Consider the following 115,343-nt stretch of genomic DNA (forward strand, 5'->3'; position numbering starts at 1 on the left):
TCATACACTGTGGTGGTAGCAGTTCCTTGAGTACTTCCGTCAGGTTTTACCACTCCAAGAGAGTTCGGCCCAAAAGAAGAAAATCCGGATGCATTCCCTGCCGAATCTACAGAACCGATGGAGAATACTTTAGCATTGTCAGATGGTGTCATCAGATAATGCCATGGCTGCAGCCCGGAATTTCCGGCAGCAGCCAGAACAAAAATTCCTTTTTCAGCAGCAATACCTGCTCCCCGGGCAATGAAAGAAGTACTTCCGTTCATATTGGCATAAGTATAATTGTAACGGCTCTCATCAAAAATATTGTATCCCAGTGATGAGGTGATGATTTCTACGCCTTTTCTGTCTGCTTCCTCAGCTGCTTCAATCCAGTATAGCTCTTCTTCAGGAACCTCTACAGTAGCATTTTCACTTCGGTAGAGATAGAAATCAGCATCGGGAGCAGCGCCAACAAATATGTTTTCCAGATATCCGCCGATAGCTCCTAAAACAACAGAACCATGAGGACTGAGCGTTGTATTATAAATGTTTCCGGTTTTGGTGACAAAATCATAGGCCGCTTTTATATGATTACCGTTCCATAATCTTGAAAAAGCAGTTCCTGTATTCACAGTTGGAAATCCGGCATCAATGACGGCTATGGAAATCCCTGTTCCGGTATAACCTGCCAGGTGAAGTGGCCGTATATTGACCTGATCGATTTGGCCGGCACCGGAACCATAATTAAAGGTGGTAAGTATTTTATTGAGACTTGCATCATCTTGCCATTTTACAGGTGCTGTTTTTACAGTGGTTGAACTGTTTCTGGCAAAACTTTCAACAGACAAGACAAAAGATTGAGCCTGCAGCAGTGTTTTTTGGGCAGGTGTAGCATTCACTGCCGCTCCGTTAAGCCATTTTGAATAATCTGTAACGGTAAATCCTAAATTTTGAAGATTCTGAAGATAAGACTGTTCAATAGGGGCATCCTGATCGTTGAGAGGAATTCCCAGCGTTGTACGCCTGTTGAGTGATTTCTGACTGAGTTCAGAAAGCGGATTTGCATAAAATGCAGCTTTGTTGGGCTTATCAGTAAAGAAAACAAACACAAGTTCTGTTTGGGCAGATACATTAAGATAACCCGTTAGGAAACAAAAGAGTAAAAGTTTTTTCATAAGATTATTTTGTATAAAGATAAAAACAAAATCAATAAAATTTTTGATAGGATATTAAATTCCTTATTTTTACAGAAATATTTATTATATGAAAAAAATTCAGATGGTTGACTTGCAAAGTCAGTATTACAAAATAAAGAATGATGTAGACAATGCTGTTTTGAATGTAATGGACTCTGCAGCGTTTATTAACGGACCTGAAGTAAAGTCTTTCCAGAATGAATTGGAGTCTTATTTAGAAGTAAAACATGTGATTCCGTGTGCCAATGGTACAGATGCATTACAGATTGCCTTAATGGCCCTGGACCTGAAAGAAGGCGATGAGATCATCACCGCTGATTTTACTTTTGCTGCAACGGTAGAAGTAATTCACCTGCTTAAGCTAAAATCTGTATTGGTAGATGTAGATTATGATACATTCACTATTTCTACAGAGCAGATAAAAAAAGCGATTACGCCAAGAACAAAAGCGATCATTCCGGTACACATTTTCGGACAGTGTGCGAATATGGAAGAAATTTTGAAAATTGCTGAAGAGCACAACCTATATGTTATTGAAGACAACGCTCAGGCAATCGGTTCAGAATATACATTCTCTGACGGAAGTGTAAAGCAGGCAGGAACAATGTCTACTGTAGGAACAACTTCTTTCTTCCCTTCAAAAAACCTTGGATGCTACGGAGATGGTGGAGCTATTTTTACCAACAACGATGAATTAGCACACCGTTTGAGAGGAATTGTAAACCACGGAATGTACGAAAGATATTATCATGATGAGGTAGGAGTAAACTCCCGTCTGGACAGTATTCAGGCTGCGGTATTAAGAAAAAAACTTCCTCACCTTGATTCTTACAATGAAGCAAGAAAAAGAGCAGCAGATTTTTATGATGAAGCATTTGAAGGAAACCCGAATATTCTGACTCCAAAAAGAGCTGAGAACTCTACTCACGTATTCCACCAGTATACTTTAAGAATTCTGAATGGAAAACGTAATGAACTTCAGAAGTTTTTAACGGAAAAAGAAATCCCTGCAATGATCTATTATCCGGTGGCCCTAAGAAAGCAGAAAGCTTACTTCCAGGAGAGCAATGATGCAGACTTTGTGAATACAGATAAGCTGCTGGATCAGGTAATTTCTTTACCAATGCATACAGAATTAGACGAAGAACAACTGAAGTATATTACGGATGCTGTTCTTGAGTTTATGGGATAAAAATAACTATGACGGAATTTTTTTTAAAAGGAAGGAAATATAAATTCTTTTTAGGGTTTCATCTTTTTATCGTAGGATTATATTCAATCTATGTAATAAATACATTGAATTCCTATAATTCCTCATCTTACTCAGAATACTATAAAGAGAGTATTTTTGAAAATATTTTGAAATACTCTTTTTACATTATTGTAAATTTAATTTCAGGGGGGATTATTTATTTTAAAATGAAGTATACAAAGATTATTCTCAATTTTATTGCAGTAATGATCTTTATTTTAGTTTGTTATGCAGAATATACCCTCATTAAAACTTATACCAATAATTCATATTACAACTTTGTAATTGCTTTTAATACAATAGTTATAGGTTTTATTATTTTTTATCTTCTTTATCTGAACAATATGGATAAAGAGGTAAAGAAAAACGAAATAGAAAATATAGGCAAACACGAAGATTAAAAAATAAAATGGCAATACTTGTTACGGGAGGACTTGGATATATTGGTTCTCACACAGTAGTGGAACTTATCAATAGCGGCTTTGAAGTAGTTATCGTAGATGATTTATCCAATACGGAAAGGTTTATTTTAAAAAATATAGAAGAAATTACAGGTAAAAAGGTGGCTTTTTATCCTTTTGATCTAAAAAGAAGAGAACTTCTTACTCAGGTTTTTGATGCCTATCAGATTGATGGCTGTATCAACTTTGCAGCTTCTAAAGCAGTAGGAGAGAGCCAGATAAAACCTGTGGACTATTATGAGAATAATTTGTTCTCACTAATTAATATTCTTCAGGAATTTAAAGAAAGAGAAATCTCCAACTTTATTTTCAGTTCATCCTGTACAGTATACGGGCAGGCAGATGTAATGCCGATTGATGAAAATACTCCTTTAAAAGTACCTGAAAGTGTGTATGGGAAAACAAAACAAATGGGAGAACAGATCCTGATTGATTTTGCAAATGCCTATCACCGTAAAATTTCGTTATTAAGATATTTTAACCCGATCGGAGCCCATCCTTCTGCAAAACTTGGAGAACTGCCGATAGGAATTCCTAATAACCTGGTACCTTATGTGATGCAGACGGCTTCAGGAGTACGTGAGAAACTGAGTATTTGGGGAGATGATTATGCTACAGAGGACGGGACAGCCGTTCGTGATTATATTTATGTTGTTGACCTGGCGAAAGCACACGTTGCAGCATTAAAAAAACTGATGGAAGACTCTTCATCTGAAGCTGTGATTGATACCTACAACCTGGGAACAGGAAAAGGTTCATCTGTGTTGGAAGTGGTGAAAGCATTTGAAAAGGCCAATAATGTAGAAGTGCCGTATCAGATCTGTGCCAGAAGAGAAGGAGATATTACGATCGCGTATGCCAATGCTGAAAAAGCTGAGAAAGAACTCAACTGGAAGTCTGAAACTTCTCTGGAAGAAGCTTTAAGAACGGTTTGGGAATGGCAGAAGTATTTGAATACAAGGAATGTATAGTATTTCTATGGTTATGAAGATTTACTGACTATAGAAAAGAACAATTTAAAACGAATTATATAAACAAATTACAAAACGTCTTCCCTGAATCTTTTGTTTTTATCTTTTTAAAAAGAACATTTATTTCAGTGAAGTTTTAATTCAAAATTAATATGAAGACACAGAGAATAGGGATTACATTTTCCTCATTTGACTTATTACATGCCGGGCATATCAAAATGCTTGAAGAAGCTAAAACGGTATGTGACTATTTAATCGTTGGACTTCAGATCGACCCTTCCCACGATCGCCCCAACAAAAATAAGCCAAGCCAGACTATCGTTGAAAGGTATATTCAGTTGAAAGCAGTAAATGCTGTGGATGAGATCATTCCTTATTATACAGAAGAAGATCTGCTGGATATTTTAAAGTCATTTGTGATTGATGTAAGAATCATCGGGGATGATTATATGGACAGAGACTTTACAGGTAAGAAATACTGTGAAGAAAAAGGAATTGAGATCTTTTACAACAAAAGAGACCATAGGTTTTCCACCAGTGATCTGAGAAGAAGGATCTATGAAGCTGAAAAAGAAAAAGATTCCAAAGCTGAACCTGTAAAATAACAATAATAAAAAATCCCGAAAAGTAATTTTCGGGATTTTTGTTGTATTACATCGGACCGCCTTGCTGGTCGTCTCCGGCTGCATTGGAATTGATATCTTTTTTCTTTTTAGGCTGATCTACTTTTTCGCCCTGCTTAAATCTGTAGGTTAAAGAAATAGAAAACTGTCTTGGCTGCCACTGCATATAGTTTCTTCTTGTGTAATCCTCATTGAAACTAAGTACTTCTCTGCTTCTCGTATTGAAAATATCCTGAATATTGAAGGAAATGGTTCCGTCTCCTTTCCAGATCGTTTTGGAAGCACCAAGGTTCAGCGCGTACATATCCTGAGTATTCTGGTTGGCAGATTTCTGTGCTCCTCTATAGAATCCCTGTAATTGTACACTTAATGTTTTATCAAGTTTAAAGGTTGTATTAAGACGTGCTCTGGTAGAAAAACCATTTCCTGTAAAATCCATATTTCGGGTTTGCTGCAACTTATTTTTATCAAGAGCATCATAATAAGCAATTCCGGTGGTTTTATAGCCGAACATGTCTAAGCTACCCATTATTTTTAGCCACGCAAAAGGATCATAGGTAAAGTTAAGATCCAAACCATAACGTTCATCATTTCCAAGGTTGATAGGTTTTGTATAGAATACTCCCAGACTTTCATCAGGTCTGTACACTAACATTTTAGTATCATCAGTGGCGTGTCTGTAGTACAGGGTAGGATTAATAGTAAACTTTTTTCTTGTAATATTATACCCTACTTCAAATGAATCTACATATGATGGGTTAAGATCTATGTTTCCTTCAAAAATATTCTGACTGTTGCTGTAATTCGGGAAAGGAACCATGAAGAAAGATCTTGGCCTGTCTATTCTACGGGAATAATTAACCAAAATCTGATTGTTCTTAGATACATCATAGCTTAAGAATATACTCGGAAATAAATTGTTGTAGTTTTTTGTTTTATTTAATTGTGGATCATTAGGATTTTGATTGATGTAATTGATCTTTACATTGGAAAGCTCATCTCTTAAACCAAGCTGATAAGCAAATTTTTCTCCGATTTTACTTTTAAACTGTAAATAGAAAGCATTGAAGATCTCTCTGTAATCCGTATCGTTATTATAGTTCGGGATATAAGGATTATTGGAAGTACTGCTTACAAAATTATTATAAGTATTATCATTCACATCCAATCTGTATCCTGCTTCAAGTTTAGATTTTTCTCCTATTGGTAATTCATAATCAGCTTTACCAATAATCGTTTTACTTACAGAATGTCTTCTGGTAATATCCTGTACATCAGGAAGCAGGTCATTGGTCTCAAGAATATTTGCATTATTATTACTTCTGTTTCTCTGTAAACTTAATGATACGGATAAATTCTGACCATTATCATCAAATTTGTGGTCTAAACCTACATCTCCCTGGAAGGCAAGGTTATTAAATATCGTTTTAGAATCTCTTTGTCCGTAAGGGTTTAATAATTGCCATGTTCCTGCAGTTCCATTTGGATCTGACGGGTCTTTGAAAAATCTGTGAAAACTATCATAAGTCTGCAAAAGTTCATTGCCATCTCCTTCAAATGTTCTGACCAATCCTGTTACATTAATCGATGTTTTGTCAGACAGATCATACACAAAACCCGCACTTACATTATAATTTTTATTATAGGTTTTACTGGTAGAATTTTGCAGCTGATGTACAAGAACATCATTTGGCTGGGTATTAGGAAAAATCTTAGGAAAAGTAATATTGTGATAAGTCGTTTCTGAATTATTTTTAGTTTTGTTTTCCGTATAGCCTCCTCCGCCGTTTACAAACCATGTCCAGTTATTTTTTCTCCAGCTCAGATTGGTATTAAGCGAGGTTCTTGGGAAATATCCTAATGACCCTACAACGCTACCGTTAAATCCTATTTTTTTGTTCTTTTTAAGGATGATATTAAGGATACCGGAAGTTCCGCTTGCTTCAAATTTAGAAGAAGGGTTGGTAATGACTTCAATTCTTTCAATCTGATCAGCCGGGATACTTTGTAAGGCATTGGCACCATCATCTATTCCCAGAAGAGCAGAAGGTTTTCCGTTGATCAGAAATTTTACATTGGTACTTCCCCTCATAGAAACCGTTCCGTCTGTATCTACAGAAACTGAAGGAACGTTGGTCAATACATCCTGAAGACTTCCTCCTTTACTCACGATATCCTGTGAAGGATCATATGTTTTCTTATCAAGTTCTACTTTATAAGGCTTAGCTGCTGAAGCGGTGATTACAACACCCTGGATTTCTTTTGTTTTTCCATCAATGGTTGTAGCCGCTTCTGGCTCTATAGATAATGCCCCGATATTACCCGCTATTGCAATATTTTTGCTGACTACACTCTTTTTGTAATCAATAGCTTCTACGGTGATATCATAATCTCCCGGTATAAGCTCAAGTTTATACTGCCCCTTTTCATCTGTCAGTACAGCATCACTTAATGCCTTGTTTACTTTATTGCTGAATGTTACAGAGGCATAGGGAACCGGTTGGTTTTTTTTGTTGACAATGATTCCTGAAACTCCAGCCTTCTCCTGTGCAAAAGCCATCGCCGCGGCTGAAAGTACTAACGTAAGTCCTAAAGTTTTTCTGGTGAAAATATTGACAATTTCTGTCTTATTCTTCATAGGTTATTTTTTTGTATAAAATCGTAAAAGGATAACCCATAATATTTCGAATATCTATATCAATTTGATTTTCAAAATATTATGATTGTTTATTGTTTTTCTAACTGTATAAATTTTTAGGTGCTTTCTAAACTTATTTTATATTTTTTGAGTTGAGCCAGTCCTGGTAAGCCTTTGCATTTACAGCATGTTCTTCAGCACTTGCCGTAAACTTATGGTATCCAAATCTTGCCGGATCAGCACACATAAATATATAATTGTTGTTTTCTGCATTTAAAACAGCATCAATCGAATTTTTATCCACTACACAGATGGGTCCCGGAGGAATACCTGCGTTTGCATAAGTGTTGTAGGGTGATGGTGTAGACAAATGCTTATATAATACTCTTTTAATAGATTCTTTAAAATTAGTCTGCTTATTAATTGCGTAGATCACCGTAGGGTCAGACTGAAGTTTCATCCCTTTCCTGTAACGGTTTAAATACAATCCGGCAATCGTTTTCATTTCATCCTTTTTTCCTCCTGATTCCTTATAAACAATAGAAGCCAGTGCATAGATCTGATCTCTTGTAAGGCCAGACTGCTGTTCTTTATTTTTTCTTTCACTCGTCCAGAAATCATTGTACTGATTTTCAAACTTTGCAAAAAATTCTCGTGGGCTTACAGTCCAGAAGAAATTATAAGTGTCAATGAAGAAATATTTTTTTAAGTCTTCAACATTTTTATAGCCTTTCTCCTGTGCCACAGCATCCAGATCATTTATAAAATGTAACGAATCAATTTCCGTTTTTTTGGTCACCTTACCAATCATCTGATACATATCTCCAAAATCCCCGATTCTGTAAGAATTTGCCGTTTGGTTACCTGCTTTGATCATATTGACAAGGTTCTTATTTCCTGTTCCGCTCTGGATATGATAACGTCCCGCTTTAAAATTAGAATCAAGACCTTTTTCTTTAGCCACAGCTTCAAAAGATTCCCTGTCTTTAATATAAGGAGCAATAGAATCGAGGATCTGTTTAAAACCTGCTCTATGAGGAATCAGAACATAACCGTCTTTTTCTACGTTATTTCCTAAATATTTATTATAAAATCTCAAACCAAAAAATCCTGCGGCTACAAAAACCAGCAGAATGATAATGAGAATAGCTTTTTTCATTCTTATTAAATGTTGATTAAAAGTTTTTGTTTTTAAAGAAGATCTGTTTTACCTCTAAAAACTTGCTTTGCAGGACCTTCCAGCCAAATATTCTGGAATGTATCTCCGCTTTTTTCAGCATATACCTTAAGGTTTCCGCCTAAAGTTTTAACTTTTACAGAGGTTAGATTGTGTTTTTGAAGAAAAGTTAAAGCAGAAGCAGTAACTCCTGTTCCGCAACTGTAAGTTTCGTCCTCAACGCCTCGTTCATAGGTTCTTACAAAAATTTCATCATCAGAAATTTTTTCTACAAAGTTTACATTGATTCCTTTTTCCTTATAATTTTCTGAATTTCTGATCCCGTTTCCTTCAGTATACACGTTGTAATCGGGAAGATTTTCTACATATTTTACGTAATGTGGAGATCCTGTATTCAGAACAAAGTCATTTCCGTCTTGTGAAATGGTATTCACATTAATCATTTTCAATTTAATGATCCCGTTATGGATTTCAGCTTCATGCTCTCCGTCTGTTGCAATGAATTTGCATTTATCTTCAAAGATGTCAAGGAAAAAAGCAAAAGCTACAAGACATCTTCCTCCGTTTCCGCACATGGTACTTTCTCCTCCGTCAGAATTGTAGTAAACCATTTTGAAATCATAGTTCGGATCGTTTTCCAATAGAATAAGGCCGTCAGCACCTATTCCAAAACGTCTGTCACATAATTTTTCAATACTGTTTTTATCTTTAGTAAACTGCAGATCACGGTTGTCTACCATTACGAAATCATTTCCTGTTCCCTGATATTTATAAAATTCCATATTTTTTTGTCTAAATGAAGAAGCAAAATTAATATATTTAAAATGAAAAACGAACAGTGTTAACTGTTCGTTTCCTTATTTATAATCGTTTTATCTAAAGCCGCCTCCGCCGCTCTGTTGTCTGTTTGAACCACTGCTTTGGCCGCTGGAACTGTTTCTGAATCCACCGCCGGAAGATTCTGATCTGGTGCTGTTTTGGCTGCCGCTGTTTTGGTTTCTGAATCCACTGTTATTTTGGGTACTCTGACTATTCTGGTTACCGCTGCTTTGGTTTCTGAATCCGCTGTTACTGTTGGAATTTCTGAATCCGCTGTTGTTTTGGTTACCCTGATTGTTCTGATTACCATTGTTTTGGTTTCTGAATCCACTGTTACTATTGGAGTTTCTATTATTATTGAATCCTCCGTTATTATTGTATGAACCGTTACTATTCGTTGTACGGGTATTCTGGAATCCGTTTTGAGGTCTCGATGAAGAAGAAGATCTTCTTTCTACATAGACTTTTCTTCTGGAGTTATTATAATTGTCATAGTAATAAGGAATTCCATTATCATAGTAGTAATTAACGTTGTTTCTGTAATAATAGCCGTCATTACCATAATATCCTCCATTTCCGTAATATCCGGAAGGCGCATAGTAATATCCGTTGTTATAATAGGGATCTCCATATCCATAGTTTCCATTGCTTCCGTATCCGTCGGTATATGCTAAACAAGAGGTTAAGCTGGTAATAGCAAAAATACTGACTGCTATTTTGAATAAATTTTTCATGACTTTATTGTACTTTTTTTTCTTTAAAACTTTTTTTCCAATTGAGGTATCCTAAGATAGCCATTATAGTAAATACCAAATATTGAACCGAAGTGATTCCAAATCCCTTAAAAATCATCATAGGGATGCAGATAATATCTCCGATAATCCAGAAAATCCAGCTGTCAATGCGCTGTTTGGCCATCAACCACATTCCTACTAAAAATATTGAAGTGGTGAAAACATCCATCCAATTTGCCAAGTCCAGGTGATACAATCCTAAACTGGTTCCCTCCATAGAAAACTGATTATCAATATAAGGCTTATAATAATAAATAAGAGTAACCAGTGCCAGACTCAGTATGAAAAGCAGGGCAGCATGAGTCCATTCTTTTCGGGTGGCCCAGGTAACTTCTACATGAACATGATCTTCAGAATTTCTGGCCCATAGAACCCAGCCATAAATACTCATAACAGAATAATAGACATTGATTATGCAGTCTCCTAACAGCCCGGCATTGAAAAGAAGATATACGTAGATCAGAGTTGAAATAATGCCGGTAGGGTATACCCATATATTTTTCTTAATGGAAAAAAATACGCTGAGTATTCCGAAAATAGCACCTGATGCTTCCAATGTAATCTGTAAAGAATCATAGCTTTCATAAGGCTTTACAAAAAGATCATATAAATTCATGCAATCAAAAATAAGCAAAAATATGGACTTTTTAAAATGGATTATATAATATGTTGCTCAGGTTTTTAAAAACTTTATGTAAAATAAATGACGAAAGTTTAACGATAAACGTGGGAGTTCCTAAATTTTTTATATTTTCGTAAATCCTTAATAAATAAAAAAACATGTCGAAAATTTGGGTTAAAAAGCCACTAAGTGCCTATGAGGCAGATATGAAGAAAAGTGAGCTGAAGAAAGTCCTTGGAAAATGGAGTTTAACAGCAATTGGAGTGGGTGCTATCATCGGTGGTGGAATCTTTGTTCTTACGGGAACAGGAGCCTATTATCACGCAGGACCAGCACTTGCCATTTCCTTTATCATAGCAGGTATTGCCTGTGTTTTTGCTGCATTGTGCTATGCAGAGTTTGCATCCATTATTCCTGTAGAAGGTTCAGCTTATGCTTATGCCTATGGAACGGTAGGAGAAATTTTTGCATGGGCCATGGGGTGGTGTCTCATCCTCGAATATGCCATGGCGAGTATGGCCGTTTCGGTGAGCTGGTCCGGATATTTTAACAAATTTTTGAAAATCTTTAATATTCATTTACCGGCTTATCTTACATCAGATCCTGCCAGTTATACAGGAGATGGTTTTTCAATGAACCTGCCGGCATTTATTCTTGTTCTTTTAATTACTGCATTATTGGTAAAAGGAACTAAAGAAGCAGCAGGGGCTAATAACCTGATTGTTTTGATGAAAACTTCTGCCGTTATTTTTGTAATTATTGCAGGAGTATATATTATTTTTTCTAATACTGATCTTTACAACGCTGTAGATGGTGTAAAAAACTGGAAACCTTTTATTCCGGATCAGGTACAGATCAGAAATTCTGAAGGGGATATGGTCTCTGCCTATGGTATTAAAGGAATTATTTCCGGTGCAGCAGCTATTTTCTTTGCTTATATTGGTTTTGATGCTGTTTCTACACAGGCAGGAGAAGCTATTAATCCTAAAAAAGATGTGCCTTTTGCAATTATTGCATCACTATTGGTGTGTACAGCGCTTTATATTTGTGTATCGCTTGTATTAACAGGGATGATGCATTATACAGACTTTAACCCTGAAGGTAAATATCCTGATGCAATCAAAGCGCCTGTAGCGTATGCATTTGAAATTGCAGGAAAGCACTGGGCAAGTAATGTAGTAACCATCGCCGCAACAGTAGGATTGATCTCTGTAGTAATGGTAATGATGATGGGGCAGTCAAGAATCTTCATCGGTATGGCAAAAGACGGATTGATTCCTAAATTTTTCGGAGAACTTCACCCAAAAACAAAAACACCTTACAAAGGAATTATTTTGTTGGGAATTGTAGTGGCTTTGATCGCAGCATTTACTCCAATTTCAACATTGGCAGATATGACAAGTTTTGGAACCCTGTTTGCATTTACATTGGTTTGTATTGCCGTTTGGGTAATGAGAAAAAAAGAACCTAATTTGATAAGACCTTTCAAAGTTCCGGCTTACAAAATAGTGGTGGCATTGGGAGTGTTTATCAATATCTATTTGATATTTAACTTAAGTGCTCATGCATTGGAACTTTCTGCTGTATGGTTGTTCTTAGGAGGTTTGGTGTATTTCCTTTACGGAAAATCAAACAGTAAACTTAATAATCCTGAAAAATATCAGAACCAAGATTAATAATAATATAAACCGCTTCGGCGGTTTTTTTTGTCCCAATACTATTATATGAAAAAGTTTTTTTCCATTTTATTCCTATCCGCAGGACTTACAGCATTTTCCCAGCAAGTGGAAAGTTTTGAAACCATTCTTAATGATAAAATCAGCATCAGAGCGCTGGAATTATATGATAATAAGGTCTGGTATAGCGGTACAGATTCCAAATTCGGGTTTGTAGATCTGAAAGATTATAAAAATCAGAAGCAGATAAAACTGTCTGAGGAAAAGCTTCAGTTCAGAACGCTGGCACAGGATAAAACCTCTTTTTATGCCATCAACATTGAAAGCCCTGCTTACTTCTTTAAAATTGATAAAAAAGATCTGAAATCACAGATTGTCTTTAAAGATACTGCTAAAACCGCTTTCTATGATGCTTTACATTTTGTAAAGGATGGATATGGTATAACGTTCAGTGATCCTGATAAAAATCTTTTGATGAAGCTGGCATTATTATTCCCTCACAAGAAAATGTACGATGTGTGGAATCCTCCAATGGGTAATCACGAGGCAGTAAGACTTAAGGAAGGGGAAGCCGCATTTGCTGCCAGCAATACAAATATTGCTTCCTACAAGGATATTCTCTGGATTGCAACGGGCGGGAAAGCTTCCAGGATCTTTAAGCAGAAGGGATTGGACTGGAAGATTATAGAAACACCTTTCATTCAGGGAGAATCTTCACAAGGAATGTATTCTATCGATTTTTTTGAAGACCGTTTCGGGATTGCAGCAGGAGGGGATTATACCAAGCAGGATGCCAATATGAACAATATTGCAACCACTATTGATGCTGGTGAAACCTGGCAGATTCAGGCTTCAGGACAGAATGCGGGATATACAACCTGTGTGAAGATTAAGCCCGGATCAAAAGGAAAAGAAATCATTGCAGTTGGAGACAAGCATGTCAGTTATTCTTCAGATTTTGGAAAGACATGGAAGAAAATTTCTGATGAGAAAGGCTTTTTCGTCTGCCAATGGATTGATGGGAACAATGTAGTTTTTGCCGGAAATAATAAAATCGCGGTAATGAAATTAAAATTTTAAATATCAGGAATAGAATTTATCACTATTTGCCAAAAGCGTGGCCATACGTATTTAGACTCATTATAAAATAGAACCTAATATAATTCATAGGTTAAAATTCATAACTAATGGTTAATTTTGTAAGATGAAATTTTAATAGTGTTAAATTTCATACTCTTATAAAATTTTAAATTTCAAAATGAACTCTTTAATAGATAAGTATAATATTCCCGGACCGCGTTACACTTCTTATCCTACCGTTCCGTATTGGGATGAATCTACATTTTCACCGGAAAAATGGAAGGAAACTGTAATCAGGTCTTTTCATGAGAGTAATGCAGAGGAGGGGATTTCTATTTATATCCATTTGCCTTTCTGTGAGGCTTTGTGTACGTTCTGTGCATGTCATAAACGTATTACCAAACAACACAGTGTTGAAGTGCCTTATCTGGAAAGTGTTTTGAAAGAGTGGAAACTTTATCTTGACCTTTTCAACGAAAGACCTAAACTGAAAGAATTACACTTAGGAGGTGGAACTCCTACATTTTTCTCTCCTGAGAACTTAAAAACATTATTGGAGGGAATTTTTTCAACTGTAGACATTGCGGAACATCCGGAATTTTCTTTTGAAGGGCATCCTAACAATACAACGAAAGAACATCTTCAGACTTTATACGACCTCGGTTTCAGAAGAGTAAGCTTTGGCGTTCAGGATTATGATCCTAAAGTTCAGAAAGCAATCAATAGAATTCAACCCTTTGAAAACGTAAAAAATGTTACAGAATGGGCAAAGGAAATTGGTTACAGAGGAATCAGTCATGATCTTGTATTCGGACTGCCACATCAGAATTGGGAGGCGATGGAACACACGATCAGAAAAACAATGGAGCTGAAGCCGGACAGACTTGCCTTCTACTCTTATGCACACGTTCCATGGGTGAAAGGAGTTGGGCAGAGAGGTTTTGATGAAAATGACCTTCCAAGCGGAGAAGAAAAACGCCGTTTGTACGAAGATGGTAAAAGATTGCTTCAGGATTTAGGATATATTGAAGTAGGGATGGATCACTTCTCTCTTGAACATGATGATCTGTATCAGTCTTTGATTCATAAAAAACTTCACAGAAACTTCATGGGGTATACTTCAAGCAAAACCCAGCTGATGGTAGGACTTGGTATGTCTGCCATTTCAGATTCATGGTATGCTTTTGCCCAGAATGTAAAAACGGTTGAGGAATATCAGAAAATGGTTGAAGGAGGTGAGATCCCTGTTGTAAAAGGACACGTTCTGAGTGAAGAAGATCTGACTGTAAGAAGACATATTCTGAATCTGATGTGCCAGCTTGAAACAACTTTTGATATCAACAATTCTTTCCCGGAGCTTGAAAACGCTTTGGAAATGTTGAAAGAAATGGAAAATGACGGACTGGTTGAGATTAATGGGACAGAAGTTAAAATTACAGAAGCCGGAAGAGCATTCACAAGAAATGTAGCCATGGTTTTTGACCTGAGAATGATGAGAAATAAGCCTGAAACAAGGATTTTCTCAATGACAATATAAATAAAAGCGGTTCAGATCTGAACCGCTTTTTTTATTAGCCAGGTAGTTTATTGCTATGTTCGCAAAGCTACTGTGTTTAGCAAGATTTTTTTGCTTAGTGAAACGCCTTTGCGCCCTTTTCATAGAATTGTAAAAATCTTAGCGTTTCGCTTGCGTTAACAACAAACTATAATTATTTAATAATCAATTTCTGACTGTAAGACTTCTGTTCTCCGGATTTTAGATTAATATAGTATACTCCGGCTGGTATATGTGAAATATCAATGCTTTTGCCCTGACTGATCTGATCTGTTTCCAATACTTTTCTTCCTTCTGCACTGATAATTTCCAGGGTTGCTTTTTTATCTGTAATGCCATCAATGAAAATTTCTTTTGAAGCAGGATTAGGATAAATTTTTACGGTTCCTAAAGTACTTTCCTGAGTTCCTAAAGTCCCTGTGGATATTTTAAAAATTTTTCCACTGTTCACTGCAGCTACGTACAGTCCTTTCTGATAATCCTCTCCGAAAGTAGAAAAATTATTTCCGGAATAAGGACCCGTCCAAGTGATGGCATTATTGCTATCCAGAATTCCGATCTGGGTAGAGCAGTAGTCTGCAAAAAAATATTTCCCCTGAAGTGACGGATATTGAGTTCCTCTGTAAACATAGCCACCCGTGATAGAACATTTTCCGCCTGAATGATCATATACTGCAATAGGAAAGGTCATGGTAGACTGTGCAGCACATCCTGCTGTATTATAGGCATTATTTCCTTCATAGCAGCGCCAGCCATAGTTCAAACCGGCTTGTGTTATAGGCATTTTATTGATTTCTTCTATGGCGCCCTGGCCTACATCTGCAATCATCGCATTTCCGGTGGTTAGATCAAAGGAAAATTTCCATGCATTTCTGAGACCATAGGCCCATATTTCATCGGCACCAGCTACTCCGGCTCCGGCAAAAGGATTATCAGGAGGAATGTTGTAAGGACCAGTAGCATCCACATCTATTCTCAACATTTTTCCAAGCAGAACATTTTTGTTTTGAGCATTATTGTTGGGGTCGCCACCACTTCCTCCGTCTCCGGTGATGATCCAGAGTTTTCCGTCAGGAGCAAAATGAATACTTCCTCCATTGTGATTGTCGAATGGTTTGGGAATGTTGAGCAGGATTTTTTCAGAAGCAGGATCAGCCACGTTAGGATCAGTTGAACTGACACTGTATCTTGCAACAATGATATTGCCTGCCGGGTTATTATAATACACAAAAAAATACCCGTTGGTAGGATATTGTGGGTGAAAAGCAAGTCCCAGAAGACCTCTTTCACCGCTAAAAATAATTTTTGAACCGATGTTCAGAAAATTAGTGGGATTAATTGTCCCGTTAGGTTGAATAATTTTAATAATTCCGTTCTGTTGAACAACAAAAAGCCGGCTGTCATTGGCGTTTGTAATCTCTACCGGGCTGGTAAGTCCCGTGGCAAATTCTTCCAAATTAATGCTTTGAGAATTAGCAATTAAGGAAGAAAAAATACTAATGGCAAAAAGTAGTTTTTTCATAATATTGTGAGAGTTAGTGTGTTGAGAAAGTGAATGAAAATTTTATACCAATCGAATTTTGAAGACTTCATTATGATACTAAGAAAAAATTGTTAAATCTTAAATAGAACTCAGAATACCAATATATCTGAAAATAAACCATTTCTGTTGTTAAAAATTCATAAAATACAAGAAAATCATTATATTTGCCGACTTAATTTAACGTAGTTATAACAAAATGCAAGGAAAAGGACTTATTACAATTGTCGCTATTGTACTAGGGTTGATTTGCTTAAACGAGCTATTACCAACATGGTACGCCAGCAAAATTGAAAAGCAGGCAACTGCTATTGCAGGAGACAATCCGGAGAAGTATCAGAAAGAAATTGCTAGACTTTCTAAGGATACTTTGAATCTAGGATTCACAAAACTTTATTACACTAAAGCCAAAGACAAGGAAATGAAACTTGGTCTTGACTTGAAAGGAGGGATCAACGTTCTTTTGGAAATCAACCAAAGAGATCTTGTGAATGATTTAACAAATTATTCTACAAATCCTGTTCTTATTGAGGCTTTAAACAAAACTGATGAAGCACAGAAGAATTCTACAAAAGCTTACATTGATAATTTCTTCGAACAATTCGATGTAGTGAACAAAGCTAAAGGTACAAACCTTAAGTTGGCAGATCCGGAAATTTTCGGAAATACTACACTTACCGAGGTGAAGTACAATACTCCTGATGAGCAGGTAAAAAGCATTGTTAAAAGAAAAATTGATGCATCTGTAGGAACAGCTTTTGAGGTAATCAGAACGAGAATTGATAAAATGGGTGCTGTGCAGCCAAACGTTCAGAGAGTACCTGGAACAGCTAGAATTTCTGTGGAAATGCCTGGTATGAAGGACATCGATAAAGTGAAGAAAATGCTTCAAACTTCTGCAAAACTTCAGTTCTGGGAAGTACAGCAGGTTCCTGAGATTGCGCCTTATTTCCAAACTTTGACAACTATGGTTGCTACAAAAGGAGATTCTATGGGAGTAGCAAAGAATGTGAACTTCATGAGCCTTTTACAGCTTGACAAATTAAGAACGAATGGTGTTGCTAACGTAAAATTATCCGATACAGCTGTTGTAAATAAAATTTTAAACAGTAAGGTTGGTCAGTCTTTACGTCCGTCTAACATTAAATATACACAGTTCATGTGGGGTTACAAGCCTGAAGCTACAGATGCTGAAAGCTTAGTCCTGTATGCAATCAGAGGTAACATCAACCAAAAAGCTCCGGTAGACGGTGCGGTAGAAACTGCAAACATCAGCTATGATGAGCTGAGCAGAGTAGTGGTAGATATGCAGATGGATTCCAAAGGAGCAAAAGACTGGAAAACATTAACTGAGAAAAACGTTGGTAAACCGGTTGCTGTAACGCTTGACGGTAGAGTATATACTGCACCAAACGTTGTAAATGCAATCCCGAACGGTAGAACCCAGATCTCTGGTAACTTCTCTCAGGAAGAAGCTAAAGAATTGGTTGACGTTTTAGGAGCAGGTAAATTACCGGCAGGTGCAAAAGTAGTTCAGGCTACAGTTGTAGGGCCTTCATTAGGACAGGAATCTATTGATGCTGGTGTGATGTCATTCGGTATCGCATTCTTATTAATTATTGCTTATATCATTTTCTACTATGGTGGAGCTGGTGTTTATGCAGTAATTGCAATGATCATCAACCTATTCTACATTTTCGGAATTATGGATTCCGTAGATGCTACACTTACGCTTCCTGGTATCGCAGGTATTGTACTTACAATGGCCATGGCGGTAGATACGAACGTAATTATCTATGAAAGAACTAAAGAAGAACTTTTCGCAGGAAAAAGTATTCTTGAAGCATACAAAGACGGTTTCAAACATGCATTAAATGCAATTGTTGATGGTCACTTAACGACATTATTGACGGCAGGTGTACTATTCCTTTTCGGAACAGGGCCTATCAAAGGTTTTGCATTAACATTAGGAATCGGTATCTTGATGACATTCTTTACTTCGGTATTGATCTCAAGAGTAATGATCTTCTCTAGACTGAATAAAGGAAAACACCTTTCTGTTTGGACAGGTGCTACAAAAAATCTTTTCAGAAATACCTGGATCGATTTTATTGGAAAAAGAAAATATGCTTACATCATTTCTGGTGTTTTAACTATTGTTTGTATCGCATCTATTGCAATCCACGGATTCAAATATGGTATCGACTTTACAGGAGGTAGAAATTATGTGGTAAGATTTGATAAGGCAGTAAATGCTGAAGATGTTGAAGCTAGCTTAGTAAAAATGTTCCAGACTGAGGATGGTAAAAACTCTTCAGTAGAAGCTAAAACTTTCGGTAATGACAAGCAGTTGAAAATCTCTACAGATTACCTTATCGAAGACGAATCTTTGAAAGCTGACCAGACTGTTGAGCAGAAATTGTATGACGGATTAAAATCCAGCTTACCTGCAAATATGACCTTAAAAGATTTCAAATCTGCAGATAAAGATCACTCAGGAATTATTTCTTCTGAGAAAGTAGGACCTACTGTAGCAGACGATATCAAGACACACGGTATTCTTGCTGTAGTTGCAGCATTAGCAGGTATTTTTATCTATATCTTGGTAAGATTTAGAAAATGGCAGTTCTCCCTTGGTGCTGTTGCCGCGTTATTCCACGATGCTGTTATCATTTTGGGGGCTTATTCATTACTTCATAAGTTTATGCCGTTCAACATGGAGATCAATCAGGATTTCGTTGCTGCGATTCTTACTGTATTAGGGTACTCAATCAATGATACGGTAATTATCTTCGACAGAATTAGAGAATACCTGAGAGAGAAAAAATCTTTAACATTAGCGGGTCTGTTTGATGACTCTATCTCAAGTACATTGGGTAGAACATTCAACACCTCATTTACTACAATTCTGGTTATCCTTGCGATCTTTATTTTCGGTGGTGATAACTTGAGAGGATTCATGTTTGCGATGTTAATTGGTATTGGATTCGGTACGTATTCATCTATCTTTATTGCGTCTGCAATTGCTTATGACTTCCTTAAAACAGGAAAAGAAGAAGAGGTACATGGAAAAACCACTTCTACAAAAGAAGAACTTGCTTCAAAGTAATACAAACTACAATAAATTAATAAAGACCGTTTCGAAAGAGACGGTCTTTTTTTTGCTAAATATCTGCTTTTTTTTTATTCCTTATAAATGCTAAAAAGCAAATTGAGTGTATTATTAATGTTATACTTCTTTAATACAATGAAATTTAGAACCATTATTTTTAAGATTTGATTAATTTTGCACCATCATGGAAAATTCAAGGAAAAAAGCGGCTATAGGCTTTATATTTATTACTTTACTGATAGATATTACAGGATGGGGAATCATCATTCCTGTTGTTCCCAAATTAATTGAGGAACTTATTCATGCAGATATTAGTGAAGCCGCAAAATATGGTGGCTGGCTTGGATTTGCCTATGCCTTTACCCAATTTATATTTTCTCCTCTTGTTGGAAACCTGAGTGATAAATATGGGCGTAGACCTGTGATCCTGATTTCTCTTTTCGGATTTGCTGTGGACTATATTTTCCTTGCACTGGCTCCCACAATCTGGTGGCTGTTTCTGGGAAGAATTATTGCCGGAATAACGGGCGCAAGTGTCACCACTGCCAGTGCCTATATTGCAGATATTTCGACGGATGAAGACAGAGCCAAGAATTTTGGACTGATAGGAGCTGCTTTTGGGCTCGGATTTATTATAGGTCCGGTTCTGGGCGGTGTACTTGGTCATTATGGTGCCAGAGTCCCTTTCTATGCTGCTGCGGGTTTATGTCTGCTTAACTTCTTGTATGGATATTTCATCCTTCCTGAAAGTTTGGATAAAGATAAAAGAAGAGAGTTTGACTGGAAACGTGCAAACCCTATAGGTTCATTTAAGTTTTTAGGTAAACACCCTGAAATTTCCGGACTTATTCTTTCCTTAATATTGATTTATATTGCAGGTCATGCCGTACAGAGCAACTGGAGTTTCTTTACAATGTATAAATTCAGCTGGACAGAAAGAATGGTAGGGATTTCATTGGGAGTAGTAGGTTTATTGGTTGGTCTCGTACAAGGTGGACTGATCAGATGGACTACTCCAAGGCTTGGAGAGCAGAAAAGTATTTACTACGGATTGGCTTTCTATGCCGTAGGAATGCTGCTGTTTGCTTTTGCCTCTGAAGGATGGATGATGTTTGTATTTTTGGTTCCTTATTGTTTAGGAGGAATCTGTGGACCGGCTTTACAGTCTGTCATCACAAAAAGTGTTCCTTCCAATGAGCAGGGTGAACTTCAGGGAGCGTTAACGAGTTTAATGAGTGCAACTTCAATTATCGGGCCTCCGATGATGACAAACCTGTTTTACTTTTTTACCCATGATGAAGCGCCATTCAAGTTTTCCGGTGCGCCTTTCTTTTTAGCATTTATTTTAATGGCGATCAGCGTTGTGATCACCTATTCTGCATTTCAGAAAAAAGGAAAAGAAAAAATAGAAAAGGATTTTCAGAAACAATAGATTTGTTCTATTCCGAACATATAGGTGGCTCTGGGTTCAATCTATTCGATAATTTTACAGAAGTAGTCTTTCTACTTTTTTAAACACAAAATAAATTATGAATACATTAGACCTGGAAAAATATTTCGAACGGATTCATTTCTCCGGAACGCCGGAAATGACTATGGAGGTATTGAAAACAATACACCGGCTTCATCCTAAACATATTCCTTTTGAGAATATTGACTCTTACACAGGAACAGTGCCTTCTCTGGATCTGGCGGATATTTTTAAAAAACTGGTTACAGAATCGAGAGGCGGATATTGCTATGAACAAAATCTGCTTTTAAGCGAAGTTTTAAAACATTTAGGATTCAATGTAAAATTACAGCTTGGAAGAGTAGTGTGGGGGAGACAAGAAGACAGCGTTGCGGCACAGACTCATTTATTACTGATCGTGGATTTTGGAGGTGAAAAGTATGTTGTAGACTGTGGATTTGGGACAGCTACACTTACAGCACCTATTCTTTTAAATGAAGAAGAACCACAGCAAACACCCAACGGAATATTTAAAGTTTCCTATAAAGAAGAAACCTATACCCTCTGGATGCTGAAAGAACAATGGTTCCCGGTGTACCGCTTCATACCTGAACATGTAGAGCCCATTGATCTTACTATCTCTAATTGGTATTTGTCTACTCATCCGGATTCTCATTTTAAGAACAAACTAATCCTTTCAAAAGTAGATGAGAATGTCCGTTATACCTATACAGACCATGTCCTGAATATCCGGTCTGATCATGGTGAGAAAGAATCCATATCTATAGAAAATGATATGCAGTTGTATGAAATACTGATGAATACTTTCGGACTGAAAGAAAATGCAGTAGAAGTATTGAAATCAAAAATTGAAAACGAATCCCTTCAAAAGTCTTAATATAAAATACAAACGGGAAGCTTGCTGAGCTTCCCGTTTTTTGAAATCTGATTTTTATGAAAATTATGGATAAAGAGATTTTGTCCCGTTACTTACAATATTGCTGCCCAATCCTGAGAATGACATAGAGAAATTGCTGCTATTAAAACTTAAAGAACCTGTAGGAGTACAAAGCCCCAGCGCATAACGGCATTGCCCGTAAGCTCCTGTTTTCTTTATAATCTTACTCTCACTTTTCGCTTTTCCTAAACTGATATATCCCCAATCGCTTACATCTGCATTGGAAACCGTAGAACCGGAATAATAAATCGTAATCTGATATCCGGTTTCACCTCTTTTGGAACCCCACAGCCAGCTTGCGGTCCACCATTGCTTATACCAGGTAGAAACTACTTTTGCTGCCTGATTGTTGTTGGATGCTTCCGAATTTCCACGTGAATCCATCATAATAAGACCTCCGAAAATATTGTCCCAGATAATTCCCGAATCTTTGTAAAAACATAGTGTCGTAAATTTTCCGCTTTTGCTGTTCCAAGTTATTTCCATAACATTAATCCCAGGTTTTATTTCTTCAGTGACCACTTCTTTCAATCCCTGCTGAGCTGTTGTCAGGTCATCTCCGTGATATAAATCTCCAATTTTTCCAATCTTTACTGAAGACGGATCCATGATGTTTCCTGTTGCAATAAACTGGTCTTTGTCGGCGATCAGGCTTTTGGAAAGATCAATGCCTTTTTGGGTTGAAATTTTTCCCAATACCTTCACTTCTGCAATCTGCAGATCATTTTTCAGATAAGTTTCAAGGTTTTTACCGGATTCATTCAGTTGAAGTTGTACTGCTTCAGGAACAATTTGAGAGGAAAGAGGAGTAATCTCTTTTTTCAGGTCAGAGGCGGTTATCTTTGCCTGAATTGTTTCCTGCTGATCCATTTCACTGTTTTCATTCTGGCAGCTATTGAATGCCAATACCGATAATACGGCGAAAACTTTAAAAGTAGTCACTAGTTTTTTCATACTATATATTTATTTGATTGTGTATTATAAATATACTGAATTGTTATGTAATTCTCATTGTTTTGAATTAAGTATTTGTTAATTTATAGGTAATAGGGATTAGGGGGAATACTCTGTGAAATAATAATGAAGGTTGATTGAAGTCAATGGTGAATTTTGCTTTGTAAGTGAGTGGTGAATTTTTGAAGGGAGAGTCTAGAATCTAGAGTCAAGATAATGGCAGCCTGGATAGAACCAGTAATAAAAGAAACCAGTAGCGAGAAACAAAGAACTAATAACCAGCAATTCTCAACTAAAAACACTGAACTTCCATTCTCATTTTACAAAATCTTAAAATTTGTTTAAATTTTTAGTTTACCATTCATAAATGCAATAATCTTTTGTAATTTTACAGGATGGAATTAAGCATTGGAGAAATGGCACTCATTGCCATTGCAATCGTTGTATTATTCGGACCGGATAAACTGCCTCAGATTGCGCGTGACCTAGGTGCAGGCGTTAGAAAAATGCGTGGAGCAGTAGAAGATATCAAAACTGAAATTATGAAGGAAACAGATAATCCTGTTTCTGAAATAAAGCGTGAGATTGAAAAGGTGAAAGATGCTGCCAAAGATTTCAACCCGATGAAAGATATCGAAAAAGATATTCTGACGGAACCGGGTACTCTTGCTTCTAATGAGCCTCCAAAACCGAAGCCTGCTGATGATGAGACTTATGAAGGACCTGTAAGCAGATAATCATGGAGGAGATCATTCAGGAAGATAAAAAGGTATTTCTATACCTTAATAATTTGGGCGATTCATCTTTCGATCAGTTTTGGATGCTGATCTCAAGTACCTGGATCTGGGTACCTCTTTATATTATTTTTCTTTATTTTTTATACAAAAATTATCAACTAAAAACTTTAGTTTTTATTCTCATATTTATAGCACTAGGGGCTGTCGTTTCAGATCAGCTGGCCAATATTTTCAAATATGGGGTAGCGAGGTTAAGACCTTGCCATGACCCTACTCTGGAGCATCATATGAGGATTGTGAAATGTGGTGGACAGTTTGGGTTTTATTCAGCTCATGCTTCCAATACCTTCTTTTTGGCAACATATTTAGGTATTTTATTGAAAAAGAAGATTAAATGGTTTCCTTATGCTATATTTGCATGGGCTCTGGTTGTTTCGTACAGCCGAATCTATTTAGGAGTGCATTTCCCAATTGATATTTTGGTGGGGGCGTTTGTTGGATCTTTATTGGGAGTGATATTTGGTGCACTCGCCAAAAAAGTGATCAATAAACAAACTATAACCTCATGAAAAAAACTTTATTATTAGTAACTTCCCTTTGTTTCTCTCTTAATTTCTATGCCCAGGATAAAAAATTGGCCGAAGACTGTTTTAATAAAGCTGACTATAAGTGTGCAGAAGAGCAATACTTAAAACTGGCTGAGAAAGAACAGATTCAAAAATTTCAGTCGGAATATTATGACTATCTCGGAACGGCTCAAAGAAGGCTGGGGAAGACGACTCAGGCTTTTAAATCTTATGATTCTGCGTTAAAAGCAAATCCTATGTCGGTTTCCGTTTATGCCAACCTCTCATCGCTTTACAACCAGAAAGGAAATAAGGTAAAAGCACTGGAATATGTAGAAAAAGGATTGAAAGTGAATCCTGAAACTCCGGATTTATACCTTACCCGTTCCAAAATCTACGACAGCCAGGGAAAAAAGGATCTTGCCATCAAAGACCTTAATCAGATTCTGACTTTTGCACCTGATAATATTTTTGCAAAAACAGGACTAGCCAATCTGAAAAAAAATAATGGTGATCTGGACGGAGCTTTAAAAGATTACAATATACTTCTTTCTGAAAAACCGGAATCATTGCTTTACAACGGCCGTGCTGATGTGTATTTTAAAATGAAAAAATATAAAGAAGCACTTACCGATGCCAATAAAGCCATTTCCATAGATCCCAAATTTGCACAATCTTATGTGAGCAAAGCCATGATTCTGCTGGATACTTCCAAACTTAAGGAAGCCTGCGCAAATCTTGATAAAGCAGTTGCTTTAGGCTACGAAAAAACGGTGCTTACAGATTCCTATGCTAAATGTGGCAAGAAATAAATTGAAATTTATAATCCTGATTATTAAATTAAATCCAAACGAAAATATTAAACCTGGTTTAACTGTTTTTAAAAACGAATAAAGAGATAGAGATGTTGAATATTGTTCTTGTAGAACCCGAAATACCAAATAACACAGGAAATATCGGAAGATTATGTGTAGGAACCGAAAGCAGATTACACCTGGTTCACCCATTTGGATTTGTAATTAATGATAAAAACCTGAAGCGTTCCGGGCTGGATTACTGGGTACATCTCGATGTTTCTGAATATGCAGATATTGAAGAATGGATTGAACAGATCCCTGATCGGTCACGTGTTTTTTTAATGAGTTCACATGCTGAAAAATCATATCTGGAAACCGATTTTCAGGATGGGGATTGGTTGGTTTTCGGAAAAGAGAGTGTGGGACTGAGCAAAGAGGTTCTGGACCGTTTTGAAAATCATCTGACAATTCCTATGTCAAAACTGATCAGGAGTTTTAATATTGCCAATTCTGTTGCTTTTGTAGTGGGTGAGGCAAAAAGACAGATTGGTCTGAAATAAATATCAATACATAAAAGGAGGCTGTCTCAAAAGTCAAACTATTTAACTTTTGAGATAGCTCCTTTGTTTTAATCGTTATGATAAGGCTTACCCTGTAAAATCTGATCAGCACGGTAAAGCTGCTCAACAATAAACAGGCGGATCATCTGATGGGTAAAAGTCATTTTGGATAAAGACATTTTCTCATTTGCTCTGCTGTAAATCTCTTCAGAAAAACCATAAGCGCCTCCAATAAGAATGTGTACTTTTTTCACAGAAGAATTCATCCAGGTATCAATTTTCTGTGAAAATTCACGGCTGGTAAACTGCTTTCCTTTTTCATCAAGAATCACGACCAGATCGTTTTTGTCGATATGATTTAAAAACAATTTAGCTTCTTCCTTTTTAAGAAGGTCAGGAGAGAGGTTTTTGGCGTTTTTAACATCCGGGATTTCTGTGATTTCAAAATTCCAGTGTTTAGGTAAACGGTTGAGGTAGTAATTAATTAGAGACGTAATTTCTTTATCGTCTGTTTTACCGATACAAAGTAAGCTGATTCGCATTGTAAGAAGTTTCAGAACGCAAAGATAGGGCTTCGCAGGGTAATGTTCAAAGTTTTGAGTTTAATGTTGCCGGTTGAGTAGTTGCTGGTTCTATCAAGATTGCCATTATCTTGATTCTTGACTCTAGGTTCTTGGCTCTCTTCAAAATTCACCATTCACTTGCGAAGCAAAATTCACCATTGACTTCAATAGGCCTTCATTACTATTTCACAGAGTATTCCCCTAATCCTTGGGATCTGCCACCTGCTACCTAATTTCCGCCACCTATCACCCTCTATCTTTTCCTTATTTAATTTAATTCCCCTACATTTGTATAAAGACAAACAGATCGATGAGTGTAAAGGTTCCCAAATTTATTTTGAAGATTCAAGAGTTTTTTGACAGCATCCATATTCCTGTTTTGGGAATATCGCTATGGCAGATGTTTCAGATCTATATCTCCGGGATTTTCAAAGGGAAAATTGGTAGAAAAGCAGCTGCTATTTCCTGGAGCTTTACCATAAGTCTTTTTCCGTTTATTCTGTTTCTGCTTTCTGTTTTGCCTTATATGCCGCATTATGATAAACTGCAGTTCTATATTTTTGATGTGCTGATGCATAATGTGTTCCCTTCAAATATGGAAGGAGATGTAAGAGGATATATAGAAAACAATATTATCCCCAATATGAGAGGGATCAGTAATCTGACCATTGTTCTGGCTCTTATTTTTGCCACAAATGGTACATTTTCCCTGATTAATGGATTTAATGAAAATACGGATGAGAAACTGAGTGACGTAAAGGAATTTATTCTTTCATTCTTTATCACAATAGGCTTTATTACCATTGTTTTTTTAGCACTTTTTGGGGTGTACTATGTGGAAGTTGTGATGAAGCTTTTTACACCGGCTTATGATATTTCCTGGCTTGTAGATAACCTCTCCAGTATTATTGGGTTCGTTTCTTTTCCTCTTTTTTATTTTATCCTTCTGACTTTGTTTTACTGGCTGGGCACTGTAAAAATCACAAGATTCCGACAGGCGGTTCCTGGGGCTATTTTAACCACGATACTGTTTGTTGTCACTACTTATATTTTTGCTATTTATGTAAAGGATATTGCAAGGTATAACGTGCTTTACGGATCCATCGGAAGTATGATTCTGCTGATGGTTTGGGTGAATGTGAATGTATATCTGCTTTTATTCGGAAATGAACTGAATATGGCCATCAGAAAGCTCAGAATTGAAAAACTGCTGTCCGATGAAATCCAGAGAGAAACCATACACTATCATACTCAGATTACAGAACCTGACTTTGATGGTGATGAAGAGCATAAAAGAAAACTGGAAACCCGAAAGAAAGATTAATTCTCTTCCAGTTCGGGATTTTCTTTTGAACTTATACTTAATATGGTAAATCCTGCAATAGCAGCTATAAAGGACGCAATCAAAATAGCAAATTTCGCTTCATCCTGAATAGGAATTTCTCCTTTAAAGGAAAGTAACGCAATAAAAATGGACATGGTAAACCCAATTCCGGCCAATAGACCTACACCAATCATTTGAAGCCAGTTGCTGTTTTGAGGCAGAGAACTAAGCTTTAATTTGATAGCAATGAGTGAAAACAGATTGATACCGATCAGCTTACCCAATACTAAACCGCAAATAATTCCCAAACCTAATGTACTTGTAACACCGGCAACCATTTCACTGGAAAAAGTAATATTGGTATTCGTTAAAGCAAATATAGGCATGATCAGAAAGCTTACCGGAATGTGAAGCTGATGCTCCAGTTTTTCCAATGGTGATATTTCTACATTGGAAGCGTTGGTAGGTATTGAAAATGCAAGTACAACACCTGCTATCGTGGCGTGAATTCCGGAGTGATGAAGGAAATACCATAAAAACAGTCCGGGAATAATATAAAATATAGTTTTGGTTACTTTTAAAAAATTTAAAATAAACAGAAGGGCAGTCACTCCAAAAGACAATAAGAGATAGCTCCAATGGATTTGTTCAGTGTAGAAAATAGCAATCACAAGAATAGCTCCAAGATCATCTACAATAGCCAATGCAGCTAAAAATATCTTGATAGAATTGGGAATCTTTTTCCCCAGCATCGAAATAATTGCCAGTGAAAAAGCAATATCTGTAGCCATAGGAATTCCCCAGCCATTGCTGTATTCTGTTCCGGTATTGAAAATACTGTAAACCACTGCCGGAACAAGCATTCCGCCTACAGCGGCAAAAATGGGAAGTGAAGCATTTTTAAAGGATGAAAGCTCACCTTCTACAAGTTCCCGTTTTATTTCAAGACCTACCAGAAGGAAGAATACTGCCATCAATCCGTCATTGATCCAGATGCTGACAGGATATTCCAGTCCAAAAAGATGGGTACCCACTTCCTTGTCTAAAAAATGCTGAAAGTTCTCTGCAGCAGATGAGTTGGCAACAAGCAATGAAACAAGTACACAGAAAATAAGAATAATTCCTGAAGACTGACTGTTGTTGAAAAATTTTTTAAAATAAAGAGATAAATTCATGTTTATGATTGTAGTCGTCTCACTCTTGAAACACCATTAATATTTTTAAGTTTTTTGAAGGTTTCTTCCAGCTGGCCTTTATTTTTAACTTCGAGAATGATATTTCCTGTGAAAACTCCATTGTTGGATTCAATAGAGAGACTTTTCATATCCATTCCCATACTTGCACTGATGACCGTGGTAATATCATTGATCATACCCATTCTGTCAAGTCCTTCAATTTCAATTTTTACTCTGTTTTTGAAGCTTTCAGCATTTACCCATTTGGCAGGAATAACACGATAATCATACTGCGCTCTCAGATTGATGGCATTCGGGCAGCTGTCACTGTGAACTTTAATTCCGTCCGAAATGGTAATAAATCCGAAAATTTTGTCTCCTGGAATCACTGTACAGCATTTTGCATAGCTATAGTTCAGTTTTTCCTCATCTTTCCCAAAGATAATCATGTCAAGATTTTCCTCTTTCGGTTCCTCGAAATGCTGATTTTTTGGCGGAGATTTTCTAAATCTGGAAAGTAAATTGTTAAATACGTTTTTACTTTCAATATATTTTCTCAGGCTGCTGACATCCAATTCGTTGCTTTGGAATTTAAGAAACAGCTCTTGAGAAGATTTTAAATTAAAGAACTTTTGAAGCTTATTAATTTCTTCATCATTGAAATTGATTTTCGCATGACGAAGTTTTCTTTGCAGAATTTCTTTTCCTTCCTCTACCAGCTGATTTTTCTGAGAGTTCAGATAACTTTTGATCTTTGATTTGGCTTTTGAAGTCACTACGAATTCAAGCCAGTCAGATTTTGGTTTCTGATTCTGTGATGAAAGAATATCTACCTGATCCCCGTTTTGAAGGATATAGGAAATAGGAACCAGTTTTCCATTGATTTTAGCTCCCAGACATTTCATCCCTAAGTCAGAATGGACTGAAAATGCAAAATCCAGGGCAGTAGCATTGGTTGGCAGAATTTTAATTTCTCCTTTCGGGGTAAACACAAATACCTCTTTGGAGTATAAATTAAGCTTAATATTATCCAAAAGCTCCGAAGTAGAGAGGTTCTGCTGCTGTTCCAGTACTTCACGGATTTCTGTTACCCATTTTTCAAAGTTTCTGTCATCAGAACTCTGTTTGTAGCCTTCTTTGTATTTGTAGTGAGCGGCAACCCCTTTTTCAGCGATTTCATCCATACGCTCAGAACGGATCTGAACTTCAATCCATTTTCTGTCCGGACCTAAAACCGTTAAGTGTAAACTTTCGTATCCTGTAGAACGGGGCTGGGTAATCCAGTCACGCATTCTTGACGGGTTACTGTGGTATACATCTGTAACGATAGAGTAGATTTTCCAGGCTAAAAACTTTTCATTCTTAGCATCCGATTTATAGATAATCCTGATCGCATAGTTATCAAAAACTTCTTCAAAGGAAACTCCCTGCTTCAGCATTTTTCTGTAAATAGAGGAGATTGCTTTTGCGCGGCCTTTGATTTTAAAGTTTAAGCCTTCTTCACGAAGTCTTTCTGATACTTCTTTGGTAAATTCTTCTATATATCTTTCACGGCTTTCTTTGGCAAGTTCGAGTTTTTCGGTGATCTCGTTATATACTTCGGGACTATTATATTTTAAGGAAAGGTCTTCCAGCTCAGATTTGATGTTGTACAATCCAAGACGGTGGGCCATCGGAGCATAGATATAAACCGTTTCTGAAGCAATTTTTTTCTGCTTATCCGGAGCCATACTTTCCAGCGTCCTCATGTTATGAAGACGGTCTGCAATTTTAATCAGAATAACTCTGAAATCCTCGGATAAAGTCAATAACAGTTTTCTGTAATTTTCAGACTGTACAGAAATATTCTGGTGGTTCATGATGGAGATCTTAGTCAGTCCGTTCACGATACTGGCGATTTTCTCTCCAAAGATTTTTTTCAGATCTTCGTAAGTATAATCGGAATCTTCAATGACATCATGCAAAAGGGCACAGGCAATAGAAGTAGCTCCAAGACCAATCTCTGTCGCTACAATTTTAGCAACAGCAATAGGGTGGTAGATATAAGGTTCTCCGGATTTTCTCCTTTGATCCTTGTGGGCATCCAAAGCGATATCGAATGCCTTTCGGATGAGTTTGTTATTTTCCTCATCCAACGTTCTGTATGTGTTAGAAATCAGGTCCTTATATCTTGCAAGGATCTCTTTATTCTCTTGTTCTAAATCGTAACTCATTTGTGCGCATGCCTATAATAAGACGAAAATACGAAATTTTTTAGTTTTTTCAAACATAAAAGATCCGCAGCATGCACTGCGGATCTCCGGCTATTAGATTTTATATCGATTAGAATTTTACTTCAGAATTCATACCGTCACTTGACGTTTTGATTTTAATATCAGGGCTGTTATGGATTTCAGCTCTGTTTCTTGCGTCAATATACTTTTTAATGGTATCATAATTCGCTTCATTGATGTTCATGTTTTCAAATAAGTAGGATTTCAATGCTGCATTCTGAATAAACGCATTCCGGGCAAGATCAATCTGATTGATATCATTTACGGTAACACTTGCCAGATATTGGGAATTATGAGAACCACTATTAAGGTATACAATATAATCTGAGTTTTCAAATCCTGAATTCTCCAGATCATTTTCCAGTCTTTTGTAGTCGCTGTGATGATCAAATAGTCCAGCTAATATATGTGACATAGTTAATTGGTTTTAAAGTTATGACTAAAGTTAGTAATAATTTTCTGATTATCATTACGTTTAAGGTAATATAATTTGTTAATTAATATTCTTATTTCAATAGACTTGGACGATATTTAAGAATAATTGTTGAACGGGCGTTTAATTTTAACAATTGAATAATATTGGAATCTTTTCATCGGTTTTAGTTTTTATAGTTGTATTTCGTCTCCTTTAGCACTTTGCCATCCATATTAATTACTTTTTCAAGTTGGCCTGCAGTATCATAAACATAATACTCTCTGATACCTGATGGTGGGGTAATAGTCGTCACACCAATAAGCTGATCATAAGTAAATGTAGAGATCTGAGGAGTTCTTCTCGGAAGAGCTTCAATTGCTTTTCTGAAAGTAACCAAATCATTAATTAAGGCAGATTCATTAGCCGGATTAACTGCGTCAGCATTGGACGAATTAACGACATTAGTGATAAGGACATCCGGAATTTCACTTAAAATAATCCCTACAATTTTAGCGATGGGAAGGGTTTTATTATAACCCCAGATAATGACTGTTGAAATTCCATCTCTTGTAGTATACTGGAGTAAATTTCCTTTTTCATCATAATTATCATATGTTACTTCTTTTGAGGTTGTATTTAATAAATCAGTAGAATTGATCTGGTAAGGTAATGCCAGTCCGGAAGTTTTTGTATCTGCATCGGCCTGACTTATTGGATATAAAGACTCCACTTTAGAAATTGTTTCCCCATTCTTTTTGGTTTCTGTTTCTAAAGGAATCCTAATCATATTTTTACTAATCAGTAATTGGTTACCTTTTTCTGAAGCATATTGATAGCTTGTTTCTGTTACTGTATTATCAGGATAGGTCACTTTATTGCGGGTAAGATAATCTAAAGCATTATAAGTATTATCCTGAACTTGTTTTACAGAATGCTGATTCGGATAGTACTGAATTTGCTCTTCTTGAGTCATATTAGTAGTTCCTACCAGCTCAGAATAGCTAATCTGTTGTAAAAATGAACTCACATCGGTTCCAAATGCAGAAGCTGCACCATCACCTCCATTTGCTGCTATAACATATGATAAATAACTAGCATATTTACCACCATACAAATAATATCCTGCCGACCCTTTTTGCTTGGCCTCAAATCCCCCGCCGGTAGAAATCAAATCCGAATTAAAACTATACTGAAATTTTGATTCGGATAAAAGTATATTATTTTGATTATATATTTTTCTGTTGAGCAGATTTCCTCTCATAAAATCATAATTAGGTACAGGAATGAAAGGTGGTTGACCAGAAGGAGAATATAGGTTTGGTTTATCTATAGGAGATGTATATTGATATACCGTTTTTCCTTTATCACTTTCATAAACTGTTACATATTGATATCCTATATCACTGCCTTTCGTTTTTTGTGCAGCAAGATAATCTCTGCTGGAGATTCTGGTAAGTTCTGCTGAAAAATTCTCTGTAGTTATTCCTTGTCCAAAAGCGTATTCCAGAATGGTGCGATAAGATTCATCATAAGAAGTTATAGGTAAGGGAAACACCAGGGCACCAGTGCTTTTTTTAGAATCATTCAGATCTTGGTAATTAAAATTCATAATTCTATCCGGAGTACTCCCATTGTCAGCGGAAAAATATCTGATATTTCCAATGCGGATTCCCCTATTATCAAATAAAAATTTGTAATTATTGGAGTTTCTTACACTATAGGTTGAGTGAAAATTAGACAAGAAATCCGGATAATTATTATTATCTAATTTTACCAGTTTAAAATAATATTCCCCAGCAGATAACTGTCTTTCAACTGAAGTGGGTGCCTGGAGATTTTGATCAAAAGCGCTTCCAAAATCAGCTCCTGGAATGTAAATGTAATTATTCCCTTCCTTTCTGTATATTTTTATCAACCAGCTGTATGGATCTATTTGTGAAGAATTAATATTAATACTTACATTGGTCTGGTTAATAAAACTAAAAGCAAACTTATACCCTTGATTGAAGTTATTAAAAGAGACATCTGTATTATAGGTATCCCAATTTAAGGGGTTACCATCAAAATTTGTGATCTCTTCTGCTCCTGTCGCCTGATCCGAAGTTATCTGCGGTTTATAGCTATAGGTATTGGATTCAAATACAAATTCTACTTTTCCTTTTGTTGGATATACAATTGACTGTAAAACTTCAGCTGAAGGACATTTAGTAAAAGCAAGATTTCCCGCACAGGAAAAAAAGCGATCATTACCTGCTACCAACTCAGGATAAGAAGGAAGTAGTATTCCACTGTCTCCATAATATCCAAAGGTATATTTCTGATTTAGTATATAGCTATTATCTTTTTTATTTTTCTTCTCAACAGAACTTAGAAATAATCTTTTGGAAATTCCCTTGTTTTTGTAACTGTAATTAAAGTCATAGCTTTCATCATATTGTCCATCTTTACTTTTTATAATGACTCTTTTAAGGCTAGGCTGATTAGATCCTACTTCAAAATTACTATCTTGTCTACCATACTCGTACTCAAAATTTATCTTTCCTCTGTCAACCACCTCTATCTCTTGCAGTGATCGTGATTCTGTTCTAGTAGTTGTCATATGATTTTCACTTTTTCTTGGAAGTGAAGATTCATTTGCTATTATACCTGAAGCCTGCTGGTCTATAGTAGACCCATATCGGTTCCTGTACCAAACTCTGTCCGCAGTTACTATTGTTGTAGGATCCGCGTAGCTTAATCTTACAATATCCAGTTCATTTTTTTTGATTTTACTCAGATGATAAGCACTGTTGTAGTTGTTTATCAATGTAGATCCCTCAGTATACAACTGTCCAAATAAGCCCTCCGAACTGGATAGTTTATTCATTGTAGACTTCTCTGTTACATCAAAAATAAAGACATTTCCCTGGTCATCAGTAATCTCAAAGGACAAAGGTTCAAATGCAGACCTGGTATCAACAGTTATACTATGATTAACCTTTATTTTAAGATTATTTTTATCCAACTTCACAGCCTGTAATATATTTCCAACTTTCTTCACAATAAATCTACCAGTATAGTTCATGAAATTATACTGATACAAGTCATATTGTGAATCATATTTATTGCCAAAATAAGTATCAAATGCATATTGATTGATATCGATAAACTGTGAAGCCAGATTCGGATCATCAATAATCATATGAAAATAATTTTTTCTACTTGCAATAGTGCTTGTAAGTTCATCGTAATACATCCCAATTTTTACTTTATTGGCTGAAAGTGAAACAGTCATTTCATCAGGACTTCCCACTACAGTTCTCGAAATAGATCCTCCAGCCAATAAACTCCAGCCTAATCCTACTTCACTTGCTTTTGAATCTGATTTAGCATTATAGATATGATATTTTAATGCTATATTTATTGGGATGTTGGGGATTGATGTAGGTACACTCCCAAGAGGAAAAGATATATCAGGAACCCCTGTATAGTTATTCACCGGAACTTCTTCAAATTTCATCAAGTTTGCTACAGAAGGGGCTGCAGGTATTACATCGGGTAAGTACTGTTTCATGTTTTCAGAACTTAATTTCTGACCGTAAGCAAGGCTTGAACTGAGTAAATATATTGTGATTATCTTTTTTTTCATTTTAATTTATTTTTTAACAATCTTACATTTTTTTTATTCCCATTATTATAATCATGTAAGTTTTAGATTTGGATATTCTGTAAAATCATAACCTTATCCCTGATTAACTTTAGAAGTTTTGTATTGCACTATAAAGTAAAGTCATGGCTTTTTATCTAAAGATTACAACTTATTACTTCAAATAGAACTTCTAGTAATCAGGTATTGCTGATCAATAGTTGTAGTAATTTGGCTAAAAAACTCCTGCATAGAGGATTTGATATTTTTCTGCCATATCATTTCCTGGGCAGAGGCCCAGGGCTGTGCATAAAGTAAATGCACTGATATAGAACTTTTTCATTCCAATGTTATTTTCTAAGTTATTAATTAGGTTATTGAAATTTTGCGAATTTAACACTTTTTAAGATACCAAAATTACTTTAATGCGATATGCTGTAAATCATACTATTAATAATTTGAATCTCATTATTTATAATAAAATTTGTCTTATGATGATGTAAAATTATCTTTATTTAACGACAAAACGTGTCGTAACTTTTTTAAAACACGAAAACCACAAAAAAGCCCCAAAAATAACTTCCGGGGCTTTCATTGGTTAAAAAATTAATTAAATTTAAATTCTTTCGTTTTTGATCTCCTCTACAATTTCAGGATTTAAAAGCGTACTGATATCTCCAAAATTACTGAAATCTCCCTCTGCAATTTTTCTCAGAATTCTACGCATAATTTTTCCAGAGCGTGTTTTCGGAAGTCCGGATACAAATTGTATTTTATCCAGCTTGGCAATAGGGCCGATCTGATCTGAAATCAGCTGGTTGATCTCTTTTTTCAGGTTTTCCTTATCACGTCCTTCTCCGGTTTCTTTAAGCGTTACATAGCCATACAGTGCATTTCCTTTGATGTCGTGCGGATAGCCTACAATAGCAGATTCTGCAACGGCAGGGTGCTGGTTGATACTGTCTTCAATAGGTGCCGTTCCAAGGTTGTGTCCGGAAACGATGATCACATCATCTACACGTCCGGTAATTCTGTAATAACCCACTTCATCCCTCAATGCGCCGTCACCGGTAAAGTATTTCCCAGGGAAAGCGGTAAAATATGTTTCCTTATACCGTTGATGGTCACCCCAGATGGTTCTTGCGATTCCCGGCCATGGAAAGCGGATGCAAAGATTTCCGGTCACCTGGTTGCCTGTAATTTCATTTCGTTTATCATCCATCAGGACAGGTTGTACACCCGGCAATGGGAGAGTGGCATAAGTAGGTTTCGTTGGGGTAACAAAAGGAAGTGGTGAAATCATGATTCCTCCTGTTTCAGTCTGCCACCAAGTATCCACAATCGGGCATTTTTTCTTTCCAACATGATCATTGAACCAATGCCATGCTTCATCGTTGATAGGTTCACCCACGGAACCAATTACTTTCAGGGAGCTCAGATCATGTTTATCTACCCATTCTGCACTTTCTTTCGCCAAAGAACGGATGGCTGTAGGAGCGGTATAAAACTGAGTGATTTTATGTTTTTCAATGACTTCCCAGAAACGGTCCGGTTCAGGATAAGTAGGAACGCCTTCAAAAATTACGGTGGTAGCCCCATTTAATAAAGGTCCGTAAAGAATGTAGGAATGTCCCGTAATCCACCCGATATCTGCAGTACACCAATAAATATCATTTTCTTTATAATTGAATACATTTTTGAATGTATAAGCGGTATACACCATATAGCCTGCACAGGTATGAAGCATTCCTTTTGGTTTTCCTGTAGATCCTGAAGTATATAAAATGAAAAGCGGGTCTTCAGAATCCATAATTACGGTGACAAAATCAGAAGAAGCTTTCTCATACAAGTCAGCCATCCAGTGATCTCTTCCTTCTTTCATTTTAATCTCGTTGTGAGTTCTCTTGACTACAAGAACGTTTTCAACTGTTGGTGTTTTTTCCAAAGCATCGTCAACAATACTTTTCAGGTCAAGAACTTTATTTCCTCTGTAACTTCCATCCGATGTGATTACCATTTTTGCCTCACAGTCATTTACCCTTGAAGCTACTGCGGAAGCTGAGAATCCTGCAAAAATCACAGAATGTACTGCTCCCAGCTTTGCACAGGCAAGCATTGTAATAGCCAATTCAGGGATCATGGGAAGATAAATACAGACTCTGTCTCCCTTTTTAATACCCATATCATGCAAAACATTTGCTGTTTTATTCACGCGGGTATATAACTCCTGATAAGAAATATGCTGTGCTTCTTCCTTTGGATCATTGGGTTCCCAGATGATGGCTGTTTTATCTCCTCTTACGGCAAGATGTCTGTCGATACAGTTTTTGGTAATATTCAGTTTCGCGTTTTTGAACCAGGTGATTTTAGCTTCATTCATATCGTACTTAACAACCTTGCTCCATCGTTGGTACCACACAAAATTTTGATCTGCTACCTTATCCCAGAATTTTTTAGGATTTTTGATAGACTTTTTATAATCTTCAAAATACTGTGGTAAATCTTCTATTAAGTAATTTCTCATATCCCTTTCGTTTTTGAAATTTGAATTTATTTTAAATTTATGTTTAATTTCTGGCTTAAGCCTTGTATTCCTTTATTTTTTCCTGAATTTCATCAATGATTTTCTCATCGTCAATGGTTGAAGGAATCTGGAAATCTTTTCCGTCTAGTAAAGTTCGGATCAGTTTTCTTAAAATCTTTCCGGATCGTGTTTTAGGTAAGCGTTTAACAACCATAGCATTTTTCAGAAAAGCTACCGCTCCAATTTTGTTGCGGACCATCTGAATGATATCTTTTTCAACATCTTCTTCAGAAATTGCTGATCCGTTTTTCAACACAAGAGTTGCAAAAGGAACCTGTCCCTTTAATTCATCATCAATACCTACCACAGCGCATTCTGCAACATCCGGATGTGAAGAAACTATTTCCTCCATTTCAGAAGTGGAAAGTCTGTGCCCCGCAACGTTGATCACATCATCCACTCTTCCTGTGATGAAAATATAACCGTCTTCATCCTGTATCGCACCATCTCCTGAGAAGTAGTAGCCTTTGTATTGAGAAAGGTAGCTGTTTTCAAAACGTTCGTAGTCTTTCCATATTCCAAGCATGGCTCCGGGGGGAAGAGGAAGTTTGATTACCAGATAGCCTTCGTGATGAGGATCGAGTTCCAGTCCGTTTTCATCAAAAATTTTAATGTCATATCCCGGAACAGGTTTTCCTGCGGCAGCTCTTTTGATCTGATAACTTTCATCATGAGTCAGCAATCCAAGCATGGGCCATCCTGATTCTGTCTGCCACCAATGGTCTATAGCCGGAACTCCGATATGTTCTGCAAACCAATCCAGAGTAGCAACATCACATCTTTCGCCCGCCAGAAACTGTTTTTTGAAATGGGTTAAATCGTATTTTTTTACCAGTTCTCCGTTCGGATCTTCTTTTTTGATTGCTCTGATAGCGGTAGGCGCAGTAAACATCACCGAAACCTTATATTCTGAAATGATTCTCCAAAACGTTCCTGCATCAGGAGTCATGATAGGTTTTCCTTCAAAAATAATAGTTGTATTTCTGTTGATTAATGGTCCGTATACTGAAAAACTATGCCCAACTGCCCATCCGAAATCTGAAGCAGCCCAATAGGTTTCTCCCGGTTCAACGCCGTAAACATACGTCATGGAAAATTTTAAGGCAGTTGCGTAACCTCCGGTATCACGAACAATACCTTTGGGCTTGCCTGTAGTTCCGGATGTGTAAAGAAGATAAAGCGGGTGGGTAGATTCCACAGAAATGCAGTCTGCCGGAGCTGATTTTTCAACCAGTTCTTCATAATCAATAAGTCCATCGAACATTTCATCCTGATTATCTACTAGTTTTCTGTTGTATACAACAATATGGTCTACTTTATCCTGTGCCAGTTCAATAGCTTTTTCAACCAGTGGGAGGTAGGGAATTCTTTTGGCAATTTCTACTCCAGCAGTGGCTGTGATTAAAACTTTTGGCTTGCAGTCGTCAATTCTGACCACAAGTTCGTGGGGAGCAAACCCTCCGAAAACCACATTATGAATAACCCCGATTCTTGCGCATGCCAGCATAGCAAAAAGAGTCTGAGGGATCATTGGCATATAAATAACCGCTGTATCTCCTTTTTTTAATCCTAAAGAAGCCAGTCCTCCTGCGAATTTTGAAATTTCCTTTTTCGCCTGATTGAAGGTATAGGTTTTCTTTTGACTGGTCACCGGAGAATCGTAAATGATAGCAATCTGATCTCCGCAACCGTCTTCAATGTGTTTGTCAATGCATAAGTAGCACATATTGAGCTTTCCATCGGAAAACCATTGTGGGTAGTCATTTTCGTCGTTAGTGAGAATCTGTGTAGGAAAATCAAACCATTGTATTTCTCCGGCCTGTTCTTTCCAGAAATCTTCTTTGTTCTCTATGCTTTGTTTAAATAGGGTGTCAGTATCCATGTCAATAGTCGTGTGTTTGTTTTTTTGCGTATTTTGTTATCCTTGTCAGGGTTTTAAAACCCTGACAAGGATATGACTGCGAGCCGAGGCGAAGCAATTTTTTAATACTCTTAATCCCTTTATGATATGAATCTTAATGGTTTAATTTTATACATTAAAACATCTCTTCAATCTGCTGCATCAGTTTCTTGATGGAGTAGGGTTTTGTGATGTAGGCATCGGCTCCCATTTCCAATCCTTTTTCAATATCTCTGGGGTTGTTTTTAGCACTCAGAAAGATGACTTTGGTATCTCTCAGTTTTTTATCCTGTTTTATGAGGTCCAAGGTGCTGTAGCCATCAAGATTTGGCATCATAATATCGAGAAGGATTACGTCCGGAACCATTGTTTTCAAAAAGTCAAGAACTTCCGTTCCGTCACGGGCAATATAAACATCGTATCCGTTTTTCTTAAAGCTGTATTCTAATGACATTAATATTTTGTGTTCGTCATCCGCAATGATTATCTTTCTCATAAGAAGGTTTTAATGGTGTTCAACTTCATCTGTAATCTCTTTTTTAGTTTTTTCAGGAATGCTTATGGTGAAAGTTACACCCAGTCCGCTGTTTTCTGCTTTTATACTTCCTCCGTGTGCCTGTACAATTTTTTTGGAAATGGCCAGTCCCAGTCCGCTTCCTGTAGGCTTTAAAATATTTTGGTTTTTCGATTGATAAAACTTGTCAAAAATCATTTCCAGATCCCCTTCCGGAATATGTTTCCCGGTATTGAAAATACTAATGGTCAGCTGTTGGTCCTTTTCAAATAATTTAGTCTGGATTGTTCCCTGTTCATCTGTAAATTTTAAGGCATTTCCCCAGATATTCTGAAACAGCTGAATCATTCTCGCTTCATCATATTCAAATATAAAATGATTCAGAAGATTAACTTCACTTAAATGAATATTTTTCTGCTGTATCAGGTGAAGAAGCGGATTTAATGCTTTTTTATAAGTTTCAATAATATTATTTTCCTGAATATGTAAAGAGATTTCACCGTGTTGTAATTTGTCCAGATACAAAATATCGTTGATAATTTCACTCAATCTGTCGGATTCTGTGATGATATTATTTAAAAATTCCTGTTTGATGTCAAAAGGAATATCGTCATCGTCAGCCAAAATCTCCCCGGCAGAACGAATGGCGGTGATCGGGGTTCTCAGTTCGTGGGCAACAGAGTCCAGGAAATCATCTTTTTGGCGGTCTTTGATGATGAGGCTTTCATTGGCGGTTCGCAGATCGTCGGAAAGTTTTTGCAGTTCTTCGGACTGTTCGGTAAGCTTTTTATTTAAGCTGATGTTTTCTTTTGATTCTTCAAGAATGTTTAAGACCTCTTTTAAAGATATTTTATCCTCTTTGGTTACCCCTTCGATTAATATTTTTGCTGAAGCTGTTCCAATTCTTCCGGCCAGAAGGTTTTCTGAAAATTTGATAAATCTGGAGTCGGCGGTTTCTGTTTTGGAATCAATATTATATTTTAAATTAAAAATTCTTAGGGCCTGCTCTGTTTTATTTTTGCCTAAAAAGCGTTCAAGAATATTCTGAATATCCGAAATATAAGCCGTTCCACGCCAGATAAAAGCATTTTCATGATTCTGAATGTATTTGTCAATATCCACATACAATTCGGCAAAGTTTCTTTCACGGTAATTCCCTTTAGAACTTACGGAAACAATAGTAAACAGACTCGTGTTTACCAGCATCGACCAGAAGAAAATCTGTGGAATTCTTCCCAGATAAGGAATTGTGAAAAACCCGAATGCATCATACAGATCTCTCAGTACTCCTTTAAGCTCCTGATTGTATGAAAAATAATACTGCGGGATGATCAATCCGAAATAACAGATTGCTAATCCTGCTATAAGACCTGTAACGGCACCTTTGTAACTTCCTCTTCTCCAGAATAAAGCTCCGAAAAATGCAGGTGCTAGCTGGGCAATGATAACGAATGAGATCAATCCTACAGAATCCAGTGAGGTCTTCAGAATGAAATACTTATAAAAAACAAAAGCCATGATGATCAGTCCGAAAATGCTGATTTTCCTGATATTGGTAATGCTTCTTGTGTTTTGTTCCTCACTTTCAGATTTTAATTTTCCAAGCAATCCATATGGGATAATAAGGTTGTTGGAAAGCATGATTGATAAAGTAATGGCTGAAATAATGATCATGGAAATACATGAGCTTAATCCCCCGAGAAAAACAAGCACAGTGATCAAGGTATTGTCAAAATGCTGCGGAATCAGGATAGAGTAGAACTCCGGGTTTACTTTCTGACCATCAAAAATCAGTCTTCCTCCCCAGGCAATCGGGAAAATAAATACGGTGAAGATTAAAAGATAAAGGGGGAAAAACCAAATCGCTGTTTTGATATGTTTTTCCTGTCTGTTTTCAACAATAGCGGTGTGAAACTGCCTTGGCAGGATACAGATTGCTGTTGCGGAAATCATACACAAAATCATCCAGTTCATAGCACCCTCAATCCCGTTGAAGGTATTTTTTTCTTTAAAATCTTTAAACCTGCTGGCTTTCTCGTAGATGTCCGAAAATCCGTCAAAGGCATAATAGATTACGAAAAGTCCGAGAATGATAATAAAGAATAGTTTTAAAAAGCTCTCCAGTGCAATAGCTGAGATAATTCCCAGACGTTTTTCCGAAGCATCCACATATCGTGTTCCATAATAAGAGGAAAATAAGGCAATTAAAACCACCACAAAAGTAGCATTGTCAGTCAGGATATTTTTTGACATCGGAGTTTCCGTTACCAGATGGAAGGTTTCCGAAATAGCTTTGATCTGCAACCCGATATAAGGGACAATAGCCAAAAGACAAACCACTGTAATAATAGCACTCAGACTTCTGCTGTTTCCATATCTTAATGAGATGAAATCGGCAAGGCTGCTTATTTTATTAACCCTTGAAATCCTTACGATCCGGGTATTGATATAGATCCATGCCGGAATAATCATGATAGGACCAATGTAAATCGGCAGATAGTTTAATCCGCTTGTCGCTGCCACGCCAATGCTTCCATAATACGTCCAGGCAGTACAATATACCGCAAGAGACAATGCGTAGATGTAAGGATTGTTGATCCAGAGCTTACTCCTTTTCTTCTCTGCCAGGTGGGCAACTAAGAAAAGAAGAGCCAGGTAAAACAGAACAACAAAAAATAATGCGAAACTACTCATCATGTCTTTTTATAATGACAAAAGAAATCACAATGGAAATCATCCAGATCACGAACAGATAGATAAGGATCATAGGATAGCCTAAAACCTCCTTTTCACTGTTGAAAAGCAATGAAATAGGAATGCTGAAAGCAATCATAAGCCCTACGCTCAGTATGATAAGTTTTTGCTCGTGTCTCTTTTTCATAAATGATTATTAATAAAAGATAATTGATGAATGCAGCATCCATCAATTATCTATTTTGTTTTTAAATTTTATCGTCAGAATATTCTCCTTTCAAGGCATAGTAACCAAAAATGGCCATTCCGCCTGAGATAATCGGCATCAGTACAAAAAGGATAATAATACCAAAAACCAGATCTTCCTGCTTTCCGGATGCTATTTTGGGGATTCCCAATACTGTAATTCCGAAATATCCTACAATCACCGCAATTGCGATCCAGAGAATACCTAATATTTTTTTTAGTCCGTTCATTTTAGTAGTTTTAAAATTAATAAAAATCTGAGTGATTTAGTGCTTAATCGTGAAGATTATTGTTCTTATTTTTAAGATAGAATAATCCAATGATAAGACACACTGTGGCAACACCAATCGGATACCAAAGTCCCTCCAGATACCATGTCGCGTGTCCCGCGTCTTTCCCGGTGGTTACCAGGTAAGTTGCTACTGCCGGAAGAAGTCCTCCGAATACTCCGTTTCCGATGTGATAAGGTAACGACATTGAGGTATAGCGAATTCTCACAGGGAACATTTCAACAAGGAAAGCGGCGATAGGCCCATATACCATGGTTACAAATATGACCTGAATAAATACAAGGGACACCAGATACCATTTCGTGTCATCGCTCAATTTTACAGAAGTTGATAATTTGGGTTCTTCTGCTTTTCCGTCTTTCATGACAACTCCTGCAGGCGACCAGTGAATGATACTGTCTTTTTTGATCAGAGTGCCATCCGTGTAAAGAGTTTCTTTATGGAAAGTAACCAGGCTGTCTGTAGCAATATCACTGTGGATTTTAGCAGTTCTTTTTTCAGTAATTCCATTGGCAGCAACGGTTTTGCTTTCAAGATTAACACTCTTGAACATGCTGTCGTAAATAGGTCTGTAAGCTAAAATAGCGACTAACATTCCGGTCATCATTACTGCTTTTCTTCCGATTTTATCAGAAAGCCAGCCGAAGAATACAAAGAAGGGCGTTCCTAAAAATAAAGCGGTAGCCATCAATGAATCCACCTGTGCAGATTCTACATTCATTACCTTTTGAAGGAAACTCATAGCGTAGAACTGTCCTGTGTACCAGATGACCCCTTGTCCCATTGCTGCTCCGAATAAGGCCAATAATACAAACTTGAAGTTGTATCTATTTCCGAAACTCTCTTTCAATGGGTTTTTAGATGTTTTTCCCTCACTTTTAGCCTTAGCAAAAAGAGGAGATTCTTTCATATTCTTTCTGATAACATAAGAAACTGCTACCATTAAAATGGAAATCCAGAAAGGAACCCTCCATCCCCAATTATCAAATTCTTCTGCCGAAAGGGTTGATTTTGTGATGAGGATAACAATCAGTGAAATGAAAAGTCCTGCCGTTGCAGTAGTCTGAATCCATGAAGTCCAGTAGCCTCTTCGATGAGGTTGGGCGTATTCTGCAACATAAGTGGCTGCGCCTCCGTATTCACCACCAAGGGCAAGTCCCTGAAGTAATCTTAAGATTAAAACTAAAACTGGTGCCATAAATCCAATAGTTTTATAACTTGGAATACAGCCGATCAGGAAAGTAGAAAATCCCATGATCAGTAAAGTGACAAGAAAAGTATATTTTCTTCCTATGATATCACCAAGCCTTCCGAAAAATAAAGCTCCGAAAGGTCTTACAACAAATCCGGCAGCAAAAGTTGCCAGTGTAGATAAAAATGCTGCGGTAGGGTTGTCTGCAGGGAAGAATTTAGTAGCTAAAACAATGGCTAAACTTCCGAAGATATAGAAGTCATACCATTCTATCAAGGTGCCGAGTGAAGAGGCAGTGATCACACTCCATATGGTGCGGTTTTTCTGCCTGTCGGTCATATTTTCGTAGCTTTCGTGATGATTTTCGCTCATATTGATTAGTTTTTGATGTTAATGGAATAGGATGTTAATTTGAATTTGCTTTTAAATCATTAAGAGATTTTAAGTTGATAAGAATAATTAAGATTATAGCTAAAGCTATTTTATTCAGCGGTATTCTTTATGCATCTTTGATGGAGCTTAACTTATCTTAATTTCTTTATTATTCTTAATGGTTTAAATTTTTACAAGTAGATTTGAAACTGTACAATAAATTCCCCTTTTGAAGAAGGGCTTTCCGTAGGGCTGATATAAACTGGTCTTGTTGAATATTGGGTTGTGATTTTTGCATGATGCCCATCTATGAACCAATTGGCGCCTACATCAAACTGAGATGAAGATTTATCGAAAGCCTCAAAACTTTTATGGGTATAAGCTGCAAAAGGCTGTATTCTGATTTTTGGCTTTTCTGCCTGGCTTGGTAAGAGTAAACCTGCCTGTGCGTAGATAATATTACCTGTTCCGATAGTCGGCTGCAGGTTTCCTGGTCCTGCAATGGCTTTGTTTCCGATAAAATTAGGATCCGAAGCTGCAATATTCATTGTTCCAAGATTTCTTACATAGTTGGGACCAAAATTGTAGTTATAATATCCGGCATAGGCGGAAACTGCCATTTTGTTTTTTGCTTCTCCCAAAGGAATGTCTGCAAAAGCATCCACGGCAAAAAGAGTAATGTCATGCTTCTCAATGTTGGAGTTCACGGAAGTTCTTGTTCCGTCTGCCTGATGATAGAAACCTGCTCCTACATTGAAGACTTTCTTTGTTCCCAGATAAGATCCCACTTTGTATGGAAGTGTATTCGATTCCTCATCAAGGAACTGATATTCCACATATCCTGCCTTTGAAAAACTGGGATTTCCGTTGTTGTCTACCGCAATGGCTTTTGACGGATCTGTTACATTCACTGGGATGAGGTCTGTTGCGAAAGGTTTATTTAAGCTGAAACGGTACTCCAGTTTGCCATATTTTCCTTTTGCAAACATTCCCAACTGTCTTGCAAATTGGTCTGAGTTATCAATCAGTGGCCATGAAAAAACGGGAGAATCTAATGTGAGGAAATTGAGTGTAGAAGCCATAGTCATGCGGGAAAGTCCCATATAATAATGAAGCCCTGCTCCTAAAGATAAACTGAATTTTCCCGCTTCTCCAGGTAAAATAACTGCATATTCGTTCCATGCATCATGAAAAAATAACTGGGTTTTCTTTCCGTTTCCATAACCTCCTGTGCCGGAAGTACCTGTGGCTCCTCCATTGATGAAGGTCTGGTTGTTGATTCCGAAATGGAGGAGAATCATGTATCTTTTAGAGACCTGTGCATATGCTAAAGCACGTAATCGTCTGTTTCCTATGCTCCAGGAGTTGTCTGTGGGCTCGCCACCTACCATACTTCCGGGATTCATAGAGGTATTTCTCAGCCAAAGCTGGTCCCATAAAATAAAGCGGACGAATTTATCACCATCCGGATTGAGGTTTATTTTTAAGCCATTGCCGTAATCAGGAGAACCTTGAGAGTATACAGAGCTACTGATTAAGACTGCTCCAATAAATGTAAGTAATTTATTCATAAATTATCAATTTTTGGCGTTGTTTTTTGTGAATGCCAAATTGTAATTAATAATTTAGTTACGAAAATTTAATATATATTAGTGGTAATAGTATAGTTATGACTGTACAAGGTTCTGAACTTCGGGATCCGGGGTTTTAATCTAAATTGTTTAAGTATCTCGTAACCTCGCATCCCGCCTATTTCTTAAACCTTTCCCACTTGATCAGCATATACTTATCAGCAAACTGAGTGATGATAATCCCGGAATTTTTAATGTTTTCCTCCTGTGCAATATAATCAATCAACTCATTTTGTTTCAGTATTTTATAAACAGGATGGAATTCAGAGTGTGGAGGTCTTGTGATGTTGTATTTTTTTATCCAGGAACTTATTGTAACATGGGAAACCCCGATAATTCTTTCGATTTCACGGTAACTTAAGCCTTCCAGGTACAGCTGAAGCGCTTTGGTAACATAATAATCATCAATCTGTTTTCCCAGCTTTTTAACAGTGAAATAATATTTGCAGTCTTTACAGTGGAAGCGTTGCTTTTCATTGATGATGCCGCTTTTTACCACTTTGGTACTGTTGCATTTAGGGCATGTATTTTCCATAACTATATTATTTTAGCAAATATATAATAAATTAGCAAATGTATATTTTTCAATAAAGATAATTTTACCTGTTTAAAATTTTAAAACAAAAAAAATATCTTTTTTATTTGGATTTAAAAGAAAATATATTTTAAATTTGCCAAAAAAATTAGATAAATAAATGGAAATAGAAATTTCCTCATGCGAACATCTAATGTATGTGAGTGAAATACAGCAGGAAATGTATGATTCTGCACAGCGCAGAGGAACGGGCATCGCAAAACGTTCTATAGAATATTTGAGTAAGAAGATTTCAGAAGGCAACGCTGTGGTAGCCACTGAAAACGGTGAGTGGGTAGGTTTCTGCTATATAGAGACCTGGTCGCATGGGAAGTTTGTGGCTAATTCGGGATTGATAGTATCGCCGAAATTCAGGAACGGGGGCGTAGCAACTCAAATTAAGCAGAGGGTTTTCCAGTTATCTAGAGATAAATATCCGGATGCGAAAGTATTTGGATTGACAACAGGTTTGGCAGTAATGAAAATCAATAGTGATTTAGGATATAAGCCGGTTATCTATTCAGAACTTACCCAGGACGAAGAATTCTGGAGTGGCTGCAAAAACTGTGTGAACTATGAGATTTTAATGATGAAGGAACGCAAAAACTGTTTGTGTACAGCTATGTTGTTTGTTCCTGAAAATGATAAAAAAAAAGAGGTGGTGAATAACCAGCCTGAAAATAAATATAATGAAATGAATCAAACTGATTTTGAGTATTCTATACAAAAATCCCTTGATGAATTTCATTTGACAACTAAAAAAAATAAAAAGAGTCCAGATGAAAAAGAAAGTCATCTTAGCGTTTAGTGGAGGTTTAGATACTTCCTACTGTGCAAAATATCTTAGTGAAACACTAGGGTATGATGTGTATGCAGTCACCGTAAATACCGGAGGTTTTTCAAAAGAAGAGGAAAAAGAACTGGAAAGAAAAGCTCTAAACCTTGGAGTAAAAGAATACAGGTGCGTAGACGCTCAGGAAGATTATTATAATTCATGTGTGAAATATTTGATTTTCGGGAATGTATTGAAAAATAATACATACCCTCTTTCGGTAAGTGCTGAGCGTACCATTCAGGCGCAGGAAATTGCAAAATATGCAATAGAAGTAAATGCAGATGCTATTGCTCATGGAAGTACAGGAGCTGGAAATGATCAGGTTCGTTTTGATTTGATTTTTCAGGTAATGTGCCCGAATATCGAGATTATTACGCCAATCCGTGATATGGCTCTATCCCGTGAAGAAGAAATTGAGTTTTTGAAAGATCACGGTTATGAAATGGAATTCCAGAAAGCACAATATTCAGTGAATAAAGGACTTTGGGGAACTTCTGTGGGAGGAAAGGAAACTTTGACTTCCAGAAATTACCTGCCGGAAGAAGCTTTTCCATCTCAGATTAAAGAAACTCAGCCTTCAGAACTGGAAATCGAGTTTAAAAACGGAGAAGTGATAGGCGTGAACGGAGAAAGCTTTGAACATTCTGTATCTGCAATTCAAAAAATAGAAGAATTAGCTTCAGCGTATGGAATTGGTCGTGATATTCACGTAGGGGATACCATTGTTGGGATTAAAGGACGAGTGGGATTTGAAGCAGCAGCAGCATCTGTGATCATTAAGGCACATCATTTATTAGAGAAGCATACGCTTTCAAAATATCAGCAAATGATGAAGTCTCAGTTGTCCGACTGGTATGGAAACTGGCTTCATGAAGCGCTTTTCTTAGATCCTGTGATGAGAAATATAGAGTCTTTCCTGGCAGATTCTCAGAAAACAGTCAGTGGAAAAGTATTTGTGACGCTTCATCCATACAGATTTATTCTTAATGGAATTGAATCTGATCATGACCTGATGTCTGATAAATTCGGAAGTTATGGAGAGGCTAACAGAGCTTGGACAGGCGACGATGTGAAAGGATACACAAAGATTGTAAGCAATTCTTTAAATATATACCATCAGATTAACCAGAATATCAACTAGTTCCGAAAGGATGATTTAATGTAAGGCAGAATAAAAATGAAGAAAACAGTAGGAATAATTGGTGCCAACGGTTATACAGGAAGTGAGCTGATACGCTTACTGGCTTTTCATCCCCATGTGACATTGAGTTTTTTATATAGTCGTTCGAATTCGGGAACAAGAATTTCGGATCTGTACCCGGATTTAACGACGGTTTGTGAAATGGTTTTGACAAATAAACCTGAAGACGTAGATGTTCTTTTTCTGTGTCTTCCTCATAAAGAAAGTCAAAGCTGGTTAACTCAACATCCTGTAAAAGATGAAACGCTGGTGATTGATCTCGGAAATGATTTCCGTTTAGAAGGGAACTTTGGGAACAGAAATTTTATCTACGGATTACCTGAAATCAATAAAAAACAACTGTCAGAGGCAAAAAGTATTGCCAACCCGGGATGTTTTGCCACAGCAATTCAATTGGCTTTACTGCCATTAGCAGATAAAGAAGTGTTAAATGAAGTTTTTACTACAGGGATTACGGGTTCTACCGGAGCTGGACAGTCTTTGCAGGCAACAACTCATTTTACCTGGAGAAATGATAATGTTTCAGCGTATAAAACATTAACTCATCAGCATGTAGATGAGATTTTACAACAGCTGATTGCATTTAATAATAAAGAAGTAACCCTGAATTTTGTTCCATGGAGAGGGGATTTTGCAAGAGGAATTTTTACAAGTTCCACCATGAAGACGGATTTGACGCTGGAGGAAATAGAACAATTATATCAGGATTTTTATGCGGAGGAGCCTTTTGTTACCGTAAGTAGCAGGGCAATTGATTTAAAGCAGGTTGTCAATACTAATCGCTGTGTGATTCAGATCGAAAAGAGTGGAAATGTTGCCGTTATTCATTCAGCGATTGACAATTTGTTAAAAGGTGCTTCAGGGCAGGCAGTCCAGAACATGAATCTGGCAATGAAATGGGAAGAAAATGCAGGGTTAAACTTAAAACCAATAGCGTTTTAAATTGACAATTTAAATTAGAAGTAAATATGACTTAGGAAAATGGAGCGTTAAGAAAATTAATTCTATGAACGTTAAGAAAATTCTACTGTTTGAAGTGCGAGGCAAATATTTAGCCGAAGAACTAATCTAGGATTCGCACAAGTTTTAGAATTTTTAGAGAATAGAACTAATTTTTAGCGGAAGTTTCCAGGTCTTGAACTTTTGTTTCTTTTGTTTTAAGACAAAAGAAAAATAAAAAATAAAAAAATGAATTTATTCAACGTCTATCCATTATTCAATATAAATCCGGTTAAAGCTCAGGGATCTTTTCTTTGGGATGATAAAGGAGGGCAGTATCTTGATTTTTACGGAGGTCATGCTGTCATTTCCATTGGGCACAACCATCCATATTATCAAAATAAGTTAAAAGATCAGCTGGAAAAAATTTCTTTCTATTCCAATTCGGTTCAGAATGAATTGCAGACTGAACTCGCAGAAAAACTAGGGAAACTTTCCGGATATGAAGAGTATAACCTTTTCTTGTGCAATTCGGGAGCGGAAGCCAATGAAAATGCATTGAAACTGGCTTCATTTCATAATGGCAAAAGCAAAGTGCTGTATTTTTCAGGTTCATTCCACGGAAGAACTTCTGCAGCGGTTTCGGTGACCGACAACCCAAAAATTGTTGCTCCGGTTAACTTTTCAGAAAGATTTATCAAATCAGAATGGAATGATGTGCAGCAGCTTGAAGAGACTTTTGAGAAGAATGGAAATGAAATTTCTTCTGTCATCATTGAAGGGATTCAGGGAGTAGGTGGAATTATGATTCCTGCGCCGGAATTCTTATCTAAAATTAAAGAACTATGCGAAAAATATGAGGCGGTTCTTATTTTGGATGAAGTACAATCAGGATATGGAAGAAGTGGATATTTCTTTGCTCATCAGGAGTTCGGAGTTGAAGCAGATATTATTACAACGGCAAAAGGAATGGGAAATGGTTTCCCGGTAGGCGGAGTTTTGATCCATCCTAAATTCCAGGCGAGCAACGGTTTGCTGGGAACTACATTTGGAGGAAATCATCTTGCCTGTGCAGCTTCAATTGCTGTGCTTGATGTGATGAAAGATGAAAATCTTATCGAAAATGCTCAGGAAATGGGCAAATATATTGAAAATGAAATTAAAGATTTACCACATATTAAATCCATCCGAAGGAAAGGGCTGATGATCGGAATAGAACTCGATAGAGACTGTTCGGAAATAAGGAAAAGTTTATTGTTCGATCATCATATTTTCACAGGAAACTCTAATGATAAAACTGTCTTAAGGATTCTTCCGGCACTGAATATCAAAAAAGAGGAAACGGATCTTTTCATCAATGCTTTGAAAACAGTATTGGTGAGTATTTAAAAGCAAAAGGCCAAAATTATAAAAAGGGTTAAAAGCTTAGAATATTACACAATGTTTGTCATTCTGAATGGAACAAGTGAAATGAAGAATCTATAAAATAATGTAGAGATCTTCCTTCGTCAGAATGACAAAACAACCGTCCATTGCTGAATGAAACGCCTTTGCGAACGAAAAAAATTAGTGAAAAACTTAGCGGTTTTGTGTTGAAATTCTCAAAAAATGTGTAAAAAAATCTTTAAAATTAATTCGAAATGAAAAAATTTACCTCTGTAAGTGATGTTGAAAACTTACAGGAAATCATAAAAAAAGCTTTACAAATAAAAGCAGCTCCCCTTACCGAAACGGAAAAAGGAAAGGGAAAAACAATTGGACTTGTATTTTTAAATTCAAGCTTAAGAACCCGTCTCAGCAGTCAGATTGCAGCACAAAATCTGGGGTTGAATGTGCTGACATTAAATGCTGCACAGGAAGCCTGGAATTTAGAGTTTGCTGACGGAGCTGTCATGAACGGAGATACCGTAGAGCATATCAAAGATGCAATTGAAGTTTTAAATCAATATTGTGATATCATTGCTGTGCGTTGTTTTGCAGGAATGAAGAGCAAAGAAGATGATGTAAATGAAAGCATCTTGAGCCAGTTTGAAAAACATGCAAAAGTTCCTGTAATCTCATTGGAATCTGCAACCCGTCACCCGCTGCAAAGTCTGGCAGACTGTATTACGATTACAGAAAACTGGAAAAAAGAACATAAACCTAAAGTAGTATTGACCTGGGCGCCACACATCAAACCTATTGCACATGCCGTTGGAAACTCTTTTGCGGAGTGGATGCAGGAAATGGATGTAGAGTTGGTAATTGCCAATCCTGAAGGATATGATTTGGATAAAAACTTCACTAAAGATGTGAAAGTAATCCATGATCAGGACGAGGCGTTAAAAGATGCAGATTTTATCTATGTAAAAAACTGGTCTTCTTTTGATGATTATGCAGCAATGCCTGAAGTGAAAGGTGACTGGATGCTTACCAATGAAAAATTGGCCAATACCAACGACGCAAAGGTAATGCACTGTCTTCCGGTCCGCCGTAATGTTGAGTTGAGTGATGAGGTGATGGATGGAGACCATTCTATTATTTATCAGCAGGCAAAAAACCGTATTTTCTCTGCACAGGCTGTGTTCAGTGAAATTTTAGATGAGCTGCATGCCGGATAATTTTTTCAATTCAGAATCTTGATCCTTGTCAAGGTTTTAAACCTTGACAAGGATCAAGGATAGAAAAGTAAGGATCTCAAAAAGTTTACAAATGAAAGAAAAGTTATACATCATAAAAATTGGCGGAGCTTTAATTGATGATGAAGAGTTGTTAACCCAATTCTTAGAACAATTTTCTGAAATTCAGGAAAAGAAGATCCTTGTTCATGGCGGAGGAAAGTTGGCTACAACATTAGCGGATAAACTGGGTGTTGAACAGAAAATGATCAACGGAAGGAGGATTACGGATAAAGAAACACTGGATATTGTAACCATGGTGTATGCAGGGGGAATCAATAAAAATATTGTTGAAAAGCTGCAGCAGAAAAAATGCAATGCTATAGGATTCTCCGGTGCAGATGGGAATCTGATCAAAGCCAAAAAAAGAGAAGATCCTGAGATCGATTTCGGATTTGTGGGAGATATCAATAAGAAAAGCGTGAATAAAAAGCTGGTTTCAAAATTAATGAAACTGAATCTTGTTCCTGTATTTTCAGCGATTACCCACGATAGAAAAGGAAATCTCTTCAATACCAATGCAGATACCATTGCATCTGTAATGGCGCAAGCTCTTTCAGAGAAATATGAAGTTGAACTGTTGTATTGTTTTGATAAAGAAGGTGTTTTAGAAGATGTGAACGACCCCGAATCAGTGATCAAAAGTGTTACAGCAGGAGAGTTTGCGGTATTAAAAGAAGAAGGAAAGCTTCACAAAGGGATTTTACCCAAACTTGAAAATGCGCTTGGAGCGATAAAAAATAATGTAGATAAAGTGTTTCTGATTAAAGAAACAGAACTGAAAAACCATATAGAAAATCATCATGCAGGAACTGAAATCTGTTTATAATAAAGAAGAATTATTGAATAATGCGGTCGGATTGCTTAAAAATTTGATTGAGATTCCTTCATTCAGTAAAGATGAATTCAATACCTCAGTAGAAATTGAGAACTTTTTCGCAAAACATCAAATTCCTGCGAAGCGTTTTAAAAACAACATCTGGGCAGTGAATAAACACTTTGATGTGTTTAAACCTTCCGTTTTACTGAATACGCATCATGATACCGTAAAACCTAACAAAGCTTACACGCTGGATCCTTTTGTTCCTGTTGAAAAAGACGGGAAACTGTTTGGATTGGGAAGCAATGATGCCGGAGCTTCTCTGGTTTCTATGGCGCAGGTTTTTTTACACTTTTATGATAAAGAAGATTTAAAATATAATTTAGTTATTGCTTTGACGGCAGAGGAGGAGATTTCAGGATTTGATGGAATTGAAGCACTGTTTCCGCAGCTACCCAACGTAGAACTCGCCATTGTAGGAGAACCCACGCAGATGAATCTGGCGATTGCAGAAAAAGGACTTCTTGTGATTGATGGAGAAATGAAAGGGACTCCTTCTCATGCCGCTCATCCTAATCATGATAACTCGATTATAAAATGTATGCAGGATCTCCAGAATATTTTAGCCTTTAAATTTCCAAAGGTTTCAGAATACCTGGGAGAGGTTAAAGTTACTTTATCAGGTATTCATGCGGGAGTACAGCACAATGTCGTTCCAGAGTCGTGTAATTTCACACTGGATGTGAGAGTGACAGACGAATATTCCAATCAGGAAGCATTTGAAATTATCCAGTCTCAGATGAAATCTACTTTAACAGCAAGATCATTCAGACTGAATTCTTCAAAAATTGAAATGGATCATCCGTTTGTAAAAGCAGGAATTGAGATCGGCAGGACAACGTACGGTTCACCCACCTCTTCAGATCAGGCGATTATTCCATGTACATCCGTAAAAATGGGACCTGGAGACAGTAGGCGCTCTCACACTGCAGATGAATTTATCTATATCCATGAAATAGAAGAAGGAATAGAAATCTACATCAGAATTTTAGAAAAAGTGTTATAAATAATGGAAGAATGAAGCAGAAAGATGGAAGTTATAGAGTTTGTAATTCGCTTCCAGCCATCAGTTTCAGGTTTCCAGCTCAATGTATGTTTTGACTCTGTCCGGCAGGCATTAGAAGTTTAGTTTTTAATAAGATTTATGCAAAAAGAAAATTAAAAATGAAAGCTTCACAAGGAAATGTTTTTTTATAGTTAATAGTAATAAGGATTGCCTTGCCGGGCATGTCAAAATCAATCAGTATTTTAAATAAATCATATGAAAAAAATATGGCAGAAGGATGACCTTGCCACCAATATATTAGTCAATAATTTTACCGTTGGGAAAGATCTTGACTTTGACGAGCGTTTGGCCAAATATGATGTCAAAGGTTCTATGGCACATTGCAAAATGTTAGCAGAAACCGGGATTATTTCCCAGGAAGAATCAGAGCAGATGTTATCTGTTTTAAATAGTATTTTACATAAAATTGAAGACGGTAGTTTTGAAATTGATAAAGATGCTGAGGATATCCATTCTCAGATAGAAGCTATTCTCATTGAAGAATTAGGAGATACGGGAAAGAAAATCCATACCGCAAGATCAAGAAATGATCAGGTTTTGTTGGATATCAAGCTGTATTTATTAGATGAAATCCGTGAGATAACAGCTCTTACCGACGAGTTTTTCCAGATTTTAATTCAACTGGCGGATCAGCATAAAAATGTGTTGCTTCCTGGATATACCCATTTGCAGATTGCAATGCCTTCCTCATTCGGATTGTGGTTTGGTGCTTATGCTGAAGCACTTTTGGATGATGTGGAAATGCTGTTTTCAGTGAAGAATATCATTAATAAAAATCCGTTGGGATCAGCTGCCGGCTATGGTTCATCTTTTCCGATCAACCGTGAAAGTACGACCTATAATTTAGGATTCCAGTCCATGAATTATAATTCTGTGTATGCTCAGATGACCCGTGGAAAGTCGGAAAAAATGCTGGCAATGTCAATGGCAACTTTAGCGGGAACGCTTGGGAAGTTTGCGTATGATGTATGTCTGTATTTGAACCAAAATTTTAATTTCATCAGCTTCCCAAAAGAATTTACCACAGGAAGCAGTATTATGCCTCATAAAAAGAATCCGGATATCTTTGAGCTGGTTCGTGCACGATGTAACAGAATTCAGTCACTTCCGAATGAACTTATTTTATTGACAAACAATCTGCCTTCAGGATATCACAGAGATGTACAGCTTACGAAAGAAATTCTTTTCCCTGCGATAGATTCTTTAAAGGAATGTCTGGAAATCCTAAGCTATACTTTACCGAATATTCAGGTAAAAGACGGAATTCTGGAAGATGAGAAATACAAATATCTTTTCAGCGTAGAAAAGATCAATGAAGAGGTGAAAAGCGGAAGCTCATTCCGTGATGCTTATGTGAAAGTAGGACAGGAGATTGAAAGCAATGCGTTTGAGTTTGAACCTGGAAACCTTGAACATACCCATCAGGGAAGTATCGGAAATCTTTGTCTGGATAAAATAGAATATCAGTTCAATAAACTGAAAAATAAATTATTGGGTTAGAATCTAAGCCATTAAGGTCAATAAAAACTTAAGCAAAAATCAGTAGAATTTCTAAATTATTTTAGCCTGCTGCCTTTTCGTTGCGAAAGCCTTAATCTTTAAATCTTATCTGCTTAAGTGATCTTAATGGCTTAATTGTAATCCTGCTCTTTGAATTTGATGATTGATTGTAACTGAACTATTAAGGAAGATGAAGACTTTAAGGTAAGGTAAGAAAATCCGGAATTTTTTAGCTGCATAGTTTTAAAATTCGCATGCGAATTCTTTAATTATTCTTCACCTTTTAAAAGTTCTTAATGGTTTAAAAATAAAAGGGATTTATTCCAGGTCAATTTTAAACTTGGTAGATTTTTTTACCTCGTGAAGTACAATAGAACTGTGGTATTGTCCGATGTTAGGAATGTTTGAAATGACATTAACGGCAAATTCATTATACGAATTAATGTCTTTGGCTATAATTTTCAGCATATAGTCATACTCTCCGGAAAGACTGATGATTTCCTGTACTTCATCATATTTTCCGATATGCTCCTCAAAGGTTTCCAATACTTTCTTGGATTGTTCCTTGAGACGGACATTACAGTAGACTACAATATTTAATCCCAGTTTTTCACGGTTTAAAAGTCCTACATATTTCTGAATGATCCCCTGCTTCTCCAATTGTTTGATTCGCTCATACGTAGGAGTAAAGGTAAGACCAATTTTTTCGGAAATTTCCTTAACCGATAATGTAGAGTCTTCCTGAATAATGCTGAGAATCATTTTGTCTTTTAAATCCATAAAATAAATTGAGTTGTAACAAAAATATTAATTTAAAATGAGAATAAGGAAATACTGAGGTTTTTAATTTATTTTAAACTTTGTTTTTGTAGGTTCATAAAATTGTTGTATCTTTGCACCTAATGAATAAAAAAGCATTTATATCATTAGATTTACCGGGCGAAAGCGCCCTTTACGATATTTATTGTTATTAGCGAAGATTGTTGTCTTCGCTTTTTTTATGCCCAAAAATAAGAATTATGTTTACGATTACAGAACTAAGCACCGAGAGAATCAACAGTATACTGACAGAAGCGATGGCTTTTGCGAACGGTAAAACTGCTAAAATTGAAGGAGAAGTTTTTTGCTCAAACCTTTTCTTCGAAGACAGTACAAGAACGAAAACAAGTTTTGATCTTGCAGAAAGAAAACTGGGACTTCAGGTAGTTCCGTTTGATGCATCACACAGTTCGGTAAACAAAGGAGAAAGCCTTTATGACACAGTAAAGACCATTGAAAGTATAGGAGTAAACCTTGTGGTGATCCGCGATAAGAAAGACAGATACTTCGAAGAACTGAAAAATATTAAGATTCCTGTGATCAACGGTGGAGACGGAACAGGAAACCATCCTTCACAGTGTATGCTGGATCTGATGACCATCTATCAGGAATTCGGAAAGTTTGAAGGATTAAAAGTAGGAATTGTAGGTGATGTAAAACACAGCCGTGTTGCCAATTCAAATGCGGAAGCTTTAAGAAGATTAGGCGCTAAAGTATACTTCTCAGGACCTGAACAGTGGTTTGACGAAGGAGCTTTAATCAACGGAACTTATATGTCAGTAGATGAACTGATCGGCGAAGTGGATGTTTTAATGCTATTAAGAATCCAGCATGAAAGACACGATGCTGCCATGAGTTTCACCGCTTCAGAATATCATAAAAGATATGGTCTGACGAAAGAAAGAGAGAAGGCGATGAAAAAAGAAGCAATCATCATGCACCCGGCGCCTATCAACAGGGGAGTGGAAATAGATTCAGACCTCGTAGAATGCGAAAGATCAAGAATCTTTAAACAAATGGAAAACGGTGTCTTCGCCAGGATGGCCATTTTGAAAGAAGCATTGGAAGAAAAAGGGTTTACCTTTAAATAAGAGCAAAGGTAAAAGAACCAAGTTAAAAGTAGAAGGTAAAAGATAGTGAGCTCCGTAGGAGCGGCCTGTTAATAGCAATGGGTGAAGCCCATAGAAAACAAAAGGATAATGATAATCCTAGCCCTGTAAGGGCGACCTGTTAATGACATATAAATAAAATAATAAGAGATAAAAGTTTAAAATGAAGAAAAAATTAATACTGGAGTCCGGTGAAGTGTTTCATGGAGAAGGTTTCGGAGCAGAATTGGAAACTGCAGGGGAAGTAGTTTTCAATACCGGAATGACAGGATATCAGGAATTGATTTCTGACCCGTCGTATTGCGGTCAGATAGTTTGTATGACCTATCCGCTTATCGGAAATTATGGTATTAACCGTGATGATTATGAAAGTATTGAGCCGGCAATTAAAGGACTTATCGTAAAAGAACTTTGCGATCTTCCTTCCAATTTCCGTACTCAGATTACTTTAGATGAATTATTTAAAAAGAAAAACCTTTCAGGAATTTCAGGAATTGATACAAGAAGACTGACAAGAATTCTTCGTAACTATGGAGTTGTAAAAGGAAAAATCGTAAATGCTGATGCTGATGAAGCTGCTGTAGCTTCTGAATTGAAATCAACAAATTTCCCAACCAATCAGGTAGAAGAGGTTTCAACAAAAACACCTTATGCTAACCCGAACAGAGGTTTCAAAGTAGTGTTGGTAGACTTCGGTGCAAAACTGGGGATTATCAGAGAGCTGTCTCAAAGAAACTGTGATATCATTGTAGTTTCTCAGGATACAACAGCAGAAGAAATCTTATTGATGGATCCTGACGGAATCATGCTTTCAAACGGTCCTGGTGACCCGGAAGATGTACCACATGCTTTAGATATGATCAGAGGATTATTAGGAAAAGTTCCCATCTTCGGAATCTGTTTAGGACACCAATTGATTGGCCTTGCTTGTGGAGCGAAAACTTTCAAACTGAAATTCGGACACAGAGGAGGAAACCACCCGGTATTGGATTTAGAGAAAAATACAGTAGCCATTACTTCTCAAAACCATGGATATGCGGTAGATCAGGAAAGCTTAAAAGGAACAGACCTTATCGAAACGCACATCGCTTTGAATGACAGAACAAATGAAGGATTAAAACATAAAATCCACCCTTGTTTCTCAGTTCAGTATCACCCTGAAGCAAGCCCGGGCCCTGAAGATGCAAACTACCTGTTTGATGAGTTCATTCAAATGATGGAGGAATTTAAAAAATAATACGGCTTTCTGTCATTCAGAACGAAGCAATAGCGGAGTGAAGAATCTCAACAAAGTATGTTTAGATTCCTGCGGAATGACAAAGTGTGTTAATTCAATCTAAATAAAGCATTATGCTAAAAGTCTAAGATCTATGTATCTAACTTCTAGTATCTAAAAAAAGAAAAATGGCAAAACGTACAGATATAAAAACAATTTTAGTAATCGGTTCAGGACCTATCATCATTGGTCAGGCAGCTGAATTTGATTACGCAGGAACGCAGGCTTGCCTGTCTTTGAAAGAAGAAGGCTATAAGGTGATTTTGATCAACTCGAATCCTGCAACAATCATGACAGATGTGGAAATCGCTGATAAAGTATATATCGAACCGATTTCATTACAGTTTGTAAGCCACATCATCAGAAAAGAACGTCCAGATGCATTATTACCAACGCTTGGAGGACAGACAGGTCTGAATATGGCGGTAGAACTGGAAAAATCAGGAATTCTTGAAGAATGCAAAGTGGAAGTATTGGGTACTACACTTTCTGCAATCAACAGAGCAGAAGACAGAGACCTTTTCCGTGAGTTGATGAGAGAATTGAATGAGCCGGTTCCGGAATCTGATATCGTTAATACGGTAGAAGGAGCACTTGCTTTCGCAGACGAAATCGGGTATCCTGTAATTGTTCGCCCTGCCTTTACAATGGGAGGAACAGGAGGAGGTATTGCTTCCAATGAGGTAGAATTGAAAGAAATTGCCGAATTAGGATTAAAGCATAGTCCGGTTACACAATGTTTGATTGAAAAATCAATCGCTGGTTTCAAAGAAATAGAATACGAAGTAATGCGTGATGCAAACGACAACGCCATTGTGGTTTGTAACATGGAAAATATTGACCCGGTAGGAGTTCACACAGGAGATTCTATCGTAGTAGCACCTTCTCAGACCCTTTCAGACAGAGAGTATCAGTTACTGAGAAATGCTTCATTAAAAATCATCAGAGCGTTAGGAATTGAAGGAGGATGTAACGTACAGTTAGCTTTAGATCCGGATTCATTCGAATATTATATCATCGAGGTAAACCCAAGAGTTTCCCGCTCATCAGCTTTAGCAAGTAAAGCAACAGGATACCCGATTGCAAAGATCGCAGCAAAAATTGCAGTAGGATTAACGCTGGATGAAATCATGAACCCGGTAACTGGAAAAACATACGCATGTTTTGAGCCGGCACTGGATTATGTGGTAACCAAATTCCCAAGATTCCCATTCGATAAATTTGAAACTGCAGACAGAAGACTTTCTACTCAGATGAAAGCAACTGGTGAAGTAATGGCGATCGGAAGAAACCTTGAAGAATCTTTACAGAAAGCGATCCGTTCATTAGAAACAGGAATCAAGCATTTAGGATTAAAAACAAAACAAGCGGAAGCACTTACTGCTGAGGAAATTGAAAGAAGAATCAGAGTATGTGATGATGAGAGATTATTCATCATCGGAGATGCTTTAAGAAGAGGATACGACTGGGAACAGATTGTAGAATGGAGTAAAATTGATAAATTCTTCATCTGGAAACTGAAAAAGCTGGTTGACTTCGAAAAAGTAATTGCTGCCAATAAATTTGATAAAGAAACATTAATTGAAGCTAAGAAATTAGGTTTTGCAGATATCAATATCGCGGTTCTTTGGGATGTAAAAGAACGTGAGGTTTTCAATTTCAGAAAAGAAAACGGAATAATGCCGGTTTTCAAAATGGTAGACACTTGTGCTGCTGAGTTTGAAAGTGAAACACCTTATTTCTACGGAACTTACGAAGAAGAGAACGAAAGTGTTGTTTCAGACAAAGAAAAGATCATCGTACTAGGTTCCGGACCTATCAGAATCGGACAGGGAGTTGAGTTTGATTACGCTACGGTTCACTCAGTATGGGCGATCAAAGAAATGGGTTACGAAGCGATTATCATCAACAACAACCCTGAAACAGTTTCTACAGACTTCTCCATCTCTGATAAACTATACTTCGAGCCACTTACAGAAGAAGATGTAATGAACATCATCGACCTTGAAAAACCTAAAGGAGTAGTTGTACAGTTCGGAGGACAAACCGCGATTAACCTTGCAGATAAACTAGCATCTCACGGAGTACAGATTTTAGGAACTTCACTGGAAGACCTTGACAGAGCTGAAAACAGAGATAAATTTGAAAAAGCACTTCAGGAGATGGGAATTCCTCAGCCAAAAGGAAGAACTTCTACCTCAAAAGAAGAAGCTATAGAAATTGCTAACGAGATCGGCTATCCGGTATTGGTACGTCCAAGCTACGTTCTTGGAGGTAGAGCAATGGAAATTGTATACGCAGAAGCAGAACTGGCTCACTATATGGAGAACGCTGTAGAGGCGAGCCCTGAGCACCCTGTTTTGGTTGACAAGTACATGGTAGGAAAGGAGATTGAAGTAGATGCCATCTGTGACGGTGAAACAGTAGTGATTCCGGGAATTATGGAACATATCGAAAGAGCGGGAGTTCACTCCGGAGACTCTATTGCGGTATATCCACCACAGAATATCTCTCAGAGCGAAATCGATACTTTGGTAGATTATACAGAAAGGCTGGCAAAAGGATTAAAGGTGATCGGATTAATGAATATCCAATACGTTCTTTTTGAAGGAAATGTATATGTAATCGAAGTAAATCCTCGTTCTTCAAGAACAGTTCCTTTCTTATCTAAAATCACAGAGGTTCCAATGGCTAACCTTGCAACAAAGGCAATCTTAGGACAAAAACTGAAAGATTTAGGATACAAAAACGGATTGGTTCCAAACAAAGAAGGCGTATTTGTAAAAGTACCGGTATTTTCTTTCTCTAAACTAACGAAAGTTGACATCTCTTTAGGCCCTGAAATGAAGTCTACAGGAGAGGTTATGGGGAAAGATACAACCCTTGAAAAAGCATTGTACAAAGGATTGGTAGCAGCAGGAAGAAAAGTTCCTATGCACGGTTCTATCCTTTTCACAGTAGCAGATAAGCACAAAGATGAGGCAGCAGCTCTTGCAGCAAGATTCCATGAAGTAGGATTCAGAATCTGGGCTACAGAAGGTACTGCAAAATTCTTCGGAGAAAAAGGAATTCCTTGCAAAATAGGATACAAAATAGGAGAAGAAAGTGTAAATCTTATCGATCTTATTCAGAAAGGAAAAGTTCAGTATGTTGTGAATACCACTACAAAAGGTAAGCAGGCAGAAAGAGACGGATTCCAGATCAGAAGAATGAGCGTAGAAAATGGTGTTCCTTGTTTAACTTCAATGGATACTGTAGAAGCAATCTTAAAAGTAATCGAAAGCATGAGCTTCAAAATGGAGACGATGTAATTTCGAGTAAAAATACATACCATAAACCCCGCAAGAAAACTTGCGGGGTTTTTTGTGTCCTTAATATAAATACCACAAAAGGGTAATTGACGCATGATTCCGTATAAAGTACTTTTGATGAGTCATAACAAATGACACTTTGACAATACAATTCTTGTTGTATATCAAAATTTAGTAACTAACCTCAAAAAACAATACAAATGGAACCCATTCAATGTGCAAAACTTTTGGAAGGTGGAATTTATACCACCCTGAATGTCGTAAAAACAGGTGATTTTCTTTACGACCTGAAGAAATATTATGAATCTGAAAAATTCAAAGAAGATTTTAAAGCTCGAAAATTTTCATTTGGCTTTGAAGCAATTGATCCTACATCTATGGTGAAGAATGTCTTAAATTTTGGCGCTTCCGATGATGAAATTAATAGTTTTCAAGAGAAAATTAAATCACTGGAAACGATTATGGTTTCACAATCATTTTTTGATTCATTTAGTCTGCATACACCAAACAAAGATATAATTGAAGGATATCTGAAATGTTTAGAAGTTCAAAATAATAAAAAAGGATTATCAACAGTAGTCCAGGAGGGAGATGAAGGGATAACCATTTATATTTTTTATAACAAAATATCAAGTACGGATCCAAGTCCTGTAGTTGAAGACTATAAAATAACCAATGGAATAGAAATAAGTAAAAGCTTTCATAAAGGAGGTATTCTTGACGATGATAATTCAATTACTTTTAAAAGAAGCGATCCGTCAAAAGATATTTTCTTTTTCTTAGACACAGATAAAGGACCTGTAAACTGTTTATTAAATGGACTTCCTAATGGTTTTAACAAGGATTTTCCCGTAGGTACAGTACTTTGCTCATATTTAAATTGGGTAGAATTTCAGGAAGTAACCCAAAATAATTTGTCAAACCCTGATAAGAACTGGAATAGCAAATATTCAAAATGGGCACCTTGTGACGGAAGAATAATTGATAGTACCTGTGGATTGGCACGTGCTGGCCAAAACTTGACGAATGTTCCGGATTTGAGAGGTGTTTTCCTGCGCGGAAATAATGTCTTTGATTCAAATGAAGCTGGAAATGGCATTCCGGGAGTTTCTTCACAGCAAAAAGACCCTTCTGATAATAGGCTGCGGGGTAGTATCCAACAGGATGAGTTTAAGGAACATAATCATCAAATTGTACAGCAAAGTTTCGGTGGTGTAGTTGCAACACCTCTGGCCGTTTCAGGAAATACATCTGGAGCTGATGGAGATCTTGATGGCTCACAAACCGTTAGTGGTTATGACAAAGCTGCAGTTCCTTTAGTTATTGCCATTACCGGAGGAAAAGAAACCCGTCCCAAAAATATGGCGATCAATTATTATATAAGAATAAATTAACAGGCTGAAGGTATCAGAATCACTGAATGTAATGAAGATATATTTTAGTGCTGCAACTTCTAAAATAGGTACTTTAACATTGAAACAATGTAAAATAAAAAAATCCCGCAAGTTTTCTTGTGGGATTTTTTTTATCTGAAAAGCTCATCAATTAAAGTAATCTGATTATTTTTACGAAAACCATCTAAAATTCAAGACAATGAGTGTAAAGTCAATGATGATAGGATTCTTAAGTTTTATTTTCGTAGCGGTACTTTCAGGATGTTCCTGGTTGACTGATTTTTATATTCAGAATCTGACCGGGACCAAAAAAATAATAAAGATCAATTATAGCTATCCGATCTCAAAAGCAATTGATAATGAATCCGGCAGCTTTGCATTTCATTATGAGAATGGAATACTGTCACCCCGGTCTTTTTATAAAATCAAAAATCCAAAGTCTCTTGAAAAAATAGAAGTCAGAGATTCTTCCATTGTTCTTGAGCTTTATCCAAATTCAACAACAAAAATTTACAAAAGCCATAATGGAAGTTGGAGATATATGATTAAAAGTGTTGAGATTGATGGAACAATATTTTATCCTGCAGAATTGAAAGATAAAATTAAGTTTATCCGTAATGATTATGTTTACAAAATTGAATAAAGAAAAAAGTAAGATTATGGTAGTTCAGAAGAATAGGATGGTATTATGAGCAATTTTATGAAAAAAGCATTTTTAGTATTCGTAATAATATTAGTTGTTATGCTTATTATCAATATTAATTTTCCATTAAAGAAACAGGATATCTATGGAAAGTATATTAACAAGAATTTTGATAATCCAGTTTGTTGTGTAGAAGCTCCACATATAGCAGACACTTTAACTTTGTATGAGAATAAAACGTTTGAAAGTAATTTTTACGGCGTTGGAACATATAAATTATACAATGGGATAAATCCTGAAATAGAACTTTATTATAAAGATTTTGATCAATCAGCAGTCTATAAAACCTATTTTTCAAATGAAGTATTTGAAAATCCAAAAATCATGTTGAATGCAGATCTAAATCATTATTATGAAAAACTTAACAATCAATGAAGAATGGATAAAAAAGCAATAAAAATTTTATTTACTAACATAAAAAGTTCTCAGGATTGTTGGAAATACTAGGCATTATCGGAATTTTACATGATGATACCCATTTTGGGGATGCAGATCAATATGTGACCTATCCGGAAAGAGAATACAGACTTATCAGAAATGATAATGTTGGTTATCCCGCGAGATGGTAGCAGGGGAAATTTGGAGTTGATCATGAAAAGTGGGAATACTGGTTTGAAAGTAAATAATAGATTGTATGTTGTACAGATCTATATTTGAAAGCAAACTTTCAATATAAAAATCATTCCCAGAATTAATTCACAATAGTTTTTATCGTATAATCTTAAAAGTAGATTATTTTTGCAGAATTATTTATAAATTAGAGCGTTAAAATTCAAGCTGTTATTACTATTTAAAAACTAATAAAAACTTCACCAAATCCAGATATAACCATGGCAGAATATTACGCAAAATCAAGCAATTCTTTATCTTTTGAAGTCACAAAAGAAGAGACATTAATTGGGAAACTTACTTATACAAGCTGGTTTAAATTTAATGCTGTTATTGAAATTGCAAATGGTCAATCCTATCAGGTGGAACCAAAAGGTTTCTGGGGAACCACTATTGAGTTGAAAGACCATGAAAGAGTCCTTTTAAAATTCAGGATGAACTGGAATGGTGAAATTGTAGTGCAGACTTATTTTGAGGGCGTGAAAAACGGCTATCTCTTTAAACACAGAGGTATCTTTAAAGAATCATTTGTCCTTACAGATCAGGAAGGAGTGGAGCTTATGATCATAAAACCGCATTTAAAATGGGCCTCTCTGAATTATGAATACCAGATTACAACTTCTGACGCCTTTGAATTGTTTCCAGATAAAGAGATTGTCCTGATTAATGCGCTGCATTGTGCCAACTATTACATGTCGATGATGGCATCTGCTGTCATATAGAAAAGATAATTTAATACTTTAAAGTAAATAATTACAAATCACCATAAAAGCGAAAGATTTTTCTTTCGCTTTCAATTTTACATCAATAAAATGGTTAGATAACTTCATTACTTTGATAAAGATTTTGAAACAACCAGGCTGTCTTCAAGTAATCTGTAACGTATAATTTTATTGTTTTGAATACGCATCTGAATACAGAATAAAGACTCTGCAATATTACCGGTTGCAAGCATTTTCGTTGCAAATTCTCCCGTTATAACAGCATTTTCATGGTCAGTGAAAATATGGTCGATTTTAGCAGAAACGGGTTCTGTATTTTTCCATAATAACTCAAAAAAATCGGATACTTCCTGTTTGTTGCTTCTTACTCCCAGCCATGGTGCTTTTTGTTCATCTCCAGGTATATACCAATCTACCGTGTCAGAAAATAAATTGGTTAACTCTGTTAGATTTCTTCCCGAAAGAAGCTGAAGGAAATCCTGTACGGTTTCTTGAATACTGTTATTCATTTTTCTATAAATTTTAAATTTCCTGAATCATTTCTATAAAAATTATATGTTGGGAAAATAAGTTTAAAAGAGCTTAAACTCATTTTTCCACGGCAAATCCTTTTGGAAAATTCTAATCAATAATGCCATAAATATATAAGATTAGAAGATAAGAAAAATCTAAATCCTATTACCTAAAATGCCATTTCACAGCAGATAATCAATAGCAGATATAAGTTCTTATTTCAATAAATCCTTTGTTGATGGGCTATTTCAAAGCAGTTAATTTTATGATATGCGTCATATTTTTATTTAGAATTAATAAAAATAAAATAATTTTGCAGAACTAACTTAATTATAAACATGAAAAAAACAATTATTTCTGCAGCTCTATTAGCCGTAACAATGCTGAGTGCCCAGGAAACGGATACCATTAAAGTGGCTGAAATCCAGTCCGTATCACTCCAGGGAACCCATAATTACAGAACGAAAAAATCTGAATCTATAGCAAGACTTCCTCTGGAAAACCTTGAAAACCCTACCGTTTACAACCTTGTTCCCAAAGAAATCATCAGTGAAATGGGGGCAATGGACTTCAACACTGCGATGGCTTCTGCTCCAGGTGTTGTGGTAAGCAACAGTGTAAATGACAGCGGGAACGATATTTTTATGAGAGGCTTCAGCTCCAATGCCAGTTTCAGAAACGGACTTACCCAAAACCCAAGAGTACAGTCCGAAATCGCTAATATCGAAAGAGTAGAAGTAATTAAAGGACCGTCCGGAACTTTATTCGGAGGAACCTTAGCCAACTATGGCGGAGTGGTGAATATAGTCACTAAAAAACCACAGGAAAACTTCGGGGGAATTATCAATTATACCACCGGAAGCTGGGGAATGAACAGGATCACGGCTGATGTGAATACCCCTTTGAACAAAGAAAAAACAGCATTGGCAAGATTCAATGTGGCAGCCTATTCTCAGGATTCATTTCAGGATGCGGGTTACAACAAAGGATTGTTCTTTTCCGGAAGTGTTTTATATAAAGTAAGCGACAAAACATCAGTAACGCTTGATACCGAATTTCATGCTCCGGATAAAACATTGAATGCCTATGTAAGAAACTCAGAGAAACTGACCTTACATTCAATGAAAGACTTAGAAGTAGCCTATAAAAGAGCGTTTACAAGCAATGATATTGGTTCTAAAAGAACCAATTTTGTGACGATGGCCGAGGTTACCCATAAATTCAACGATCAATGGACCTCGCGAACATCTTACCAAAGAGGTGAAGCCAATGAAAATGAGTCTATCTTTTTAGTGCTTAGATATCTGAATAATAATCAGGTAGAAAGAATGATCCGCCCTTTCGACAGCTTCAAAGTGACTACAGACAATATACAGCAGAATTTTACAGGAGATTTTAAAATAGGTGGCTTAAGAAACCGGCTGGTAGTAGGAATAGATTATTTCCAGCAAAGAACAAAATATCAGTTCCCTTATTATGAAGCCAACGGATACAGCAACGTTTTCATGCCTTATGACAAAGTGAATCTCGACAGTTCTTCAGCATGGGATCCCATTTCAAGAAACAAATTCATGAATAAAGAGAGAAAATCTACAGAATCGGATATTACCACATTCAGAACGATTAGCGGATATATCTCCAATGTTTTGAATATCACAGATAATTTACTTGTAATGGCTAGTTTAAGAGTAGACAGTTACAAAAATGACGATACAGTAATAAATGGTGTAGAGATCTCGACTAAAAACGGATATCCTGAAAATAAAGTTACAGGGTACAGCCAGACCCAGTTTTCACCAAAATTCGGGTTGGTTTATGAAATTGTAAAAGATCAGATCTCATTTTTCGCCAATTATGTGAATGGATTCAAAAACTATGCTCCGTCATTGAATGAAACCGGTGTTTTGACAAAATGGGATCCGGAACAGGGAAATCAGGTTGAAACAGGTTTTAAAGTAGATCTTTTCCATAGAAAATTACTGACGACCGTAAGTTATTATAATATTAATGTTAAAAACAGACTGGTTGCAGATCCGGGCGGAATAGGAAGTATTCAGGATGGCAATATCAAAAGTCAGGGTCTGGAAATAGGCATCATCGCCAATCCTCTCAAAGGATGGAATATTGTTGCCGGATATGGATATAACGATAATAAATATGATGACCGAAGTAAAGACAGCGGAAAAAGAATTGCCTGGACACCAAAACATGTAGCCAATCTGTGGACAAGCTACAAAATTATAGATGGAGCGTATGAGGGGCTTGGTTTCGGAGCCGGATTTAATTTTGTAGACCAAACTTATATTAATATTACCAATCATTTCCTTGCTCCTTCTTATACTACCGTAGGTGCTACAATTTTCTATGACAAGAAAAAATACAGAATCGGTCTGAAAATGAATAATGCCCTCAATGAAGCCTATTGGAACTTCTACGGACAGCCACAGAAGCCAAGAGAAATCCTTGCCAATTTTGCATTTAAATTTTAATACCTAAAAACAAAAAATAATCTCAACGAAAATAGAAGGATGAAAACCGTAAAGGTGCAACGCTTTGATTTATAATAACCCAATATTTCTGTGCCCTCGAATATGCTAAAGTAAATGGCAGCAGGAATAACTCTTTTCACTTTACAAACGCCATTATAAATCCTGTTGCGCCTTTGCATTTTCAACCATTATATTTTTGAATGACAAAAACAGATATGGAGAATAAAAAAACTAATCCTAAAAAAAAGCAAGGGAAATCCCTTACGAAAAGTATCACCGGATGGCTGCATCTCTGGCTCGGACTGGTTTCCGGGATCATTGTGCTGACGGTTACTCTTTCGGGGACAGTATTTGTCTTTTGTGACGAAATCATTGATCTGTGCGGCGGAAGCGCCAAATATGTCCAGACTCCGGTGAATGCAAAAAAAATGACTCCCGAAGAATTGCTGGTTCAGTTTCATCAACAGGTTCCGGATAGAAAAGCATTCTATTTTGATACTTATAAAGAGGCAGACCGAAGTTTCAGGGTAGCATCAGCAACTAAGCCGCCCAAAGACAAAAATGCAGACAAAGCAAAGCAGAAAGGACGTGGTCCAAGAGGAGTATTTGCCTATCATTACCTTAATCCTTATACTGGGAAAGTCATCGGTTCTACAAAAAGCTATGAATTTTTTTATGTTGTTGCACATATTCACGCTCAGTTGCTTGCAGGAAAGTTCGGGAAAACCGTAGTCGGAATTGCCTCAATTATTTTTTTTATCCAGCTCATCGGAGGGCTGATTCTATGGTGGCCAAAAAAATGGAACAAAACAACAAGAACAACAGCTTTTAAAATTAAATCAGGAACAAAATGGCGCAGGAAAAACTATGATTTTCATAATGTCTTTGGCTTTTATTCATTGCTTCCGGCAGTATTTATTACCATTACAGGACTGATTATGGCCTATGAGGTTTTGACAAATCTTACCCAGCAGGCTTTTGGAGGCGCTGTGGATGCCCATACCATTGCAGAAAAATATGAACCCAAATTTGATCCTGAGAAAAAAGCGTTGTCCTATACTGATTTTGCAGACAAAAAATTCAAGGAATTTCCTGAGGCTAAACAGCTCAGGATGAGTATTCCAAGAAATGATTCAGCAACAGTCTATCACGTGGTTGCAGCTCAGTTTATTGGTTTAAAAAGCCTTGTCAATGGGAAAAGTATGGAAACAAATAAATATACCGGGAATGAGATAGATTATCCCAAAGAAGTTCAGATGCATGAAGTGATTGAGCATATGAATTTTGACCTTCACGTGGGATATTGGGGTGGTATGTTCGGTAAAATATTCACCTTTATTATCGGAATTATCTGTACAAGTCTTCCGGTTACCGGATTCCTGATCTGGTGGGGCAGAAGAAACAAATCACCCAAAAAGAATAAAGAAATTAAAAATATTCATCAACACAGAAAAGATTTACAGCATGAGCAATTGGTTTAAAATTCTATACCTCCCATTATTTTTACTCTTCACATTAGGGAATGGGCAGGAAAAACTGACAATAGGAGAGAAGCAAAATGTATTTTCACAATTTTTAAACGAAAACAGAGAAATTTGGGTGCATTTGCCTAAAACCTATAGTGACAATACCATCAATGCTGCAAAATATCCGGTCATCTATCTCCTAGACGGAGAAATCAATTTTGAATATTACACCGGATTAACGGATTTCATTGCCAGAACTCCTTATGCAGATATTCCGGAATGTATTGTGGTAGGAATAAAAAATACAGAAAGAACAAGAGATCTTACGCCAACGAAAGCTCAGAAAAAAAGCCCTGTAAATCCAGATGTTATCCTTTTTGCAGACAGTGGCGGAGGTGAAAATTTTGTGAAATTTATGCAGGAAGAGCTGAAACCATTCATTAATAAAAATTACCGGACTCAGGATTATTCTGTATTGGTTGGGCATTCTTTCGGAGGATTATTTGCCATCAATACATTCCTTTTACATCCTGATTATTTCAATGCTTATGTGGCGAATGATCCCAGTTTATGGTGGGATAATAAAGTGACCATTTCAAGAACAAAAGACTATTTAGAAAAGAATAAAAAATTTCCGGTAAAGAAATCTTTGTATGTTTCTCAGGCAGACAATGAAGAACAGCAGAAAAACTGGAATTCCGATATGACCCAGGCCATTGAAGAATTTAAAGGAATCATAGAAAAAAACAGATCTTTGAACTATAAACATAGTTTCTTTGAAGGGGAAACTCATGGAACTGTTTCCTATCCCGGAAATTATGAAGCATTAAAATTTATATTTAAAGGCTTCAGAACCGATATAAAACAGTTGTCCAAAAATCCCAAACTGCTGGAGGAAGATTATAAAAAGCTTTCCGAAAAAATAGGAACAGAGTTTACCCCTTCGGAAGCGTATCTGAATGTAGTCATCAAATTCATGAAGAACAATGGATTCAAAGAATCTGAAACTTATTTTACGAATCTGAAAGACAGATATTATTCAAAGAAATAGTGAACTGAAATAAGAAATCCAGTCTGTTAATTAACAGGTTGGATTTTTGATATTAGATAATGTATAAAATAAGTTTTGGCTAAAGCCAATGGATTGTTGACAAATAAAAAACGGGCTAAAGCCCGTTCCTATTTAATTTTTCTTATAGATTTTGCTGATTGAGCAAATGTATTCTAAAAACCTATCCACACAGTTTGTGATTCCGTAGGAATCCATGCAGATTTTTTCCAAAAGCTTTTCTTAATGCCTGTTATCACAATTAATTGGAAAATCCTTCTCTTTTTTATCTAAAAAACTAATAGAGGGACAGCCAAAAGACTGGGCAATGAATCCAAAAATAACAGGAGATTTTCCTTTAAAAAGATGGCCTGTCCATTGGAAAACATTGGCTTCATCGGCATCTATTCCATACAAAGGAAGAAATTCTCCACCATCACTTCCTGCAAGACTAAATGTTTTTTCCGCCACCTTTTCTTTACGATCATTGATGGCTACAAGCTTACGTTCTGTAATATTTCCTTCTTCAAGATAGTCCTGCAGATAATAAGTTATATTTTCATACTGTGACTGATAGGTCTTTCCCTGAGTCAATTTTGAATGACTAAAATATTTTTTTGAAATATCAGTACTGGCTTTTTGCCATTTCACAGCTTTCATTTTATTTTCTACGAATGGATTTTTATTCCCAAAATAAGCGATGGCATTATCGTATTTATCATAGTCTGTTATTTTTTGGTGAGTTTCAACCTGAAAACCAATCATATAAGACTCTGGATCTAATTCTTCACTGTCTGACATATAAGGACTTAAATAAGCAACTGCTTTTAATTGGCTGACAGGTCTTTTTTGAAGCTTATTAGACTGATAATTGTAAATATACAGGGAATCATTTTCAGTGAGATGAATTCCACTAAGCAGTTTCTTTCTGCCTGGAGCATCCAGTTCAAAATGCTGGAGTTCTTCAAAAGACATCTGCTTTTGATTTTTAAGAATATCTGCCGGAATAGGAGGAGTCTCATTAAAAATATCAGAAACAGAAATAAAAAAATCAACGTCAGAATCCTTCTCTGCTGATGAAATGGAAGACAGACTGAAAATATTAAAATTAGTGTAATCTATTTTCTCCTCTGTTTTTGTTGTTTTTACAGAATCATTAGTTGTTTTTGTTGTGGTAACGGCAGTTTTCTTCTCTTCTTTCTGACAGCTGGTAACCATCAGTAGAAAAAATAAAGGGGCTGCGGCAGTTTTTATCTTCATTATCTTTTTTGGCATTAAAGTGTTTATTATATTTTAATTCATTTTGTAATAAGGCTCTGAAAAGTATTTGCTTGGTTTTATATAAGCCATTTTTCTCTCAGCATCAAAAATCCAAATGAATCTGCGAAGCATATCGGCCCCGAGATAACTGACATTTTGTGTTTTAAGTTCTCCGGAGAAGAATCCTACTGAAATATCTTTAAAAACACTCTTTCCCAATTTAAAATAAGGAAGAATGGCCTGCTTGGTAGTTAAAGTTTTTCCTTCAGAATTTTTCAGTGTTTTTTCACCGGTTACTTTCAGTTTTTTATCCAGATGTTTTTCCTCTGCAAATTCGTTACTGTACAGAATAGCTCCGGAAAATCCTGACTGCAGTACAAAATAAGCTTCCTGCTGTTGATCTCCATCAATAATATTATCTGCTGCAAGATAAAATCCATCATGATCTAAGATGATATTGACGGGCTGGTAGCCTTTCAGGTCTGGCATTTTATCATACATCACAAATTGGTTGTTATCATAATCGATTTTAAATGCTTTACCATCAAAAATTCCGGTTCCGATTTTTCCATCTGCTTCATGGCCTGTTAACTGATTATCAAAAAAGCGTACATTTTTCTGGTTGATTTTCCCAATATCCACGGTATTATGGTCACTGATTTCTTCTTTGTTGAAAACAATATGATCTGCTTTTCGCTTTCGTTCGGGGGAAATTGAATAATCTTTCATTGCGATCTGGAACATCAGATCCAGAGAATCTTTTTTGTTGACAAGAGTCTTCACAATGATATTATTGTGTTTTGTGATCCGGAAAGGAATGGTTTGCTGGGCTTTCATACCGGAAAATCCAACAGAAAGCAGCATGAAAAAGACTGTTCTTTTGAGCATTATCAGTGATTGGTGTTTTAAAACTTTAAAATTACCTATTATCTTTGGAAAATCAAATAATAAAATGAAATGGTTGAAAAGTTACTTCAAAGCGGAATCCATTGGGAAAAGAAAGAATTCAAAAGAAATGAGTTCCTGAAGATTTCAGGCAGTACAGATACCTCTATTTATTTTATTGAAAACGGAAGTGTCCGGATTTTTATGATGGATGAAAATGAAGAAAGAATCATTCGTTTCGGATACACCGGAAATATTATTGTCAGCCTGGATTCCTTCTTATCAGGAAAACCGTCTGACCTTTACATTCAGGCAATTAAAAGAACAACAGTAAGAACAGCCTCAAAAAAGGATTTTTATAATTTTATACAATCCAATGAAGAACACCTGAAATTTTGGATGGATATTCTGGAAGATCTGATATTGCAGCAGCTCGAAAGGGAAAAAGATTTACTCATCAATGCTCCGGGAGAACGCTTTGAGAGAGTGTTGAAACGAAGCCCGAAGCTGTTTCAGGAAGTTCCCAATAAATACATTGCTAATTATCTGAGGATGTCACCTGAAACTTTATCAAGGCTTAAAAAATCTTGAGTTCAGTCAAGATTTAAGAATGATCTGTTCATGATATTTGCATAAAAAACGTAATGAAAATTTTAGCTTCAGCACTATTAGATGAATTAAAAGAAATAACCCGCCAGCATTTACAATACGCACAGATACTCACACAAAAAACAGAGGAGGAGCTGAACTTCAGACCTTCAACAGACAACTGGAGTACATTGGAATGTCTGGAACATCTCAATCGCTATGGAGATTTTTATATTCCTGAAATCAGCCGCAATATTTCTTCTGCGGGGAAGTCTCCCCAACCTTATTTTAGGCCTGGAATTCTAGGGAACTATTTTGCTAAAAGTATGATTCCTAAAGAGAAAATGAATAAGATGAAAACATTTAAAACAATGAATCCTATCCACAGCCAGATAAATAAAGGGGTAATAGATACCTTCATAAAACAGCAGGAAAAATTACTTGAATTATTGGAAGATGCCCGGCAGACGGATCTGGAAAAGGTAAAGACTAATATAAGCATTTCAAAGCTGATCAAGCTGAAGCTGGGGGATACCTTCCGGTTTGTTATTTACCATAATTTAAGGCATATTGAACAGATAAAAAGAATTTTACCTCATTAAAAAGAAGTTATGATTTCCAAAAAGCTTAATTTTAAACTAATGGAAATTATACACCAAAAAAACATATCAACTCCACTGGGAGAAATGATCGCTTGTGCCATAGACCAGGGAATCTGCCTGCTTGAATTTACAGATCGGAAAAATATTGAAAAACAGCTGAAGGCTTTGTCAAAGGTTTTGAAAGCTGAGATTGTAGAGAAAGAACATCCTCATTTCAGGCAGCTGGAAGAAGAACTGAAAGAATATTTTGATGGAATAAGGACCCATTTTGAAGTTCCATTATTTACCACAGGAACAGAGTTTCAGGAAAAAGTCTGGCAGCTTCTCCGTGAAATTCCGATGGGAGAAATCAGAACGTATAAGCAGCAGTCAGAAAGACTAGGAAATCCCAAGGCAATACGTGCCGTAGGAACAGCCAATGGGATTAACAAAATTGCCATTTTAATCCCCTGCCATCGAGTGATAGGTTCCAACGGAGAATTGGTGGGGTATGCCGGAGGAATCTGGAGAAAAGAAAAATTACTGGAACTGGAAAAGGTTATTTTATTTTAAATCTGAACTTTACTTTAAAGACTATTAAAAAATAGATGTTCATTTTTCGGTTGTATAGCGCTCGATAATCTTTCTACTTTTGAATAAAAAAAGAATGATCAGTTTTAAACAATTACATCAAAGTGAAGAACCATTGCTATTGGGTAATGTATGGAATGTAGAAAGTGCAAAGGTATACGAAAAACTTGGGTACAAAGCATTGGCAACATCGAGTTCGGCAGTGGCACTTAGTTTAGGGTATGAAGACGGAGAGCAGATGACCTTCGAAGAATATTTTTATATAATTACAAGGATTAAAGAATCTGTATCAATTCCTTTATCCGTAGATCTGGAATCTGGATATGGCAGTGAAAATGATACGGTGGTGTCTAATATTTTGCAGCTTATTGAAGCAGGAGTGTCGGGAATCAATATCGAAGATACTTATGTAGCTGGTGGAATAAGAAAGCTTACAGACAGGAAATTTTTCTATGAAAAGCTGAAAGATATTTTCATAAAACTGGGAAAAAGCAGAGAGAAAGTGTTCATCAATATCAGAACAGATGCTTTTTTATTGAATATTGAAAATAAGCTGGAAGAGACCTTAGAGAGAATTAAACTATTTGAAGAACTTAAAGCTGACGGAGTTTTCATTCCCTGCGTGACTTCTGAAAATGATATCAAAACCATTACTGAAGCCACGTCTCTTCCTGTGAATGTTATGGGAGTATCAGATTTACCTGATTTTGATACGCTTAAAGAATTAGGTGTAAAAAGAATTACTTCAGGTGCTTTTATGTACAGACATATTTACAAAGAACTTGAAAAGGTAAGTCAGGTGATAAGACAAGAAAGAAGTTTTTCAAAATTACTCATTGAATGATGGAACTCACAGGAAAAATAATGTATGAGGCTTCTTATACCAAAGATTCTTCATTTGAGGGGATATTCTGGATGGGAGTAAAGACCACAGGAATATTCTGCAGACCAACCTGTACAGCACGAAAACCCAAATTTGAGAATGTGGAATTTTTTTCCAATACCAAAGATGCAATGTTGAAAGGATATCGTCCCTGTAAAGTATGCAGACCTTTGGAGAATCTAAATGCAACCCCATTCTATATTAAAGAGTTGCTGAAAGAAATTGCTGAAGATCCCACATTAAAACTTAAAGATTATGACCTTGTAAAAAGAGGATTGGAGCCGGCTACAGTTCGCAGATGGTTTCTGAAACACCATGGCATAACGTTTCACGCTTTTCAAAGAATGTCAAGGCTCAATACAGCATTTAAAAAGCTCCAGCAGGGTGAATCGGTTACAGAGGTGGCATTTGATACAGGATATGAAAGTCTCAGCGGTTTTAATGAGAGTTTTAAAAATATTTTTGGAGTATCTCCTAAAAATAATACTACGGAAAAGATCATTGATTTGAAGAGAATTGAAACCATACTGGGAACTATGATCGCCTGTGCTGATGAAAATGGAATCTGTCTGCTGGAATTTTCTGATAGGAAAGCACTCCCTACAGAACTGAAAAGTATTTCAGCATATTGTAAAGCGAATATTATACAAGGAGAGAATCTTCACTTTGAGACCTTGGAACAAGAACTTTCAGAATATTTTGAAGGAACAAGAACACAATTTACGGTTCCTCTTTCTCCGGTAGGAACAGCTTTTCAAAAAGAAGTCTGGAACATTCTTCAGGAAATTCCTTACGGAGCAACAAGAAGTTATCAGGAACAGGCTGATATACTGGGAAATCCTAAATCAGTGAGAGCAGTAGCCAATGCGAACGGCTTAAACAAAATATCTATTATAATACCCTGTCACCGTGTGATCGGAAGCAACGGACAGTTAACGGGATATGGCGGAGGAATCTGGAGGAAACAAAAATTATTGGAGCTTGAGAAGGCGATTTTATTTTAAAAGTCTTCAAAAGAATTTGTGGCATAGATTTTATTCATTAGAATACTATTTTATCATTTTTATGACATCAAAAATTCCGACTATTTTAATTTTTTCCAGACTGATTATTGGATTTATAATCATTTCTTTAAGCCTTATTAAAGTAGAATTTTATCAGACAATTGCTGTTATTCTTTTATCTTTAGGATTATTAACCGATATTTTTGATGGAATTATAGCCAGACATCTTAACATTTCAACTCAAAAGCTCAGACGTCTGGATTCTGCTGTTGATCAGATTTTTTTCATCTCAGTAGGAGTTTCTGCTTATATACAGTGCCCTGAGTTTTTCAAAACAAATGCCTATAAAATAATAATTCTTGCAGGAGCTGAAGCTCTGATCTATCTGGTGAGCTTTTTGAGATTCCGAAAAGAAGTGGCTACACACTCTATTGGTGCCAAGATCTGGACTTTACTGCTTTTTGGAACACTGATCCAGGTTATTTTACAATGTCAGTCAGTTATTTTATTTAATCTTTGCTTCTGGATTGGACTCCTTACGAGAGCAGAAATTATTGCTATTCTTTTACTACTGAAAACATGGACCAATGATGTACCTTCCGTTTATCATGCGATCATGCTCAGAAAAGGAAAAGCAATTAAAAGAAGTAAAATTTTCAATGGCTAAGGGAGATTTAAAAAAAGAATTTGGCTGGAGTAATATGTTAATAGAAAAATATCGGGAAAACAAAAATTAGTGGAGTTGGGAAAGGCTATTTTGTTTTGATTTTTGTAATTTTAAGCAAAAATTTACACGTGAAAAAGTTACTAGCAGCAGTTTGCATTTCAGTTTCAGCATTCAGTTTTGCTCAGGATTATTCTGTACCGGCAGCAAGCCCGCGTCAGAAGGTGGAGCAGCAGTTTTCAATGTCCAAAATCTCTATCGACTACGGAAGACCGGGAGTGAAAGGACGTAAGATTTTTGGAGAATTGGTTCCTTATGGCCAGGTTTGGAGAGCAGGAGCGAACTCGTCTACGAAAATTACTTTCGGACAAGCCGTTAATTTCGGTGGGAAAACAGTGCCTGCAGGAACCTATGGATTATTCATTGTTCCTACAGAAAAAGAATGGAAAGTGATCCTGAATAAAGATTTTCAACAGTGGGGAGCTTATACTTACGATCCTAAACAGGATGTAGTAGATGTTACCGTGCCAGTGAATAAACTGACAGACAAACAGGAGTGGTTTGAAATCACCCTGAATCCTACAGATGAAAACACAGGAAACTTAGTAATCAAATGGGATATGGCTCAGGCAGAAGTTCCTTTGAAGCCATCAAAATTAGATACTGTGATCAAGATTTCTGACAAATTGAAAGAAATCAAAAAAATAGAATCAGATTCTACTAAAAAGAGCTAAATAATGAATTTTTCTGTTCAGCCTGTTTTAGAGAATGAAGAATTTCAACTGATCCCCTTACAGCAAGGGGATTTTGAATCTTTATATGAAGTAGCTTCCGATCCTAAAGTCTGGGAACAACACCCCAACAAAGACCGTTATAAGAAAGAGGTTTTTGAAAATTTTTTTACAGGAGCTATGGAGAGTAAAGGTGCTTTCAAAATTATTGAGAAAGCAACCGGAGATGTATTGGGAAGCAGCCGTTATTATGATTTTGATGAAGAAGATAATCATATTTTCATCGGGTATACTTTCTATGGAACAAAATCATGGGGAAAAGGAATCAATCCTAAGGTCAAAAAACTGATGCTTGATTATATCTTCCAGTTTGTAGATAAGGTTCATTTTCATATCGGAAAAGAAAATTTCCGTTCACAGACAGCTTTGGAAAGACTTGGAGGACAAAAAATTGCTGAGGAAGAAGTTGCGTATTTTGCAGAACCTACAAGAACCAATTTTGTATATGAAATCACAAAAGAAGCTTGGGTATGAAAAAATATAAAATTCAACACTCACCATTTGTAGTCCCAACTACGGACGGGAAACTGATAGAAGAACATTGGGGAAATTCTACCGGAAATTCTAATGTTTCTATTGCACATATGATAGCACCTCCGGACTGGAGTGAACCCCATCAGACCCCTGAATTTGATGAATTTACTTATATTATTTCAGGAAAAAAACAATTTGAAATTGATGGAGAAACTGTTACTCTGGAAAAAGGACAGAGTATTCTTATTGAAAAAGGAGCGAGAATCCGTTACAGTAACCCGTTTTCAGAACCTTGCGAATACCTTGCCATCTGCCTGCCTGCATTTTCTATGGAGTTGGTCAACAGAGAAGAGGAAGGAGTAGATTAAGAAAATTATTCAAATAAAAAAGGCAAATCTGAGGATTTGCTTTTTTTATTTGAATATTAAATTAGAGTTATTTTCTTGAAACGCCTATGAATTCTATGTTTTATTAAATGTTTTTTCGAAATTGATATTGGATTTTTTAAATTATTTTGTAAGTTCGCGGACTTAAAAAAATGAACTAATTAAAATCTATGAAAAACAAATTATCAATTGTACTTATGCTAGGAATCGCATTTTCTACTACTTCATGCGCAACTATTTTTACAGGAACTCAGGATTCAATAGCTTTTTCTTCAAATCCTGAAGGGGCAAAAGTGTTTCACAAAGGAATAGAAAAATGTACAACACCTTGTACTGCTAAAATTCCAAGAGCTTTGGGTAAGCAGATGGTAGCATTTGAAAAAGAAGGATTTGAGAAGAAAGAAGTTAAGCTGACTAAGAACTTTAATGCAGTAACTTTACTTAATATTATTCTGGGTGGTGCAATAGGAGTTGGTATTGATGCAGCCACGGGTTCCCTGACCAAATATTCTCCAAAAAAATATGATGTTGAGCTGGAAGCTAAACCATAATTGGATAAAAATATAAAAGGAAAAAGGCAAATTTGCAGTTAGCAGATTTGCCTTTTTTATGTTTACTTCAAAATCTCTTTCAGGAACATCAGGGTGTGGTTCCATGCTCTTTTCGCCATAGTTTCATTATAATCCGGTGATTTTGGATCTGTGAAAGTGTGTTTTGAGTGGGCGTAAGTGATAATTTGCCAGTCGGCATTTCCTTCATTCATCTCTTTGATGAGGTTATTGTAATCATCTGGAGTTACACCTCTGTCATCAGCTGGATTTTCAACCAGTATTTTAGCAGTTAATACTTCATTTTTTCTGTTCTGATCTCTCCCCAGACTTCCATGGATAGAAACTACTCCTGCAACAGGCAGATGTCCTCTGGCTGATTCTAATGCTCCGGTACCACCAAAGCAATAGCCAATAACAGCTGTTTTGTCAGAAATTGCTCCGTTTTTCTTCAGCTGTTCCAAAGCCAGTGAAATTCTTTTCTGGTATTCGTTATAATTCTGTTTGTAGTATCCTGAACTTTTAGCAGCAGATTCATTATCTGCAGGAATTTTTCCTTCACCATAAATATCAGCGATAAAAGCGATGTAACCTTGCTTTTCTAGTTCAAGAGCGGCTGTTTTAGCTTCTTCATCAATCCCTTTCCAGGCTGGGAGAATAAGAACTCCCGGAAGTTTCTTTCCTGCATTGGAGGTAATTAAGCCATTCAGTTTCTGTGCTCCGTCCTGATAGGAAACTGTTTTAAGTTTCTGACTGAAAAGGGTTCCTGAAGCCATAATCATTGTAGTTAATAAGATGGAACGTATCATATTATTTTATTTTGTAATTTTTTGAAATCCTCAACTAAATTAATGAAAATAACTTATTGCGGAGTATTGTTTCTCTGAAGTTCCCACTTCTTATTTTTATATTCATATATTACACTGTTTTGATTATAGCTTGCTTTGATTTTATAAGGAGTAATAAAATCTAATAAGATGTTAATTGGGAATTCAGTGGTGCTTGCCTGTTTGCCTTTTATCTTTATTTTGTAGGATTCCGGATCATAGTATTTTATAAGATAATCGAAATTTTTATTACCGATTATTTTGCGATATGCATTAATACTTTCAGGGATAATAGATGTTGACAAATAGATATCCATACCATATTTTGTACGGGCATATTCAAGGACGTTTTTATTCCAAAATCTGATGATCAGAAAATTATATCCGGGAGAAATACCCTCATCAGGCGTATCAATATCAATGTAAGACTTTTTGTCTATGTATTGAATATGGAAAAAAGCTTTTCGGCCAGCAAGATCTTTTTTAGATATTGTTTGTACAAGATCATCTAAAACTCTCTTGTTGATCATGTTGTAAATACCTTCAATATTTTTAACATTCATCTTGATCTTCTCCATTCGGATATTGACGTCATCGTTCCCAAAAGAACAAACTATTACACGACATCCATTAGCATGAGCCGGCCCCGGAACTGTAGGACATGCATCATCTTTATCCAAAATACCATCACCATCTGTATCCTCCCATGGGCAACCGTTGTTTTCTATAGGGCCTTCAACGGTAGGGCAGTTATCATCCTTATCTATTATGCCATCCTTATCAGTATCCTGCCATGGACAACCGTTATTTTCTATTGGGCCTGCTTCTATCGGGCATTTATCAAGATACAATGGAATATTGTCTTTATCTTCGTCAGAAAGGCAATGTTTTTTATTGAATTCTTTACGGCATTTTCTTAATGTTTCTTTGTTTTCAATACTTTGTGCGTGAGAGTAAATTCCCACGAAGATCAACAGTAATAAAATCTTTCTCATAGTTATAAAAAAATCCTCACCTAAATTAGTTAAATACAATTTAATAGTGAGGACGGTAAATATTATAAAATTTTTATTGATCTGAACTGAAAATGCCTAGCTTGATTAATTCCTGCTCCAGATTGGTGTCAGATGTAACCTGAACAGTAATGAATCCCAGTGACTGTGCCATTTCAATATTCTTTGCATTATCATCAATGAAAACTGATTCTTCAGCCTTGATATTGTATCTGTCTAACAGAACATGCCATATTTTAGGATCAGGTTTGATTAGTTTTTCTGTTCCGGAAACAACAATTTTGCCCTCAAAAATCTGAAAGAAGTCATAGTTTTCCAATGCGTAAGGAAAGGTTTCTTCAGACCAGTTGGTGAGCCCGAACAGGTTATAGTCTGTATTTTTAAGTTTTCTGAGAACTTCTACATTTTGTGGAATATCGCTTTTCAACATTACCGGCCAGTTGTCATAAAAAGCGCGGATTTCTTTTTCCCATTCCGGGAATTTTTTCACCTGAATTTCTGTTCCTTCGGTAAGGCTTCTTCCTCTGTCCTGTTCTACATTCCATTCATCCTGTGCGATATGTTCCAGGAAGAATTCCATTTTTTCATTATCGTTAAAATAATCTTTGAAAAAATATCTCGGATTCCAGTCCATAAGTACACCTCCGAAATCGAATATGATGTTTTTTATTTTCATAATGTTTAATATTGTTGTGAAGTAGTAGTGTTTTTGTGAACCACCCCGTCAAAAATTCTTTGAATTTTCACCACCCCCTCCAAAGGATGGGAATTCTTTACTGTTCCAATCAATATTGGTAAACGGAAATGATTTTGTACTATTCCGGTCTGTAAAACTGATACTGTCCATCCTTATAATAAGCATTGATATGCTGAAGACCATTGGTAAGAATAATTTCTCTGGCTCCGATAATGGAATTGTATCTGGCGGTCTGCTCAAATGTCTTTTCCGTTAATTTGATTTGCGGCGCTTTACATTCGATCAGAATTATAGGTTCTGTTTTCTCGGTCACCAGAAGGTCAATACGTTTGGTCAATCCATTCAGGACTATCTTTTTTTCGGTGATCAGGGCTGATGTTGAATAGGACTTTACAGTAAGATAATAATGTATCCAGTGCTGTCTTACCCATTCCTCAGGAGTGAGCAGAAGATAAGTTTTACGAACTAAATCATAAATAAAAAACTTATCTTTGTCTTTCTTGAATTTAAAATCAAAAGTTTCCTGAAAATTCAGTTTTGGAAGTTCCATTAATAAGATGAAAGAATTAGATTTAATCCTCAAAAATATTAAAAATAAAGAAGTTTTACCTATTTATTTTTTCCACGGAGAAGAAGCTTACTTTATTGATGTCGCTGTGAAAGCCCTTGAGCATAACTTTTTGGAAGAAGATGAGAAAGCTTTCAACCAAACAGTTACCTACGGAAAAGATACTTCTTATCAGGAAGTCCTTTCTCTGGCAAGACAGTTTCCAATGATGGGAGACAAGCAGGTGATTATCGTGAAAGAAGCTCAGGATTTGCGATTCAATGAAGAGGAAAACAGAATTTTAGAATCTTATGTAGAAAACCCTGTTCCTTCTACTGTATTGGTTTTTGCGCATAAACACAAGAAACTGGACAGCCGGAAAAAGGCTGCTAAAGCTCTGGATAAAGCCAAAGCTCTTTTTCTGAGTGAATCTGTAAAAGAAAGCAATCTTCCTAAGTGGATTTCAGATGAATGTGCGAAATTTAAAATCAATACAGCACCTAATATTTCCCATCTTCTGGCAGAATATCTGGGTAATGACCTGTCAAGAATTGTCAATGAGCTCAACAAATTAAAGATCATTCTTAAAGAAGGAGAAATCCTTGACGGAACGATTGTTGAAAACCATATCGGAATCAGTAAAGAATATAACATTTTTGAACTTCAAAAAGCGTTGGGAACCAAAAATGCGAATGCTGCTTTTAAAATTGCCCATTTTATGGGAAAGAACCCGAAAAACAATCCTTTTGTAATGATGCTGGCAAGCCTTTACAATTACTTTTCAAACGTTATTATCTATCAAACGATGGCTGGGCAGTCTCCACAGACCATTGCTTCCCAAATGGGCGTAAATCCTTACTTTATTAAAGATTATGCAGAAAGTGCGAGACTTTATCCTTTGAAACACGCCACAAGAGTCATTTCTATTCTCCGGGAGTTTGATATGAAAGGAAAAGGACTTGGAGCAGTGAATATGGGAGAGGCGGAACTCATCAGAGAGCTGGTATATAAGATTATCAATGTAGATAAAATTAAGATGAAGGTGTGAGACGGGATACGAGTTTCGTGATTCGAGATAGCGAGATGAGTTTGTGATACTTGATGCGGATATGAAAACAAAAGTTTTAATTTTTATATTAAAGACCAAATCCTGTAACCCAACCCCAGAACTCTAATCTACTCTATAACAATTACTATCGAAATTCAACATATCAGATATTGACAAGTATCATTAAAATAACTTTAAGGAGAAATTAAAAATTCCGAAATTAGCAGTCTTAATTCAAATTAAATCTTTTCGAACAAAGTAAATTATGGAGCAAAACATTTTAGATTGTGTGATCGTTGGATCTGGGCCTTCTGGCTTCACCGCTGCTATCTATGCAGCAAGAGCAGACCTTAAACCTGAATTGTATACAGGTTTGGAGCCAGGCGGACAATTAACTACAACCACAGAAGTGGATAACTTTCCAGGGTATCCAGCTGGGATTACAGGTCCTGAAATGATGATGGATCTGCAAAAACAGGCAGAAAGATTTGATACCAAAGTTCATTATGAAATGATCACTAAAGCTGAATTCTCTAAGGAAGTTGGCGGTGTTCACAAATTATATGCAGGAAACAAAGAGATCCTTGCCAAAACAGTAATTATCTCTACTGGCGCTACAGCAAAATATTTAGGTCTTGATGATGAGAAAAAATATGCAGGAGGTGGAGTTTCTGCTTGTGCTACGTGTGACGGATTCTTCTACAGAGGAAAAGATGTAGTAGTAGTAGGAGCAGGAGATACAGCAGCTGAAGAGGCTACTTACCTTGCCAAATTATGTAAGAAAGTAACATTATTGGTGAGAAAAGACGTTTTCAGAGCTTCAAAAGCAATGGTTCACAGAGTGGAAAGTACTCCGAATATCGAAGTGAAATTTCACCATGAATTAATCGGGATTGAAGGAGAAAACAGTTTGGTAGAAAGAGCAGTGATCATCAATAACCAGACTCAGGAGAAATCTACAGTAGAGGTTGAAGGAATCTTTATCGCGATCGGTCACAAGCCAAATACTGATATTTTCGCAGGTCAGATAGATCTTGATGAGAATGGATATATCTTAACAGAAAAAGGTTCTACAAGAACAAATCTTCCGGGAGTATTTGCGGCTGGAGATGTTCAGGATCATATCTACAGACAGGCTATTACAGCTGCAGGAAGCGGATGTATGTCTGCCATGGATGCTGAAAAATATTTAGCTGAATTACACTAATAGTATTCAGTTTATACAATACAAAGCGTGCCCGATGGGTGCGCTTTTTTGTTATAATTTTTCCTGAAATAATATGATGTTTTCAAATTTTTTGAACCATTAAGGAAATTGAAGCTGTGAAGGAAAGTTAAGGAAACATCAAAGACGCTTTAAGAGCACACTGTTTCACCCTAATATTCTTAAACATTTAATTTTTCTTAGTGGTTTAAGTGCTTCAATTTCGAACATGGCTCTCATCAAATATTCAATGAAAATTCATGAAATATCTAATGAAAACATTAATATATTTGTGAAATTGCAAAAACGATTACAAATTGCATGTAAGAAACTATAAACTGAACAAAAACGGATAAAAAATGAAAAGAGTAACTGCTATCGGAGGCATCTTCTTTAAGTGTAAAGACCCGGAACAAGTAAATGAATGGTACAAAACCCATCTCGGATTACCAACCAGTCCATATGGTGCCAAATTCGACTGGAAAGACGAAGAATCTGATAAGAAAGGATATACACTATGGAGCCCTTTTAAAGAGTCTACCCAATATTTTGAACCTTCATCAAAAGAATTCATGATCAATTACCATGTAGAGAATATCGAAGCATTGGTAAAGGAACTAAAGAAAGAAGGTGTAACTGTCCTGGATGAGGTCGCTACATATGAATATGGAAAGTTTGTACACATTCTTGATCCGGAAGGAAATAAAATAGAATTATTCGAACCTGCTGGAGAGTAAAAGGTGGAGGATGTTTGTCATTCAGAGTGGAACAAAGTGAAGCGTGGAATCTAAAGTATTTTAAAAAAGCTGGGATTACTGTGAAATGACAAACAATACAACTTAAGACACAATCATTTCCCTCCCTTGGAAAGGTGGCGAAAATTCAAAGAATTTTTGACTGGGTGGTTTCCCTCACACTCAAGCCTCTCCAAATTGTCATTCTGACGAAGGAAAAATCTCAAACTTTAAGATTCTCTTTCGTCAGAACGACAGTTTTACAATATTGCCTTAATTCTTAATCCAAAATATAAATCTTTTTCTCCTTAAGGTTGAATCCCAGTTTTTTACCCAGCCAGTTGATACTTGTTTTACCTTCATAAATAAGACCTTCCACAAAAGAGACTTTAGGTTTTTCAACAGTAGCAAAAGGAGTAGAAATAGAGCCAATATCACCGATATAAAACTTGGTCGTCAGATCGGGATTAAACTCACTTTTCTTTTCCATCATCTGAAGTGTTTCTTTTTTGATGTCCAGTATATTCACCAGGTGTTCACTCAGCCAGAAAGAATCTTTGCCAGAACCGGAATCCAGAAGAACATTAATCTTATATTTATTGTTCAGGAGCACGTAAGTGGTAATATCCATAGACTGGTCAGCATTGGTAGACAGCTGTATATCCATTACTTTCTTACTGGCCAGCTTTTCTTTTGGAAATATAAGCTCATTCGTAGTATAATCGATGATAAACTCTGTGTCATAGAGCATTGGAAGGGAAATCAAACCATCAATTCCTTTGATCTCCATATCATGAGTGGAGTACCAGGTATCCTTAAATTTCTTACCATTAAAAATAATCTCTTTCGATTTGAAAAGAGGAATAGTCATTTTTTCACCAGTAGCCCGGAAAGCCGTCAGATAATTATAAGTCTCTTTTGGACCAAGTTGTTTGGAAAAATTTCCCAGAAAAAGATTGATTCCTCCGCCGGTATCAAAGATGAAATTTCCCTTTTTACCATCTATTTCAGCTCCTACAATCAGGTGGCCGGAGGGAAGGACAGATATAGGCATTTTCTGAGCAAAAGCCATAGAGGAAATAGCTAGTGAGGCAGTAACAATCGTGTTTTTGATAAAAGATTGAGTAAACATTTGAAAGATATTGTTATTAGTTTTTAATATTCTGATGAATCCTTACAAATATAAATTATAAAATGTAAAATTGAGTACAGGATGTCGGATAGTTTTATGATTCATGATCTTTTATAATATTTTTGGATCATTTCTAAAAGTCTTTCTGTTCATGGTAATAAATGGCTTCATACTTGAAGTAAAATTCCTACATTTAGCAACTAATCAAAAAGAATATGGAAACAAAAGTCATCAAAATAACACACGTTACCGGAACCTACATTATTGAAGCTCCCCATGGAAAACTTAATGATCTGAAAAGCCAGCTGGACAAGTGCCTGAACGATGAGCAGGGGGCTATTGTGATAAAGGGAGATGATGGAGATCAGTTTGTATACCCATCTGATCTTTTAAAAAACAGCTTCATTGCAATCGTAGACAAGGAATAGATGATATGTTCGTGAAAAATAATTCCCTTGATTTCTAGTCTATTATTACGTTTTGTTAAAATTTGTGTGGCAAAAGTTTTGCGGGAATTAAAAATCGTTCTATATTTGCACCACTGAAAACAACGGTATAGCCGGAGTTTAGGGAGAGTTGGCAGAGTGGTCGATTGCGGCAGTCTTGAAAACTGTTGACTGTAACAGGTCCGGGGGTTCGAATCCCTCACTCTCCGCAAAGCGTAATAAGAAATTATCTTGTAAGCGTATTTAAGGTCTATTAATCCTGCAATTTTAAAAATTGCAGGATTTTTTGTTTTTGGGAATATTTTAAAATTTTCAGAAATACTCCAAAAGTTTGTGGCAAAATCATGGCAGTTTTTTGAATCAAAAAAAACTGCCACAAAATTGACTTAACATATTGATAATCAACTTGTAAACGACGTTTTCGACTTGACTCAAGAGCACATTGTTTCGACATTTATTAATTCAAAAAATTGTCGAATTATGCTGGAGAACAGTTATGGGCTAACATTCTTTTTGAAAAGCCCCGAAAAAAAGTCGGACATATTCAGATATGTCTATGTGAGAGTAATCGTTGATGGAGTTCCAAAGGAGACTTCAACGAAGAGAAAGTGGGATTCCCGCAGATGGGATCAGAAATTGGGAAGAGCAACTGGTACTAAAGAAGATGCTCGATCTTTCAATTTATTTTTAGAATCGTTAACCACAAAGATTAACCAATTTAAGATTGATCAGTATAATCTGGGGAAAAGTGTAACCTCGGCAAGTATTATTGATTTTACTAAAGGTAATCATAGGTCCAGGTCCTTGGTACTTGAGGAATTTCAGAAGCATAATGATGAAATACTTGTCTTGGTAAAGAAAAGTAATGCTGATTTTGTTGAAGAGGGTAATGATGAAGATGAAGATAAGAAAGAGTACGCGCTTGGAACCTATACCCGTTATGTAACTGCACGTAGTCACGTAAAGGAGTTTATTCAATATAAGTACAAAAGAGATGATCTTGAGTTCTACGAGTTGGATTTTGAATTCATTAAAGACTATGAGTTCTATTTGAAGACCGTAAGGAATTGTTGCAATAATACAGCTCTTAAATATATTGGTAATTTTAAAAAAATAGTACTCCTTGCAGTAGCGAAGAAAATCATACCTGGTGATCCATTTATAGAATTTAATGGCAAAAAAACAAAAATCAAAAAAAGACCCTTAACGAGAGCCGAATTACACCTTATGGAGACTAAGCAGTTTTCTTCGGCCAGGCTTTCAGCAATCCGTGATATATTTGTTTTTCAATGTTACACAGGGCTGGCTTATATCGATGTGTACCTTTTAAAAAAGGAAAATATTAAAGAAGGAATAGACGGTAGCATGTGGATTATGAACCGTAGGAAGAAAACTAGAGCCACTACAGATATTCCGCTGCTCCCTAAAGCTATGGAATTAGTAGAGAAGTACAAAAACAGTCCTCAATGCCTTTTGAAAGGTACTGTTTTTCCTGTTAAATCAAATCAGAAAATGAATGACTACTTGCGAGAGATTGCTGTTTTATGTGGAATTACGAGTAAGCTAAGTACTCATAAAGCCAGACATACTTTTGCAAGTACAGTGACCCTAAATAATGGTGTTCCTATCCACGTCGTTAAAGAAATGTTGGGGCACAGTACAGTTAAGCAAACTGAACATTATGCAACAACTGAACAGGAAGCGATAAGTAGAGAAATGAAAGTACTTCGGGAAAAGCTATCTGACGAAAACAAATCAAATGATAGAAAAGAAAGGGAGCTGATGCTCTTGCAATTAGAAATGGAATTAAATAATCTAAAATCTAATAATGAAACATTGGACAGTTTTGATTTTGACATGAAACTTACAGAACTGCAAACAGGTCTCAATAATTTAAAAAATAACCAGGTAAATTCTTCCGGAAGTATCTGATTGATCTGAGGTAATAGTGCTGTTACCTAATTTAAGGCCCCAAAATTGAATGTTTTGGGGCATTTTATATATAAATGCCAGCCTAAGAAGAATCAAAAGCCTGTTTTTTATTATGATGCTTAAAAAATAAAACTGTTATGCATCGGTAGTAAATATCTTATCCATCTAGTTGTACTGCTAGAAAACGTATTTTTTTCCTGCTCCCAATAAACTATCGTTTTTTATATAATAATCTGAAATAAAAGAAAAAACCGGCTTAAGAAGAATCAAAAGCCGGATTTCATCCTCCAATTGAATATGAAAAACAAAATCGTTTACTGTCAGCGTATCGAATATGATAGGTAAAATTCTACTATCCTTGAAAAAGAGTTAGTAGACTTTCACCCTATAAAGACTAATGTATTTTATGCGGAAATTTTAGATGAAAGAAAATAACCGGCTTAAGAAGATTCAAAAACCGGTTTTTCATCCATTGTTTGTTAACCCCAAAAAAGTTTAGTTGTTATTTTGTACAGAAAGTATCCCGAATATTCCAAAAGGCAAATTTGAAGCGACCTAATTTTTTTACAATTATCTTTACTCTCTTGCCCCAATAGTTTTAATTTGGGTCAATGCGTCAATCCTATCTTCCAAGGACTCAACTTTAAATACTAAAATACATATTATTCCCAAAGCAAGAAAAAGTACTATGGAAAGAAGAACGTTTTGACTGTATATGGTTAACAACGAAATATTGGTAACTTTTAGTACTACTGACGAGCCAAGAACCTTTAGCAACAGTATGAAGAATGTTCTGTTTTTATTGAATCTAAAATACTTCAAAAATCGATTCATACGTATGTTTAAGATGATACACTGTTTGATCTTAAATAGTACTATTTGAAAAAAATTAATGGTGTATACAAAGTTGGGCTCTGGAGAGTCATTAATTTTTCTTGTTTATCCGCAATCTATTATAGAAAGGTTGTATTTTTTCAATAATTGTAATAGCTGTTTAAGGTAATTGTTTCTGACTCGTATTTTTGTTGAGGGATAACCAGTAGTTGTGATTTTAATCAGCTATTAATTATAGCTTCTGATAAGGCATTTTCGAGGACCAAGTAGCTGCTTGGACAACGCCCGCGGTCAGTTATTTTAAAGTTTTCCCCATTGCCAGTCTGCATATGAAAGCGGAGTTCTTTACCTTGAAAGATTGTATAAACCTGGTATAATTGTTTCTCACGGACGTTGACAGGATGAAGATCAAACAGAATACTTTCTTCACCTAAAGGAATACTGATGCTAAATCTCTTAATCTCTTTTGATTCCATTTTTATCATTGTTAGGAATTAAAGGTCCTGCAATAAAGTTTTATGAGCAAATATTATTTTATCCCCAATATGTTTTGTGCTGCTTTACCACAGAAGGATTCAGCCCATTTCGCTTGTTTTTAAGGAAATATTCTTATCAAGTAGGGTTGGCTGTAAATCCAACTACAATTGTGAACGCTTAACATTTGATTAACATTCTGAAACCTGTACTTGTGTAAATTCACGCAGCAAATGATCCTAAAGCCCGGAATTTATCAACGTTATGAAGGAAGGAATTACTTACTGAGATAAAACAAATTTTCAAACCCTATTGAACCATTAGAACTGACACAACTAACCTAATTAACCCTCCAAATAATTATTTATGGAAACTGGTCGTTATTCCCGAATTAAGACACTGGCTGCGGCACCCTTTATAGTTGGCACTCAAGACATCGAAAAAGAGGAAAAAAAAAGACAGGTGATCATGCTCAATGCTATGGCGTTTATCCTCATTAGCCTGGTAGTGGGTGTGGGATCTTACTTTTATATGCTAAAGCAATCTGTCGTTTTCCTTATAGGAATCCCTCTTGAAAGTCTGGCTTTTCTTTCTGTGGTGTGGCTTAATCACCGAGGTCAATATTTTAATGCCAATATTCTGATGTTGTGTACCAATGCCTTATTCATTGCCTATTGGTCTACAGTCCTTGGAAATGGTATATCTATGGAATTGTTGTTTGCATTTAATACGCTGATTATTTTCTATTTAAGCAGTACTTTTTTTCTATATAAGAAAACCAAAGCCTTGTTGACTTGTATCATTGCTACTATTGGTTTTGCCTCCTGGATGGTGCTTAACTCGTATTGTGGCTATATCAAGCCTATTTCCCTACCTCCTGATATTGCGGCAATTATGCGGATTATTACCAGTGTTGCCCTGCTTGTATTTATCCTTTGTGTCATGGCCTCCTATGTCGCACAGATAAGGAGCCTACTGATAACTTCTCAGAGACTAAAGGAGGCATCTGAGCGGAAAAGTGCCTATTTGAGGGAGGTTTTTCATGAAATAAGAACCCCCATGAATACGGTTTTCTCCATTGCTCAGGAGCTGCAGTTTAGAAAAGATAACTATCCTGCGGCTGAACACAGGGAAATCGACCAACTTTTTTCAGCATGTCATATGGCCCGGAATTTCACCAATCATGTGCTGGAGATGAGCCGTATTGAATCAGGAATCCCGATAGCTTTGTCTAACGATACCGTGAGTCTTCGACGTTGTATTACTAAATGCGTGGATATTATCGGTTATTTGGCGGCATCCAAAGGCATCGAGATCAAAATCAAGATGGATTTGTCAGTAGATAAGATCATTACTGATGAGATAATTCTTACTAAGATTTTCAATAATCTATTATCCAATGCTGTTAAGTTTTCGCCGAATGATTCCGAGGTGGAGCTAAATTGTACTGTTTTTGAAGGTCAATTACTTTTTAACATTATAAATGAAGGCATTGTAGATCCTGAAATTTCAGGTAGGATGTTTGACAATTTTGTTACCAAACGGGGTAAATATGAAGGTTCGGGTTTAGGTTTGGGGATCACCAAGCACTTTGTTGAACTCTTTGGTGGTCAAATCTTCTTAGCCCCAATAGATCATGAAAACCCACAGATAACAAGCATTGTCTTTCACATTCCTTATAAGAAGGCCGTGACAACTGAGATTGCCACGGCTCCAGAAGTTAAGATCAAAAAGCGATGTTTTTCCGGTGTAAAAGCACTCATTCTTGAAGATGATTTGATGAATTATGAGCTTCTTAAAAGGAATTTGGAAGCCATGGGAATTGAAACTGTTCATAACGAAGATGGAAGACTCAATGGCTCCTATATTAAAGAAGAAAAGCCAGAGGTCATCATTGCAGACTTAAACATGCCCGAACTTGGTGGGCAGGAACTACTAGCCTTGCTAAAAGCAGACCCTGAATTAGCGAGCATCCCCGTACTTATTATTTCGGGGGATGCCTTTGGGGAAGAGGAAATCTTAAGATCCGGGGCTGATGCCTTTCTACTAAAGCCCATTAAGATCACCGAGCTGTATAAACAACTGGTAAAATATTTTCCCAATCAAATACTCTCATAACGCCCTGTGTCTATAATTGCCCAGTCGTCATAACCGCGAACTATCGTATAAAGTCCCCCAATATATCGGTCTAACTGTGTGTTGATCACTTCACCCCAATCCGGTAGAAGTGCTTTGTACTCCTGATACTTTTGCAGTTGTTCCGCGTGTTTCTGGATTACATAGTTAATTGCCTGGGGAGTGGTTAATCCCAATTGGGTTTGTGCGATGAATATTAAATTGAAACCTGCTTTTTCCAGTTTCCCTTCGCGGTCTACAGAGTGAAGATCATTGCTCAAACAGCCTAAAAGGTTTAAGCAAAGTTCAATATTCTGTACTGTTGGGTGCAAGTAAACCTCGTCAGGGAAATTCAATTGTTCGAAGATTCCTACCAGGGGAAACATAATGTAAAATCCTGTAAAGGGTCTTTCCCTATAGTACCTTGCAATATCTGGAGTCTCGCCATCGAGCTGCATTTTAATTTCAAAAAGACACTCGGTTAAATAATCGGCCATGTGCTTACAATACCGGCCAAAGAGAAACGGGCTGCTGATAGGTCTAAACCGGGAAAGAAGGTCTATAAGAGCAACGCTCAGTTTTCCTGTTGGGTTAACGGGATCTCCTTTAAGAATGGCAATAAATTCTTTGATCAGTTCCCTCATGAAGAGGGCATTTTCCTGATCCGCAGAACCGCGGTCACAGGCATCATCTACAGTAAATAGCCAGGTTAATAGGTCACCCGCCAGGGCGATCTGGGGATAAGTACCTTCAGGATACTCGCGGGCGGCCTGTAATCCGAAGCGTGCCTTAGAATACCATTTTAGTGGCTTGAAATGAGGGGATAATTCAAAATGCTGGGCCCACTTCAGGGTGTCATTTTGAATAGATTCAAAATTGCTGTTGATCCTGGAGGAGCCGGGAATGGTAACCACATGGGTGGGTGTGAGAATAGACATAAATGGATTATTTAAGAAGTGAGAAAAAAAGGACTTGATAGTATAGTTGTATTCACGAGCAATCTTTAGGACAGTTGATCCATTTCTTTAGGGAATTCCACTTCAGACAGAGATTATTTTTTAAACTATCGTTTTAAATGAGTATTTAATGGAATATACAAATTACAATCCTGCTAAACATATAGTGCCTGTTTTACCAGGGGGGATACACCTGGATCAGGGATCATAGTAAAATATACCCGATTTGACCGCAGCAATCTGACATGAATAATAAATTATTGATTATTAAATAATAGCGGATTATATTTAAATGAAGTGTATAGGAAATAAGCACTCCTTCCTGCGAAAAGGATAAGGCCTAGGAGGCAGGCCAAATATGATCCTGGGTCTTAAGATTAAAAATCTCAAAAATTATGTCATATTGTTAATACAGTGTTAATCACACTTTTGGGTGGAAAGTATTTTTAATGGGTATTTCCATTAGCTGTTATTTTGAAACCGTGATTAAATTATTCGTAGAATCCATATTAATGTGTGGTCTTTGATTCTTCTTAGACCAGTTTTTTCTTCTGACCTAAAAAACACAATTACAACGTGAAGAATCTACTTTTAACTGTTCTGTTGACCGGACTATTTTCCAGTAGCAATGCTCAGCGGAAATTTGGAAACTCCACCGGTACATTTCTTATGACAGATAAACAGGTTTACATCCCTGGAGAAACAATCTATTTCACTGCGCGGCTTCTCAATGTTGATCTGCAAAAGGATAGTACTACCTATCATACTTTATTTGTGAGTCTGGTCAATGGGCTTACCCGGCGGATGGTTTGTGCGGATACATATATTCTTTCTGTGGGCTTGGCCGCAGGGGTATTCCATTTACCTAAAGATCTTCCTTCAGGAGAGTACCTGTTATTCTCATTCACTAATAATTTGGCTGCAGATAGCGTAGAGCAGGACTTTCATACCTGGATTTCCATAAGAAAACCAGCAGAAGCACCGTTCAAAATTCCGGAGACTTCACTGAGTACAACGGATTCTATACAGTTTAAAGAATTAACCATTCCTGATCCGAATATTAGTGTAAGCTTAAAAGCGGATAGTTTGCATTATAAAAAGAGGGATTCCATCCACTTTACAATAGGTATCAAGGATGCTACAGGAAATCCGGTCAAAGGGCTACTTACGGTATCTTGCGTTTTAAAAAACAGGCTAAAGAAAAATGGGGTATATGATATGCGCAAATACTTCTTTGTGGACCAATTTTTACAACATTTGGATTCTACAACAAACCTGCACATTTCTCCGCAGATCATGAACGGAGCTGTTACTGGTTATCTGACTAAAGATGGCAGGGTAAAACGGAAAAAGATTCCAATGACCTTAATGAAGAATAACGGGGTCGTCAAACTGGCTACGGATTCACTAGGAATCTTCAAAATACGCTCTAAAGACTTACTGACTTTAGTTCCTGGTGAAGGGTATCTCACTGTATCGAAGGGTGGAAATTCATCGTTATTTATGATTCATTTCTTAGATGTTGCCAAGCGTATAAGCGATTCCCTTGCCAGTAGGCCAATTCCTTACCAAGAAGAAAACAGTTTGGATTCGGTTCTTTTTTCATCTGAAGAAACTCAGTACTGGGTGAACCATAGCGCCACTAAGTCTACTGAACCACCACCTGCTACGACATCGCAGGACCACTTAAAACTCGTGAAGCTTATCCCAGCTGCTGCTGCTTTTCCTAATATAAACCCTGTGGGTGATAGTGCACTTCATCTCAACTCGACCTTGTATTGGGATTACCTGCTTTTACTAAAGGACTCGGGAACAGCAGATTTTTCGTTTTTCAGTGGTGATATTCCTGGTATCTACACTTGTATTGTCCAGGGCTGGACAGAGAAAGGACTCATGTATAAAAGTGTAGACTTTGAGGTGGAGTAGCGCTCAATTATCAATCAATTATTGTAAACGATTGTCAAATATTTATTACGGAAACTAAAAACAACTGAATTGGAAATTATAGTAAATGTACCTGATGGCAGATCAGGGGATTGGGAAATCATCACTATGCCAACTGAGTATCGCGAAATCAAATGTTTGATCCATCACGAAGGTGGAGCAGGATGTCCTGTAGCCGATAATTCGTTCAATGAAAATTCTGCTTACCTTCCATTTCGGACCCGTGCCCATGGAAGGGTACTGTTGATAGGACTCGGTTTAGGGGTTGTGCTACAGGCCATGATCGATAAAAGGGATGTACAATCAGTAACGGTAATTGAGTCGGAATTGGACGTCATTAAACTTTGTGGTGAATACTACAAAGGGCTATCAAAAAAAGTAAAGATCATTCATGGGAATGCTTTCAATTATCGTACTACATCTTTTTTTGATGCGATTCTTATTGATATATGGGATTGCCATCATTATGAGAACCTTATGGAGATGGAATTTCTAAGGGATAGATGGAAAAAAAACAGCTCCTATATTTATTGTTGGGGGGAGAGAGAATCTCAGCACTTATTGCGGGAGCTGCATCATGATCGGAGTACATTGTTTCCTAGTGAAAACTAGAACAAAAATAGGCAGAGACTTGTCCATTTCCGCTTATTTTGCAAGTGTTTATCAAGCTTTCTGGAATAAGCGAAAGGAAGTTGGTAAATTTGAAGATAAACCCGTAGGAGAATGCTATACCAACTTCACACAACGATTGATGGTACCGAATTTATTGCCTTGTTAAGTACAGAGCTTACCGATCTCAAAGAGCAATTACCGGAAATCCTTGACCAGCGTCTTACCATGTACTATGGACGCTTGGCGGCACAAATCGGAGCTCACAGTTTGCATGGCCTTGCAGCTGAGATTAATTATCCCTGGCCTTCACTTAGTATTGGCTTCGAGAAATTTGAGGCGCTCAATTTATTTTCTAAGTGGCAAAATCAATCCTGGATGGCGATGAGCGAAGATGATAAAACATTGATTAACTCTCCGCGGGATCGGAAAAGTGGGTATGCAGGACGAAATATATTCTTGGGCCTGGAGCTGGTAAGGCGATACCAAACCTATCCTCTTTTGATGGTTAAAATACAACCTGAAAATAGCGTTTGGGAGTCCAATTAATGATGAATGACCTTGGGAATACAATCATGAAAATAGGTATTCTATTCTTTAGATAAATAAACAAATCTGTTGCCTTACCTGTATAAATTCCCTTTATATGCGAGTTATTACAACCACTGTTCAAATTGATGGAGCGCCCATAATCATCAAGGTTAAAAAAATAGACAAACAGAGAAGGTTTGAGATTAAGATTGCTAAGAATTTAAGCGAATACGTGATATCCGATCAAACCAATGAGCTGGAATTTTATGAAGGAATGAAGTTAACCCCGGAACTTTTTTCTCATGTCAAATCTGTAATTAATCAGTATTTTCCACGGGTAAGAGCGATAGAAAAAATCGGCTATGATGATTACCATGACTATAATGATTATTAATTACTCCTCAATACAAAAAGTATCTGCTAAAATTGCCAGCTATATAAAGATTTCATTGCTTTATTCTGTTAAGCCCGTGCTGCGCCAAGGGCTCTGTAAGTATCCCGGCAGTAGATTCACCACTTTACTTTAAGTTAAGACAACCGTTGAACTCCGTGAAAATATATACCCGGCTTGGAAAAGCCGGGTGGATGCTGCGTCGACATCATGAGTAGATAGTTGATACAAATGCTATCTACTTCACAAATTTTAATATTTAAAAAGTAAAAGATCTTTTCTAACCTGTTTTACATGGATTCATAGCCAAGATTACTCCTAATTTGGGTTTTGCATCTTGATCGTTTTTCCTCGGACCACTTTAATAAACCTGTTTGAGAATCCCTCTCTTTTTGAATATTCTATGGATGTTATCTTTTGAAAAATCTTATTAATTCTTGTAAACGTTATCCGTTCGTGTATAGCCCTGTTGGCAAGTCTTATTCTTAATGTGTTGTAAACCTCAGTTACTGTTAGTTCTTCGCCCGGTCCCTTTCCCCAATCTTCTATAATCATACTGACCAATAATTCAAGGTGCTCCTGGGATAACGTGGCCACAGTCATTGTATTTAATTGTTGCATAGTGCTATTTTTTAAACTAAAGTTGCTTAATAATTGCCCTGCCTGGATAAGCGGGGCTCCTTTTACTCAACCATTAGATGGCTCAGTGAGCCAACTTTTTTGTTATAGCAATTTTTATTTGAAATATCTTGTTACACTGGCTAGGAAATATTGTCCCTGAGAATTACCTATAGTTCTATCAATCAAGGTCGGTGTTATATTAGCCATTTGCATTTTATTCTGTCCTAAGAGATCAAATCCATAGAGCTTAACAAGCCAGTTTTTATTTTTTCCTACCTGCTTACTGATCCAGGCATTCATTAAACTGGCAGACTGGTCAAGCCCGGAATTTTTATCATAAAGTGCGGCGGTTCCCACTTGCAATCCTCTTGGCAGAAACACTAGTACCTTCATAAATATTTTCTGATCGAGGAAGTCAAAATAGGCATTATTTTGAAGCTCATATTTATTGCCCCGATAATTGAGCTGGATATTGGTAGAAATTTCGAGCAAACTTTTATAGGTCCAGGACAATGAAATATCCTGATTAAGAAAGATAGTATGACTTATGTTGGAGATTCCGTTTAAATAAGATATTGAGCGTCTCAGATCCCCAAACCCCTGGTAAGAGAATGAAATACCGGATTTCTGCCAACGCTTTCCGAAATTTAAGACTGGGGTAAATGAACGGGTGCCACTCACGTTGATAGCCTGCGTAGTTTGTTTACCAAGAGAATCAATGGTTACAGAAGTAGAGACAGCATTATGTTCAAATGTTGCAAAAGTACCAACGCTAAAGGATATACCTGTTGTACTCAAGAAATTGTAATTGAGAGATAGCCTTCGGCTAAAACCTGGTTTAAGATCTGGGTTCCCTAATTGAATTTGCAATGGATTTTGAGCCATTAATACCGGAACGAGCCTGTCAATTACAGGGAAAGCAGGTGATAATGAAAAATCCATTCGTAAAACCGAAAAAGAACTGAAGTTCCAACTTGCTTCAAACAAAGGAGAAACGTAAGAATTTCGTTGCGTTATAAAGTAGTTACTGCTACTACCTGAACTGTGCAATTCATTATTATTAAAAGTCCCTCCAATCCCGGCATTGAATTTACCTTTGTGGTAACCAATGGAAATATTAGCCATTTGAGTCACCGATTTATTTAAGAATAGGAAAGACAGAGAAGTGTCAACCAGCTCATACTTACCTACAGGATCATTGAAATCCATGGTTAGTTGATTATTTCGGAGATTTGATATATTGAGATTATAAGTTACCTGAAATCGAAATCCTTTACCTAATGGGATAAAGAGCATCGTACTGAGATCAATGGTACCTTTCCTAGTACCTGGAGTGATCAGTCTGTCGATCGTATCGGATTCCATTTGCCTGGGGAGAAAGGTTAGGGACTGATTGTATTGCCTGCTGGTATTATTACTGAAGTCAGCATTAAGGGAAACCCTAAATGCTCCATCTGTTTTGATGGGAATGGAGTAGTCTGCAAACACGAAGGACCTTTTATCGTCAAAATATATGTTATTGTAGAGGTGACCGGTATTAATAGTATCCTTTTGGCTACCTGCCAAAGTGCTGTAGCTATTACTATTTCTGTTTTGTACCTGGGTAAGAAAAAGATCAGCACGAATATTCAGAACGCCCTTATTTTTAAAATGATAGGAAAAATTGGTATTGAATGAAGTCGTAGTGATATGACTGGAACGCTTTGAAAAGGTATTATAGAAAGAACTGCTGTCAGGCAGGAAGTTTTCCCTTTCTCCCCTTTCAGTCAGGCTATTGTCTCGTTCAAGCTGTGAAAAGCTGAAATTAAATTTTGCTTTAGAACCAGCATCAAAGCCTGCATTAAGGGCAATTCTTCGGTCGGTCGTTACTCCCGGAAAACGAGTATTTAGGTCCATACTTTCATCACTTGTTCCAGGGCTGGTCAAGGAACTGAGATTGGAGACTGCTGCTCGTCCCATTAATTGCAGGTGATCCCGAAAGCGAGCAGCATTCATGGCTGCTTTATAGCTGCTACCGGTGCCGTAGCCGGCGCCTAATTCACCGTTGAGTCCCTTTTTGCTTTCGCTATTGATGGTAATATTTAAAATTTTCTGGCCTTTGGGGGCATTAATGCCAATGGTTGGCGTTTTATCGATGATCTGAACTTTATCAACCACACTGGCTAGGAGCAATCGCGAAATGATTTTAGGGTCAGAACTACCATCCTGGGCATTTTGAAATGCTGGCCGTCCATCTATATACAATTCCTGAAGAGCAATGCCCTGGTAGTAGAATTTTCCATCTATATCTATGGTTAGCCCGGGTATTTTTTGCAAAAGGTTATAGAGGGACGCTTTTTCATAGGTGTTAAAATCTAAGGCATTGTACTCCAAGGTGTCCCCCCGCATTACTGCGAGGGGCTTGGAGGCTCTAACATCTACTTGTCTAAGCTTAAGCGGTACAGTGGTGAGTGTAATGGTGTCTTCTATGAATCGTGTTTGCTCTGGTTTAATATATATGGTTAAGGTCTTTGGAATATAGCCAAGGAAGGTTATGGAGAGCTGATAAGCGCCGGGTGTCGGCATTGAAAATTGGAAATTCCCGTTTCTATCAGTTTTTGATTTTAAAATAATAGAAGTTCCTTTTCCTGAAAGCACCAGGCTCGCCTGGGAAAGTGGGCTATGAGTGGCCTCTTGTATAACGGTTCCTGAAATCTGAGCTATTGCCGGGTTTATTATAGCCAGCAGCAACGCTGATGAAAGTATTAATCGCATTTATAAATGGTTGTGTTAATGGGCATGACTCCGTTGGGTGGCAGGCTAAGTGCTTACCACAAATAGTTTTCATTTACCTTGTCCAATAGGAAGGTATCTAAGTACTGGGTTATTGAACAGTGATGCTAAATTCTTAGTTCTATATTTTTTGACAGAGAAATCATACTATCTTTTTGTACAGCAATTAATAATGGTATTCAATACCCTTAAAACCGATAATGTTCTTTGCCGGGTAATCGACGGGAAAAATATTTTCAGGTTTTAGGAGTTGGATTATAGATTTTATATAATACTAGCAGTCGATTTCCATGAGACAAATCTAATAGTAAGGCTATACGAATCAACAAGCTTTTGTTGTTGGGCTGATAGGTTCATGAAAAAATGGTATTTTTATTGTTGACATTGAGTGTTTTGCATTCGATTTATCCCAGAGCTAATCACTAAGTTTTAAATTATAAAAAGAGAAAACATGCGATTTGCATTAGTTGATGGTAAACAGGTTGAAGCCAAGATTGGTTTAAAGGGAACATGCCGGGGATGTGGAGCCTCTGTTATTGCTAAATGTGGAAGTATAAGGGTGCCTCACTGGGCCCATCGTGGTCAAAAGGTCTGTGATCAGTGGTGGGAGCCGGAAACCGAGTGGCATAGAAACTGGAAAGACCAGTTTCCCGCCCAGTGGCAGGAAGTTTTTTTACCTGATCCTCAAACGGGAGAAAAACATATAGCCGATATCAGAACCGAGCATGGGGTAATTATAAAATTCCAACATTCCTACCTTGATTCACAGGAACGTAAAACCCGGGAGAATTTTTACCGCAAAATGATCTGGGTTGTTGATGGGGGACGTTTGAAGAATGATTATATACGTTTTTTTAAAAAAATGAAGAAATTTTGCACTAGCGAAGAACAGAAGGTTTTTCTTATTGAGCGCCTTGATGAGTGGTTTTCTTTGACATGGATTGGTTGTCAGGTTCCGGTGATTTTTGATTTCCGGAGTGCAGCATTAACTGAAATTAATGCCGATGAACAAAATTACCTATATTGTTTAATCCCGGTTCGGCTCGGAAGGCATGCTATCCTGTTTCGATTTCATTATTCCGAGTTTATTAAGGAAACTAACAATGGGGAATGGTTTTCATGGGCAAGACAAATGATGGCAAGTTTGAATCGTTTAATTTATGACCGGTATGTTAAGGATATGGTTAGTAAACGTCAACAATCCTCTCAAAGTGTTCTAACTAATAGGAGGTCTAAATTTGGCCGGAGTAGGATTTTTTAAGTTTTAGTGACCTGAATATTCCAGACACTCAATAAGCTGTATGAACAGCGTGTAGCTAAAGGTGAGCCCTGGAGCACGTTTTTCCTCTATGAACTCAGCTAAATCGGACAAATAAAAGTGGGGATAATTGCTTATTTTTTCCTAAATCATAGCATATGCCCACTTTCCCTCAGTCTTTCCGTGTGCGCCTGCTTAAGGAAAGAAGTAGCCAGAAATATGTATTCATTGCACTCCCTCTGTTAATCTTAGAGATTACCCTTTTTAAGTTTTTGTATCCTTATGCGGACTTCTTCTCTGACTCATATAGCTATATCTATGCGGCCATGCAAGATTTAAAGGTTAACCTGTGGCCCATTGGCTATTCAAAATTTATTTTATGGTTTCATTACTTAAGTCATTCGGATACTTCACTGGTCGTCTTTCAGTATCTTCTAATCCAGGGAGCTACATTATATTTTCTATTGACTGTTTTTTATTATTGGAAGCCAGGGGTGCTTGTTCAAAGAATTTTATTTTATGTACTCATGCTCAATCCGCTGATCTTATATATCAGTAACTATATTTCCAGTGACGGTATTTTTCTGGCTCTCAGTTTGGTTTGGGTGACCCAGTTGATCCAGATTTTATATCGACCTAATGTTGTACTACTGCTCTTTCATAGTGTTATCATTTTTGCGGCCTTTACGATAAGATATAACGCCATGTACTATCCACTTATCACCAGTCTGGTGTACGTTATCACGAAATGGAAACTATCCTATAAGATCATAGGAATAGTGCTACCGCCTGTACTTATGGGACTATTTATTAGTTATACGGCTCGGGAAACCGAAAAAATTTCTGGAAACAGGCAATTTTCGGTATTTGGAGGTTGGCAGATCGCCAACAATGCGATGTATATGTTGCCTCATATTCGGGTAGAGAAAACTCCGCCACCGGCGTGCCTGGAATTTCACCAACATGCAATGGATTTTGTTAAGAAAGCTGGGGTAGAACTGGGGAGTATCAGTCCTCTTGACGGAGCGTTTTATTTGAGAGATCCACATGCACCCTTAAAGACTTATCTACTGCAAAAAAAAGGTAATCTTATTGATAGTATGGGAGGAATCGTCTTTTGGGGGGCTGTGTCACCCATTTATTCTCATTATGGAAAGTTTTTGATCAGTTCTTATCCTTTATCCTTTACCAGATATTTTCTGCTGCCCAATACGTATTGCTATTTTGTTCCACCGCTTGAAAAACTTGAGGTGTATAACCTGGGCAGCTATTCTGTTTTCCCTATAGCAGCCTATTGGTTTGAATATCCACGTGTTCAAATTAAAGCAGTATCGCTCCATGCTCAAAGAGGCATTTTGTTTGCATTTCCAGGTATATTTGGTGCTTTGAACTTGTTTTTTCTTTGGATGGTAATTAATTGGTGTAGAGACGGAAAAATAAGACAGAGATGCCCGGGGTTAGGAAAAGTATTGCTTGTAGTGATAAGCTTGGTGTTGGTTAATGGCTGCTTTAGTATATTGGCCTCCCCCATAGTACTTCGTTACCAAATCTTCCCGATGATTTTATTGCTTATTTTCTCTACGTTATTGGCCGAAAAAATGGAGTGGGGAGAGGAAAAATCATAAAGTGTTGCTTTAATAAAAGTCAATCAAGCGGGAACATGGTTATGGTAAAAATACTGTGAGTTTATGTAATTGGAGAGCCTTAGCACCTGAATCTAATATTTATGCAACAGCAATTTAATAAAGAACATCCATTAAATCCCCGGTATAGAAGTCTCATGATACCCTTTTTTCCAGAAAGAGTATGCCGCAACCTGTTGCCGGTCATGAAGACAGTTTAATATTTCAGTTTCAGAAATACCATTATCCTTTGCCGCCTCGGCAATAGAATAGTAATAATTAATTGGGTTCCCACTTAGATCAAATTGAGTTAATTGAACCCCTCTTCTTTGATTTTCTTCTTGCTGTTGCTTTAATTCCATTAATGAAGTGTTAATCTTTCCGTCTTTACCACTTCTCCAATAGCAGCCATGCACCAGGAGAAAGGGTTTAATTATCGCATTCTCGATATCAGTAACCGAAAGATGGGTAAGCTGGCTGGCCTTAGTAATATTCTTAAAAGTACAAATCCTGTCTCCATGTACAGAATAACATGAAATAACTCCCAGCCGGTAGATCAACTCTTTGGAATATTCCATCTTATTAAATATACGCAGTTTGGCATCTAAGGAATATGTTGGCTTAATCCGTAATATATCAATCTTGGGGTCTTTAACGAAGATAAGTTCCAAATTGTCGGGACGTATATCCAAGTCCTTTCCGTTAACCGGTATAATCTTATAATCTATATCATCCATCGGGAAAGGTTTATTAAAAAGAAAGTAAACCATTTTGGCAACATTAAATACTCTGTGGGTACGTTCAGCACTAATGGTACAGCATAGATGATACCTATAGCCACCACTTTTAAAAGTAGTATAAGTCTTTACTGTAGGTTGATATATACGTTCGCCATAGTATCGGTTGTCACCAATGAGCGAGGTAAAGTGACGGGGTATTCTTTTTACTCGCCCGAATTGAGATATCAGAGCAAAATCTTCACTGCCATGCACCGGAAGCCAAACCTCACCAGGTAAATCTTGTAGGGAGAAGTTAAAGATGGGTAATGTGTTTTCAAATGTGGTATTCATGACTGTAAAAAACGGATACACAAATAATGGTAAATTAATAATACTGACGCGGTTCTGCGTGGGTTTAAGTTACGTCAACGAACTGCAATATCACCGCAGAAAAAAAAGTTCATAATTATTTTCCAACTGAATAAGTATAGCAGTCCCTCGCGTTAGCTTTACAATTGTTACGAATTGCCAACGACTAGATGCTCAAAATAACCGATAGAAGACCTGAAGTTCAACGACTCTATTTCCATTAGCCCTAAACAATTTTAGATATGAACTGGCTGAAGAAATCAATTCTTGTAATTCCTGCCCTGGTAGGCTTATTATATGCTTATGCCGAAGCAAATAGGGCAACTTTCAAATATGTCCATATATGTGGATCTAGTGTATATACAAAAATTGCTGTATACGATCCCAATAATTGCATTCCCCCTGATCCGCAATATTGTGTGTATACCTCACCAGTTGATGTCGGTGCAACAGCTACTGCTGCGACCCTTGAAGCGGTAGGTGCTCAACCAGGTCCGCAAAAAAGATGCTATGTAATGCCCGCTTTCAAATAGAACAAAAATTTGTTAGGGTTATGAACTTGATGTTATTACTACTTGTTTCGATGGGACTTCATTCCTCGATGGCTAAGGATACCTCTGGTTTGAGAGTAAAGATAATCTATGTATACTCCTGTGAACTTGATGCTTATCTGAAGTCCGAAGAAGATTTTGTGGGAAAATGTAGCTTTGAAGGGACACACCATAGCAGTTATACCGTCGAATCAAACGTTGGGGTTATCGTAACTGAGGATCGTCTGGTAAAGGCTGGTGGTATACCGTCTTCCCATAAAGGGTGCTATAGGATTCAGTAAATTGAAGTTGTTAAGGTTCTTGTTTAGCTAAAATATGTGTCAATGGACTTAAAAGAGACGGTAGTGTATTACACTTACAATACGATGTTGGAAAGGGAAGGGATAGCATATATTGAGGATGAAAATTGGCTTTATCATCATCAGCGTCCTAACTATAAAAATAATTGGACGATCTACGTATCGGCGCTTATCAATCATTCGACGGAAATCCTTAAAAGAGTGATCCCTGTTGTAAAGAAATACAATATTCCTTTTCGTTTGGTAAAGAATGATGAATGTGGTTTTCTACTTAATACCGGCGTGATCGGGTTTGATGAAGTTGGAAAGTTTTTGAGTATCTGTACTGAATCATGGGATCAGGCGAACGCTATTGTTAAAGAATTATCTCCATTGTTACAGGATTATTTAGGACCTGCAGTCCCTGGGGCTTTGAGGATTGAAAAAAATATATACGGACATCTTGTAACAGAGGTTGTCACCAATACAGTGAGCGGTCCCCAAGTGAGATACACTATTGAGGTCCCCAAAAGAAATAAAATCCCATTTTCAATTGATGCGCGATTCAAGGACCGCTCAAAGAGGAAAATTTACGGAAAATATTACCTTAAGATTAAAGATTTAAGACCTGGCCCCAAAGGTGATATTTTGCTGGCTTATAGCTTAAGGAAAATGAAGTTTAAGCCGGTTGTAATTAAAGAAGGCAGACATGGTGTGCTGGAGGATACTTATAAAAGAACCATTGAGGATCGGCTGATCTGGCAAGTACTAGTGCTTCAGGAAATAGGTGCTTTCATACCCACTGCCAAGGTGTTGGATTTTTTCGTGTCCGATCACAATAGTTACTTGGTTATAGAGTATTTGGATGGGGTATTCTTACCTGATAAAGTTGATCAAATCAAGAACGGTGCACAGTGGTTGGATTTGAAGGATATTTATAAAGTCCGGCTTTTAAGATACTACAAAAATATAGTTGGGGTTATAGGAAGGATACATCAGTTGGGGTATGTGCATCGGGATATCCAGGATAATAACTTTGTTATTACTAAGGATGATGAAGTTTTTGTCATTGACTTTGAGTTGGCTTATAACTCAAAGAAGGGCGAGCCTGTACACCCGTTTTTGCTGGGCACCTTTGGTTACATTTCACCAGAGCAGATTCGAAATGAAAGACCGGTACCGGAAATGGATATTTATTCTTTGGGAGCATTGTTATGTTTTATCCTAACCGGTGAACATCCGTCCACCTTTATCACTGAAGACCTTAAAGAGACAAAATCAAAGTTAAAGCAGCAGGTTGATCATGAGATACTCATCGAGATCGTCCTATGGTGCCTAAGTGATATTCCCTCCAAGAGGCCGAGTATTGCCGAGTTGGAAGCGGAGATCAATAAATACATTAAGTATCTTGAAACTAAGAATAACTAGTAAAAAGGAAAACCTTATGAAGAGCAAAAAAATAATTTTGGAAATTCTAATCGCTATTCTGGTTGTATTGTTTGTTTATACACCAGCCAGTAAGTACTCAAAGTATGAAGAATATGTCCTGGCTATGAAGGCTCAGCCACTCATTCCGGCTCTTAAGACTTTTTTAATTTATGCGGTTCCTATTTCGGAAATTTTAGCGGTAATTCTTATGGCTACCAATAAATTCAGGATGTTAGGCTTGTATTTTACGTTGGGGCTCCTGGTTACTTTTACAGCTTATATTTCCTTAGTACAGCTCAATTATTATGGACGGATTCCTTGCAGTTGCGGCGGGGTTATCAAGACTCTCAGCTGGAAAGGACATTTATTCTTTAACCTCTTTTTTATTACAGTAACCAGTATTGCAATTTGGCTTCAAAGAAATATCCAGAAATATGAAAAGAACCCAACAAATCTGCGCTTCAATGCCGGTTAACCCGTGATGAAATCTTCTAAACTTTAAAATTTATGGGCAAACGTATTTATATCCTGGTCGCTGCCCTTATTGGTTTATGCAGCCTTCAGGTAAGTCATAGCCGTTCACAATCAATACACATTTGGGTAAGAATTCCAGATAGTGCCATTGAAATCTCTAATTACGACCTCGCTAATTGCATTCCTAATCCCAATACCTATTGCAGCTATTGGACAACGACAAGCTTTCCATTTCATTCGATGTCTGATTCATTGTTTAATGCTTTGTTGGCCGCTGGATATTTTACTGGACACGATTTTAATAAAAAATATTTCCATTAGTAGGATAGATTTTTAGCGAAGAAGAGGAATTGTTTAATTCAATTTTAAAGAATCTCATATGAAATTTGCAATTATGTTTTTGGCGAGTAGCGTTGGTATTATTGGTGCATTGACTGGAAACAGGACGACTTTTACCTATGTTAATGTGGCCGATAATGGGGTGTATGGCAAAATATGGGTATTTGATCCGGCGAAATGTGTTAATGTAGCGATTAATTCATGTTCTTATACATCTACCACTGATCTTGGTGATTATGCCACAATCAGCGTTCTCAATGCCGCTGGCGCTACTCCGTCAACAATGAAGAAGAAATATACTTTGTAATTGTGCTTATGCAAAATGAGGGTTATCATTTTGCAAAATTGGAAAGACAATTTTCGTAATTATAAAATACTACTTGCAAGCTAGTTAAACAATCAATTATTTTTTCTTAACCTTCAAAACTTCAAAAATGAAAAACGTAAAATTCGCTTTATTGGCTGCTGCTGCTTTCGTTGGTTTAGCTTCTGCTTACGCTTCTAACAGTCGCGTTACTTTCTCTTATGGCCAACAGGCTGACGGTTCTTACAAACTGTTGACTCAGCCATTCGACCCAGCTAAATGTTTTACAGAAGTAGTTAACCCTTGTGGTTACATTGCAACAAGCAATCTGGGTTCTCCAATTGCTAAATCAGTACTGACTGCTGCTCACGCAACTCCATCAGCACTTCACAGAATTTACACTGGTAACTGATCAGTGAAAGTATCAAAGGCTGTCTCAATATTGAGGCAGCCTTTCTTCTACCGAAGAAAATCATACAAATAGTTTGTATTGATGCTTTTCTATGCTTCATCCAGTGTGTATATTCATTAATTTGGTATACTATTCTTACCCTTTTAGATTTTTTTCCTTCTTAATTTTAAAAATGTCAAAAATGAATAGCATAAAGTTTGCCTTGATGGCAATCGCAACCTTCGTTGGTTTAGCATTTGCTTATGGTTCTAACAACCGTGTTACTTTTACATATGGTCAACAGGCTGATGGCACGTACAAACTGTTGACTCAGCCATTTGATCCAGCTAAGTGCCTTACTCCGGTCCCCAACCCTTGTGAATACTATTCATCAGTTAACATAGGGACGGTAACCAGCAAATCTGCTCTTACGGCGGTTCATGCAGTTCCCTCACCTCTAAACCGCATTTACACTGGTATATGACCAATCGGATTTTTACTATTGTCTTAACATTTAGAATGCCATTTTCCCTTTATATTCTTTGGTGTTAGATAATATACCGTCAGGTATTGGAGAAGGCCAATAAGTTCTTATGTTAGATTGGTTTTTTAGCCTCGTATCGAAAATTGATTTTCTAAATTTTATTTTTTCAAACTTGAAAATTACCAAAAATGAAAAACTTGAAATTTGCTTTACTCGCTGCTGCTACCTTTATTGGTTTGGCTTCTTCTTACGCATCGAAGAACCGAGCTACTTTCTCTTATGGTCAACAGGCTGATGGTAGTTACAAACTGTTGACTCAGCCGTATGATCCAGCTAAATGTATCTTCGCCGCAGTTAACTCATGCGGTTATATTGTGACAAGCAACCTGGGTTCTCCAATTGCTAAATCAGTTCTGACTGCTGCTCACGCAACACCAACATTAAATGATGGTATTTATATTGGTAATTGATCATGAAAATCTTTAAGGGTTATCTCAATTTAGTGACAGCCCTTGAAGATAATGTGTATTTATTTTTCAGAGTTGTTTTTTACATTTTTGCTATTTGGTCCTTTAAAATATTGATAAATTCCAGTGTTGCATTTGGTCTACTTCCAGGATAAGGAGGATCACTATTTAGAATATTAGAGTTCTGATCAACAACCATTAAAAAGGGACAACCTATGATATTGTAGTATTGAACTAGAGGATGTTTATCAGCTTCCCCGTTAGTGTACAGGTTAATATTTCCTTCATGTGTATATAGACCACTTTTTACTGCCTTTTTGAACATAGACATATTTTTGTCCAAATTTATAGTAATGAATACAATCTTGGAAGTATCAGGAAAGGCTGATAGTACTTCCGGCATGTTACGTGCCATGTGAACACACCCTGAGCATCCGGTAAAGTAATAGTCCAAAACAACTAATTTTCCCTTAAAGTCAGAAAGACTGATAATCCTTCCGGTTGTGTCCTGCAAATGGAAATTATATGCTAGAGATCCTTTCCCAAGTACAGATTTTTTGCTCTTAAGTGCATTTAAGCAAAAGGGGTCTGTAACAATGTCTATGGCCTGATCTCTGTAGAAGTCTGTACTATCTCTAAAGGAAACTTCTCCGATAGTTAATGTTAACAATAACCTATCTCGTAGTGTTCCTTTATACATCTTATTTACGTCGTGGAAAACAGAGTAGAAATTAAATTTATTGCAATTTAATCTGGATATTAGTATGCTCTTCTCTAGTTCATAGTCATAGTAAGCATATGAATCCAGATCGTTTTTGTTGGGAATATTGTAATGTGCTTTTTTGTTTAAGTAGTCCACAAAGGCCGATTTGGCGACTTCCCTTTCGATATTATTTTCGCTTTCAAGGTAGTATTTGATTCCGATCATTTTATAACGGTCTTCGAGATAGAGTATATTTAGCTTTATAAGGTCGTAAGCCTGTTGCTCTATCGATTGTTTGTAGGTTTGCAGTAGATCTAGTTTTTTGCTTACCCATCTATCATAGCTCTGAAATTGCTTAGGGAAATAGGTTGAATCTATTGCTGAGAACACAGTAACATAATTAGGTTCTATATGAACTAATTGTGTCTGACAATTATATTTTTCACTTCCTTTGCCGCTAAAGCTAATTTCACCATTATTTAAATTCAATGTCAGATCATCATTTTGTTGGGCTAAAAACGGAATTCCGTTTGTGCTTGCATACTTTTGAGGAAGCGTAATAACCAGATAACCTACCTTCGGAATATTTGTAACCTTAACCAAGAATTTTCCGTCTTTAATTCTCACTTCTGTATCATGCGAAGTAGGCCATGAACCAAAGAAAGAATAATGGTCGTAGTATTGAAATCTTATCGTTTCTCCTTCCAGGCTTGCATCGGTAACGACTCCAGAAATGGTAATTGATTGTTGTGCAACTGCGTGTGAAAGCGAGGGAAGAATAACCAGAATAAATAGAAATATAAGCAATTTAGCTCTCATATGTTCGTAGTGTTTTATCTTTTAAATTTTGTACAACCTTTGTATTAAGTTATTGCAATCTTGTTCGAGCTGTGATACAACTAAGAGATAACACCTTTATCACAGGGCTTCATTGATATTTTTGGTAGTGCTATCTACTATTCTGTTGAATATGGCTCAATGCAATTTCGTCATCAGGAATAGGCATTACATACTTGGGATCATTGGGAGCAAGCGTATAGGTTGTACCATCGATCACCCGTTTAAGGATAATATTGGCACCTTCTTTATTCAGTCGCTTTATATCGGCCCAGCGGAGTCCCCTCCACACTAATTCTTTTCTTCTTTCCAAGATAATTTTTTCCAGTATGTTTTGGGATGAGTTGGAAGAATAGGGTATAAATGCGCCCTTCAGGTATCTTTTTTCTAAAAGGGTATTAAGAGAGGTTAAAGAACCAGGTAGATCTCCGGACCGCACCTGGCACTCAGATTTTATCAGGTAATTTTCATCCACCGCTAGGCCGGTAAAAGGGAAAACGCCTGTTCCATTGTAACCACTTTTCATAAAATAAGTATCATTATCCACCTTAAAGTATATGTATCTGCGGAGATCATTTTTTTCATAAAGCTGAATGAATTCCGGGTCCATTGTAGTGGCGCCGGTCCCTACGGTAACGGCACTGTATGACAGATTAGAAATGGATGAATATAGTACCTCAGGATTTATAAGAGAGAAAGGAGCCTGGTCTTTAATATCTATGGTATTATAATCAATCAGCGTATTATAAATGGCCATTGAATTATTAATGGAATTCAAGGCGTCTTTATAATTGTGCATCGATAGATATACACGTGCTTCTAATGCATAAGCAGCTGCTTTAGAAGGTCTATTAGGATTTTTGGACTGAATGATATTTGAAAATAATGGTAATGCTTCGGATAAATCATTTAGAATGCGGTCATAGGTTTGCTCTACGGTTGCCCTTTGCTGAATATCATTTACATCTGAGGAAATTTTTATAGGCACTCCCAGATCTTTATCGGCACTTGTTTTATCATAGGTAGCACCAAATGTCTGGGTTAGATTAAAGAGGTTATAGGCGCGATCAAAAAGAGCCCAGGCCCTAACAAATTTCCCATTTTCGCTTTGTTTATCATCCGATGAGAGTTTGTCCCATCCCTCCAAAACGACATTCGTATAGAAAATTGCCTGATAAGGGGTATTCCAATCCGCGATATTAATGTCACCACCGTAGATATCCTTGTTCCAGGTGTAACAGTTTTTTTCTGTTTTAGTATAGGTTGCGTTTAATGCAGCAAGATTTGGATAATAATATTCGTCGGAAGATAATGTCCCTAAAGCGGGAGTATTATATATCATCACATCCTGATAATCCAATAGCTGGGTAAAGTCATCCAATGTGGAAGGAACAACAATTCCGGTATTGGGCTTTTTGCTAAGAAAGTCACTTTTCGTACACCCGGCCATTAGAAAGCTTATAGATATGATCGCATATTGGGTATATTTTAGCATAACAGTAGGTTTTATGAGGTTAGAAATCTGCCTTAATACCAAGAGAGTAAGATCTAGGATTGGGAATTGCATAGCCACCTTTGCCTGTATAATCAGGATCTAGTCCTAGCTTGTTTGCGCGCCATAGAATACCGATATTATTAGCATAGCCATAGATTCTTAGATTAGTGAAAGGGAGTTTATGATTTGATCTTGGAAATGTGTAGGCCAATTGGATATCCTGAAGACGAATGTGATCACCTTTTTCAACCAGGATCTCTGAGTCATCATAGAACTGGTCCCTTCTTGAGTCTGCCGGGTATTGAAGTGCGGGGACAGAGGTGATTTTTTCATCACCTGGCTGTTGCCAGCGTTTAGTATAATCTGCCTGTTGATAGGCTAAACTGCTCGAATTAAAAGATCCCCGGCGGAAGTAATATCCAATTTTATAGGAAATGTTAATGGAAAGTTCTATACCCCTGTAGGCAAAATTATTACGGATACTTCCGAAAAGTTTTGGACTTGTTGTCCCTTTATAGATCAGTTCATTTAAATTGGTTGAATTTAGTATCCCTCCATAGTCCTCGCTAACTTTACCATTCAAAAACCCCTGTGGATTACCGGCAGAATCTAGCCCAGCCCATTTAAAGGCAAATAAAGCAGAGTAGGGTTTGCCCACTATAGGGTTTGAATAATTTTGTTCAGCATAATAGCTGTTAACCCCCGTTTGTAGCTTATAGTCAAGGATTTTATCCTTAACGTAGTTGAATAAGAGATTGGTAGTCCATTGGAAGGAGCCTTGGATATTGATACTGTTGAGTACAAGATCAATTCCTTTTGTCCTTATTTGAGCGGTGTTGCCTGTAAAGAGACCAATTCCAGTTTGTGGGGACATGGGGCTGTTCCCGATTAAATTGGTTCCTGTCTTTACATAATAATCGATACTGCCGGAGACAGTGTTGTTTTTGAAGCCAAAATCTAATGCGGCATTGATATTATGGATTTTTTCCCATGTCAGGTGAGGATTTGGAGGGTTAATAATTGCCTGCTGGGGAGCATCAAAGCGGTTTATTCTTGCTGTTTGTGCAGTTGTATAAGCGGAAAGGTTTTTGCTTAAATTTCCATTGTATCCATCTGTGATTCTTAGTCTCAGATAGGGAAGAACAGGTAGGATATTTTTGTAAAAAGATTCTTTACTTACATTCCAGCTTGCGCCGAATGAGTATAAAGGAACGCCTTTTTGGTTGGCATCAACTCCGAATAAATTAGACTCATCCCTACGGCCACTCACAGAGAGGGTATATTTTTCATTATAAGTATAGGCCGCATTAAGAAAATAGGAAATAAACCGATCGGTAATTCCTGTCTGTCCATATATATTGGGGATTTTTTGAATTCCGCCGCCAATTAGAGTTGGAAAATCAGTAAAATAGTCTACAGGAATATTAGTTGCATTATCCGTGTTATACCCATAGAGATTGTTGGTTATGGCGAAACTATTGTATTCTCTAAGTTCAAAGCCTCCTATCGCCGTAATTTCACTCATCCTTGATACCTGCTGATGATAATTAAGCTGAATACGTCCGGTGTTGCTTTTATAATCGGTGGATGTTCTGTTATACATATTTCCCAGCGGGATTGGGCGTATTACTTGCCCATTGCTGTCGATCCGACTGTACAAATTTATGAGCGAGCGCGTGGCATAGCTATTTTTATCGGTTGTGATATCCTGAACTATGGTTCCTTGTTGATAGAGGTAATTGAGTCCAAGTGATAGAACGTCGTGATATATCTTGTAGTTGATCCCCAGGTCTATCCGGTAGTCTGTTAGATTGGTTTTATTTCCTCTGTCTAAACGTTCATTGAGTGGATAGTAATTCCAATCCAGAATCCCGGAGTTTGCAAAGTTATCTTTTGATGCCTGGCGCCAATCCCGGATTACCGGTAGTGCCTTTCCATTTTGATCAATAATTTTTTCGTAGGGGAAAGCGGGCAAATAGGAGTTGGGGCTCGTTTCTGTTTTACTTTTTATAAAGAATATGTCAGTTGTAATGGCGAGACGGTCATTAAAAAGAGTATGGGTGTTTCTGGCATTAATGGTAAACCTATTATAGTCATTGGGGATTTGGCTTGCTATATTCCGGTCAAAACCACCAGAAATATAATACCTGTCATTGAGCGATCCTCCGGTAATGCTTAAAGAGTGCTGTTGATTGAGGCCCCTTTGGAAAAAATATTTGGAATAGGCATTTCTGTTATCGACCTGGGAAAGGGCTGAAAGCTGATCTTCAGCATCTTTGGGGGTAATGAGTCCTCTTTTTTGTTTATCGAGTATATCAACAATCGGTGACTGTACAAAGTAGGGTAAATAGGTTAGGAAGACATCATACCGCCCGTTATTAAAGTAATACTTTTCTAAATTGATATAGTCTTTGGAGTCAATTTGCGGAACTGCGTAAATATTTGGTTTATCCGTAATAGTTATGTTTGAATTAAGTTCAAGGGTTGGTTTTTGGCTGAGTTTCCCCTTCTTAGAGGTGAGCACAATAACCCCATTCCCTGCTCTTACCCCCCAAATAGAAGCTGCTGCGGCATCTTTTAGAATGGATATCGATTCAATATCGTTAGGGTTAATGTTGGCGGGATCTCCTTCATAGGGAAAATTATCCAAAATTATAAGAGGTTGGGTATTGGCAAATAAGGTACTTCGACCCCGGATACTTATAGAAGGATCGCC

General features: G+C 36.8%; 100 protein-coding genes, 1 tRNA gene and 1 pseudogene (2 of these 102 running past the window's edge). 63 read left to right on the forward strand and 39 right to left on the reverse strand.

The annotated features are described in order from the left end of the window. Positions 1-1,154, reverse strand: the 5' portion of a protein-coding gene (locus tag ACTJIP_RS08100) for a S8/S53 family peptidase (protein WP_180565556.1). It extends 448 nt beyond the left edge of the window; 1,154 of the gene's 1,602 nt are visible here — the first part of the coding sequence; its start codon is at positions 1,152-1,154; its stop codon lies off the left edge, out of view. Between the two features lie 88 nt (positions 1,155-1,242). Here ACTJIP_RS08100 and ACTJIP_RS08105 point away from each other — a divergent pair, with 88 nt between their 5' ends. From ACTJIP_RS08105 to ACTJIP_RS08120, 4 genes are all read left to right on the forward strand, one after another. Continuing rightward, on the forward strand, positions 1,243-2,367 hold the full coding sequence (locus tag ACTJIP_RS08105) for a DegT/DnrJ/EryC1/StrS family aminotransferase (RefSeq protein ID WP_077414954.1): 1,125 nt from the start codon (positions 1,243-1,245) through the stop codon (positions 2,365-2,367). Positions 2,368-2,594: 227 nt separating this feature from the next. Next, positions 2,595-2,828, forward strand: a complete 234-nt coding sequence (locus tag ACTJIP_RS08110) for a hypothetical protein (protein ID WP_172625727.1) — start codon at positions 2,595-2,597, stop codon at positions 2,826-2,828. An 8-nt stretch (positions 2,829-2,836) separates the two neighbouring features. After that, positions 2,837-3,859 (forward strand): UDP-glucose 4-epimerase GalE, encoded by a 1,023-nt coding sequence (galE, locus tag ACTJIP_RS08115; RefSeq protein ID WP_219072457.1) that lies wholly within the window; start codon positions 2,837-2,839, stop codon positions 3,857-3,859. Positions 3,860-4,011: 152 nt separating this feature from the next. Next, on the forward strand, positions 4,012-4,464 hold the full coding sequence (locus ACTJIP_RS08120) for an adenylyltransferase/cytidyltransferase family protein (RefSeq protein WP_077414948.1): 453 nt from the start codon (positions 4,012-4,014) through the stop codon (positions 4,462-4,464). Between the two features lie 46 nt (positions 4,465-4,510). Here the strand turns inward: ACTJIP_RS08120 and ACTJIP_RS08125 are convergent, their stop codons facing one another. From ACTJIP_RS08125 to pnuC, 5 genes are all read right to left on the reverse strand, one after another. Beyond that, entirely contained in the window at positions 4,511-7,120 is a 2,610-nt protein-coding gene (locus tag ACTJIP_RS08125; protein WP_077414946.1) for a TonB-dependent receptor domain-containing protein, read from the reverse strand. A 133-nt stretch (positions 7,121-7,253) separates the two neighbouring features. Next, positions 7,254-8,279, reverse strand: a complete 1,026-nt coding sequence (gene mltG, locus ACTJIP_RS08130) for an endolytic transglycosylase MltG (protein WP_077414944.1) — start codon at positions 8,277-8,279, stop codon at positions 7,254-7,256. A 32-nt stretch (positions 8,280-8,311) separates the two neighbouring features. Next, a complete protein-coding gene (gene dapF / locus ACTJIP_RS08135; protein ID WP_077414942.1) occupies positions 8,312-9,079 on the reverse strand; it encodes a diaminopimelate epimerase in 768 nt (255 codons plus the stop codon). A gap of 90 nt (positions 9,080-9,169) precedes the next feature. Beyond that, the gene (locus tag ACTJIP_RS08140) at positions 9,170-9,850 is read right to left on the reverse strand and encodes a hypothetical protein (protein WP_047383550.1); all 681 of its coding nucleotides are present in this window, start codon (positions 9,848-9,850) and stop codon (positions 9,170-9,172) included. Positions 9,851-9,854: 4 nt separating this feature from the next. Then, a complete protein-coding gene (gene pnuC / locus ACTJIP_RS08145) occupies positions 9,855-10,526 on the reverse strand; it encodes a nicotinamide riboside transporter PnuC (protein WP_440704340.1) in 672 nt (223 codons plus the stop codon). A gap of 164 nt (positions 10,527-10,690) precedes the next feature. Between pnuC and ACTJIP_RS08150 the strand changes: the two genes are divergently transcribed. From ACTJIP_RS08150 to hemN, 3 genes are all read left to right on the forward strand, one after another. Then, on the forward strand, positions 10,691-12,208 hold the full coding sequence (locus ACTJIP_RS08150; RefSeq protein ID WP_077414938.1) for an amino acid permease: 1,518 nt from the start codon (positions 10,691-10,693) through the stop codon (positions 12,206-12,208). 48 nt (positions 12,209-12,256) lie between these two features. Further along, on the forward strand, positions 12,257-13,288 hold the full coding sequence (locus ACTJIP_RS08155; RefSeq protein WP_440704341.1) for a WD40/YVTN/BNR-like repeat-containing protein: 1,032 nt from the start codon (positions 12,257-12,259) through the stop codon (positions 13,286-13,288). Positions 13,289-13,466: 178 nt separating this feature from the next. Further along, a complete protein-coding gene (gene hemN / locus ACTJIP_RS08160) occupies positions 13,467-14,825 on the forward strand; it encodes an oxygen-independent coproporphyrinogen III oxidase (RefSeq protein WP_428168354.1) in 1,359 nt (452 codons plus the stop codon). 172 nt (positions 14,826-14,997) lie between these two features. Here the strand turns inward: hemN and ACTJIP_RS08165 are convergent, their stop codons facing one another. After that, positions 14,998-16,365, reverse strand: coding sequence for a PQQ-dependent sugar dehydrogenase (locus ACTJIP_RS08165; RefSeq protein ID WP_077414932.1), 1,368 nt, complete (start codon positions 16,363-16,365; stop codon positions 14,998-15,000). A 217-nt stretch (positions 16,366-16,582) separates the two neighbouring features. Between ACTJIP_RS08165 and ACTJIP_RS08170 the strand changes: the two genes are divergently transcribed. The 3 genes from ACTJIP_RS08170 (at position 16,583) to ACTJIP_RS08180 (ending at position 21,843) form a co-directional block, all read left to right on the forward strand. Next, entirely contained in the window at positions 16,583-19,492 is a 2,910-nt protein-coding gene (locus ACTJIP_RS08170; protein ID WP_047383562.1) for a protein translocase subunit SecDF, read from the forward strand. A gap of 187 nt (positions 19,493-19,679) precedes the next feature. Further along, entirely contained in the window at positions 19,680-20,927 is a 1,248-nt protein-coding gene (locus ACTJIP_RS08175) for a TCR/Tet family MFS transporter (protein WP_077414930.1), read from the forward strand. Positions 20,928-21,024: 97 nt separating this feature from the next. Then, a complete protein-coding gene (locus ACTJIP_RS08180) occupies positions 21,025-21,843 on the forward strand; it encodes an arylamine N-acetyltransferase family protein (RefSeq protein WP_077414928.1) in 819 nt (272 codons plus the stop codon). A gap of 63 nt (positions 21,844-21,906) precedes the next feature. On the opposite strand, the gene ACTJIP_RS08185 is transcribed toward ACTJIP_RS08180, so the two are convergent. Further along, entirely contained in the window at positions 21,907-22,857 is a 951-nt protein-coding gene (locus tag ACTJIP_RS08185) for a hypothetical protein (RefSeq protein WP_440704342.1), read from the reverse strand. A 395-nt stretch (positions 22,858-23,252) separates the two neighbouring features. Between ACTJIP_RS08185 and ACTJIP_RS08190 the strand changes: the two genes are divergently transcribed. The 4 genes from ACTJIP_RS08190 (at position 23,253) to ACTJIP_RS08205 (ending at position 25,517) form a co-directional block, all read left to right on the forward strand. Further along, positions 23,253-23,594 (forward strand): Sec-independent protein translocase subunit TatA/TatB, encoded by a 342-nt coding sequence (locus ACTJIP_RS08190; RefSeq protein ID WP_047376773.1) that lies wholly within the window; start codon positions 23,253-23,255, stop codon positions 23,592-23,594. 2 nt (positions 23,595-23,596) lie between these two features. Further along, positions 23,597-24,163: a phosphatase PAP2 family protein gene (locus ACTJIP_RS08195; protein ID WP_077414924.1), complete on the forward strand. Its 567-nt coding sequence runs from the start codon at positions 23,597-23,599 to the stop codon at positions 24,161-24,163. Continuing rightward, positions 24,160-24,972 carry a tetratricopeptide repeat protein gene (locus ACTJIP_RS08200; RefSeq protein ID WP_440704343.1) on the forward strand — a complete coding sequence of 271 codons (813 nt, stop codon included), beginning with the start codon at positions 24,160-24,162 and terminating at the stop codon, positions 24,970-24,972. The genes ACTJIP_RS08195 and ACTJIP_RS08200 overlap by 4 nt, the downstream gene beginning before the upstream one ends. A gap of 92 nt (positions 24,973-25,064) precedes the next feature. Further along, complete coding sequence (locus tag ACTJIP_RS08205; protein ID WP_077414920.1) at positions 25,065-25,517, forward strand: tRNA (cytidine(34)-2'-O)-methyltransferase; 453 nt, start codon at positions 25,065-25,067, stop codon at positions 25,515-25,517. Positions 25,518-25,585: 68 nt separating this feature from the next. On the opposite strand, the gene ACTJIP_RS08210 is transcribed toward ACTJIP_RS08205, so the two are convergent. Next, positions 25,586-26,059: a 23S rRNA (pseudouridine(1915)-N(3))-methyltransferase RlmH gene (locus tag ACTJIP_RS08210; protein WP_047376769.1), complete on the reverse strand. Its 474-nt coding sequence runs from the start codon at positions 26,057-26,059 to the stop codon at positions 25,586-25,588. A gap of 331 nt (positions 26,060-26,390) precedes the next feature. Between ACTJIP_RS08210 and ACTJIP_RS08215 the strand changes: the two genes are divergently transcribed. Further along, positions 26,391-27,404, forward strand: coding sequence for a YihY/virulence factor BrkB family protein (locus tag ACTJIP_RS08215; RefSeq protein ID WP_077414918.1), 1,014 nt, complete (start codon positions 26,391-26,393; stop codon positions 27,402-27,404). Here the strand turns inward: ACTJIP_RS08215 and nhaA are convergent. The 13 genes from nhaA to ACTJIP_RS08280 form a co-directional block, all read right to left on the reverse strand. Further along, positions 27,401-28,579 (reverse strand): Na+/H+ antiporter NhaA, encoded by a 1,179-nt coding sequence (gene nhaA / locus ACTJIP_RS08220; RefSeq protein WP_440704344.1) that lies wholly within the window; start codon positions 28,577-28,579, stop codon positions 27,401-27,403. The two genes, ACTJIP_RS08215 and nhaA, sit on opposite strands and share 4 nt — an antisense overlap. A gap of 2 nt (positions 28,580-28,581) precedes the next feature. Then, positions 28,582-30,792 carry a RelA/SpoT family protein gene (locus ACTJIP_RS08225; protein ID WP_047383590.1) on the reverse strand — a complete coding sequence of 737 codons (2,211 nt, stop codon included), beginning with the start codon at positions 30,790-30,792 and terminating at the stop codon, positions 28,582-28,584. Between the two features lie 109 nt (positions 30,793-30,901). Further along, the gene (locus tag ACTJIP_RS08230) at positions 30,902-31,267 is read right to left on the reverse strand and encodes a hypothetical protein (RefSeq protein WP_077414912.1); all 366 of its coding nucleotides are present in this window, start codon (positions 31,265-31,267) and stop codon (positions 30,902-30,904) included. A gap of 184 nt (positions 31,268-31,451) precedes the next feature. Beyond that, positions 31,452-34,895: a hypothetical protein gene (locus ACTJIP_RS08235; RefSeq protein WP_440704345.1), complete on the reverse strand. Its 3,444-nt coding sequence runs from the start codon at positions 34,893-34,895 to the stop codon at positions 31,452-31,454. A gap of 613 nt (positions 34,896-35,508) precedes the next feature. Further along, positions 35,509-37,446, reverse strand: a complete 1,938-nt coding sequence (gene acs / locus ACTJIP_RS08240; RefSeq protein ID WP_228408752.1) for an acetate--CoA ligase — start codon at positions 37,444-37,446, stop codon at positions 35,509-35,511. A gap of 25 nt (positions 37,447-37,471) precedes the next feature. Further along, the gene (locus tag ACTJIP_RS08245; RefSeq protein WP_440704346.1) at positions 37,472-39,358 is read right to left on the reverse strand and encodes an AMP-binding protein; all 1,887 of its coding nucleotides are present in this window, start codon (positions 39,356-39,358) and stop codon (positions 37,472-37,474) included. A 154-nt stretch (positions 39,359-39,512) separates the two neighbouring features. Then, on the reverse strand, positions 39,513-39,872 hold the full coding sequence (locus ACTJIP_RS08250; protein ID WP_077414904.1) for a response regulator transcription factor: 360 nt from the start codon (positions 39,870-39,872) through the stop codon (positions 39,513-39,515). A 9-nt stretch (positions 39,873-39,881) separates the two neighbouring features. Beyond that, a complete protein-coding gene (locus ACTJIP_RS08255) occupies positions 39,882-42,584 on the reverse strand; it encodes an ATP-binding protein (RefSeq protein WP_440704556.1) in 2,703 nt (900 codons plus the stop codon). Then, positions 42,577-42,771 carry a hypothetical protein gene (locus ACTJIP_RS08260; protein ID WP_077414900.1) on the reverse strand — a complete coding sequence of 65 codons (195 nt, stop codon included), beginning with the start codon at positions 42,769-42,771 and terminating at the stop codon, positions 42,577-42,579. Before ACTJIP_RS08260 ends, ACTJIP_RS08255 begins: the two co-directional genes overlap by 8 nt. Before the next feature lie 61 nt (positions 42,772-42,832). Beyond that, a complete protein-coding gene (locus ACTJIP_RS08265) occupies positions 42,833-43,060 on the reverse strand; it encodes a DUF6814 family protein (RefSeq protein WP_034696261.1) in 228 nt (75 codons plus the stop codon). Positions 43,061-43,103: 43 nt separating this feature from the next. Further along, positions 43,104-44,684, reverse strand: coding sequence for an MFS transporter (locus tag ACTJIP_RS08270; RefSeq protein WP_077414898.1), 1,581 nt, complete (start codon positions 44,682-44,684; stop codon positions 43,104-43,106). A gap of 191 nt (positions 44,685-44,875) precedes the next feature. Next, complete coding sequence (locus ACTJIP_RS08275) at positions 44,876-46,255, reverse strand: porin (protein ID WP_077414896.1); 1,380 nt, start codon at positions 46,253-46,255, stop codon at positions 44,876-44,878. 178 nt (positions 46,256-46,433) lie between these two features. Then, entirely contained in the window at positions 46,434-46,850 is a 417-nt protein-coding gene (locus ACTJIP_RS08280; protein WP_047383611.1) for an IS1/IS1595 family N-terminal zinc-binding domain-containing protein, read from the reverse strand. Positions 46,851-47,010: 160 nt separating this feature from the next. Here ACTJIP_RS08280 and ACTJIP_RS08285 point away from each other — a divergent pair, with 160 nt between their 5' ends. The 8 genes from ACTJIP_RS08285 to argH all read left to right on the forward strand — a co-directional run bounded on the left by ACTJIP_RS08285 (position 47,011) and on the right by argH (position 55,967). Next, positions 47,011-47,697 (forward strand): GNAT family N-acetyltransferase, encoded by a 687-nt coding sequence (locus ACTJIP_RS08285; RefSeq protein WP_440704347.1) that lies wholly within the window; start codon positions 47,011-47,013, stop codon positions 47,695-47,697. After that, on the forward strand, positions 47,669-48,865 hold the full coding sequence (locus tag ACTJIP_RS08290) for an argininosuccinate synthase (RefSeq protein ID WP_180565571.1): 1,197 nt from the start codon (positions 47,669-47,671) through the stop codon (positions 48,863-48,865). Before ACTJIP_RS08285 ends, ACTJIP_RS08290 begins: the two co-directional genes overlap by 29 nt. Before the next feature lie 36 nt (positions 48,866-48,901). Then, positions 48,902-49,867 (forward strand): N-acetyl-gamma-glutamyl-phosphate reductase, encoded by a 966-nt coding sequence (gene argC, locus ACTJIP_RS08295; protein WP_428167896.1) that lies wholly within the window; start codon positions 48,902-48,904, stop codon positions 49,865-49,867. A gap of 246 nt (positions 49,868-50,113) precedes the next feature. Next, positions 50,114-51,253 carry an aspartate aminotransferase family protein gene (locus tag ACTJIP_RS08300; protein WP_219072466.1) on the forward strand — a complete coding sequence of 380 codons (1,140 nt, stop codon included), beginning with the start codon at positions 50,114-50,116 and terminating at the stop codon, positions 51,251-51,253. A gap of 251 nt (positions 51,254-51,504) precedes the next feature. After that, the gene (locus ACTJIP_RS08305) at positions 51,505-52,464 is read left to right on the forward strand and encodes an N-acetylornithine carbamoyltransferase (protein WP_077414886.1); all 960 of its coding nucleotides are present in this window, start codon (positions 51,505-51,507) and stop codon (positions 52,462-52,464) included. 91 nt (positions 52,465-52,555) lie between these two features. Continuing rightward, positions 52,556-53,350, forward strand: coding sequence for an acetylglutamate kinase (gene argB, locus ACTJIP_RS08310; RefSeq protein ID WP_077414884.1), 795 nt, complete (start codon positions 52,556-52,558; stop codon positions 53,348-53,350). Continuing rightward, on the forward strand, positions 53,325-54,407 hold the full coding sequence (locus ACTJIP_RS08315) for a M20 family metallo-hydrolase (protein WP_077414882.1): 1,083 nt from the start codon (positions 53,325-53,327) through the stop codon (positions 54,405-54,407). The genes argB and ACTJIP_RS08315 overlap by 26 nt, the downstream gene beginning before the upstream one ends. Before the next feature lie 255 nt (positions 54,408-54,662). Further along, positions 54,663-55,967, forward strand: coding sequence for an argininosuccinate lyase (gene argH / locus ACTJIP_RS08320; protein WP_219072467.1), 1,305 nt, complete (start codon positions 54,663-54,665; stop codon positions 55,965-55,967). 318 nt (positions 55,968-56,285) lie between these two features. Here argH and ACTJIP_RS08325 read toward each other — a convergent pair whose 3' ends face one another. Beyond that, entirely contained in the window at positions 56,286-56,747 is a 462-nt protein-coding gene (locus ACTJIP_RS08325; protein ID WP_077414878.1) for an Lrp/AsnC family transcriptional regulator, read from the reverse strand. A 239-nt stretch (positions 56,748-56,986) separates the two neighbouring features. Here ACTJIP_RS08325 and ACTJIP_RS08330 point away from each other — a divergent pair, with 239 nt between their 5' ends. From ACTJIP_RS08330 to ACTJIP_RS08365, 8 genes are all read left to right on the forward strand, one after another. Further along, complete coding sequence (locus ACTJIP_RS08330; RefSeq protein ID WP_317169709.1) at positions 56,987-57,877, forward strand: aspartate carbamoyltransferase catalytic subunit; 891 nt, start codon at positions 56,987-56,989, stop codon at positions 57,875-57,877. Between the two features lie 181 nt (positions 57,878-58,058). After that, entirely contained in the window at positions 58,059-59,132 is a 1,074-nt protein-coding gene (locus ACTJIP_RS08335) for a carbamoyl phosphate synthase small subunit (protein ID WP_077414874.1), read from the forward strand. 167 nt (positions 59,133-59,299) lie between these two features. Next, a complete protein-coding gene (carB, locus tag ACTJIP_RS08340) occupies positions 59,300-62,482 on the forward strand; it encodes a carbamoyl-phosphate synthase large subunit (protein ID WP_077414872.1) in 3,183 nt (1,060 codons plus the stop codon). Between the two features lie 200 nt (positions 62,483-62,682). After that, positions 62,683-63,876, forward strand: coding sequence for a hypothetical protein (locus tag ACTJIP_RS08345; protein ID WP_077414870.1), 1,194 nt, complete (start codon positions 62,683-62,685; stop codon positions 63,874-63,876). Positions 63,877-64,075: 199 nt separating this feature from the next. Next, a complete protein-coding gene (locus ACTJIP_RS08350) occupies positions 64,076-64,519 on the forward strand; it encodes a hypothetical protein (RefSeq protein ID WP_077414868.1) in 444 nt (147 codons plus the stop codon). 57 nt (positions 64,520-64,576) lie between these two features. Further along, the gene (locus ACTJIP_RS08355) at positions 64,577-64,954 is read left to right on the forward strand and encodes a hypothetical protein (RefSeq protein ID WP_139348484.1); all 378 of its coding nucleotides are present in this window, start codon (positions 64,577-64,579) and stop codon (positions 64,952-64,954) included. Between the two features lie 56 nt (positions 64,955-65,010). Beyond that, positions 65,011-65,148: a hypothetical protein gene (locus ACTJIP_RS08360; protein ID WP_175627211.1), complete on the forward strand. Its 138-nt coding sequence runs from the start codon at positions 65,011-65,013 to the stop codon at positions 65,146-65,148. 261 nt (positions 65,149-65,409) lie between these two features. Then, entirely contained in the window at positions 65,410-65,910 is a 501-nt protein-coding gene (locus ACTJIP_RS08365) for a hypothetical protein (protein WP_077414864.1), read from the forward strand. Between the two features lie 107 nt (positions 65,911-66,017). On the opposite strand, the gene ACTJIP_RS08370 is transcribed toward ACTJIP_RS08365, so the two are convergent. Then, positions 66,018-66,419, reverse strand: coding sequence for a nuclear transport factor 2 family protein (locus ACTJIP_RS08370; protein ID WP_428167903.1), 402 nt, complete (start codon positions 66,417-66,419; stop codon positions 66,018-66,020). A 342-nt stretch (positions 66,420-66,761) separates the two neighbouring features. On the opposite strand from ACTJIP_RS08370, the gene ACTJIP_RS08375 reads away from it, so the two are divergent. The 3 genes from ACTJIP_RS08375 to ACTJIP_RS08385 all read left to right on the forward strand — a co-directional run bounded on the left by ACTJIP_RS08375 (position 66,762) and on the right by ACTJIP_RS08385 (position 71,429). Continuing rightward, complete coding sequence (locus ACTJIP_RS08375; RefSeq protein WP_440704348.1) at positions 66,762-68,912, forward strand: TonB-dependent siderophore receptor; 2,151 nt, start codon at positions 66,762-66,764, stop codon at positions 68,910-68,912. A 215-nt stretch (positions 68,913-69,127) separates the two neighbouring features. Next, on the forward strand, positions 69,128-70,393 hold the full coding sequence (locus ACTJIP_RS08380) for a PepSY-associated TM helix domain-containing protein (protein WP_428167904.1): 1,266 nt from the start codon (positions 69,128-69,130) through the stop codon (positions 70,391-70,393). Beyond that, positions 70,377-71,429 (forward strand): alpha/beta hydrolase, encoded by a 1,053-nt coding sequence (locus ACTJIP_RS08385; RefSeq protein WP_077414856.1) that lies wholly within the window; start codon positions 70,377-70,379, stop codon positions 71,427-71,429. The genes ACTJIP_RS08380 and ACTJIP_RS08385 overlap by 17 nt, the downstream gene beginning before the upstream one ends. 240 nt (positions 71,430-71,669) lie before the next feature. Here the strand turns inward: ACTJIP_RS08385 and ACTJIP_RS08390 are convergent, their stop codons facing one another. Together ACTJIP_RS08390 and ACTJIP_RS08395 are read right to left on the reverse strand one after the other, a co-directional pair. Further along, positions 71,670-72,686, reverse strand: coding sequence for a hypothetical protein (locus ACTJIP_RS08390; RefSeq protein WP_440704349.1), 1,017 nt, complete (start codon positions 72,684-72,686; stop codon positions 71,670-71,672). Between the two features lie 33 nt (positions 72,687-72,719). Beyond that, entirely contained in the window at positions 72,720-73,574 is an 855-nt protein-coding gene (locus tag ACTJIP_RS08395; RefSeq protein ID WP_440704350.1) for a hypothetical protein, read from the reverse strand. Between the two features lie 69 nt (positions 73,575-73,643). On the opposite strand from ACTJIP_RS08395, the gene ACTJIP_RS08400 reads away from it, so the two are divergent. The 10 genes from ACTJIP_RS08400 to ACTJIP_RS08445 all read left to right on the forward strand — a co-directional run bounded on the left by ACTJIP_RS08400 (position 73,644) and on the right by ACTJIP_RS08445 (position 80,084). Beyond that, positions 73,644-74,162, forward strand: coding sequence for a Crp/Fnr family transcriptional regulator (locus ACTJIP_RS08400; RefSeq protein ID WP_180565582.1), 519 nt, complete (start codon positions 73,644-73,646; stop codon positions 74,160-74,162). 53 nt (positions 74,163-74,215) lie between these two features. Further along, positions 74,216-74,761: a DinB family protein gene (locus tag ACTJIP_RS08405; protein WP_219072472.1), complete on the forward strand. Its 546-nt coding sequence runs from the start codon at positions 74,216-74,218 to the stop codon at positions 74,759-74,761. Positions 74,762-74,800: 39 nt separating this feature from the next. Further along, positions 74,801-75,313 carry a methylated-DNA--[protein]-cysteine S-methyltransferase gene (locus ACTJIP_RS08410; protein WP_440704351.1) on the forward strand — a complete coding sequence of 171 codons (513 nt, stop codon included), beginning with the start codon at positions 74,801-74,803 and terminating at the stop codon, positions 75,311-75,313. A gap of 94 nt (positions 75,314-75,407) precedes the next feature. Beyond that, on the forward strand, positions 75,408-76,175 hold the full coding sequence (locus ACTJIP_RS08415) for an isocitrate lyase/PEP mutase family protein (RefSeq protein WP_440704352.1): 768 nt from the start codon (positions 75,408-75,410) through the stop codon (positions 76,173-76,175). Further along, on the forward strand, positions 76,172-77,218 hold the full coding sequence (locus ACTJIP_RS08420) for a bifunctional transcriptional activator/DNA repair enzyme AdaA (protein ID WP_440704353.1): 1,047 nt from the start codon (positions 76,172-76,174) through the stop codon (positions 77,216-77,218). The genes ACTJIP_RS08415 and ACTJIP_RS08420 overlap by 4 nt, the downstream gene beginning before the upstream one ends. 61 nt (positions 77,219-77,279) lie before the next feature. Beyond that, positions 77,280-77,885 (forward strand): CDP-alcohol phosphatidyltransferase family protein, encoded by a 606-nt coding sequence (locus tag ACTJIP_RS08425; protein WP_440704354.1) that lies wholly within the window; start codon positions 77,280-77,282, stop codon positions 77,883-77,885. A 128-nt stretch (positions 77,886-78,013) separates the two neighbouring features. Next, a complete protein-coding gene (locus ACTJIP_RS08430; protein WP_077414838.1) occupies positions 78,014-78,616 on the forward strand; it encodes a DUF2911 domain-containing protein in 603 nt (200 codons plus the stop codon). A 3-nt stretch (positions 78,617-78,619) separates the two neighbouring features. Next, on the forward strand, positions 78,620-79,147 hold the full coding sequence (locus tag ACTJIP_RS08435; protein WP_180565586.1) for a GNAT family N-acetyltransferase: 528 nt from the start codon (positions 78,620-78,622) through the stop codon (positions 79,145-79,147). Then, complete coding sequence (locus tag ACTJIP_RS08440; RefSeq protein ID WP_077414834.1) at positions 79,144-79,515, forward strand: cupin domain-containing protein; 372 nt, start codon at positions 79,144-79,146, stop codon at positions 79,513-79,515. The genes ACTJIP_RS08435 and ACTJIP_RS08440 overlap by 4 nt, the downstream gene beginning before the upstream one ends. 188 nt (positions 79,516-79,703) lie before the next feature. Beyond that, entirely contained in the window at positions 79,704-80,084 is a 381-nt protein-coding gene (locus tag ACTJIP_RS08445; protein WP_077414832.1) for a PEGA domain-containing protein, read from the forward strand. Positions 80,085-80,146: 62 nt separating this feature from the next. Here the strand turns inward: ACTJIP_RS08445 and ACTJIP_RS08450 are convergent, their stop codons facing one another. The 4 genes and pseudogenes from ACTJIP_RS08450 to ACTJIP_RS08465 form a co-directional block, all read right to left on the reverse strand. Then, positions 80,147-80,890: a dienelactone hydrolase family protein gene (locus tag ACTJIP_RS08450; RefSeq protein ID WP_180565587.1), complete on the reverse strand. Its 744-nt coding sequence runs from the start codon at positions 80,888-80,890 to the stop codon at positions 80,147-80,149. Positions 80,891-81,531: 641 nt separating this feature from the next. Continuing rightward, a pseudogene (locus ACTJIP_RS08455) lies at positions 81,532-81,783 on the reverse strand (thrombospondin type 3 repeat-containing protein); the annotation flags it as partial. Positions 81,784-81,976: 193 nt separating this feature from the next. After that, positions 81,977-82,597: an HAD family hydrolase gene (locus tag ACTJIP_RS08460; RefSeq protein ID WP_440704355.1), complete on the reverse strand. Its 621-nt coding sequence runs from the start codon at positions 82,595-82,597 to the stop codon at positions 81,977-81,979. A gap of 139 nt (positions 82,598-82,736) precedes the next feature. Next, positions 82,737-83,168 (reverse strand): type I restriction enzyme HsdR N-terminal domain-containing protein, encoded by a 432-nt coding sequence (locus ACTJIP_RS08465; protein WP_264518297.1) that lies wholly within the window; start codon positions 83,166-83,168, stop codon positions 82,737-82,739. Positions 83,169-83,175: 7 nt separating this feature from the next. On the opposite strand from ACTJIP_RS08465, the gene holA reads away from it, so the two are divergent. The 3 genes from holA (at position 83,176) to ACTJIP_RS08480 (ending at position 86,154) form a co-directional block, all read left to right on the forward strand. Beyond that, positions 83,176-84,213, forward strand: coding sequence for a DNA polymerase III subunit delta (gene holA, locus ACTJIP_RS08470; RefSeq protein WP_077414824.1), 1,038 nt, complete (start codon positions 83,176-83,178; stop codon positions 84,211-84,213). Positions 84,214-84,478: 265 nt separating this feature from the next. Next, complete coding sequence (gene trxB / locus ACTJIP_RS08475) at positions 84,479-85,420, forward strand: thioredoxin-disulfide reductase (protein ID WP_077414822.1); 942 nt, start codon at positions 84,479-84,481, stop codon at positions 85,418-85,420. Between the two features lie 356 nt (positions 85,421-85,776). Continuing rightward, positions 85,777-86,154: a VOC family protein gene (locus tag ACTJIP_RS08480; RefSeq protein WP_219072476.1), complete on the forward strand. Its 378-nt coding sequence runs from the start codon at positions 85,777-85,779 to the stop codon at positions 86,152-86,154. A gap of 277 nt (positions 86,155-86,431) precedes the next feature. Here the strand turns inward: ACTJIP_RS08480 and ACTJIP_RS08485 are convergent, their stop codons facing one another. Further along, positions 86,432-87,283: a hypothetical protein gene (locus ACTJIP_RS08485; protein WP_139348481.1), complete on the reverse strand. Its 852-nt coding sequence runs from the start codon at positions 87,281-87,283 to the stop codon at positions 86,432-86,434. A 215-nt stretch (positions 87,284-87,498) separates the two neighbouring features. On the opposite strand from ACTJIP_RS08485, the gene ACTJIP_RS08490 reads away from it, so the two are divergent. From ACTJIP_RS08490 to ACTJIP_RS08500, 3 genes are all read left to right on the forward strand, one after another. Continuing rightward, entirely contained in the window at positions 87,499-87,711 is a 213-nt protein-coding gene (locus ACTJIP_RS08490) for a glyceraldehyde-3-phosphate dehydrogenase (RefSeq protein WP_077414816.1), read from the forward strand. A 142-nt stretch (positions 87,712-87,853) separates the two neighbouring features. Next, a tRNA-Ser gene (locus ACTJIP_RS08495) sits at positions 87,854-87,938 on the forward strand. Positions 87,939-88,209: 271 nt separating this feature from the next. Next, positions 88,210-89,661, forward strand: a complete 1,452-nt coding sequence (locus tag ACTJIP_RS08500) for a site-specific integrase (RefSeq protein WP_440704356.1) — start codon at positions 88,210-88,212, stop codon at positions 89,659-89,661. Positions 89,662-90,716: 1,055 nt separating this feature from the next. On the opposite strand, the gene ACTJIP_RS08505 is transcribed toward ACTJIP_RS08500, so the two are convergent. Next, positions 90,717-90,971: a hypothetical protein gene (locus ACTJIP_RS08505; RefSeq protein WP_440704357.1), complete on the reverse strand. Its 255-nt coding sequence runs from the start codon at positions 90,969-90,971 to the stop codon at positions 90,717-90,719. Between the two features lie 364 nt (positions 90,972-91,335). Here ACTJIP_RS08505 and ACTJIP_RS08510 point away from each other — a divergent pair, with 364 nt between their 5' ends. Next, positions 91,336-93,087, forward strand: coding sequence for an ATP-binding response regulator (locus ACTJIP_RS08510; protein ID WP_440704358.1), 1,752 nt, complete (start codon positions 91,336-91,338; stop codon positions 93,085-93,087). Here ACTJIP_RS08510 and ACTJIP_RS08515 read toward each other — a convergent pair. Then, positions 93,072-94,022, reverse strand: a complete 951-nt coding sequence (locus tag ACTJIP_RS08515; RefSeq protein ID WP_440704359.1) for a terpene synthase family protein — start codon at positions 94,020-94,022, stop codon at positions 93,072-93,074. The two genes, ACTJIP_RS08510 and ACTJIP_RS08515, sit on opposite strands and share 16 nt — an antisense overlap. Before the next feature lie 594 nt (positions 94,023-94,616). On the opposite strand from ACTJIP_RS08515, the gene ACTJIP_RS08520 reads away from it, so the two are divergent. From ACTJIP_RS08520 to ACTJIP_RS08535, 4 genes are all read left to right on the forward strand, one after another. Then, complete coding sequence (locus ACTJIP_RS08520; RefSeq protein WP_440704360.1) at positions 94,617-95,966, forward strand: hypothetical protein; 1,350 nt, start codon at positions 94,617-94,619, stop codon at positions 95,964-95,966. Positions 95,967-96,035: 69 nt separating this feature from the next. Then, positions 96,036-96,596 (forward strand): hypothetical protein, encoded by a 561-nt coding sequence (locus ACTJIP_RS08525; RefSeq protein WP_440704361.1) that lies wholly within the window; start codon positions 96,036-96,038, stop codon positions 96,594-96,596. Positions 96,597-96,707: 111 nt separating this feature from the next. Further along, a complete protein-coding gene (locus ACTJIP_RS08530) occupies positions 96,708-97,142 on the forward strand; it encodes a hypothetical protein (RefSeq protein ID WP_440704362.1) in 435 nt (144 codons plus the stop codon). A 97-nt stretch (positions 97,143-97,239) separates the two neighbouring features. Beyond that, complete coding sequence (locus tag ACTJIP_RS08535) at positions 97,240-97,518, forward strand: hypothetical protein (protein WP_440704363.1); 279 nt, start codon at positions 97,240-97,242, stop codon at positions 97,516-97,518. Between the two features lie 315 nt (positions 97,519-97,833). On the opposite strand, the gene ACTJIP_RS08540 is transcribed toward ACTJIP_RS08535, so the two are convergent. Then, positions 97,834-98,136 carry a hypothetical protein gene (locus ACTJIP_RS08540; RefSeq protein WP_440704364.1) on the reverse strand — a complete coding sequence of 101 codons (303 nt, stop codon included), beginning with the start codon at positions 98,134-98,136 and terminating at the stop codon, positions 97,834-97,836. A gap of 114 nt (positions 98,137-98,250) precedes the next feature. Then, complete coding sequence (locus tag ACTJIP_RS08545; RefSeq protein WP_440704365.1) at positions 98,251-100,890, reverse strand: outer membrane beta-barrel protein; 2,640 nt, start codon at positions 100,888-100,890, stop codon at positions 98,251-98,253. A 469-nt stretch (positions 100,891-101,359) separates the two neighbouring features. Between ACTJIP_RS08545 and ACTJIP_RS08550 the strand changes: the two genes are divergently transcribed. Then, entirely contained in the window at positions 101,360-102,169 is an 810-nt protein-coding gene (locus tag ACTJIP_RS08550) for a competence protein CoiA (protein WP_440704366.1), read from the forward strand. Positions 102,170-102,324: 155 nt separating this feature from the next. Next, on the forward strand, positions 102,325-103,791 hold the full coding sequence (locus tag ACTJIP_RS08555; protein ID WP_440704367.1) for a hypothetical protein: 1,467 nt from the start codon (positions 102,325-102,327) through the stop codon (positions 103,789-103,791). 131 nt (positions 103,792-103,922) lie between these two features. Here the strand turns inward: ACTJIP_RS08555 and ACTJIP_RS08560 are convergent, their stop codons facing one another. After that, on the reverse strand, positions 103,923-104,858 hold the full coding sequence (locus ACTJIP_RS08560) for an NUMOD1 domain-containing DNA-binding protein (RefSeq protein WP_440704368.1): 936 nt from the start codon (positions 104,856-104,858) through the stop codon (positions 103,923-103,925). Positions 104,859-105,118: 260 nt separating this feature from the next. On the opposite strand from ACTJIP_RS08560, the gene ACTJIP_RS08565 reads away from it, so the two are divergent. From ACTJIP_RS08565 to ACTJIP_RS08590, 6 genes are all read left to right on the forward strand, one after another. Further along, positions 105,119-105,409 carry a hypothetical protein gene (locus tag ACTJIP_RS08565; protein WP_440704369.1) on the forward strand — a complete coding sequence of 97 codons (291 nt, stop codon included), beginning with the start codon at positions 105,119-105,121 and terminating at the stop codon, positions 105,407-105,409. Between the two features lie 341 nt (positions 105,410-105,750). Beyond that, positions 105,751-107,133 (forward strand): serine/threonine protein kinase, encoded by a 1,383-nt coding sequence (locus ACTJIP_RS08570; protein ID WP_440704370.1) that lies wholly within the window; start codon positions 105,751-105,753, stop codon positions 107,131-107,133. Between the two features lie 37 nt (positions 107,134-107,170). Beyond that, positions 107,171-107,608: a MauE/DoxX family redox-associated membrane protein gene (locus ACTJIP_RS08575; RefSeq protein ID WP_440704371.1), complete on the forward strand. Its 438-nt coding sequence runs from the start codon at positions 107,171-107,173 to the stop codon at positions 107,606-107,608. A gap of 393 nt (positions 107,609-108,001) precedes the next feature. Then, a complete protein-coding gene (locus tag ACTJIP_RS08580) occupies positions 108,002-108,253 on the forward strand; it encodes a hypothetical protein (protein WP_440704372.1) in 252 nt (83 codons plus the stop codon). A 151-nt stretch (positions 108,254-108,404) separates the two neighbouring features. Continuing rightward, entirely contained in the window at positions 108,405-108,662 is a 258-nt protein-coding gene (locus ACTJIP_RS08585) for a hypothetical protein (protein ID WP_440704373.1), read from the forward strand. Positions 108,663-109,313: 651 nt separating this feature from the next. After that, positions 109,314-109,595 carry a hypothetical protein gene (locus ACTJIP_RS08590; RefSeq protein WP_440704374.1) on the forward strand — a complete coding sequence of 94 codons (282 nt, stop codon included), beginning with the start codon at positions 109,314-109,316 and terminating at the stop codon, positions 109,593-109,595. 79 nt (positions 109,596-109,674) lie between these two features. Here ACTJIP_RS08590 and ACTJIP_RS08595 read toward each other — a convergent pair whose 3' ends face one another. From ACTJIP_RS08595 to ACTJIP_RS08605, 3 genes are all read right to left on the reverse strand, one after another. Next, a complete protein-coding gene (locus ACTJIP_RS08595; RefSeq protein WP_440704375.1) occupies positions 109,675-111,114 on the reverse strand; it encodes a TlpA family protein disulfide reductase in 1,440 nt (479 codons plus the stop codon). Positions 111,115-111,244: 130 nt separating this feature from the next. After that, the gene (locus tag ACTJIP_RS08600; protein ID WP_440704376.1) at positions 111,245-112,627 is read right to left on the reverse strand and encodes a RagB/SusD family nutrient uptake outer membrane protein; all 1,383 of its coding nucleotides are present in this window, start codon (positions 112,625-112,627) and stop codon (positions 111,245-111,247) included. 19 nt (positions 112,628-112,646) lie between these two features. Then, a protein-coding gene (locus ACTJIP_RS08605; protein WP_440704377.1) for a SusC/RagA family TonB-linked outer membrane protein crosses the window boundary here: on the reverse strand, positions 112,647-115,343 show its 3' portion. 822 nt of this gene lie beyond the right edge of the window; only the last 2,697 of its 3,519 coding nucleotides appear in the window; the start codon falls outside the window, past its right edge; the stop codon is at positions 112,647-112,649.

It is taken from the genome of Chryseobacterium sp. 22543 (assembly GCF_052044565.1).
Lineage (GTDB): Bacteria > Bacteroidota > Bacteroidia > Flavobacteriales > Weeksellaceae > Chryseobacterium.

Bases quoted from the DNA above. Each gene is read 5' to 3' on its own strand.
- ACTJIP_RS08490 (WP_077414816.1), top strand. From the start codon at position 87,499: ATGGAAACAAAAGTCATCAAAATAACACACGTTACCGGAACCTACATT.
- argH (WP_219072467.1), top strand. From the start codon at position 54,663: ATGAAAAAAATATGGCAGAAGGATGACCTTGCCACCAATATATTAGTC.
- ACTJIP_RS08170 (WP_047383562.1), top strand. From the start codon at position 16,583: ATGCAAGGAAAAGGACTTATTACAATTGTCGCTATTGTACTAGGGTTG.
- ACTJIP_RS08205 (WP_077414920.1), top strand. From the start codon at position 25,065: ATGTTGAATATTGTTCTTGTAGAACCCGAAATACCAAATAACACAGGA.
- galE (WP_219072457.1), top strand. From the start codon at position 2,837: ATGGCAATACTTGTTACGGGAGGACTTGGATATATTGGTTCTCACACA.
- ACTJIP_RS08180 (WP_077414928.1), top strand. From the start codon at position 21,025: ATGAATACATTAGACCTGGAAAAATATTTCGAACGGATTCATTTCTCC.
- ACTJIP_RS08355 (WP_139348484.1), top strand. From the start codon at position 64,577: ATGAAAAAAGCATTTTTAGTATTCGTAATAATATTAGTTGTTATGCTT.
- mltG (WP_077414944.1), bottom strand. From the start codon at position 8,279: ATGAAAAAAGCTATTCTCATTATCATTCTGCTGGTTTTTGTAGCCGCA.
- ACTJIP_RS08265 (WP_034696261.1), bottom strand. From the start codon at position 43,060: ATGAACGGACTAAAAAAAATATTAGGTATTCTCTGGATCGCAATTGCG.
- ACTJIP_RS08290 (WP_180565571.1), top strand. From the start codon at position 47,669: ATGAAAAAGAAAGTCATCTTAGCGTTTAGTGGAGGTTTAGATACTTCC.
- ACTJIP_RS08285 (WP_440704347.1), top strand. From the start codon at position 47,011: ATGGAAATAGAAATTTCCTCATGCGAACATCTAATGTATGTGAGTGAA.
- ACTJIP_RS08570 (WP_440704370.1), top strand. From the start codon at position 105,751: ATGGACTTAAAAGAGACGGTAGTGTATTACACTTACAATACGATGTTG.
- ACTJIP_RS08325 (WP_077414878.1), bottom strand. From the start codon at position 56,747: ATGGATTTAAAAGACAAAATGATTCTCAGCATTATTCAGGAAGACTCT.
- ACTJIP_RS08225 (WP_047383590.1), bottom strand. From the start codon at position 30,792: ATGAGTTACGATTTAGAACAAGAGAATAAAGAGATCCTTGCAAGATAT.
- ACTJIP_RS08510 (WP_440704358.1), top strand. From the start codon at position 91,336: ATGGAAACTGGTCGTTATTCCCGAATTAAGACACTGGCTGCGGCACCC.
- ACTJIP_RS08535 (WP_440704363.1), top strand. From the start codon at position 97,240: ATGCGAGTTATTACAACCACTGTTCAAATTGATGGAGCGCCCATAATC.
- ACTJIP_RS08235 (WP_440704345.1), bottom strand. From the start codon at position 34,895: ATGAAAAAAAAGATAATCACAATATATTTACTCAGTTCAAGCCTTGCT.
- ACTJIP_RS08365 (WP_077414864.1), top strand. From the start codon at position 65,410: ATGGCAGAATATTACGCAAAATCAAGCAATTCTTTATCTTTTGAAGTC.
- ACTJIP_RS08155 (WP_440704341.1), top strand. From the start codon at position 12,257: ATGAAAAAGTTTTTTTCCATTTTATTCCTATCCGCAGGACTTACAGCA.
- ACTJIP_RS08350 (WP_077414868.1), top strand. From the start codon at position 64,076: ATGAGTGTAAAGTCAATGATGATAGGATTCTTAAGTTTTATTTTCGTA.
- ACTJIP_RS08480 (WP_219072476.1), top strand. From the start codon at position 85,777: ATGAAAAGAGTAACTGCTATCGGAGGCATCTTCTTTAAGTGTAAAGAC.
- ACTJIP_RS08275 (WP_077414896.1), bottom strand. From the start codon at position 46,255: ATGAATAAATTACTTACATTTATTGGAGCAGTCTTAATCAGTAGCTCT.
- ACTJIP_RS08150 (WP_077414938.1), top strand. From the start codon at position 10,691: ATGTCGAAAATTTGGGTTAAAAAGCCACTAAGTGCCTATGAGGCAGAT.
- ACTJIP_RS08230 (WP_077414912.1), bottom strand. From the start codon at position 31,267: ATGTCACATATATTAGCTGGACTATTTGATCATCACAGCGACTACAAA.
- ACTJIP_RS08260 (WP_077414900.1), bottom strand. From the start codon at position 42,771: ATGAAAAAGAGACACGAGCAAAAACTTATCATACTGAGCGTAGGGCTT.
- ACTJIP_RS08595 (WP_440704375.1), bottom strand. From the start codon at position 111,114: ATGAGAGCTAAATTGCTTATATTTCTATTTATTCTGGTTATTCTTCCC.
- ACTJIP_RS08125 (WP_077414946.1), bottom strand. From the start codon at position 7,120: ATGAAGAATAAGACAGAAATTGTCAATATTTTCACCAGAAAAACTTTA.
- ACTJIP_RS08580 (WP_440704372.1), top strand. From the start codon at position 108,002: ATGTTTTTGGCGAGTAGCGTTGGTATTATTGGTGCATTGACTGGAAAC.
- ACTJIP_RS08600 (WP_440704376.1), bottom strand. From the start codon at position 112,627: ATGCTAAAATATACCCAATATGCGATCATATCTATAAGCTTTCTAATG.
- ACTJIP_RS08395 (WP_440704350.1), bottom strand. From the start codon at position 73,574: ATGCTCAAAAGAACAGTCTTTTTCATGCTGCTTTCTGTTGGATTTTCC.
- ACTJIP_RS08500 (WP_440704356.1), top strand. From the start codon at position 88,210: ATGCTGGAGAACAGTTATGGGCTAACATTCTTTTTGAAAAGCCCCGAA.
- ACTJIP_RS08185 (WP_440704342.1), bottom strand. From the start codon at position 22,857: ATGAAAAAACTAGTGACTACTTTTAAAGTTTTCGCCGTATTATCGGTA.
- ACTJIP_RS08460 (WP_440704355.1), bottom strand. From the start codon at position 82,597: ATGAAAATAAAAAACATCATATTCGATTTCGGAGGTGTACTTATGGAC.
- ACTJIP_RS08120 (WP_077414948.1), top strand. From the start codon at position 4,012: ATGAAGACACAGAGAATAGGGATTACATTTTCCTCATTTGACTTATTA.
- ACTJIP_RS08540 (WP_440704364.1), bottom strand. From the start codon at position 98,136: ATGCAACAATTAAATACAATGACTGTGGCCACGTTATCCCAGGAGCAC.
- ACTJIP_RS08400 (WP_180565582.1), top strand. From the start codon at position 73,644: ATGGTTGAAAAGTTACTTCAAAGCGGAATCCATTGGGAAAAGAAAGAA.
- ACTJIP_RS08440 (WP_077414834.1), top strand. From the start codon at position 79,144: ATGAAAAAATATAAAATTCAACACTCACCATTTGTAGTCCCAACTACG.
- ACTJIP_RS08280 (WP_047383611.1), bottom strand. From the start codon at position 46,850: ATGGAAAATACATGCCCTAAATGCAACAGTACCAAAGTGGTAAAAAGC.
- dapF (WP_077414942.1), bottom strand. From the start codon at position 9,079: ATGGAATTTTATAAATATCAGGGAACAGGAAATGATTTCGTAATGGTA.
- ACTJIP_RS08250 (WP_077414904.1), bottom strand. From the start codon at position 39,872: ATGAGAAAGATAATCATTGCGGATGACGAACACAAAATATTAATGTCA.
- ACTJIP_RS08335 (WP_077414874.1), top strand. From the start codon at position 58,059: ATGAAGAAAAAATTAATACTGGAGTCCGGTGAAGTGTTTCATGGAGAA.
- ACTJIP_RS08190 (WP_047376773.1), top strand. From the start codon at position 23,253: ATGGAATTAAGCATTGGAGAAATGGCACTCATTGCCATTGCAATCGTT.
- ACTJIP_RS08550 (WP_440704366.1), top strand. From the start codon at position 101,360: ATGCGATTTGCATTAGTTGATGGTAAACAGGTTGAAGCCAAGATTGGT.
- argB (WP_077414884.1), top strand. From the start codon at position 52,556: ATGAAAGAAAAGTTATACATCATAAAAATTGGCGGAGCTTTAATTGAT.
- ACTJIP_RS08195 (WP_077414924.1), top strand. From the start codon at position 23,597: ATGGAGGAGATCATTCAGGAAGATAAAAAGGTATTTCTATACCTTAAT.
- ACTJIP_RS08110 (WP_172625727.1), top strand. From the start codon at position 2,595: ATGAAGTATACAAAGATTATTCTCAATTTTATTGCAGTAATGATCTTT.
- ACTJIP_RS08245 (WP_440704346.1), bottom strand. From the start codon at position 39,358: ATGGATACTGACACCCTATTTAAACAAAGCATAGAGAACAAAGAAGAT.
- ACTJIP_RS08215 (WP_077414918.1), top strand. From the start codon at position 26,391: ATGAGTGTAAAGGTTCCCAAATTTATTTTGAAGATTCAAGAGTTTTTT.
- ACTJIP_RS08370 (WP_428167903.1), bottom strand. From the start codon at position 66,419: ATGAATAACAGTATTCAAGAAACCGTACAGGATTTCCTTCAGCTTCTT.
- ACTJIP_RS08200 (WP_440704343.1), top strand. From the start codon at position 24,160: ATGAAAAAAACTTTATTATTAGTAACTTCCCTTTGTTTCTCTCTTAAT.
- ACTJIP_RS08420 (WP_440704353.1), top strand. From the start codon at position 76,172: ATGATGGAACTCACAGGAAAAATAATGTATGAGGCTTCTTATACCAAA.
- ACTJIP_RS08485 (WP_139348481.1), bottom strand. From the start codon at position 87,283: ATGTTTACTCAATCTTTTATCAAAAACACGATTGTTACTGCCTCACTA.
- trxB (WP_077414822.1), top strand. From the start codon at position 84,479: ATGGAGCAAAACATTTTAGATTGTGTGATCGTTGGATCTGGGCCTTCT.
- pnuC (WP_440704340.1), bottom strand. From the start codon at position 10,526: ATGAATTTATATGATCTTTTTGTAAAGCCTTATGAAAGCTATGATTCT.
- ACTJIP_RS08425 (WP_440704354.1), top strand. From the start codon at position 77,280: ATGACATCAAAAATTCCGACTATTTTAATTTTTTCCAGACTGATTATT.
- ACTJIP_RS08515 (WP_440704359.1), bottom strand. From the start codon at position 94,022: ATGTCTATTCTCACACCCACCCATGTGGTTACCATTCCCGGCTCCTCC.
- ACTJIP_RS08375 (WP_440704348.1), top strand. From the start codon at position 66,762: ATGAAAAAAACAATTATTTCTGCAGCTCTATTAGCCGTAACAATGCTG.
- ACTJIP_RS08530 (WP_440704362.1), top strand. From the start codon at position 96,708: ATGCTATACCAACTTCACACAACGATTGATGGTACCGAATTTATTGCC.
- ACTJIP_RS08590 (WP_440704374.1), top strand. From the start codon at position 109,314: ATGAAAAACTTGAAATTTGCTTTACTCGCTGCTGCTACCTTTATTGGT.
- ACTJIP_RS08175 (WP_077414930.1), top strand. From the start codon at position 19,680: ATGGAAAATTCAAGGAAAAAAGCGGCTATAGGCTTTATATTTATTACT.
- hemN (WP_428168354.1), top strand. From the start codon at position 13,467: ATGAACTCTTTAATAGATAAGTATAATATTCCCGGACCGCGTTACACT.
- ACTJIP_RS08545 (WP_440704365.1), bottom strand. From the start codon at position 100,890: ATGCGATTAATACTTTCATCAGCGTTGCTGCTGGCTATAATAAACCCG.
- ACTJIP_RS08435 (WP_180565586.1), top strand. From the start codon at position 78,620: ATGAATTTTTCTGTTCAGCCTGTTTTAGAGAATGAAGAATTTCAACTG.
- ACTJIP_RS08465 (WP_264518297.1), bottom strand. From the start codon at position 83,168: ATGGAACTTCCAAAACTGAATTTTCAGGAAACTTTTGATTTTAAATTC.
- argC (WP_428167896.1), top strand. From the start codon at position 48,902: ATGAAGAAAACAGTAGGAATAATTGGTGCCAACGGTTATACAGGAAGT.
- ACTJIP_RS08390 (WP_440704349.1), bottom strand. From the start codon at position 72,686: ATGAAGATAAAAACTGCCGCAGCCCCTTTATTTTTTCTACTGATGGTT.
- ACTJIP_RS08210 (WP_047376769.1), bottom strand. From the start codon at position 26,059: ATGCGAATCAGCTTACTTTGTATCGGTAAAACAGACGATAAAGAAATT.
- ACTJIP_RS08410 (WP_440704351.1), top strand. From the start codon at position 74,801: ATGGAAATTATACACCAAAAAAACATATCAACTCCACTGGGAGAAATG.
- ACTJIP_RS08105 (WP_077414954.1), top strand. From the start codon at position 1,243: ATGAAAAAAATTCAGATGGTTGACTTGCAAAGTCAGTATTACAAAATA.
- ACTJIP_RS08405 (WP_219072472.1), top strand. From the start codon at position 74,216: ATGAAAATTTTAGCTTCAGCACTATTAGATGAATTAAAAGAAATAACC.
- nhaA (WP_440704344.1), bottom strand. From the start codon at position 28,579: ATGAATTTATCTCTTTATTTTAAAAAATTTTTCAACAACAGTCAGTCT.
- ACTJIP_RS08140 (WP_047383550.1), bottom strand. From the start codon at position 9,850: ATGAAAAATTTATTCAAAATAGCAGTCAGTATTTTTGCTATTACCAGC.
- carB (WP_077414872.1), top strand. From the start codon at position 59,300: ATGGCAAAACGTACAGATATAAAAACAATTTTAGTAATCGGTTCAGGA.
- ACTJIP_RS08345 (WP_077414870.1), top strand. From the start codon at position 62,683: ATGGAACCCATTCAATGTGCAAAACTTTTGGAAGGTGGAATTTATACC.
- ACTJIP_RS08330 (WP_317169709.1), top strand. From the start codon at position 56,987: ATGTTTACGATTACAGAACTAAGCACCGAGAGAATCAACAGTATACTG.
- ACTJIP_RS08315 (WP_077414882.1), top strand. From the start codon at position 53,325: ATGCAGGAACTGAAATCTGTTTATAATAAAGAAGAATTATTGAATAAT.
- ACTJIP_RS08305 (WP_077414886.1), top strand. From the start codon at position 51,505: ATGAAAAAATTTACCTCTGTAAGTGATGTTGAAAACTTACAGGAAATC.
- ACTJIP_RS08255 (WP_440704556.1), bottom strand. From the start codon at position 42,584: ATGAGTAGTTTCGCATTATTTTTTGTTGTTCTGTTTTACCTGGCTCTT.
- ACTJIP_RS08505 (WP_440704357.1), bottom strand. From the start codon at position 90,971: ATGGAATCAAAAGAGATTAAGAGATTTAGCATCAGTATTCCTTTAGGT.
- ACTJIP_RS08385 (WP_077414856.1), top strand. From the start codon at position 70,377: ATGAGCAATTGGTTTAAAATTCTATACCTCCCATTATTTTTACTCTTC.
- ACTJIP_RS08560 (WP_440704368.1), bottom strand. From the start codon at position 104,858: ATGAATACCACATTTGAAAACACATTACCCATCTTTAACTTCTCCCTA.
- ACTJIP_RS08270 (WP_077414898.1), bottom strand. From the start codon at position 44,684: ATGAGCGAAAATCATCACGAAAGCTACGAAAATATGACCGACAGGCAG.
- ACTJIP_RS08565 (WP_440704369.1), top strand. From the start codon at position 105,119: ATGAACTGGCTGAAGAAATCAATTCTTGTAATTCCTGCCCTGGTAGGC.
- ACTJIP_RS08555 (WP_440704367.1), top strand. From the start codon at position 102,325: ATGCCCACTTTCCCTCAGTCTTTCCGTGTGCGCCTGCTTAAGGAAAGA.
- ACTJIP_RS08300 (WP_219072466.1), top strand. From the start codon at position 50,114: ATGAATTTATTCAACGTCTATCCATTATTCAATATAAATCCGGTTAAA.
- ACTJIP_RS08165 (WP_077414932.1), bottom strand. From the start codon at position 16,365: ATGAAAAAACTACTTTTTGCCATTAGTATTTTTTCTTCCTTAATTGCT.
- holA (WP_077414824.1), top strand. From the start codon at position 83,176: ATGAAAGAATTAGATTTAATCCTCAAAAATATTAAAAATAAAGAAGTT.
- ACTJIP_RS08445 (WP_077414832.1), top strand. From the start codon at position 79,704: ATGAAAAACAAATTATCAATTGTACTTATGCTAGGAATCGCATTTTCT.
- ACTJIP_RS08450 (WP_180565587.1), bottom strand. From the start codon at position 80,890: ATGATACGTTCCATCTTATTAACTACAATGATTATGGCTTCAGGAACC.
- ACTJIP_RS08380 (WP_428167904.1), top strand. From the start codon at position 69,128: ATGGAGAATAAAAAAACTAATCCTAAAAAAAAGCAAGGGAAATCCCTT.
- ACTJIP_RS08415 (WP_440704352.1), top strand. From the start codon at position 75,408: ATGATCAGTTTTAAACAATTACATCAAAGTGAAGAACCATTGCTATTG.